Source organism: Streptomyces sp. NPDC050211, from assembly GCF_040656035.1.
GTDB lineage: Bacteria > Actinomycetota > Actinomycetes > Streptomycetales > Streptomycetaceae > Streptomyces.
In genome coordinates this window covers 286,715-402,057 of sequence record NZ_JBFALC010000001.1, presented here as the reverse complement: position 1 = coordinate 402,057, position 115,343 = coordinate 286,715, and the positions used below count along the sequence as shown (strand labels likewise).

General features: G+C 69.6%; 95 protein-coding genes and 6 pseudogenes. 47 read left to right on the top strand and 54 right to left on the bottom strand.

Annotation, left to right across the window (positions count from 1 at the left end; all coding sequences use genetic code 11):
- The first annotated feature begins 185 nt into the window (after positions 1 to 185).
- Genes AB0I98_RS01745 through AB0I98_RS01735 form a run of 3 tightly spaced genes read left to right on the top strand, consistent with a single transcriptional unit; the run spans position 186 to position 3,155 of the window.
- Entirely contained in the window at positions 186 to 1,271 is a 1,086-nt protein-coding gene (locus AB0I98_RS01745) for an LLM class flavin-dependent oxidoreductase (RefSeq protein ID WP_362933677.1), read from the top strand.
- Positions 1,268 to 1,885: an FMN reductase gene (locus AB0I98_RS01740; protein ID WP_362933674.1), complete on the top strand. Its 618-nt coding sequence runs from the start codon at positions 1,268 to 1,270 to the stop codon at positions 1,883 to 1,885. The genes AB0I98_RS01745 and AB0I98_RS01740 overlap by 4 nt, the downstream gene beginning before the upstream one ends.
- A 34-nt stretch (positions 1,886 to 1,919) precedes the next feature.
- On the top strand, positions 1,920 to 3,155 hold the full coding sequence (locus tag AB0I98_RS01735; RefSeq protein WP_362933671.1) for an MFS transporter: 1,236 nt from the start codon (positions 1,920 to 1,922) through the stop codon (positions 3,153 to 3,155).
- A 111-nt stretch (positions 3,156 to 3,266) separates the two neighbouring features.
- Here AB0I98_RS01735 and AB0I98_RS01730 read toward each other — a convergent pair whose 3' ends face one another.
- Complete coding sequence (locus tag AB0I98_RS01730) at positions 3,267 to 6,020, bottom strand: AAA family ATPase (RefSeq protein ID WP_362933668.1); 2,754 nt, start codon at positions 6,018 to 6,020, stop codon at positions 3,267 to 3,269.
- 200 nt (positions 6,021 to 6,220) lie between these two features.
- Between AB0I98_RS01730 and AB0I98_RS01725 the strand changes: the two genes are divergently transcribed.
- From AB0I98_RS01725 to AB0I98_RS01710, 4 genes are all read left to right on the top strand, one after another.
- A complete protein-coding gene (locus tag AB0I98_RS01725) occupies positions 6,221 to 7,210 on the top strand; it encodes a helix-turn-helix domain-containing protein (protein WP_362933665.1) in 990 nt (329 codons plus the stop codon).
- Positions 7,211 to 7,366: 156 nt separating this feature from the next.
- Positions 7,367 to 7,810 (top strand): SsgA family sporulation/cell division regulator, encoded by a 444-nt coding sequence (locus AB0I98_RS01720; protein WP_362933662.1) that lies wholly within the window; start codon positions 7,367 to 7,369, stop codon positions 7,808 to 7,810.
- Positions 7,811 to 8,408: 598 nt separating this feature from the next.
- Complete coding sequence (locus AB0I98_RS01715; RefSeq protein ID WP_362933659.1) at positions 8,409 to 9,389, top strand: helix-turn-helix domain-containing protein; 981 nt, start codon at positions 8,409 to 8,411, stop codon at positions 9,387 to 9,389.
- 640 nt (positions 9,390 to 10,029) lie between these two features.
- Positions 10,030 to 12,771, top strand: coding sequence for an AAA family ATPase (locus AB0I98_RS01710; protein WP_362933656.1), 2,742 nt, complete (start codon positions 10,030 to 10,032; stop codon positions 12,769 to 12,771).
- Positions 12,772 to 12,818: 47 nt separating this feature from the next.
- Here the strand turns inward: AB0I98_RS01710 and AB0I98_RS01705 are convergent, their stop codons facing one another.
- Complete coding sequence (locus AB0I98_RS01705) at positions 12,819 to 13,802, bottom strand: helix-turn-helix domain-containing protein (RefSeq protein ID WP_362933653.1); 984 nt, start codon at positions 13,800 to 13,802, stop codon at positions 12,819 to 12,821.
- A 193-nt stretch (positions 13,803 to 13,995) separates the two neighbouring features.
- On the opposite strand from AB0I98_RS01705, the gene AB0I98_RS01700 reads away from it, so the two are divergent.
- On the top strand, positions 13,996 to 14,976 hold the full coding sequence (locus AB0I98_RS01700) for an alpha/beta hydrolase (protein ID WP_362933650.1): 981 nt from the start codon (positions 13,996 to 13,998) through the stop codon (positions 14,974 to 14,976).
- A gap of 505 nt (positions 14,977 to 15,481) precedes the next feature.
- On the opposite strand, the gene AB0I98_RS01695 is transcribed toward AB0I98_RS01700, so the two are convergent.
- The 9 genes and pseudogenes from AB0I98_RS01695 to AB0I98_RS01655 all read right to left on the bottom strand — a co-directional run bounded on the left by AB0I98_RS01695 (position 15,482) and on the right by AB0I98_RS01655 (position 26,804).
- Positions 15,482 to 18,205: a BREX system ATP-binding domain-containing protein gene (locus AB0I98_RS01695; RefSeq protein ID WP_362933647.1), complete on the bottom strand. Its 2,724-nt coding sequence runs from the start codon at positions 18,203 to 18,205 to the stop codon at positions 15,482 to 15,484.
- Between the two features lie 377 nt (positions 18,206 to 18,582).
- Entirely contained in the window at positions 18,583 to 19,557 is a 975-nt protein-coding gene (locus tag AB0I98_RS01690; protein ID WP_362933644.1) for a helix-turn-helix domain-containing protein, read from the bottom strand.
- A 106-nt stretch (positions 19,558 to 19,663) separates the two neighbouring features.
- Positions 19,664 to 20,002 (bottom strand): GNAT family N-acetyltransferase, encoded by a 339-nt coding sequence (locus AB0I98_RS01685; protein ID WP_362933782.1) that lies wholly within the window; start codon positions 20,000 to 20,002, stop codon positions 19,664 to 19,666.
- A 42-nt stretch (positions 20,003 to 20,044) separates the two neighbouring features.
- Positions 20,045 to 20,986 (bottom strand): annotated as a pseudogene (locus AB0I98_RS01680) (pirin family protein); the annotation flags it as partial.
- Positions 20,987 to 21,012: 26 nt separating this feature from the next.
- Positions 21,013 to 22,665, bottom strand: a complete 1,653-nt coding sequence (locus AB0I98_RS01675) for an MFS transporter (RefSeq protein WP_362933641.1) — start codon at positions 22,663 to 22,665, stop codon at positions 21,013 to 21,015.
- Between the two features lie 166 nt (positions 22,666 to 22,831).
- A complete protein-coding gene (locus AB0I98_RS01670) occupies positions 22,832 to 23,569 on the bottom strand; it encodes a YoaK family protein (RefSeq protein WP_362933638.1) in 738 nt (245 codons plus the stop codon).
- On the bottom strand, positions 23,550 to 24,074 hold the full coding sequence (locus AB0I98_RS01665; protein ID WP_362933635.1) for a DoxX family protein: 525 nt from the start codon (positions 24,072 to 24,074) through the stop codon (positions 23,550 to 23,552). Before AB0I98_RS01665 ends, AB0I98_RS01670 begins: the two co-directional genes overlap by 20 nt.
- Before the next feature lie 43 nt (positions 24,075 to 24,117).
- The gene (locus AB0I98_RS01660) at positions 24,118 to 24,780 is read right to left on the bottom strand and encodes a hydrolase (protein WP_362933632.1); all 663 of its coding nucleotides are present in this window, start codon (positions 24,778 to 24,780) and stop codon (positions 24,118 to 24,120) included.
- A 134-nt stretch (positions 24,781 to 24,914) separates the two neighbouring features.
- Positions 24,915 to 26,804, bottom strand: a complete 1,890-nt coding sequence (locus tag AB0I98_RS01655) for an amidohydrolase (protein ID WP_362933629.1) — start codon at positions 26,802 to 26,804, stop codon at positions 24,915 to 24,917.
- A gap of 458 nt (positions 26,805 to 27,262) precedes the next feature.
- Here AB0I98_RS01655 and AB0I98_RS01650 point away from each other — a divergent pair, with 458 nt between their 5' ends.
- On the top strand, positions 27,263 to 28,234 hold the full coding sequence (locus AB0I98_RS01650; protein WP_362933626.1) for an alpha/beta hydrolase: 972 nt from the start codon (positions 27,263 to 27,265) through the stop codon (positions 28,232 to 28,234).
- 19 nt (positions 28,235 to 28,253) lie between these two features.
- Complete coding sequence (locus AB0I98_RS01645) at positions 28,254 to 28,976, top strand: alpha/beta hydrolase (protein WP_362933623.1); 723 nt, start codon at positions 28,254 to 28,256, stop codon at positions 28,974 to 28,976.
- Between the two features lie 58 nt (positions 28,977 to 29,034).
- Here AB0I98_RS01645 and AB0I98_RS01640 read toward each other — a convergent pair whose 3' ends face one another.
- Positions 29,035 to 30,198: a low temperature requirement protein A gene (locus AB0I98_RS01640; protein WP_362933620.1), complete on the bottom strand. Its 1,164-nt coding sequence runs from the start codon at positions 30,196 to 30,198 to the stop codon at positions 29,035 to 29,037.
- Between the two features lie 62 nt (positions 30,199 to 30,260).
- Positions 30,261 to 31,622 carry an NAD(P)/FAD-dependent oxidoreductase gene (locus AB0I98_RS01635; RefSeq protein ID WP_362933617.1) on the bottom strand — a complete coding sequence of 454 codons (1,362 nt, stop codon included), beginning with the start codon at positions 31,620 to 31,622 and terminating at the stop codon, positions 30,261 to 30,263.
- A 235-nt stretch (positions 31,623 to 31,857) separates the two neighbouring features.
- On the opposite strand from AB0I98_RS01635, the gene AB0I98_RS01630 reads away from it, so the two are divergent.
- A complete protein-coding gene (locus AB0I98_RS01630; protein WP_362933614.1) occupies positions 31,858 to 32,433 on the top strand; it encodes a DNA starvation/stationary phase protection protein in 576 nt (191 codons plus the stop codon).
- 389 nt (positions 32,434 to 32,822) lie between these two features.
- Positions 32,823 to 33,467, top strand: coding sequence for a DUF4232 domain-containing protein (locus tag AB0I98_RS01625; protein ID WP_362933611.1), 645 nt, complete (start codon positions 32,823 to 32,825; stop codon positions 33,465 to 33,467).
- Between the two features lie 923 nt (positions 33,468 to 34,390).
- Here AB0I98_RS01625 and AB0I98_RS01620 read toward each other — a convergent pair.
- A complete protein-coding gene (locus AB0I98_RS01620; RefSeq protein WP_362933608.1) occupies positions 34,391 to 37,117 on the bottom strand; it encodes a BREX system ATP-binding domain-containing protein in 2,727 nt (908 codons plus the stop codon).
- 431 nt (positions 37,118 to 37,548) lie between these two features.
- On the opposite strand from AB0I98_RS01620, the pseudogene AB0I98_RS01615 reads away from it, so the two are divergent.
- The 6 genes and pseudogenes from AB0I98_RS01615 to AB0I98_RS01590 form a co-directional block, all read left to right on the top strand.
- Positions 37,549 to 37,650, top strand: a pseudogene (locus tag AB0I98_RS01615) (MerR family transcriptional regulator); the annotation flags it as partial.
- A 73-nt stretch (positions 37,651 to 37,723) separates the two neighbouring features.
- A complete protein-coding gene (locus AB0I98_RS01610; protein ID WP_362933788.1) occupies positions 37,724 to 38,320 on the top strand; it encodes a hypothetical protein in 597 nt (198 codons plus the stop codon).
- Positions 38,214 to 38,900, top strand: a pseudogene (locus tag AB0I98_RS01605) (serine hydrolase); the annotation flags it as partial. The gene AB0I98_RS01610 and the pseudogene AB0I98_RS01605, both read left to right, overlap by 107 nt.
- Positions 38,901 to 39,048: 148 nt before the next feature.
- On the top strand, positions 39,049 to 39,933 hold the full coding sequence (locus tag AB0I98_RS01600; protein WP_362933605.1) for an alpha/beta hydrolase: 885 nt from the start codon (positions 39,049 to 39,051) through the stop codon (positions 39,931 to 39,933).
- Between the two features lie 233 nt (positions 39,934 to 40,166).
- Complete coding sequence (locus AB0I98_RS01595; RefSeq protein WP_306935261.1) at positions 40,167 to 40,406, top strand: hypothetical protein; 240 nt, start codon at positions 40,167 to 40,169, stop codon at positions 40,404 to 40,406.
- 53 nt (positions 40,407 to 40,459) lie between these two features.
- Entirely contained in the window at positions 40,460 to 43,102 is a 2,643-nt protein-coding gene (locus AB0I98_RS01590) for an AAA family ATPase (protein ID WP_362933602.1), read from the top strand.
- A gap of 185 nt (positions 43,103 to 43,287) precedes the next feature.
- Here the strand turns inward: AB0I98_RS01590 and AB0I98_RS01585 are convergent.
- Positions 43,288 to 43,863 (bottom strand): annotated as a pseudogene (locus AB0I98_RS01585) (IS701 family transposase); the annotation flags it as partial.
- An 8-nt stretch (positions 43,864 to 43,871) separates the two neighbouring features.
- Here AB0I98_RS01585 and AB0I98_RS01580 point away from each other — a divergent pair.
- Entirely contained in the window at positions 43,872 to 44,453 is a 582-nt protein-coding gene (locus AB0I98_RS01580) for a zinc-binding dehydrogenase (RefSeq protein WP_362933779.1), read from the top strand.
- Between the two features lie 109 nt (positions 44,454 to 44,562).
- Here AB0I98_RS01580 and AB0I98_RS01575 read toward each other — a convergent pair whose 3' ends face one another.
- Positions 44,563 to 44,868, bottom strand: coding sequence for a helix-turn-helix domain-containing protein (locus tag AB0I98_RS01575; RefSeq protein ID WP_362933599.1), 306 nt, complete (start codon positions 44,866 to 44,868; stop codon positions 44,563 to 44,565).
- Positions 44,869 to 44,880: 12 nt separating this feature from the next.
- Between AB0I98_RS01575 and AB0I98_RS01570 the strand changes: the two genes are divergently transcribed.
- The 6 genes from AB0I98_RS01570 to AB0I98_RS01545 all read left to right on the top strand — a co-directional run bounded on the left by AB0I98_RS01570 (position 44,881) and on the right by AB0I98_RS01545 (position 51,104).
- Positions 44,881 to 45,279, top strand: a complete 399-nt coding sequence (locus AB0I98_RS01570; protein ID WP_362933596.1) for a hypothetical protein — start codon at positions 44,881 to 44,883, stop codon at positions 45,277 to 45,279.
- Positions 45,276 to 46,178, top strand: coding sequence for an LLM class flavin-dependent oxidoreductase (locus AB0I98_RS01565; RefSeq protein ID WP_362933593.1), 903 nt, complete (start codon positions 45,276 to 45,278; stop codon positions 46,176 to 46,178). Before AB0I98_RS01570 ends, AB0I98_RS01565 begins: the two co-directional genes overlap by 4 nt.
- A 62-nt stretch (positions 46,179 to 46,240) precedes the next feature.
- Positions 46,241 to 48,697: an ATP-binding protein gene (locus AB0I98_RS01560; RefSeq protein ID WP_362933591.1), complete on the top strand. Its 2,457-nt coding sequence runs from the start codon at positions 46,241 to 46,243 to the stop codon at positions 48,695 to 48,697.
- On the top strand, positions 48,694 to 48,888 hold the full coding sequence (locus tag AB0I98_RS01555) for a helix-turn-helix transcriptional regulator (protein WP_306935270.1): 195 nt from the start codon (positions 48,694 to 48,696) through the stop codon (positions 48,886 to 48,888). Before AB0I98_RS01560 ends, AB0I98_RS01555 begins: the two co-directional genes overlap by 4 nt.
- 158 nt (positions 48,889 to 49,046) lie before the next feature.
- Positions 49,047 to 50,486, top strand: coding sequence for an aldehyde dehydrogenase family protein (locus AB0I98_RS01550; RefSeq protein WP_362933588.1), 1,440 nt, complete (start codon positions 49,047 to 49,049; stop codon positions 50,484 to 50,486).
- Between the two features lie 27 nt (positions 50,487 to 50,513).
- Complete coding sequence (locus AB0I98_RS01545; protein WP_362933585.1) at positions 50,514 to 51,104, top strand: antibiotic biosynthesis monooxygenase; 591 nt, start codon at positions 50,514 to 50,516, stop codon at positions 51,102 to 51,104.
- A 96-nt stretch (positions 51,105 to 51,200) separates the two neighbouring features.
- On the opposite strand, the gene AB0I98_RS01540 is transcribed toward AB0I98_RS01545, so the two are convergent.
- The 8 genes from AB0I98_RS01540 to AB0I98_RS01505 form a co-directional block, all read right to left on the bottom strand.
- Positions 51,201 to 51,590 carry an LLM class flavin-dependent oxidoreductase gene (locus AB0I98_RS01540; protein WP_362933582.1) on the bottom strand — a complete coding sequence of 130 codons (390 nt, stop codon included), beginning with the start codon at positions 51,588 to 51,590 and terminating at the stop codon, positions 51,201 to 51,203.
- A gap of 286 nt (positions 51,591 to 51,876) precedes the next feature.
- Positions 51,877 to 53,004: a Gfo/Idh/MocA family oxidoreductase gene (locus AB0I98_RS01535; RefSeq protein WP_362933579.1), complete on the bottom strand. Its 1,128-nt coding sequence runs from the start codon at positions 53,002 to 53,004 to the stop codon at positions 51,877 to 51,879.
- 157 nt (positions 53,005 to 53,161) lie between these two features.
- Positions 53,162 to 53,884: an alpha/beta hydrolase gene (locus AB0I98_RS01530; protein ID WP_306935281.1), complete on the bottom strand. Its 723-nt coding sequence runs from the start codon at positions 53,882 to 53,884 to the stop codon at positions 53,162 to 53,164.
- A gap of 51 nt (positions 53,885 to 53,935) precedes the next feature.
- Positions 53,936 to 54,841, bottom strand: coding sequence for an NADP-dependent oxidoreductase (locus AB0I98_RS01525; RefSeq protein ID WP_362933576.1), 906 nt, complete (start codon positions 54,839 to 54,841; stop codon positions 53,936 to 53,938).
- A 49-nt stretch (positions 54,842 to 54,890) separates the two neighbouring features.
- Entirely contained in the window at positions 54,891 to 55,973 is a 1,083-nt protein-coding gene (locus AB0I98_RS01520) for an MBL fold metallo-hydrolase (RefSeq protein WP_362933573.1), read from the bottom strand.
- A gap of 46 nt (positions 55,974 to 56,019) precedes the next feature.
- Entirely contained in the window at positions 56,020 to 57,135 is a 1,116-nt protein-coding gene (locus tag AB0I98_RS01515) for an NAD(P)-dependent alcohol dehydrogenase (RefSeq protein ID WP_362933570.1), read from the bottom strand.
- Between the two features lie 195 nt (positions 57,136 to 57,330).
- Complete coding sequence (locus tag AB0I98_RS01510) at positions 57,331 to 58,422, bottom strand: Gfo/Idh/MocA family oxidoreductase (protein WP_362933567.1); 1,092 nt, start codon at positions 58,420 to 58,422, stop codon at positions 57,331 to 57,333.
- A 77-nt stretch (positions 58,423 to 58,499) separates the two neighbouring features.
- Positions 58,500 to 59,471, bottom strand: coding sequence for an aldo/keto reductase (locus AB0I98_RS01505; RefSeq protein ID WP_362933564.1), 972 nt, complete (start codon positions 59,469 to 59,471; stop codon positions 58,500 to 58,502).
- Between the two features lie 110 nt (positions 59,472 to 59,581).
- Here AB0I98_RS01505 and AB0I98_RS01500 point away from each other — a divergent pair, with 110 nt between their 5' ends.
- From AB0I98_RS01500 to AB0I98_RS01460, 9 genes and pseudogenes are all read left to right on the top strand, one after another.
- On the top strand, positions 59,582 to 60,307 hold the full coding sequence (locus AB0I98_RS01500; RefSeq protein WP_362933561.1) for a MarR family winged helix-turn-helix transcriptional regulator: 726 nt from the start codon (positions 59,582 to 59,584) through the stop codon (positions 60,305 to 60,307).
- Between the two features lie 633 nt (positions 60,308 to 60,940).
- Positions 60,941 to 61,573 (top strand): annotated as a pseudogene (locus tag AB0I98_RS01495) (ion transporter); the annotation flags it as partial.
- A 46-nt stretch (positions 61,574 to 61,619) separates the two neighbouring features.
- Positions 61,620 to 61,883, top strand: a complete 264-nt coding sequence (locus AB0I98_RS01490; protein ID WP_362933558.1) for a GlsB/YeaQ/YmgE family stress response membrane protein — start codon at positions 61,620 to 61,622, stop codon at positions 61,881 to 61,883.
- Positions 61,884 to 62,714: 831 nt separating this feature from the next.
- Positions 62,715 to 63,926 (top strand): hypothetical protein, encoded by a 1,212-nt coding sequence (locus tag AB0I98_RS01485; protein ID WP_362933776.1) that lies wholly within the window; start codon positions 62,715 to 62,717, stop codon positions 63,924 to 63,926.
- 166 nt (positions 63,927 to 64,092) lie between these two features.
- On the top strand, positions 64,093 to 64,701 hold the full coding sequence (locus AB0I98_RS01480) for a hypothetical protein (RefSeq protein ID WP_362933555.1): 609 nt from the start codon (positions 64,093 to 64,095) through the stop codon (positions 64,699 to 64,701).
- Positions 64,695 to 66,116 (top strand): hypothetical protein, encoded by a 1,422-nt coding sequence (locus AB0I98_RS01475; protein ID WP_362933552.1) that lies wholly within the window; start codon positions 64,695 to 64,697, stop codon positions 66,114 to 66,116. The genes AB0I98_RS01480 and AB0I98_RS01475 overlap by 7 nt, the downstream gene beginning before the upstream one ends.
- 619 nt (positions 66,117 to 66,735) lie before the next feature.
- On the top strand, positions 66,736 to 67,362 hold the full coding sequence (locus AB0I98_RS01470; protein WP_362933549.1) for a tyrosine-type recombinase/integrase: 627 nt from the start codon (positions 66,736 to 66,738) through the stop codon (positions 67,360 to 67,362).
- 172 nt (positions 67,363 to 67,534) lie between these two features.
- Entirely contained in the window at positions 67,535 to 67,861 is a 327-nt protein-coding gene (locus AB0I98_RS01465) for a helix-turn-helix domain-containing protein (protein WP_362933546.1), read from the top strand.
- A gap of 47 nt (positions 67,862 to 67,908) precedes the next feature.
- Positions 67,909 to 69,144, top strand: coding sequence for a site-specific integrase (locus AB0I98_RS01460; protein ID WP_362933543.1), 1,236 nt, complete (start codon positions 67,909 to 67,911; stop codon positions 69,142 to 69,144).
- Between the two features lie 287 nt (positions 69,145 to 69,431).
- Here the strand turns inward: AB0I98_RS01460 and AB0I98_RS01455 are convergent, their stop codons facing one another.
- Positions 69,432 to 70,574, bottom strand: coding sequence for a magnesium and cobalt transport protein CorA (locus AB0I98_RS01455; protein WP_362933773.1), 1,143 nt, complete (start codon positions 70,572 to 70,574; stop codon positions 69,432 to 69,434).
- 203 nt (positions 70,575 to 70,777) lie between these two features.
- On the opposite strand from AB0I98_RS01455, the gene AB0I98_RS01450 reads away from it, so the two are divergent.
- Positions 70,778 to 71,890 carry a winged helix DNA-binding domain-containing protein gene (locus tag AB0I98_RS01450; RefSeq protein WP_362933540.1) on the top strand — a complete coding sequence of 371 codons (1,113 nt, stop codon included), beginning with the start codon at positions 70,778 to 70,780 and terminating at the stop codon, positions 71,888 to 71,890.
- A 1-nt stretch (position 71,891) separates the two neighbouring features.
- Here the strand turns inward: AB0I98_RS01450 and AB0I98_RS01445 are convergent, their stop codons facing one another.
- The 3 genes from AB0I98_RS01445 to AB0I98_RS01435 all read right to left on the bottom strand — a co-directional run bounded on the left by AB0I98_RS01445 (position 71,892) and on the right by AB0I98_RS01435 (position 76,479).
- Positions 71,892 to 72,539 (bottom strand): LysE family translocator, encoded by a 648-nt coding sequence (locus tag AB0I98_RS01445; RefSeq protein WP_362933537.1) that lies wholly within the window; start codon positions 72,537 to 72,539, stop codon positions 71,892 to 71,894.
- Between the two features lie 136 nt (positions 72,540 to 72,675).
- Positions 72,676 to 73,467, bottom strand: coding sequence for a serine protease (locus AB0I98_RS01440; protein ID WP_362933534.1), 792 nt, complete (start codon positions 73,465 to 73,467; stop codon positions 72,676 to 72,678).
- Positions 73,468 to 73,668: 201 nt separating this feature from the next.
- Entirely contained in the window at positions 73,669 to 76,479 is a 2,811-nt protein-coding gene (locus AB0I98_RS01435; RefSeq protein WP_362933531.1) for an AAA family ATPase, read from the bottom strand.
- A gap of 257 nt (positions 76,480 to 76,736) precedes the next feature.
- On the opposite strand from AB0I98_RS01435, the gene AB0I98_RS01430 reads away from it, so the two are divergent.
- Both AB0I98_RS01430 and AB0I98_RS01425 read left to right on the top strand, forming a co-directional pair.
- Positions 76,737 to 78,407 (top strand): AMP-binding protein, encoded by a 1,671-nt coding sequence (locus AB0I98_RS01430; protein WP_362933528.1) that lies wholly within the window; start codon positions 76,737 to 76,739, stop codon positions 78,405 to 78,407.
- Positions 78,408 to 78,412: 5 nt separating this feature from the next.
- Positions 78,413 to 79,999 (top strand): AMP-binding protein, encoded by a 1,587-nt coding sequence (locus AB0I98_RS01425; protein ID WP_362933770.1) that lies wholly within the window; start codon positions 78,413 to 78,415, stop codon positions 79,997 to 79,999.
- 106 nt (positions 80,000 to 80,105) lie between these two features.
- Here AB0I98_RS01425 and AB0I98_RS01420 read toward each other — a convergent pair whose 3' ends face one another.
- Positions 80,106 to 80,795, bottom strand: a complete 690-nt coding sequence (locus tag AB0I98_RS01420) for a hypothetical protein (RefSeq protein ID WP_362933525.1) — start codon at positions 80,793 to 80,795, stop codon at positions 80,106 to 80,108.
- A gap of 218 nt (positions 80,796 to 81,013) precedes the next feature.
- Here AB0I98_RS01420 and gcl point away from each other — a divergent pair, with 218 nt between their 5' ends.
- Positions 81,014 to 82,798 carry a glyoxylate carboligase gene (gcl, locus tag AB0I98_RS01415; protein WP_362933522.1) on the top strand — a complete coding sequence of 595 codons (1,785 nt, stop codon included), beginning with the start codon at positions 81,014 to 81,016 and terminating at the stop codon, positions 82,796 to 82,798.
- 215 nt (positions 82,799 to 83,013) lie between these two features.
- Here gcl and AB0I98_RS01410 read toward each other — a convergent pair whose 3' ends face one another.
- From AB0I98_RS01410 to AB0I98_RS01335, 16 genes are all read right to left on the bottom strand, one after another.
- Positions 83,014 to 83,268, bottom strand: a complete 255-nt coding sequence (locus tag AB0I98_RS01410; protein ID WP_362933519.1) for a hypothetical protein — start codon at positions 83,266 to 83,268, stop codon at positions 83,014 to 83,016.
- Between the two features lie 531 nt (positions 83,269 to 83,799).
- A complete protein-coding gene (locus tag AB0I98_RS01405) occupies positions 83,800 to 85,257 on the bottom strand; it encodes a catalase (RefSeq protein WP_362933516.1) in 1,458 nt (485 codons plus the stop codon).
- Between the two features lie 183 nt (positions 85,258 to 85,440).
- On the bottom strand, positions 85,441 to 86,331 hold the full coding sequence (locus tag AB0I98_RS01400) for a 2-hydroxy-3-oxopropionate reductase (protein WP_362933513.1): 891 nt from the start codon (positions 86,329 to 86,331) through the stop codon (positions 85,441 to 85,443).
- A 25-nt stretch (positions 86,332 to 86,356) separates the two neighbouring features.
- Positions 86,357 to 87,178 carry a TIM barrel protein gene (locus AB0I98_RS01395; RefSeq protein WP_362933510.1) on the bottom strand — a complete coding sequence of 274 codons (822 nt, stop codon included), beginning with the start codon at positions 87,176 to 87,178 and terminating at the stop codon, positions 86,357 to 86,359.
- A 160-nt stretch (positions 87,179 to 87,338) separates the two neighbouring features.
- The gene (locus AB0I98_RS01390) at positions 87,339 to 88,070 is read right to left on the bottom strand and encodes a hypothetical protein (RefSeq protein ID WP_362933507.1); all 732 of its coding nucleotides are present in this window, start codon (positions 88,068 to 88,070) and stop codon (positions 87,339 to 87,341) included.
- Between the two features lie 43 nt (positions 88,071 to 88,113).
- Entirely contained in the window at positions 88,114 to 88,680 is a 567-nt protein-coding gene (locus AB0I98_RS01385; RefSeq protein ID WP_362933504.1) for a hypothetical protein, read from the bottom strand.
- The gene (locus AB0I98_RS01380) at positions 88,647 to 89,921 is read right to left on the bottom strand and encodes an MlaD family protein (protein ID WP_362933501.1); all 1,275 of its coding nucleotides are present in this window, start codon (positions 89,919 to 89,921) and stop codon (positions 88,647 to 88,649) included. The genes AB0I98_RS01385 and AB0I98_RS01380 overlap by 34 nt, the downstream gene beginning before the upstream one ends.
- On the bottom strand, positions 89,918 to 91,201 hold the full coding sequence (locus tag AB0I98_RS01375; protein ID WP_362933498.1) for an MCE family protein: 1,284 nt from the start codon (positions 91,199 to 91,201) through the stop codon (positions 89,918 to 89,920). Before AB0I98_RS01375 ends, AB0I98_RS01380 begins: the two co-directional genes overlap by 4 nt.
- Positions 91,198 to 92,319 (bottom strand): MCE family protein, encoded by a 1,122-nt coding sequence (locus AB0I98_RS01370; protein WP_362933495.1) that lies wholly within the window; start codon positions 92,317 to 92,319, stop codon positions 91,198 to 91,200. Before AB0I98_RS01370 ends, AB0I98_RS01375 begins: the two co-directional genes overlap by 4 nt.
- On the bottom strand, positions 92,316 to 93,296 hold the full coding sequence (locus tag AB0I98_RS01365; protein WP_362933767.1) for an MCE family protein: 981 nt from the start codon (positions 93,294 to 93,296) through the stop codon (positions 92,316 to 92,318). Before AB0I98_RS01365 ends, AB0I98_RS01370 begins: the two co-directional genes overlap by 4 nt.
- Before the next feature lie 89 nt (positions 93,297 to 93,385).
- Positions 93,386 to 94,423, bottom strand: coding sequence for an MlaD family protein (locus tag AB0I98_RS01360; protein WP_362933492.1), 1,038 nt, complete (start codon positions 94,421 to 94,423; stop codon positions 93,386 to 93,388).
- A complete protein-coding gene (locus AB0I98_RS01355) occupies positions 94,420 to 95,631 on the bottom strand; it encodes an MCE family protein (RefSeq protein ID WP_362933489.1) in 1,212 nt (403 codons plus the stop codon). The genes AB0I98_RS01360 and AB0I98_RS01355 overlap by 4 nt, the downstream gene beginning before the upstream one ends.
- A gap of 8 nt (positions 95,632 to 95,639) precedes the next feature.
- On the bottom strand, positions 95,640 to 96,455 hold the full coding sequence (locus tag AB0I98_RS01350) for an ABC transporter permease (protein ID WP_210571729.1): 816 nt from the start codon (positions 96,453 to 96,455) through the stop codon (positions 95,640 to 95,642).
- A gap of 3 nt (positions 96,456 to 96,458) precedes the next feature.
- Complete coding sequence (locus AB0I98_RS01345) at positions 96,459 to 97,229, bottom strand: ABC transporter permease (protein ID WP_362933486.1); 771 nt, start codon at positions 97,227 to 97,229, stop codon at positions 96,459 to 96,461.
- Positions 97,226 to 98,140 (bottom strand): ABC transporter ATP-binding protein, encoded by a 915-nt coding sequence (locus tag AB0I98_RS01340; RefSeq protein WP_362933483.1) that lies wholly within the window; start codon positions 98,138 to 98,140, stop codon positions 97,226 to 97,228. The genes AB0I98_RS01345 and AB0I98_RS01340 overlap by 4 nt, the downstream gene beginning before the upstream one ends.
- 154 nt (positions 98,141 to 98,294) lie before the next feature.
- Positions 98,295 to 99,335 (bottom strand): sigma-70 family RNA polymerase sigma factor, encoded by a 1,041-nt coding sequence (locus AB0I98_RS01335; RefSeq protein ID WP_362933480.1) that lies wholly within the window; start codon positions 99,333 to 99,335, stop codon positions 98,295 to 98,297.
- 272 nt (positions 99,336 to 99,607) lie between these two features.
- Between AB0I98_RS01335 and AB0I98_RS01330 the strand changes: the two genes are divergently transcribed.
- The 9 genes and pseudogenes from AB0I98_RS01330 (at position 99,608) to AB0I98_RS01290 (ending at position 107,447) form a co-directional block, all read left to right on the top strand.
- Entirely contained in the window at positions 99,608 to 100,345 is a 738-nt protein-coding gene (locus AB0I98_RS01330; protein WP_362933477.1) for an AfsA-related hotdog domain-containing protein, read from the top strand.
- Positions 100,294 to 100,443: pseudogene (locus AB0I98_RS01325) on the top strand (gamma-butyrolactone biosynthesis protein); the annotation flags it as partial. The gene AB0I98_RS01330 and the pseudogene AB0I98_RS01325, both read left to right, overlap by 52 nt.
- Positions 100,444 to 100,575, top strand: a complete 132-nt coding sequence (locus AB0I98_RS01320) for a hypothetical protein (RefSeq protein WP_362933785.1) — start codon at positions 100,444 to 100,446, stop codon at positions 100,573 to 100,575.
- A gap of 34 nt (positions 100,576 to 100,609) precedes the next feature.
- Positions 100,610 to 101,254, top strand: a complete 645-nt coding sequence (locus AB0I98_RS01315) for an HAD family phosphatase (RefSeq protein ID WP_362933474.1) — start codon at positions 100,610 to 100,612, stop codon at positions 101,252 to 101,254.
- A 183-nt stretch (positions 101,255 to 101,437) separates the two neighbouring features.
- On the top strand, positions 101,438 to 102,088 hold the full coding sequence (locus AB0I98_RS01310) for a (2Fe-2S)-binding protein (protein WP_362933471.1): 651 nt from the start codon (positions 101,438 to 101,440) through the stop codon (positions 102,086 to 102,088).
- Positions 102,089 to 102,100: 12 nt separating this feature from the next.
- Positions 102,101 to 103,081 carry a xanthine dehydrogenase family protein subunit M gene (locus AB0I98_RS01305; RefSeq protein WP_362933468.1) on the top strand — a complete coding sequence of 327 codons (981 nt, stop codon included), beginning with the start codon at positions 102,101 to 102,103 and terminating at the stop codon, positions 103,079 to 103,081.
- Positions 103,078 to 105,264: a xanthine dehydrogenase family protein molybdopterin-binding subunit gene (locus AB0I98_RS01300; RefSeq protein WP_362933465.1), complete on the top strand. Its 2,187-nt coding sequence runs from the start codon at positions 103,078 to 103,080 to the stop codon at positions 105,262 to 105,264. Before AB0I98_RS01305 ends, AB0I98_RS01300 begins: the two co-directional genes overlap by 4 nt.
- An 81-nt stretch (positions 105,265 to 105,345) precedes the next feature.
- Positions 105,346 to 106,485, top strand: a complete 1,140-nt coding sequence (locus tag AB0I98_RS01295) for an XdhC/CoxI family protein (RefSeq protein ID WP_362933462.1) — start codon at positions 105,346 to 105,348, stop codon at positions 106,483 to 106,485.
- 86 nt (positions 106,486 to 106,571) lie between these two features.
- Positions 106,572 to 107,447 (top strand): helix-turn-helix domain-containing protein, encoded by an 876-nt coding sequence (locus AB0I98_RS01290; protein ID WP_362933459.1) that lies wholly within the window; start codon positions 106,572 to 106,574, stop codon positions 107,445 to 107,447.
- Here AB0I98_RS01290 and AB0I98_RS01285 read toward each other — a convergent pair.
- The 9 genes from AB0I98_RS01285 to AB0I98_RS01245 all read right to left on the bottom strand — a co-directional run bounded on the left by AB0I98_RS01285 (position 107,402) and on the right by AB0I98_RS01245 (position 115,230).
- On the bottom strand, positions 107,402 to 108,046 hold the full coding sequence (locus AB0I98_RS01285) for a TetR/AcrR family transcriptional regulator (protein ID WP_362933456.1): 645 nt from the start codon (positions 108,044 to 108,046) through the stop codon (positions 107,402 to 107,404). The two genes, AB0I98_RS01290 and AB0I98_RS01285, sit on opposite strands and share 46 nt — an antisense overlap.
- Positions 108,047 to 108,074: 28 nt before the next feature.
- A complete protein-coding gene (locus tag AB0I98_RS01280) occupies positions 108,075 to 108,479 on the bottom strand; it encodes a PaaI family thioesterase (RefSeq protein WP_362933453.1) in 405 nt (134 codons plus the stop codon).
- A 46-nt stretch (positions 108,480 to 108,525) separates the two neighbouring features.
- Positions 108,526 to 109,845: an MFS transporter gene (locus AB0I98_RS01275; RefSeq protein WP_362933450.1), complete on the bottom strand. Its 1,320-nt coding sequence runs from the start codon at positions 109,843 to 109,845 to the stop codon at positions 108,526 to 108,528.
- A gap of 67 nt (positions 109,846 to 109,912) precedes the next feature.
- Entirely contained in the window at positions 109,913 to 110,398 is a 486-nt protein-coding gene (locus AB0I98_RS01270) for a MarR family transcriptional regulator (protein WP_362933447.1), read from the bottom strand.
- A 116-nt stretch (positions 110,399 to 110,514) separates the two neighbouring features.
- Positions 110,515 to 111,363 carry a PHB depolymerase family esterase gene (locus AB0I98_RS01265; RefSeq protein ID WP_362933444.1) on the bottom strand — a complete coding sequence of 283 codons (849 nt, stop codon included), beginning with the start codon at positions 111,361 to 111,363 and terminating at the stop codon, positions 110,515 to 110,517.
- Positions 111,360 to 111,692 (bottom strand): DUF4387 domain-containing protein, encoded by a 333-nt coding sequence (locus tag AB0I98_RS01260; RefSeq protein ID WP_362933441.1) that lies wholly within the window; start codon positions 111,690 to 111,692, stop codon positions 111,360 to 111,362. Before AB0I98_RS01260 ends, AB0I98_RS01265 begins: the two co-directional genes overlap by 4 nt.
- A gap of 3 nt (positions 111,693 to 111,695) precedes the next feature.
- Entirely contained in the window at positions 111,696 to 113,057 is a 1,362-nt protein-coding gene (locus AB0I98_RS01255; protein ID WP_362933438.1) for an acyclic terpene utilization AtuA family protein, read from the bottom strand.
- Between the two features lie 43 nt (positions 113,058 to 113,100).
- Positions 113,101 to 114,411 (bottom strand): MFS transporter, encoded by a 1,311-nt coding sequence (locus tag AB0I98_RS01250; protein ID WP_362933435.1) that lies wholly within the window; start codon positions 114,409 to 114,411, stop codon positions 113,101 to 113,103.
- A gap of 99 nt (positions 114,412 to 114,510) precedes the next feature.
- Entirely contained in the window at positions 114,511 to 115,230 is a 720-nt protein-coding gene (locus tag AB0I98_RS01245) for a GntR family transcriptional regulator (RefSeq protein ID WP_362933432.1), read from the bottom strand.
- Positions 115,231 to 115,343 lie beyond the last annotated feature (113 nt).

Genomic DNA, 115,343 nt, shown 5'->3' with positions numbered 1-115,343 from the left:
TTGCCTGCGAGCGCCCTTGCGCTTGCCTGACGCTGCACACTCGCGGTCGCAAAGGGAGCAGCCCACCGAGAGAGCCCGGAGAGGGCGCTGACGGGCAAGCAGCCCTGCACGCACAGGCATGTTGACCGTCCGACCGGTGCCTACATTTCCGGTGCCCACACAGTTGCCGGAACGAAGAGGCCCCCATGCAGTTCGGAATTTTCTCGGTGGGGGACGTGACCCCCGACCCGACCAACGGCGGGACCCCGTCGGAGCGCGACCGCATCAAGGCGATGGTCGCGATCGCGCTGAAGGCGGAGGAGGTCGGCCTGGACGTCTTCGCGACCGGTGAGCACCACAACCCGCCGTTCGTGCCCTCGTCACCGACCACGATGCTCGGCTACATCGCCGCCCGTACCGAGAAGTTGATCCTCTCCACCGCCACGACGCTGATCACCACCAACGACCCGGTGAAGATCGCCGAGGATTACGCGATGCTCCAGCACCTGGCCGACGGGCGGGTGGACCTGATGATGGGGCGCGGCAACACCGGCCCGGTGTATCCGTGGTTCGGCCAGGACATCCGGCAGGGCATCAACCTGGCCAAGGAGAACTACGCGCTGCTGCGTCGGCTGTGGCGCGAGGACGTCGTGAACTGGGAGGGCAAGTTCCGTACGCCACTGCAGGGGTTCACGTCCACGCCCCGTCCGCTGGACGGCGTACCGCCGTTCGTGTGGCACGGCTCCATCCGCTCCCCGGAGATCGCCGACCTGGCGGCATTCCACGGCGACGGCTTCTTCCACAACAACATCTTCTGGCCGGCCGACCACACGAGGCAGATGGTCCAGCTGTACCGGCGACGGTATGCGCACTACGGGCACGGCACACCCCAACAGGCGATCGTCGGACTGGGGGGCCAGGTGTTCATGCGGAAGAACTCCCAGGACGCCGTACGGGAGTTCCGCCCCTACTTCGACAACGCGCCCGTGTACGGGCACGGGCCCTCGCTGGAGGAGTTCACCGAGCAGACCCCCCTGACGGTGGGCTCTCCCCAGGAAGTCATCGAGCGGACGCTGTCCTTCCGCCAGGTCGTCGGCGACTACCAGCGGCAGTTGTTCCTGATGGACCACGCGGGTCTGCCCCTGAAGACCGTCCTGGAACAGCTCGACCTGCTCGGCGAGGAGGTCGTGCCCGTGCTGCGGAAGGAGTTCGCGATCGGCCGCTCGACCGACGTGCCGGACGCTCCCACCCACGAGTCGCTGCGGGCCGTTCAGGAGGTGTCCGCCGCATGAAGCTCGTCGCCGTGTCCGCGGGGCTGAGCACCCCGTCCTCCACCCGCCTGCTCGCCGACCGTCTCACCGAGTCGGCCCGCGCCGAACTCGCCGCTCAGGGCCACGACGCGGAGACCGAGGTCATCGAGCTGAGGGAACTGGCCGTCGCCGTCGCCAACAACCTCGTGACCGGTTTCCCGTCCCCCCGATTGGCCGCCGCGATCGACTCGGTGACGGGCGCCCACGGCCTGATCGCCGTGACTCCTGTGTTCACCGCCTCCTACAGCGGGCTGTTCAAGTCCTTCTTCGACCTGATCGACCCGGACGCCCTCACCGGGAAGCCGGTTCTCGTCGCGGCGACGGGAGGAACGGCCCGCCACTCCCTGGTCCTGGAGCACGCTCTGCGCCCGCTCTTCGCCTACCTGCGCGCCGTCGTCGTACCCACCGCGGTGTACGCGGCGTCCGAGGACTGGGGATCGGGCGGTGACGAGTACACCGAAGGCCTGCCCGCGCGCATACGGCGGGCGGGCGGCGAGCTGGCCGCCCTGGTGGCCGCCCGCCCGGCCGAGGAGACATCCGAGGACGACGACATCACCGCGCTCGAACGGCAGCTCTCCGATCTGCGCTTCGACTGAGGGCGCCACCCCGGTTCTCCGTAAGAAGGTACTCATGTCCGAGTCACCCGAACTCCATACCCCACGCCTGCCCGCCACAGGAAAGACCGCGCACGGCGTGCCGGGCTGGTTGGTAGCGCTGCTGGCCGTCGCCTCCGGTATGACCGTCGCCAACCTGTACTACGCCCAGCCGCTGCTCTCCTCACTGCGTGACGCCTTCCACGTCAGCACAGCGGGCGCAGGGTGGCTGATCACCCTCACCCAGGTCGGCTACGTGGTCGGCATGCTTCTTCTGGTCCCGCTCGGCGACCGGTTGGAGAAGCGCCGCCTGATCACCGTGCTGCTGGCGGTCACTACACTCGCCCTCGTCACGGCCGGGCTCGCCACGAACTTCGCCGTGCTGCTGACCGCCTCCCTGATCAGCGGCGCAACGTCGGTCGTCGCACAGATCCTCGTGCCCTTCGCGGCGAGCCTGGCCCCCGACCACGCCCGCGGCCGCATCGTCGGCCGGGTGATGAGCGGTCTGCTCACCGGCATCCTGCTCTCCCGGACCCTCAGCAGCCTGGTCTCCGACCTCGCCGGCTGGCGCGTCGTCTACCTCGGCTCCGCCGTCCTCATGGCTGTCCTCGCCCTGGCCCTGCGCGCGGCTCTGCCGCAGCACGCGCCCACCACGACCATGCCCTATGCCCAGGTGCTGCGCTCCACCGTCCAACTGGTGCGCACCCACCCGGAGCTGCTGCGGCGTGGGCTGTACCAGGCGGCGATGTTCGGTTCGTTCAGTGCTTTCTGGACGACCATCTCGTACGTTCTCACCGGACCCCGGTTCCACTACTCCGAGGTGGGGGTCGGCATCTTCGCCCTCGTCGGTGCTGCCGGTGCGGCCGTGGCTCCTTTTGCCGGGCACTGGGCCGACCGCAAGTTGGCACGGCCCATGACCGGTGCCGCACTCACCGTCGCTGCCGTGGCATTCGCACTCGCCGGCTTCGGACAGCACAGCATCGTCCTGATCGGTCTGGCCGCGATCCTGATCGACACGGCCGTGCAGACGACCCTCATTCTCGGACAGCACACCATCTACCAGCTCGACCCCGATGCGCGTGCCCGCCTCAACAGCGCCTTCGTCGCCACCTTCTTCCTGGGCGGTGCCGCCGGCTCCCAGCTGGGCTCGCTCACCTACGACGCCGGCGGCTGGACGGCGGTGACGCTTCTGGGCGGGACTCTGCCGCTCCTGGCACTCCTGTACTGGGCCTCGGAACGCCGAGTGGGCCCACAGAACGGGCAGGCGGAATGACGGATTGACGGATTGACCGAACGAGGTGGGGCCTGCCGCGCTCGGGCTGGAGGAAGCCGAAGGTGGAAGAGGGTGAACGCAGGGGCGCGGACCGCGGCCGTCGGAATCCGATCACCATCCGCCCAGCTGGAGCTTGTCCCGCAACTGGCCACGGGAGGTGATCCCCAGCTTCGGATAGATCCGGTACAGGTGTGCTCCGATGGTGCGGTGGGAGAGGTAGAGCTGCTGGCCTATCTCCCGGTTGGAGAGCCCCGATGCGGCCAGCTGCGCGATCTGCAGTTCCTGCGGCGTGAGCAGATCCCAGTCCGCGGACATGCTCTGCGTACCGGCCTCGCCCGCGGAGCGGAGCTCTTGGCACGCGCGCTCGTGCCACGGTCGGGCCCCCAGAGAGGCGAAGGACTCCCTGGCGATCCGCAGGGGCGTCCGGGACTCCATCACCCGGCGCCTACGCCGCAGCCAGGCGCCGTAGGCGAGCAGGAGGCGCGCCCGCGTGAAGGGATCCCTGGACAGGTCCAGATCGAGCGCCGACCGGAACGGTGCCTCGGCGTCCTCGTCGTCTGCCAGGAGGGCGTGCGCGAACCCCAGGTTCGCCCTGATCAGCCGGGCCGTTGTGGTCGCGGCCGATGCGTCGAGCCGGCTGAGGGCGTCGCGCGCCATGGCCCGTTCCTCGTCGCTCACTGCGGCCTCGGCGAGCGTGGGGATCGCGATGGTCTGGAGATAGGGATGGTGCGCGGGGTCCGCGGGGTCGAAGACCCGCCACACGCAGGCGAACGCCTCGGCGGGCCGGCCGGCCGCGAGTCCGATCATGCCTCGCGTGATCTGGATGAAGGCGAGGTTGGAGGAATTCGCCACGGCGAGTACGTGGCGTTCAGCCTGCCCGATGGCGGTCTGTGCCGTTTCCAGGTCCCCGAGTACCGCCGAGAACTGGGCCTTCGCGATGAGTGCACCGGTGACCCAGCGAGGCTGGGCGTTCTCCTCCGCGAGCCTGATGGCCTCGGCCAGGCTCGGCAGGCCCGATTCCCAGTCCACGATGTGCGCCGAGGTGAACGACAGCGACACCAGGGACTGGGCGAGGAGCCCCAGCCGTCCCTGGGCCCGCAGGCCGGCCGCCGCGTGACGGAGGAAGCTCGCCCCGTGGTCGTAGGCACCGACCATCGTGGCCGCCGTACCGAGCGTGGTCGCGGAGGAGGCGTCGTAGCCGCCCTCGCTCTCCAGGCGCTCGAGCCGCTCGATCACTGTCGCGCCGCGCTCGAGCGGGGTGGCGGCGGCCAGGATGAACACCAGCTCGGGGTGCAGCTCCGGGACGGGCAGCCGCTCGGCCGCGGCCACCACACGCTCGCGCAGAACGCGCCCCGGGTCGGCCCACCAGCATCGTCGCGCCGCGACTCGCAGCAGTCGCAGCGCGAGTTCGGGGTCACCGGCGTCTGCCGCCTCCTCCGCCGTGGTGATGAGGAGGTGCAGACGTGGGATGCTCTTCGACACATCGATTTCGAGTCCCTCGCTCAGCAGCACTGCGCGGGCCCGCTCCAGCACGTCGACCTCCAGCGGTGCCGCCAACTGCAGAAGGGCCCCGGCCTGGTCCGTCCTGCCGAGTTCGAGGGCCAATTCCGCCGCTTTGAGCAGGCGTTTTCCCTTGTGTGAAGAGATTTCGCTGAGTGCGATGGACCGCTCCAGGGCCGCCAGGGCCACGGCGGGTGCACCTCGCGCCTCTGCTCTGGCGGCTGTCTCGTCCAGTTCCACGGCGACGGATTCGTCGTGCCGGCCGCTGGCCGCGGCCCGGTGCCAGGTCCGACGGTCGGACCGGCCGTCCAGGATCGCCGCCAGCGCGCCGTGCGCGGCGAGTCGCTCGGCGAGCGAAGCGGTCTGCAGGACCGCCGACCGCACGAGAGGGTGGCAGAACCGGATCCGGTATTCGTCTGCCGTGACCAGGCCGATCGCAATCGCGGGAGACAAGGACTCCGGCGAGACGTCGGAGCCTGCCAGAACCGAAGCGGCCGCGATTATCTCGCCCAGAGCCCCTTCGTCGTCGGAGGCCGCGACGAGCAGCACGCTCCAAGTGTCGGACGACAGGTCGCGCAGTCGGGACGCGAATGCCTGTTCAAGTCTTGAGGTGAGGGGAATGGCTGAGGAGGTCAGGGCCTCGGCCGGTGCTCCCTGCTCACGCAGCGCGGCAGGCAGTTCGATGAGGGCCAGGGGGTTGCCCGCGGCCGCGTCGAGCACGCGGTGCCGGAGCGGCGGTTCCAGCTGCGGCTCCACGGCATCCAGGAGGGCCCCGGCCTCGGTCCTGGTGAGGGGGTGGAGCCGCAGCTCGCGCAGTGCGAGGGCATCCAGGCCCGTGGTGTGCCCGTCGCGGATGCCGAACAGCATTCCCAAGGGGTCGGGCCCGAGCCGCCGGGCGATGAACGCGAGAACGTCCACGGTCGGCGAGTCGAGCCACTGCGCGTCGTCGACGACCAGCAGCACGGGCGCTTGGCCGGCGGCTTCGCCGAGCAGGTCGAGCGTAGCCAGAGCGATCATGAAGAGCTGTGGGGCACGCCCCGTGGGGGACTGCTCGGCCATTCCGAAGGCCCCCAGCAGCGCTTCCGCCTGAACCGGGGGCAGACCTGGCACGCGGTCCAGCATCGTCCGTGTCAGCTGGTACAGCCCGGCGAAGGGCAGATGGCTTTCGGCCTCCACGCCGGATGCGGTGAGCACGGTGAATCCCGAGCGCTCCGCCTGGCGCGCGGCCCGTGCAAGGAGCGCGGACTTGCCGATGCCAGGAGCACCGCGGACCACGAGCGCCCCGCCTGCCTTGGGCAGTCCGTCGACGAGGGCGTCGAGAGCGGTGAACTCCGCGTCTCTGCCGAATAGTTCGTGGTCCGACACCCGATGCCCCCCAGGCCCAGTGCATTGATCAGCAAAAAGCATTTTATGTGCACCGGGGGGCGGGGGCGTGCGGGAGAGCGCGGCGTACGCAGAGCTCCCCCGGCCACAGTCACTTCGCAGTCATCGTGCCGATGACCCGGGCGTGGACCGGTCCCAGGCTCGATGGCGGAGTCATTGAAGTCTGAAAGGTAAGAAACGTGATGCCAGGCGCACCGCGACTCGATGAACACAGCTTCGTCGGCAACCTCCTCACCACGGACTCGGTGCCGGCCCACCGACGACGGGAGTACTGGCGTGAGGCTCTGTCCCGGACCTTCGGCGCGGTGGACATATCCGTCCCCGACGGGGTGTACTCCGGCACGATCCGCACGGCATCACTGGGCGGACTCAAGGTCACCAAGGTGGACGGCGATCCCCTCGAAGCCCGGCGCACGCCGCGGCTCATCGCACAGGGCGACGAGGACGAGTACGTGGTCGTGAAGCTTGTGAGCCAAGGGGTTGCCAGACTTGAGCAGGATGGCCGCGACATCGGCGTGCGGCCCGGGGAAGTCTTCATCTATGACATGGCACGGCCGGTTCGGCTGCTCTTTCCCCAGTGCTTCCAGACGAAATCCATTGTTCTGTCGCGGCAGGTTCTGGGGCTGTGCGAATCGGACCTGCGACAGATCACGGCATCTCCGCTTAGCTCCGACACTCCACTCGGCGGACTGCTGTCCGTCCTGCTGTCCCGGCTGGCGGACACCGCGGGCTCGCATCGACCGTACGCACGCGAGGTGCTCGCCCGCAGTGTCGTGGATCTGCTGAACGTCCTGGCCGATGAACAACTGGGCCGGATCTCGGAGGGGACGCCGAGCGGCGATGCGGCGATGCTGCTGCAGATCCGGACGTTCATCGGCCGACACCTGGCCGATGCCGACCTGACCCCGGAGGTCATCGCCCGGGCCCACCACATCTCCGTGCGCTACCTGCACAAGATCTTCGAGGGCGAGGGCATCACGGTCAGTCGGTGGATCCAGAGCCGCCGCCTGGAGGCGTGCCGACAGGATCTGCTTCACCGGGAGGCCGCGAATCGCACCATCGCCGCCGTGGCGCACCGGTGGGGTTTCACCAGCGCCGCCCACTTCAGCCGGGTGTTCCGGGCCGCCTATGGGATGTCCCCCAGCGAGTATCGCGACACCCACAGACCATAGTCGTGTCCCCGGGAATCACCGATCGTGGAAGTCCGGGTCCGGGGCTCTCACGGGCAACACGTCGTACGTTCTAGGGCAAGTCACTTCTATGGGCGTCTTTAGGGTCATTTGCATAGACGCTGCCCCCCAAGGAACAGTCGCTGATCGGGGTAAGAAATGACTCAGCCGTTTTCTGGTGCCCCCGACGGCACTTCGGTCACTCACGAGGTCGTGGTGCATGTCGTCGTCGCGGACCTGCAGTCGGCATCACTGCCCGCCGAGCTGCGCTACGACAGCACAGACCCCTACGCCGTGTGCCTCTCCCTCGGGTGGACCGCGACCGGCACGGTCGACTGGGTGTTCGCCCGCAGCCTCCTGTCGGAGGGAGTGAGCCGACCGGTGGGTGTCGGAGACGTCCTGGTGATCCCCCCGCACCGCTGTCACAGGCACTCGGTGCGCATCATCGTCAGGTCCGCTGCGGGGAGCGCCGCGCTCGACATCGCGGCTTCGGCGGTAGCGGCGTTCTTGGCGCACACCGACAGGGTGGTGCCACCGGGTACGGAGGGGCTCCACATCGACCTGGACCGTGTCGTGGCCGAACTCATGGCGGGAAGCGAGTGACGGATCGGGCTCGGTGAGCGTGCCGCCCCTCGCTGTCGCACATTCAAAGCCGAGGACCGGTGACCGGCTCGCACACCGTGCCCTGGATCTCCTCGCCTTACGCCAAGGCCGACTGGCCGTCGGCGGCCTGGGAGTCGTCGAAAGTGCGGGCGAGCAACCTGCCCGCTCGCCGACAGAGCGCCAACATGCCGGAGCGGGCTGGAGGAGCACCAGTGGATGCCGGCACGGCGCTCAGGGCAGCAGGCCCGAGCGCGGTGGCGCCGAACGACGAATGCCGGCGCGGCGAGCCCGTGGCCTCGCCGCTGCGGCCCACCACGGCGGACGTCGCGGGATTGCGCCCCTCCCGCAGGGCCGATCGACTGTGTGTACGGCTCAGGCTGTGGCTGCCCTGGTTTGTGCCGCTGCCAGAAGTCGACCGTCAAATGACTCATACGTGCGCAACGGGTGTTTGCCAGGCTGAAGGGGATGAGGTCACCGGTGGCCTCACGCCCTTCACCACGGAGAGCAGCATGTCTCCGATTCTTCCGTTCATATCGGGCTTGTGGCACCGTTCCGTCCTGTAACGGATCCGAACGGCCGCTTGATCCAAGGGGGCCAGGTGTCCGTTGTCCTTTCCACCGCACTGCTGTCTGCACCCGACCGGGCAGAGCGCTGGCATGAAGCGGTGTCGCGCACTTTCGTGCCGCTCGAGGTCGATCTCCTGGAGGAAAAGCCGTCGCCAGGGAGAATCGTCAGCCATCAATTGGGCGCCATGCAGGTGTCCCGTGTCCAGGCTGGGCCACAAGTGGTCACGCGCAGCAAGCGTCTGATGGCCCGGGACGAGAACGGTTTCCTCATCCTCACGCTTCAGCACAGGGGTACCGCCGTCAAGGAGCAGGATGGGAGGGAGTGCCTGATAGGTCCGGGTGATTTCTCCATTTCTGACTCGTCCCGCTTGTTCAGGAAGAAAGTACAGAGCGAGTTCTGTTTCACCTCCTTCCTTTTCCCTCGCAAGGATCTTCGTGTGCGGGACGAGGATCTGCGGGCACTGACTGCGACGACATTCTCCAGTCGAGAGGCCAGTGCCGGCTTGGTCACGACCTATTTCGCGCGCATGGCGCGCGAAGCGGCGAAATTCGACGACTTCATCGGCCGTCAAGTCATCTGCACCGGGCTGGACCTACTGGCGCTGCTCATCAACGAGCGGCGCGACCGCTTCGACTCTCAGGCTCCGGAAGCTGCTGCGGCCATACTCGTGCGAGTGAGGGACCACATCCTGCGAAACCTTTCCGACCCTGACCTGTCACCGTCCACGATCGCCGCTGCGCATTTCATGTCGGTTCGCTACCTGCACAAGTTGTTCCAGATGGACGGAACCACAGTCGGGGACTGGATCCGGATGCAGAGACTTGAGCGGTGCCGTCGGGATCTTCTACGGTCCCCGGCGCGGGGGATCGGGGTGGCGACCGTCGCCCGACGCTGGGGCTTCGTCAGTCCCAGCCATTTCAGTCGTGCTTTCCGCGCGGCTTATGGAGTGACGCCCGGCGACTGGCAAGCGCATGGCCTGTCCGGTGAATACCGCACAGCCGAGCGGGTTTGACGAGTCCTCTCCACTGCCTTGTTTCCGCTCGTGACGGAACCATCGGTCTGTCACTGCTCGACGAGAGTCGGCAAAACGGGCGTCCGGTGGCACGAGCGGCGAGACCTTCGAGCGCCGGCAGCCGGGAGGTGGCCTTCCATCGTGCGTACGGTGCGGTACTCGGCGGCGGCCTGGGGGCCGGTCTCAAGGAAGGGCCCCGGCGCGGACACGGGCGACGACGTCGGGTGGGTTCACGGCCCCGCCACGCTGAGCACGGATGAGATGCCTTGCGGCGCCGGTCCTCGAAGCGGCGGTCGTGAGAACGCGCACCGGAGGGCGCTTTCCAACGCTCTGGCTGCCGAAGCCCAGCACGTCATCAGTACCGACGCGGCCGGCTGATCAGGCTCGCGTGCGACAGCGACCACTGAGGCCAGATCGTCAGCGGAGCGCATGCTCACCAGCCCGTCGCCGACACCGCTCACTGCGGCGTATTATGTGCACGTACATAGAATTCCCCGCGGGGGCCAGCACATGCCTCAGCGTGCACAGTGGTCCCGAGTCAGGGCGGAGACCGCGATGAGCGGTCAGGATGGCCGTACCGCCGTTTTGCCGGGCGGTGAGTACGGGAGGGGGCGCTGCGGCGATGGAGGAAAAAAGCACGGTGCCGTCTTCGCTGGACGCGGAGGCGCTCGGACGAGCCGCGCAGTGGGAGCTCCTGCGAGAGGCGGTCGAGACGGTGACCGATGCGGGGCAGGCCCTGTGGCTGTCGGGTGAGGCCGGAATCGGCAAGACGGTCCTCCTCGAACAGGCCGGCAAGTACGCCGCAGGCCGTGGACTGCGACTGCTGAGGATCAGCGGAGCCGAGGGCGAGAAAGATCTGCCGTTCGCCGCCCTGCACCAATGGGTCTGGCCCTTGCTGGAGGAGGCACAGGAGCTGTCGTACGAGGGTCGCGCGGCGCTGGAACTGGCGCTGGGGGCCGGTTCGGGCGACGCGGCCGGCTCCTGCACGGTGCCCGCCGCCGCGCTGGACCTTCTGGGCGTGGTGTCGCGGCGGCAGCCCGTGGCGCTGCTCATCGACGACCTGCACTGGATCGACGCCTCCAGTGCCGAGGCCCTGTATTTCGTGCAGCGCAGACTTGCCGCGCTCCCGGTCGTCATGCTCGTGACGGTGCACAAGGAAGCGGTCGCCGCGACGGATTCCACAGGAGCCCGGATCCTGGAGCTCCAGCCGCTCGGCGACGAGGGGGCGCATGCGCTGTTGCGCGAGCTCCACCCCCGGCTGTCGTACGCCGCGCGCCGCCGCATCCTTCAGGAGTCCGCGGGCAATCCCCTCGCCCTCGCCGAGCTGCCCGCCCAGCTCGGCGAACCCCAGCGCACCGGACAGATGCCTTTGCCGGATCATCTGCCGCTGGGTGAACGCCTGGGCCGGATGTTCAAGCAACGGTTCGCGGCCCTGCCGGACTCCGCGCGGTTCGTCCTGCTGCTGTGCGCCCTGGCCGGCCGGGAGGGACAGTCGCTCCAGCTCATCGCCGCAGCCGCCCGAGCCGCCGACATCGGCACGGTGGACGCTGACCTGGCGGTGGCCGAAGACAGCGGGCTCATCCTCATCGACGGGGGAACACCGCAGGTCACATTCCGCCACCCGCTGGTGAGGGCGTCGCTTGTGGAGGCCGCGACGGGCACCGAGCTGCGACGGGCGCACGCGGCTCTGGCAGACGTACTGCCGCAGGGAGAACTGCGCCGGCTCACCCACCGGGCCGCCGCCACCGTCGCGGCAGACGAGACGCTGGCGACGGCGCTGGACGAGGCAGCAGCGCGGACGCAGTCGCGCGGCGGCGGCACCGACGCCGCTCATCTCTTCGCGCGCGCCGCCGGCCTGAGCGGTGACGCCGCAGGGCGCGGGCGCCGCCTCTTGGCCGCCGCCTGTGCGTCGGCGGCCGACGGCCAGCTCCATCTGGCTTCCCAATTGCTCGACCAAGCCGTCGCTCACGGCGTGCCGCAGGACAGCCGCTACCTGCTCGACTTCGCGCGTGCCATGGTCCGGCACGCAGACGGTGACATGGGTCCCGCCATCGAACTGCTGCCCGTCGTGCTCGACCGCCTCCCCGACGCGCAGGCCACGAGAACCATGCGGCTGTCGAGCCTATTCATGCTCTACGTCGCCGCCGGGTACACCGCCGATCCACTGGTGTGGGAGGCGATCTCCACCCGCCTGAGCGGCACGAGCGACTTCGCACGGCTGGGCCACGACGTCTGGAACGACCCGGCGCGCTGTGCCCACGGCGCGCAAGAGCGTTTCGAAGCCGCGCTGCGCACCTTTTCGGAGGACGGCGAGGCCGGTGAGGTCTGGCTGCTCCTGTGGGCCGCCGCCGGTCTTGACGGCATCGACGGCGACGCCCCGCTGTTCCGGCGGCTGGCTCGCCGCCACTCCTACGCCACACAGGCTTTCCTCAGCAACGTTGCCGCATACGGTGACTACCTGCACGGCCGCTGGGACCGCTGCGTAGAACGGGCTCGCGGGGGAGCCGTGGCGGCACGGGTGCGCGGGTTCCGTCTCAACGAGGCTGTCCTTCGCTACACGGAAGGCTACGTTGCCGCGGCCCGGGGACAGCAGCAAGCGGTGGACGACCTCGTCGCCTCCCTGCACCCCTGGGCCGCCGCACGTGGACTCACCTTCATCGTGCAGCGACTGCGCGCGATGCAGGCCCAGTGCGCACTGACCCTCGGCGACTACGAGACCGCCTACGCCCACGCCTCCTCGCTCACGCCCCCCGGCGTCTTCCCGGCCGATGTCACCAGGCTCAACATGGTGTTCCTCGACCTCGTCGAGTCAGCCGTGCACACCGGCCGGAACGAGGAAGCGCGTCGGCACGTGGAGGCGGGCCACGCCTGTCACCTGGACCGGATCTCCCCCCACCACGGATTCGTCCTGCTCGCCGCAGAGGCGATAGTGAGCGAGGACGTCGACCTGGCCGCCACGGCTGTGTACACGGCGCCCGGGGCTTCGCAGTGGCCCTTCGAACTGGCCCGGGTACGCCTTCACCACGGAGCCTGGCTGCGCCGGCAGAGGCGACGCGCCGAGGCCCGGGAGCAACTTGCCGCGGCCCACCGGATCTTCGTCGACCTCAAGGCGGACCCGTGGGCCGACCGCGCGGAACAGGAGCTCAGGGTGTGCGCCGAACCGACGCCCGCAGGGGCGTCCGGCGTGGTGGAGAGCCTGACCGTACAGGAACTGCGCATCGCCGAGCTGGTCGCGCAGGGGCTCACGAACCGGGACATCGGCACCCGTCTGCACCTCTCACCGAGAACAGTCGCCGGCCACCTTTACCGGGTCTATCCCAAGCTGGGCATCACCAGCCGGGCGGGTGTGGCCCGGGCCCTGGGCGGACACGAAACGCCGTAGGACGATCCGTTGGGGTACGTGCCCAAGGTGTTGCCGAGAGCGGGAGGTCATGGGGCCACCGGCGTGGGCCTCGCCACATGAGGTCCGGCGTTGCGCCAGTCGCTGGGGGAGCATCCGTACACCGCTTTGAACGACCGGCTGAAGTGGGCGGCGTTCTGAAACCCCCAGCTTCCGGCCACGACCGAGATCGTCGGAGTCGCCCTTCCCCGGCGCTCCAGTTCGCGTGCGCATGCCTCGAGCCGCCGTCGCTGGATCAACTTGCGGACGGTCGTCTCCTCACTCTCGAAAAGGAGGTGCAGGTAGCGGACGGAAATGCGGTGGACGTCGGCGATCAGCGCGGGGGAGAGGTCGGGGTTCCTGAGGTTTTCGTCGATGTACTGGCGGATCAGCGCGCGGAGGTGTTCTCGAGGGGTGGGGGGAGGGGCGTCTGTCCCCGGGCTCTGCTCGTCGATCAGCGCGGCCAGCAGGTTTGCGAGGTTCCCGGCCAGCCGGTCCCCGACGGAGGTGTGCACCTGCTCCGCCTCCGCCACCAGCGTCGCCACGAAGGGCTCCAGGAGCGCCGCGACGCCCCCCGTGGTCGGGACGGCGCGTCCCGTCATCTGCCGCGCGCGGGTACCCGAGACACCGAGGGCATGCCCGGGAATGCGGATCAGGTGCAGGCAGAACGGGTCGTGCTGCTCGAGAAAGAACGGCCAGCGCAAGTCGCACAGAGCCAGTTCACCCGGACGGATCGTGGTGCTGCGCCCATCTTGGTTGAGCGCCGCGGTGCCCGACACCTGAGCGAGTAACACCAGGTGATCGTCCGGGGCAGCCGTGACCAGACGCGTGGTGCGGCTCAGCCGCAGGGGATCGGCCCGCATCGACAGCACCCGGACGTATCCGAGGTCGCTGAATCGCAGCGTTCCCTCGAAGGGCCGCGACCGCTGCGGCGTCGACACGCGCAGCGGAGCCAGCCAGTCCCGCACGGCCCGTTCCCAGGTCGCGGCGCGTTCCGAGTCGGGCAGGACCGCCGTATTCACCACGGGTTGCACATCCACTCCTCGACTCGTCGTCGCCTCTTTCGACCAGTCTCGACAGGGCCGAGACCTGGCAGTCAGGTCATTTGACGGGTTGGTTGATGGCGGCGGGGGCGCGGCCGTACTCCCGGTGCCAGTGCGCGGACGGTCATGACGCAGTGCACACCGAGGCACGCGCGGCGCCGTGATCGTCCCTAGTGTCGTTCGCGTGTCCCCACCACGCCTTCCGCAGCAGCCGCCCGTCGTGTTGGAGCGAACGGCGAGGGAGTTCGTCCGCCACTACGTCTGCCCGTCGGTGCCCTCGGGCAGTGATCCCGGGCCGGCGCGGGCCGGTATCGCGCATTTGCTGGACAGGGAGAACCGGCGGTCCGAGCATGTCAGCGAGGAGTGGCTGTCCCTGCCAGCCCCCGGCCGCACAAGGACCACCGTGCGCATCCTCCGGCCGGTGGGCGCGGAGGAGCCGCTGCCGGTTGTTCTGTTCCTCCACGGCCTGGGGTGGATGCTGACGGACGCTTCCGCGCACGGTCGACTGCTCACTGACCTGGCTCTCGGAGTCGACGCGGCAGTCGTCGTACCGGAGTACGCTCGTTCGCCCGAAGCCCGGTACCCGGTGGCCGTGGAGCAGATCTACGCGACGGCGCGGTGGATCGCGGAGCACGGGCCTGACTGCCGGCTGGACGGTGAACGGCTTGCGGTCCTCGGCATCTCGGCGGGCGCCAACCTCGCCGCGGCCCTCACCCTCCTCGCCAGGGAGCGCGGCGGAGTCGGCCTCGTCCACCAGGTGCTCGTCTGTCCCGTCACAGACGCGGGCATGGACACCCGGTCGTATCAGGACTTCGGGGACGGCTACTTCCTCGGGAGACAGGCCATGCGTCATTTCTGGCAGCAGTACGTTCCTCGTCCTGCGGACCGGCTCAGGAGCACGGCATCACCCCTGCGCGCGACGGACGACGAACTCGCCGGGCTGCCGTCCGCCTTGATCATCACCGCGGAGGCCGATGTGCTTCGCGACGAGGGAGAGAGCTTCGCGGCCAGGTTGCGTCAGGTCGGCGTGCCCGTTGCCTCGATGCGCTACCACGGAACGGTTCACGGATTCGTCCTGTTCGACGCCCTGCGCGGCAGCGACGCGTCGAAGGCGGCGCGTACCCAGGCGTTGGACACATTGCACGCGGCTCTGCACACCTGGTAGGTCTGACGGCCCCGGCACATCCGTGCGGCGACAGCACAACGGACTGCGCCTTGCGGCAAGCCGCCCGAACCGGCTCGTCGTTGGGTGCCGCCGACAGCCGACGCGACCGAGGAGTGGGAGTCATGGCCCCGCGCCGGCCGATGAGCCGACGGAGGATTGCGATATCGAGCGCCGCCGTCGCCGTCACGCCCGGCCCGTTACCGGAAGCCGCCGCCCGGCCGCAGCGGTCCAACGCCGCTGACAGCCGGCGCGTCGAGGTGACGGACCCCCTCGCGGAACATGGTCGCCACGCTGCGAGGCGGCATCGCCCCGGCCGCGCAGCCGTTTCAGGCCGAGGGCGCCGGCTCGTCACCCAGAAGATCGTCGGCCGCGGGCTCTGGGCGGTGTCCGTCGCCATCGCTCCCGCACCCTTCTGCGAAGTGCTGCTCCCGCCGGAGAGGGAAGCAGGCCCGCAACAAGCACGCGCTGACCGGGATCACCGAGGTGCCGGGCCGCGGCCCGGCCCTCACAGGTCCTTCAGCGCCCGGGCGAGCGCGGCCCGGGAGGTGATCCCCAGCTTGGGGAACGCCTTGTACAGATGGTCGGCGACGGTACGGGGCGACAGGTGCAACAGCCGCCCGATGTCTTTGTTCGTCAGACCGTCCGCGGCGAGATGGGCGATGCGAAACTCTTGAGCCGTCAGCAGGTCCCGCCCTCCGGTTGACGCCGCCACCGCGTGTCCGGCAGCGCGCAGCTCATGCTCGGCCTGCTCCGCCCAGGGCGCGGCGTGCAGCGCGCGGAACGCGCGATGCGCCTCGCCGAGGACATGGCGAGCGGCGGCACGCCGGTGTCGGCGCAGCCATCCCCCGTGGGCGAGCCGCAGCCGCGCCGACTCGAAGACCCATCGCTCGGCATCCGGAACGGCGAGCGCGACCCGATACAGCTCCTCCGCGTCGTCGTCCGGCTCCGCGAGCGCGGAGGCGGCGGCCAGGAGGAACGCGTGGTGCGGAGAGATGTCCTCCATCCGGGCCGCCCGCGCCGCGGCTATGTGTGCCCTCGCCTCCGTGTACCGCCCGGTCCGCATGGCTGCGTCCACGAAGTCGAAGAAGGGCAGGTGAAACCAAGGGAGGCCGGACGGCAGCACGCCGGGCGGAGTGAGGGCGGCGAGGCGCGTGTATGCCTCCTCATGGCGGCTGTGGCCGAGGGCGACCAGGCCGCGCAGATGCGCGAGGCGGTCCGTGACGAGCTTCATCCGGGCCCGCCGTGCGACCGGCTCGATCAACCGCTCGATCTCCAGCAGGCCCGCCTCGTCACCCCGACCGGCCAGGAAGTGGGCGTAGTGATGCCGGAACATCAGCGCGTTGCAGTGATAGCCGAGTGCTTCGGCGGCCCCGGCTTCCCGACGGCAGCTGTCGGCCTGCTCCCAGTGGCCCTCCACGTAGTCCTGGTGGCCCTTGGCCTTCGCGATCGTGCCCTGCGTGGCGTAGGTGTGCTGTTCCGTGAACCGCCGCCGCATCGCCGCGTCCGCCATGTCCACCGAGGACGCCGTCCAGAGCAGGAGCCAGGCGGCGCCGGCCTCCCGCTCACCGCTCAAGTCCTGGGCGAGCGTTTGCAGTTCCGCACCCACTCCGTGTGCCGTCCGCGCCGGATCGGACCAGGCGCGCAGGCAGAGCCGGGCAAGCGGCGACACGCGTTCGCGGTGCTTGGCCAACGCGGCCCAGCCCCGGGGGTCGTCCGTGTACGCCGAGGCGAGCAGCAGCTTGAAATACGCCTGCTCGGCCAGCCCTTCGAAGGAGTCGGTACCGGGTTCCGTCAGGGTGTCCAGAATCTGGGGCAGCAGGGTGAAGGACGACTCGAAGTCGATCCGGTGGCTCTGATCGACGTAGACCGTGGCGTAGGCGAACAGGTGTGCCACGTCGGACGGCACCGGGCCGCGTTTGAGCTCGTCGAGGAGTTTCGCCGTGTAGGGCAGACGTCCGCCACGGGCCCCCATGACGGCGGCCCACGTCAGTCGCCGCGCACGGGAGAGCGGGTCGGGGCTGAGGGCCGCGGCGCGGTCGAGGAGCGACGCCGCCTCCGCGTCACCGCCTCTCAGAGACAGGCGCCGGCCCGCTTCTTCCAGCCGGCCCGCGAGGCCCTCGTCCGGGAGGAGCGTGGCGGCGGCCTCGTGCATCAGCCGGCGTGGGGCTTGTGCCGGGAGCGCTTCGGCGAGTTCCCGGTGGGCGTCGCGCTGTCGCTGCCCCGAGGCGCCCGCGACCACGGCGCTGCGCACCAGCGGATGCCGGAAGGCCAGACGGCCCACCGAGTCCGGCTGGGCGAGCCCGCTCGACTCGATGTGGTGGAGCACGTCCTCCACGCGGTCGCCGTCCTCGTCGCGGAGCCAGTTGCCGACGTCCCAGGCGGCCGTTCCACCGCCGAGTGCGACCAGCAGCAGGACGCGGCCGGCCTCGGCCGGCAGGGACGCGAGGCGGTCGGCGAACAGACGCTCCAGACGGTGTCCGAGCGGGAACTGCTCCGGCAGGGGCAAGATACCCCGCAGCTGGTCGGGGCTCAGTTGCAGAGGCAGTTCGAGAAGGGCCAGGGGATTGCCCGCCGCCTCTTCAAGGAGACGCTCAGCGGCGGAGTCACCGAGCGCGGGGTGCCGCCCGTGCAGCACTTGTGCGGCGTCCTCGGGCGCCAGGGCGCCGACATCGACCGGGTGCGTGGGCCAGCCGTCCGCCGCCGCACCGTCGGGTCGCCCGGCGCTCACGATCGCCACGGGCAGTCCGCTCATCCTGCGGTGCAGAAAGGCGAACACCGCGTTGCTCGAGGAGTCCACCCACTGCAGGTCGTCCAGGAGGATCAGCAGGGGATGCTCCTGCATCGTCTCGGCGAGCAGCGTCAGTGTCGCGGCGCCGACGAGGAACCCGCCACCGGGCGTCGCCGTCTCCTGCAGGCCCAGAGCCGACTCCAGGGCCTGTCTCTGACGTGTGGGCAAGGCCCCGGAGCCTTCCATGAGGGGCCGCAGAACCTGGTGCAGCGCCCCGAAGGCCAGATCGGCCTCGGCCTCCGAACCCACCGCGCGCAGCACGGTGAACCCGTGCCCGCGTGCTTGAACGGCCGTCCAGTCCAACAGGGCGGTCTTGCCGATGCCCGCCTCGCCGCGCAGCACCACGGCCGAGCCGGCGCCTGCCGACGCTTGGTCCAAGGCGTGGCGCAGCAAGGCCGTTTCCCGCCGACGTCCGACGAGGTCCCTGTCCGCTGTCGGCAACACTGTCCCCTCCTGCCCGTGGCCACCCGGCAGCACCTCTCAGCGACTGAGGCGAGCAGATGACGGGGGCGGCGGATGCCTGAGGCGAAGGATACGCCCGACTACGGCGTACCTGGCGAATTGGGACTTCCGCAGCACTCCTCTCGTCGGTTGCCGGTAGGGGCTCGCCCCGGCCGGATCTTCGCCGCCGCGAGTTCACACTCCTTCGCCCGCTGGGACTGTGTCTTCGACATGGGCGACGAAACCCGAGTCGGCCATCGCCGACCGCCTGTCGGCCACCCTCATCCACCTCGGCCACGGCATCACGCGAGCAGTCGGTGACGTACGACCGCTGCCGCCGTGGCCGTCACGGACACGGATGGGCGGCTGCTGAGCCCTTACGCGGCCTCGGCCGCTCCGCCCCGTCGGCCCGAGATCGTCGACGACGGCACGAGCTGCCCGCTCTTCTGCGCCCGGCCGTCTTGACGCACCTCCTCGGCTGTCTGCCATTCGCGAGGCGACAGTCCGTACGTGGCGCGGAACACGCGGCTGAAGTGGCTCGGGCTCACGAAGCCCGAACGTCGAGCGACCGCCGCCACCGTGGAGCTCATAGCCGTGGCCTGCGACAGATCCCGCCTGCTTCTTTCCAGCCGTTGATGCAGGATCCAGCGGCACACCGTGGTCTCTTCGTGCTCGAAGAGCTTGTGAAGGTAGCGGACCGAGACGTGGTGCGCGGCTGCGACCGCCTCCGGTGACAGTCCGGGATCGGACAAATTCCGAACGATGTAATCCTTGATGAGCGCCAGCATGGCGTGAGCCGATTCCGGCGCCTGCGGGTTCAGCTTTCCGGACCGTTCCTGGAGAAGCAGGGTCAGGAGGTCCGTTGCGATGATGCCGAGCCTGCGCCGGAGAGACACATCGAAGGCCCCCACACCCTGAGCCAGGCGCGTCAGGTACGTGGTCGCCAAACTGCTGCTGCCTCCGTTGCTCGAGAAGATGGTGGCGGTCAGCATCCGAAGGTCCTGCTCAGGCACTTGTAGCTCCCCGCGGGGCAGGTGAAACGCCGTGAAGCTGAACCCCTCCGCCAGTGCTTTGCGGAACGGCCGGCCCGAGTCGGACATGGCGAACTCGCCCGGCCGTATGAGGACCTGTCTGCCGTCCTGTTCGAGTGCGGCGGTCCCGCGGTGCTGAAGTGCGAAAGTGATCCACTCCTCGCCGTCCTTGGCGATCAGGCGTGGGGTTCGTGTGACCACCTGGGGGCCAGCCCGGACCACGGACATCTGCAGGGATCCGAGCTGATCGCTCGATATCGTCCCCGCCGAAGGCTCACGCTCGAGAAGCGTTACCCCGAGGGGTATGAACGTGTTCGACACCACCTCGTGCCAACACTCCGCCCGCTGGGACAGAGAAAGTGGTGTGGTCGAGAGAACGACTGACACATTGACCTCCAACAGGAATGTGAGTGGCTCGACTCGGCCGTCAGCCCAGCTCCGTGTTGAGCCACCGCAGGACATCCGGGGTCACCGGGTCGGTGATGTCGTTGAACTCCTCATGCCGGGTCAGGTACTTGGCCACATAGGGGCAGACGGGCACGATGCGCTTGCCTGACCTGCGCACGTCGGAGAGTGCCTCGTGGACCAGCCGCGCGGCCAGCCCCTGGCCGGCGAAGGTGTCTCCGACTTCCGTGTGGTAGAAGACCCGCTGCTCACCATGGTCGCGGTACGCGGTCAGGCCGGCGCGCCTTCCGTCGACGAGGATTTCGTAGCGGTGCTTGTCGTCCACTCGCTCGACGGTCGGAGCGGCGGAAGGCTGGGTCATCGGGATCCTTTGGGTCGGTGCGGGCCTGCGGCGCGGTGGAATTCCGCGCGGTGCGATGGCGGCGTTCGGCAGGGCGGGCGCGGGAAGGCGGTCGCCGTCGTATCCGTCGACCGCGCCGAAGCGTTCGGAGGCGTTTTGCCAGTCCTCCCGAGCCTGGACGATCTCTGCGTGGCTGCGGCCGATGAAGTTCCACCACATGACGATCTGTTCGTCGAAGGGCGTTCCACCGAGCAGGACGGTCCGGGCTGTGTCGTCCGACTCGTTCGTCAACGTCAGTGTGTGGTTTCCGGTGTCGGCGTATCCCAACTCCGCAGGACGCAGAAGGGTGTCGGTCATGCGGACAGGTCCGCGGTCGACGAGAAGACCATGCTCGAAGCCGGGTTCGACGGCGAGTGTGACGGTCGCCCTGGGATCCAGGAGGATTTCGGCGCCGAGCAGGGGCGTGAACGTCTGTACGGGGGATACGTCCCCGGCGAAGGAGCCCAGGAACACCCGGACCTCGGCCCCTGCGGTCCGTACGGGGTGGGGCACGTAATGCTGGAAGTCGCGTTCCGCGTTCCTGTGCTGTTCGGGCAGCGCCACCCACAACTGCACGCCGTGCAGGACCGTGGTCCGCGCGGTCGAGACCTCCGAGTGACTTATGCCGTACCCGCCCGTCATGAGGTTGAGCTCGCCCGGCCGTACCAGCGCGTGGCTGCCGAGACTGTCCCGGTGCTCGATCTCGCCGCTGAACAGCCAACTCACTGTCTGCAGTCCGGTGTGCGGATGCGGCGCGACGTCCATGCCACCCGTGACGGCGACGTCGTCGGGGCCGTAGTGATCGGCGAAGCACCAAGCTCCGATCAGGGGGCGAGCGCGCTGCGGCAGTGTGCGCCGTACCTTCATCGCCCGTGGGCCGCCGAGAGGGACGTCGCGTGGGACGAGTACGTCGATGTGCGGGACTCCCGTGCCCCGTTCGCCGTCGGCAGGTGTTGCGCTGTGCAGCTCGCCAGTCTCTGTTTCGACGTTGCTCACTGGGCAGCGCCTCCTTTGCTTGCCGGGACAACGGGTCCCGCGGACGTGTCGAAGGCATGAGTGACCTCTGGCCGGGTGCCGGGAACGAGGAGGCGGCGTGCCCGCTCCTCGTGGCGGCGGTCGGTGAGGGTGAGCCGGTCGCTGTGCTGGGCGAGATGCTCGGACCAGGAGGCGACCAGGTAGTTCTCGATGAAGTGCCCGGGTTCCTGGCCGTCCTGGTACAGCCCCCAGGTGAGGGCCCCGGTTCGCCGCCGGGAACGGGCCACGTGATGCATGCGGTCGCTGAAGGCGGACGCCTTCCCCGGGGCTACGCGGTAGGAGACGGTGACCAGTACCGGGCCGTCGGCCGGCCCGGGCTCGAACACCAGGGGCGGGACCGGCCAGTGCTCGGACGGGGAGGGGTCGACGCCCTCGGCCCCGTGCAGCGGCCAGCGACGCAGGCTGAGGGCACTGACCAGCAGCAACGCACTGCCGGCCAGGAGGGGAGCGGCGAGCCCCAGCCGGTCGGCGAGGGCACCCCACAGTGGCGCCACCAGCGCCTGGCCGCCTTGGAAGACAAGGAGATAGACGGCGAGGCCACGGGCCCTGACCCAGCCCGGGAGCCGCGTCTGCATGGCCGCGTTGAGGGTGGACAGGACCCCGATCCACGCCAGACCCGCGAACAGCAGTGCCACCGTCACCAGCCACGGGATGCGCACGGTGGCCAGTACCGCCAGGACACTCGCGAAGGCCAGGGCACCGCTGCCCAGAGTGCCGTTGGCGCCGAGCACCCGGTTGCTGTGGGGCAGCACGAAGGCGCCCGCCACTGCTCCGACGCCGACCGCGCCCAGCAGCAGCCCGTAGCCGCCCGAGTCAAGGTGCAGGGAGCGGCTCGCGACGAGCGGCAGCAGCGCCCAGAGGGCGGCCCCACCGGGGATGAACAGAACCATGCGCAGGAGCACCCGCCGGATGTCCGGTGAGTACCACACGTAGCGGCGGCCTGCGTCGAGGGCGGTCAGCAGTTTCTCACCGCCGGGGGCCGGGGTGACGGTCAGGGGGCGTCGCCAGAGCAGCAGGACGGCGGCGATACCGAGGTAGGAAGCGGCGTTGAAGGCGAAGACCCACCCCGCGCCCGCAGTCGCTACGACCACTCCGCCCACGGCAGGCCCGAGGGCGCGGGCCAGATTCATGTTCACGCCGCCGAGCGCGGCAGCCTGTCCCAGCTGGCGGCGTTCCACCAGCTCCGGCTGGATCGCCTGCCAGGCCGGGCCCATCAAGGCGGTGCCGCATCCCAGGAGGAAGGTGAGGACGAGCAGCAGTACGGGAGTGAGCGTGTTCGCGAACGCCAGCGCGGTCAGCGCACTGGAGACCGCGAGCATGGCCAACTGCGCGACCAGGAGCACCCCGCGACGGTCGTACCGGTCGGCGACCACGCCCGAGGGCAGCGCCAGGAGTACGACGGGCAGGCTGGACGCCGTCTGGACGAGCGTCACCAGTGCCGCGTCCTGCCCGATCAGGAGCCACTGAGCACCCACCATCTGCATCCAGCTGCCGACGTTGGAGACCAACTGGGCGATCCACAGCGCCCGGAAGACACGCGCCGCGAGCGGCGCCCATGCCGATTCCGGCTTCGGGGACCGGGTTGGTGTGAAGGGTGGTGCAGTGCTCATGCTGGTCCATGAGGGGTGAGTGGGGGCGCGTTGACTTCCGGCAGGTGTCGCGCGTGTCGGGCGGCTGATGACGTGGTCAAGCTAGAACCGGCCCACCGGTGGCTGTTGTCCCTCGGCGCACCGGTTCTTGTCCGTGGGTGCAGCCACCGGTGGGCCGGTGCGTCGTTCAGGGCCGCGGCCGGACCCAGGTCGCGTCGGCCACCGAGAGGCGATGGGTGGTCACGGAGATGACCGCGAGCAGCACCAGCGCCAGGCCCAGGGTGAGGGCGAGATGGCCGTGCAGGACGAGCTGGGCTCCGACGAGAGCGCCGAGGAACATGGCGAGCACGGAGAGGACCCGGCGGCCGGGGCGGGGCGCCTCGCCGCCGGCCGGGGTGGAATCCGCTGCCAGGCCCGTCAGGGTCAGGGTCAGAACGGTCGTGGTGAGGTCCGGGACGCCGAGGCGCCGGGCGACCGCGTTCTGCAGGCCCATGGCGAGCCCCAGGAACACGATCAGGGTGTACCGGACGCCGGTGGTGACCGGCCCGGCCGATACGGCGGCGACCACCACGGTGACCGCGACCAGGACGGTCTGCACAGCCGTGGCCGAACTCAACAGGCGCCCCCGGTGCGTGGCGAACCGGGTGCCGAGCCGGCCCCCGGCGAGCGCTCCGAGAAGGAAGGCGACCATCGAGACGACGGACGCCAGCGCGGACAGGCTCTCGGCGCCCGCCAAAGCGAACCCGAGGAAGACCACGTTGCCGGTCATGTTGGCGACGAAGACATGCCCGAGTGCCAGATAGCTCACGGCGTCGACCAGCCCGGTGACCACCGTCAGCGTCAGCATCAGGGGAGGCAGCGGGCCGTGACGTTCCTCTGCGCGCGGTACCAGGGTACGGATCGCGTCACTCAGCAGCCTGCGCATACCGTGTCCCTTCCGTTGCGGTAGCCGGCTGGTGCAGCACCACGCGGGTGAGCAGAGCGCTCGACGGTCCGATCACGATCGCGGCGACAGCGACCCAGACCGGCCAGGGGGTGACGCCCAGGGCGCGGTCCACGGACCACCGTCCTGGCCCGGTCAGGGCCAGTGCGGCGGAGACGACGACGAGGACGAGGGGGTATTCGTAGCCGTCGTTCTGGACCCACAGTCCCTTGTGCCACTTGACGGTGCCCGCGACCGTCATCACGCCCATGGCGGCCATCGCGGCCAGGGGCGTGAGCAGGCCGGCTGCCAAGAACAGGCCGGAACCGATCTGACTGGCTCCCGCGGCGAGCGCGGTCAGCCGGCCGCCGCGGAATCCGTCCCGGCGGAACTCCTCGGTCCCGCCCGCCAAGCCATGGCCTCCGAGCCGGAAGCTCACCTTCTGCACACCGTGCCCGGCGATGAGCAACCCCACCACCAGCCGGAGGATCAACAGTCCAGCGTCCATCGTGTTCCTGCCTGTTCCTGACGTTCCTGTCCCGGCGCCGGGATCAGCCGGCGGAGTGGGCGCCGATGACGGCCTGCGCGTAGACCATGCCGAGGCCGTAGGCGCCGCCGTGCTCCTTGACCACGTCGCCCACGGCGGCGTACGTCTCGGTGCGCGCCCAGTCGCGCTGGAGTTCCAGGAGCACCTGCACCCAGGTGACCGGGATTGCGCCGCCCTGCACCATGCGCTGGATCGCGTGCTCGTGGGCCTGCGGGCTGACACCACCGGACGCGTCGGTGACCACGTAGACCTCGTAGCCCTGGGCGATGGCGGAGAGCGCGGGCAGGACGACGCAGACCTCGGTCCACAGACCGGCGATGACGAGCTTCTTGCGGCCGGTCGCCTTGACCGCCTCGACGAAGTTCACGTCCTCCCAGGCGTTCATCGTGCTGCGGTCAATGATCTTGTTGTCGGGGAAGACCGCCGCCAGCTGCGGCATGATCGGGCCGGAGAACGACTCGGCGGCCACGGTGCTCAGCACGACCGGCACGTCGAACGCCTTGGCGGACTTGGCCAGGCCCACGGTGGAGTTGATGATGGCGGTGCGGTCGCCGCTGCCGGTGCCGAAGAACATCTGCGGCTGGTGGTCCACGAACAGCACCGCGCAGTTGTCCGGGGTGAGCAGGTCGGGGCTGGGGGCTGCGGTGACCTCGGCGATGTTGACCATGAGTTGAGCCTTTCTCGGTAAGCGATGGCGCGGGCGCGGACTGCTGCCCGTGCCGTGGGAAGAACCGTCCGTTGGGACGGAGCTGGTGGGGGTCCCGGAAGGGACGGCTCAAGAGCCCGGCCCCTTCCGGGAGTTCAGAGGTCGAAGCAGGGATCGAAGGGAGTGCTCGCGGCGTCCGGGACCAGGCCACGCGCGATGCGCCACTGGCGATGCTGCTCCGACTCGGCGACGGCCTGGCCGAGCAACTCCGCTTGGTGGGCGCCGGGAAGGGCTGTCCGGCGGGACGCCTGGTAGCCGCCGAAGTGCGCCACTGGGCTCCAGGCCGGGCTGACGGGGGGAAGTTCCTCGTCGAGCCCGTCGTACTCGGCGGCGGCGTAGACGATCCGGCCGCCGGTCACCGTCAGCAGTGACTCGATGTGCGCGATGTCCGGCTCGGCCACGGCGAAGTAGTCCTCGGACAGGACCGCCAGGTCGGCGTAACATCCCGGCCGCAGCACGCCCTTCACCTCGTCCTCGCCGGTCAGGGCGGCGCCGGCGCGCGTGAACATCGCCAGTGCCGTCTGCCGGTCGACGCGGTTCTGCGGCGGGTGCAGCGTCAGATCGCCGACGTTGCGGCCGCTGACGAGCCAGTGCAGGGCGACCCAGGGGTTGTAGGTGGAGACCCGGGTGGCGTCGGTGCCGGCGCCCACGGTCAGGCCGCGGTCCAGCATGGCCCGGATCGGCGGGGCGTCGGCGGCGGCACCGGGGCCGTAGCGCCGTACGAACGCCTCTCCCTGGAAGGACAGGCGGTTCTGCACGGACATCGCGCCGCCGAGAGCGGCGATGCGGTCGAGGCTGTCCGCCGTGACGGTCTCCGCATGGTCGAACAGCCACCGGTTCCCGGCAGGGAAGAGCCCTTCCGCGGCGAGCTTCTCGAACACCGTGAGGTCACGGCGAATGGTTTCGTCGTAAGTGGCGTGCAGCCGGAATCCCCAGCCGTTCTCCATGAGCAGGCGCACCGCCTTCTCGAACTCCGCCTCGTAGTCAGGGGTGAGTTCCGGACGCGGCTGGGTGAAGTTCTCGAAGTCGGCGGCCGCCCAGGTGAGATTCTCACCCGCGCCGTTCAGCCGCAGCCATTCGTCCCCGTCCTCGGGGCGGGCCATTTCGATCCAGCGGGCGAGATCGTCGATCTCCTGGCCGGGATTCTGCGGGAAAAGATGGTAGGCGATGCGCAACGACAGCTGTCCGGCCTTGGCCAGTTCGACGACGGTGGCGTAGTTGTCGGGGAAGTTCTGGAAACCGCCGGCGGCGTCGATCGCCGAGGTCAGTCCGAATCTGTTCAGCTCTCGTAGGAAATGCCGGGTGGACGTCTTCTTGTCCTCACCCTCCAGTACCGGCGCCTTGGCCAGGGTCGAGTAGAGGATGAGGGCGCTGGGAGCGGCCAGCAGCATGCCGGTCGGTTCCCCGTCCCGGCCCCGGACGATCTGGCCGCCCTTGGGGTCGGGCGTGTCCCGGGTGAAGCCCGCGGCCTTGAGTGCCGCCCGGTTCAGCACGGCCGACTGGTACAGATGCAGGACGAACACCGGGGTGTCCGGGGCGACGGCGTTCAGTTCGGCGACTGTCGGCAGCCGGCGTTCGGTGAACTGCTCGGCCGACCACCCACCCACCACCCGCACCCACTGGCCCTTGGGGGTACGAGCGGCCTGCTCACGCAGCATCGCCAGGCCCTGACGCAGGCTGCGCACGCCGTCCCAGCGCAGCTCCAGTACGTAGTTGAGGCCCCCGCGAATCACGTGCAGGTGGGCGTCATTGAGGCCGGGAATCACCCGTCGCCCGAGCGCGTCGACCACCTTCGTGCCCGCGCCGATGCGGGGAGCCACGTCCTTGTCGTCACCGACGACTGTGATGACGCCGTCGTGGATGGCGAGTGCCTCCGCATGGGGGCGAACCGGGTCGCCGGTGTGGATCTTCGCGTTGCGGACGATGAGGTCCGCGGCATCGTCGATGGCATGCGGAACCAGTCCGCCGACGGGCATGGTTGACATCTCTTGAAACCCCCTCCGGGAATACGACTTCGATTCAAGTCATGGCTGGTAGCGACGGACTTCGGCGATTCCGTCGTGCCCGAATGCCCGTTTGTTCGAATCGAACCGAGTGAATTCCACCGACACTCGTCGTGCCCTTGGAACGAGGGCAGGCCCTGTCTGTGCGGGGCCGCGGTTGCTTCGCCATCACGATAGCCATGACAGACGCACCCCCCATGTCCCGCCAGTGCACAGGACTTTGCCTCACCGCGCACCGACTCGCCCCTGCTCTGAATGTCATGACGGAGGCCAGAAGGCAGCCGTGCACTGTGAGGACATCGGCGGTGCGCTGGTCGGCAATTGCCGCAAGCTCGGCGGTTCTAACGTGGCGAACAGCGGCTCCGGACCGCCCTTCGCGGCATCCTGATCCCGTATTGCCGGAAGGACCGGCGTCCCCATGAACATTCCAGGAGACTTACATGTCCGATGCCGTCGAGCCGGTTCAGCCGGTTTTGGAAGCCGCGGCAGCCGCCTTTGCCGAGGCGACCGCCAATCCGCCGTACCTGTTCGACCTGCCCCCGGCGGAGGGGCGCAAGGCCGTCGACGAGGTGCAGTCCGGCGAGATCGACAAGCCCGCGGTCGACGAGGAGTGGATCACCGTCTCGGGCGGGCCGACGGGCAGCGTCCGCGCGCGGATCGTCAAGCCGGCCGGTGCCCAGGGCGCCCTCCCGGTGATCATCTACATCCACGGCGCGGGCTGGGTGTTCGGCAACGCCCACACCCACGACCGTCTGGTGCGGGAACTCGCCGTCGGTGCGGGCGCCGCCGTGGTCTTCCCCGAGTACGACCTGTCGCCCGAGGCCCGCTACCCGGTCGCCATCGAGCAGAACTTCGCGGTCGCGCAGTGGGTCGTCCAGCAGGGCGCGACGAAGGGGTTGGACGCCGCCCGCATCGCGGTCGCCGGTGACTCGGTCGGCGGCAACATGACCGCCGCGCTGACGCTGATGGCCAAGGAGCGCGGCGGCATCCCGCTGGTGCAGCAGGTGCTGTTCTACCCGGTCACCGACGCGAGCTTCGACACCGGCTCGTACCACCAGTTCGCCACCGGCTACTTCCTGCGCCGCGACGGCATGCAGTGGTTCTGGGACCAGTACACGACCGACGAGGCCGAGCGGGCGCAGATCATCGCCTCCCCACTGCGCGCGACCACCGAGCAGCTCACCGGCCTGCCGCCGGCCCTCGTCATCACGGGCGAGGCCGACGTGCTGCGGGACGAGGGCGAGGCGTACGCCAACAAGCTCCGCGAGGCGGGCGTCCCGGTCACTGCGGTCCGCTTCCAGGGCATCATCCACGACTTCGTGATGCTCAACGCCTTGCGGGGAACCCACGCGGCCGAGGCCGCCATCACGCTGGCGGCCGGCACCTTGCGCACAGCCCTGCATACCGCCTGAAGCAAGGAGAGACACGTCCATGACCACCTCCACCACCCCCACCGTCGTCCTCGTCCACGGCGCGTTCGCCGACGCGGCCAGCTGGTCCGGGGTCATCGCCGAGCTGCAGCGTCACGGCATCCCGGTGATCGCCCCGCCCAACCCGCTGCGCGGCCTCGCCGCCGACGCCGCCTACGTCGCCTCCGTGGCCTCCCAGATCGACGGCCCCGTCATCCTGGTCGGACACTCCTACGGCGGCGCGCTCATCACTGTGGCCGGCACCACCGAGAACGTCGTCGGGCTCGTCTACGTCGCCGCCTACGTCCTCGAAGAGGGCGAGAGCCTCGGCGAGCTGCAGGGCCGCTTCCCCGCCTCCCCGCTGGTGAGCAACCTCAAGCAGTGGACGTACCCCGTCGAGGGCGGTGACCCCGTAGTCGAGGTCACCATCGCCGCCGACGCCTTCCCGTCGGTCTTCGCCGCCGACGTGTCCGCCGACGTCACCAAGGTCCTGGCCGTGGCCCAACGGCCGCTGGCCGCCGGGGCGTTCGAGGAGACCGCTGCCGCGGCCGCGTGGCAGACCAAGCCGTCCTGGGCTCTGGTCGCCGGCGCGGACGAGGCGATCAACCCCGAGGTCGAGCGGTTCGGCGCCAAGCGCGCCGGGGCGACCGTCGTCGAGATCGCGGGGGCGTCGCACGCGGTCGTCGTCTCCCAGCCGAAGGAGGTCGCCGACCTGATCCGCGACGCGGTGCGGGCGACGAGCTGACCAGGGGGAACCAGCTGCGCGGACGAACTCGTTTCGTCCGCGCAGCTGTGGTTCCACCTCAATGCCGCATTCGATCTCCATGCCGTGTTCGATCGGCCCGGTCGACCACCGTGACCACCACGACCAGGGCCGCCGCCGGCAGGCCGGCGACCAGGGCCGGTGCCGGGGAGAGAGCGGCCGCCAGGACAGCGACCGCGACAGCGGGAAACGCATGCTGTTCGACATCGCTCCGCTGGTGCGGCCGGACATGGATGGCCCACACGGTGATCAGGAAGATCGCCACCGGCATCGTGACCGCGGCTCCGGCTGCCGGCGACGGGACATCGGTGCGCCGCGTGATCACCTGGGCGTAAGCCGCCAGGCCGGCTCCTTCGGCGGCTGCCGAGGCGAAGATCAGATAGTGGCCGTACGCCCAGGTGAACCTCTGGCGATGGGCCTGGTGCGTGGTGGCGAGCAGTGTGTGCGCCGGCCTGGCGAAGTACAGCCACCACATGGCGAAGACCATGAGCAGGCCGCCCGCGGCCAGCATGTACAGCGCACCGGCGTTGTGGTGCCGGTCGAGGGCGCTGTGGATCGCCGCCACGGCGGCGGCGACGGACTCACCGAGCACGATGAGGGTGAACAGTTCGTACCGCTCTGCTATGTGGTGCGGATGCCACGGGGTCATCCCGGCGGACTGCGCCCACATCGGGACGGAAACCTCGGCAACGATCAACACGATGATGGCCGGCAGCTGCTCCGTGGCCGGAAGGAGGAGCATCCCGAGCCAGCCGATCTGGCAGCCCGTCACCCCGGCGGCGAAACGGAGCGCCGTCCGCCGCCGACCGGGGTCCGATCGCGCGGCACGCAACCACAGGGCCGCCAGGGCCGTACGCAGCACCGCGTATCCCAGCGTGATGACGCGCAGGTCGCCGTCCTCGAACGCCCGTGGGACGCCGGCGGCGAGAACGAGGGACCCCGTGATCTGGACCAGCACCGTCAGCCGGTACGGGACGTCGTCCGGGTCGTAGGCGGAAGCGAACCAGGTGAAGTTCATCCACGCCCACCAGATGGTGAAGAACACCAGCGCGAAGCGCACGGAGCCGGTGATGTAGTGACCGCCGGTCACCGCTGTGCTCAGGCTCCCGGACGCCTGCGCCACCGCGATGACGAAGCACAGGTCGAAGAGAAGTTCCAGCGACGTGGCGGTCCTGTGCGGTTCACCGGGGTCCCGGCCCGGCATGGTGCCGCCGGACCCCGCGTGCCATCGTCCGACTCGCGGCGTACTCCTCGGGAAGAAGCGGTTCAGCGAAGGGCTCCCAGAGCGGCTTCCACAGTTCGGTGGAAGGTGGGATAGGTGTAGATCATGTGCTTCAGGCGCTCGACGGGTACCTCCGCGTGGACGGCGACGTTCAACCCGTACAGCACCTCCCCTCCCGCCGGTCCCGCCGAGGTCGCCCCGATCAGCACGCCCCGGTCGGCATCCTCGACCAGCTTGATGAAGCCCTCGTTTCCCGGCCCGTGTATCCAGCCGCGCGTGGAGGAGGCGATCGGCAACAGGCTGGTGCGCCCCCGCAGTCGCTGGTCACGGGCTTGGCGCTCCGTCAGTCCCACAGCCGCGATCTCGGGATCGGTGAAGGTGACCCGGGGCAGCGCCCGGTAGTCGGCATCGGGGCCAGGACGCCCGAGGATGTCCCGTACGGCGATCTCCGCCTGGTACATCGACACATGCGTGAAACTGCCGTGGCCGGTGAGATCGCCGATCGCCCAGAGCCCTTCCCCGGCACGCATCTGCCCGTCCGTGCGCACGCTCTGTGCCGAAGGGTCGAGGCCCGCCGCGTCGACGCCGAGCGCGGCGAGGTCGGCACTGCGTCCGGTGGCGACGAGAAGCCGTTCGGCGCGCAAGGGCTCCGGCTCGTCGTCGAGGTGGACGATGAAGCCGGTGCCGTTATGGTCGACCTGTCGGGCCCGGGCCGAGGTGAGAACGGTGACGCCGTCCCCCCGCAGGACCTTGTCGGCCAGCTGCCCGGCTTCCGGTTCTTCCTGCGACAGCAGCCGGTCCTGCCCTTCCACCACGGTGACCGCGCACCGGAAGCGGGCGAAGACCTGGGCGAGTTCCACGCCGATGGCGCCCCCTCCGAGCACGATCATCGAGGCTGGCAGCTCCCTGGCCGCCATGGCGTCCCGGTTGGTCCAGTACGGCGTCTCCGTGAGGCCCGGGACCGGGGGAATCCGGGGCCGGGAGCCGGTGGCCAGGACCACACCCTGCCGGGCCTGGATCGTGCGCCCGCCGGTCGTCACCTGCCGTGGCCCGGTGAGCCGTCCCGTTCCGCGTACGAGCTGGCCGCCCTTCGCCGCGAGACGGTCGGCGGCCACCTGGTCGTTCCAGTCGTCGGTGGCCTCGCTCCGGATACGTCCGGCAACCCGGCTCCAGTCGGGCGTCACCTTCACCTCACCGGCGAGGGAGGGCGCGCGACCTGCCTCGGCGAGCAGGTTCCCGGCCCGGATCATCATCTTGCTGGGCACGCACCCCCAGTACGGGCACTCGCCCCCGACGAGCTCCGCCTCGATCCCCACCACATCCAGCCCGGCTTCTGCCAGCGTTCCCGCGACGTACTCGCCTCCGGGCCCCAGACCCAGGACGACCACATCTGCCTGCTCACTCACCCTCATGCCTCACCTTGCCGCTCGTCGGCGCACTCCGTCCGCGAGAGGCTAGAGGGGGCGAGGCACCGGGCCGTGCCCGCCGGCGCACCGGGACTTGCCCGAGAACGAACAGCGGAAGGGTTCCCTCGCCAGTGCGCTGCCGGACATTGCCGCATGCACGCTTGGGCAACGAGGCCGCCGCGCGGGTACTTAGCGTCACTGCTGCAAGAGAGCCCAGACCCGCAGGAGGCGGACCATGACCACCAGTTCCCCGCACGTGAGCAGCCAGCCGCGGCTGCATCAGAAGGGCGAGATCATCCAGGAGTTCGGGACCGTCAAGCAGTTCCCCCTCGGTCTGTCCTACGAAGCCCGCATGTACTCCTGCCAGCGGCTCAACAAAGTCCTGGCCGACACCCAGATCCTCTACGGCCTCTACAAGAAGCACCACTGGCTGATGCGCGGGGCGACCTTCTACCAACTGCACCTGGTGCTGGACAAGCACGCGGGAGAACAGCTCGAGCTCGTCGACGCCCTCGCCGAACGGGTCCAAACCCTGGGCGGTGTCGCGGTGGGGGACCCCCGGCACGTCGCCGAGATCACCTCGATCCCGCGCCCGCCGGACGGTGTGGAGCAGGTGCCGGCCATGCTGTCGCGGTTGCTGGAGGCCCACGAGACCATCCTGACCGAGGCCCACGACGCGGCAGCACGCACAGGGGAGTTGGGCGACGACGGCACCAACGACCTGCTGGTCTCACAGGTGATCCGGACCGGCGAACTCCAGGCGTGGTTCCTGGCCGAGCACCTGGTGGACACCCCTCTGGTCCGCGCCTGAACGGGCAGGAAGGGCCGGTGCCCGCGGCTGCGGGTGCGGCTCAGCGTGAGCAACACCGTGTCGTGCCGTTACACGGCGTGGATCCGAGGTCGGTGGAGGCCGGCGTCCCGGTGACAGAGTCCCTCAGCTCATGCCCACGGCCCAGCGGCTGCACGCGTCACTCCGCCGTGCCGGCATGGCGCGGGCGCTTGACGGGGAACCGGGCGCCAGCCCCGTGGCCGCGCTCCGGGCGGGGACAGTCGTGGTGAAGGCGGCCGGGCGGTGACCGGCCCGTGCACTGCCAGGACCCGGACCGTGCGCTGACGGTCAATCTTTCTCCCGGACTCCTCCTTAGCTTGACCGCGGCGCCTCGTATCCGGACCGCCGCGCGGAACAAAGTCAGGAGCAGCATGCCCAGCCAACCGAGACACCCTGGACGTCGCCGAGCCACCCTGGCCCTGGCAGCGGCTGGGGCCCTGGCCGTCGCACTGACCGCATGCACGAGCTCCGACAAGGGTGTAGGGGCCACCGGGAGCGGCGGCCCGGTCGCCGGTACCACCCCGAACGCGAGTACGTCGGCAACGCCAGCGGCCCCGTCGCGGCCCTCCGCGTCCCCCGCGACGACCACAACGTCCGTCCGCTGCCGCACTTCAGACCTGCGTGCCTCCATCGGCCTGAACGATCCCGGAGCAGGTCAGGAGAACTTCGCCGTCGTCCTGACCAACGGCTCCGGCCGCACCTGCACGGTCTACGGCTTTCCCGGCATCGCCTTCTTCGACGGCGCCGACAAGGCGGTCACGCCGGATCCCGAGCGGGCCACCGGCCAGAAGGAGCCGACGGTGACGCTGAAGCCCGGCGCCAGTGCGTGGTCGGCGCTGACGTTCACCAACCCGGAGGTCACCGGCGTGACCACTGTGACCCCGGCGGCGGTCCTCGTCACCCCGCCCGACGAGACCGAGTCCTTCAAGGTGGCGTGGAAGGGCGGCAAGGTCTCCAACACGGGCAAGGCGTCGGTCCCGCAGGTGAGCCCCTTCGGGCCGGGCGACGGCGGCTGACCTCCCCGGAGCCGACGTCGGCTGATCGACGTGAACCGGTCCGACCGTGCGGCTCGCCGCAGGAACGGGCAGTCGGATCCGGTCGATGCGCAGGAGGCGCCGCGGGCAGTGCTGAGTGGCCGGGCCCGTGTCTGAGCCAAGGATGGCGACGGGCTAGGTGCAGAGTGTCCGGATGATCAAACTCGATGATGCGGCTGGTCCGGGTGGCGGTGCATGACTCGTCGGGGTGTGCCTGGAGGTGGTCGATGACCTTGGGCCGGAGCGCTCGCGGCGCGAGTCGCCCTTCCGCGCTTGGCGCGGGGTGCGCCCGTAACCTTCCGAGCGGCCTGCTGACCTGCGGTTTCTTCCACATGCTTTTGTTCCACATGTTTTCGATGACGCATCATGTGGAGTGTGTCGCGATCCTTGAGCCTGCCGATAAGGGCCGTTGACCTGCGGCTTTACTCGATGTGCCGTATGTGCGCTATGCGCGTTACAGGCGAAATCTTGACGCTCAAATGACGCTCTCCGAGGTGTCTTGACGCTCATTTGACGCTCGTTCTGATGGTGCGTCAGGTGCATTTCGGGATGCTGTGACCTGGGCTGCAGCGTGGGCTGAGGAACGTGCGTGGGCGGCCGCGGTCCTGCCCGAGGGGTAGCGCGCCTCGGATCGTCGGGTGGGTTCGCTTGTCGGGCGCGTACGGTGTGTGCCACGTCTGACCGTGTACCTGCGCCGTTCGAGGAAGGTGGCGATGCCGCCGTGCCGAGCGATTCACCGTCGCCTTAAGCCGCCCGCCGTCGTCCCCCTCGTCTGCACGCCCATTCGCAGGCGTCGCCTCAAGACGGCGCGCTCTTGATCCTTTACGAGCTCCAAAGGGCGCAGCTCGCTGGCCTTCCGGGCGGCATTCGCTGTACCGCGACATAGTACGCACGCTGCCAGCCCGTCAGGGAAGCCGCAGGTCCCGCAGCTGTCGCCGGGAGGTGATGCTCAGCTTGCGGAAGATGCTGCGGAGGTGGGCCTCAACGGTGCGCGGGCTCAAGAACAGCTGTGCGCCGACCTCCCGGGAGGTCGCCCCGGTAGCTACCAGCCGGGCGATCGTCAGCTCCTGTGCTGTGAGCGCGTCCGAGGGCTGGGCGGACCGGCTGCGTGGGTGCTCGCCGGTGGCGCGCAGCTCGCGGGCGGCGCGTGCGGCGAACGCTTCCGCACCCATGTCCGACAGCATCTGGTGAGCGGTGCGGAGCTGCTGGCGGGCGCCTTGGCGGCGACCCTCGCGGCGTAGCCACTCGCCATAGACGAGATGAGCTCGGGCCAGCTGGGTGGCCACTCGGCAGTTTCGTAGCTGCTCGATCGCCTCGCGGTAGTACTCCTCGGCGGCCGGGCCGGTGCTGACCAATGCCCGTGAGCGCGCTGCCAGCCCGAGCCCCCACGGGGTGCCGCTGGCCAGCGCCCGTGAGCTGAGCTGGTCCAGCGCAGCGGTCGCACGCTCCGGCCAGCCGCTACGGCATGCCGCTTCAATGAGCTCGGAGTGGGCCAGGTTGCTGTGGGTCAGCTCGTCGGACTCGAAAGCCCGCGTCGCAGCGACCAGAGCCGCCGGGTAGTCGCCCAGACCGTTGTGCAGCACCGCCATGGCGTACTGCGCCAGGAAGTCCTCAGTTCGGCGCCCACGTCCAGCCGCTTCCCGGACCATGGTCGCGTGGATCTCGGTGGTCTCGTCCGAGCGGCCGCGCCAGGCAGCCAGGATGAGCTGGCCGTGGAGCACGGGCACAGTTCTGGTCGCGGCGGCGATCGCGGTCTGTTCGGCGGCCCGGGAGAAGTCACCAGAGAGCACCAGCATGACGGACTGGACGAGCAGTGCTGCCGGGAGCGTGGCCAGCGCGCCGGCTTCCCTGACCAGCCGGACATGACGAGCGGCCAGCGCGTGCACCATCTGGTCGTCGAAGAGCGACATCGCGGTCCGGCCGGCCAGCCACAGCCAGCGGCGGTCGTCGCTGTCGTTCACGGCATGATAGTCCCGCTCGTGACGATTGAAGGCGTCCAACGCCCGCCGCAGGCCGGGCACTCCTGCCGCGTAGCCCTGCGTGAACGTCGTCACCAGCCCGTCGAGCAACAGATCCACGGGCCTCGGCGTCTCCGGTGGTGCGGGCGCGGCCCGGGCTGCGTCGGCCACCGCACGCACGCCGCCGCCGGGTCCGCGGTCGCCAGTAACGATTGCCGCATCGAGCGCGTCCAGGTAGGTCTCCCGGGACAGCGGCGGGTCCAGCGGGGCGAGGCTCTTGGCGGCGTCCAGCAGCATCCGCGGCCCCTCGCCGCCCCTTGCCCCGTGGAACGCGATCCGAGCATGCAGCAGCTCTAGGCGGGCCTGCGCCACGGCGTCCAACGGCCCGGCCGCGGCGACTGTCAGCAGCTCCAGGGCTTCGGACGCACCGGCCTCGTGCTTGGCGTGTGCAGCTTCCAGGGCCCGTTCCGCCCGGACGGCCGGCCTGGGGGTCAGCTCGGCCGCACGCTTCAGGAACGCCGCCGCAGCGGCCAACCCGCCGCGGGCGCGGGCCCGTCCGGCCGAACGCTCCAGCTCCGCGGCGGCGTCCTCATCAGTGCCCACCACCGCCTGCGCGCGGTGCCAGGCACGCCGGTCCGGATCGACCTGCTGGTCGGTGACGGCGGCCAGCGCGCCGTGCGCCCGGCGCCGGTCGGTCGGTGTGGCCGCCCGGTAGACCGCCGAGCGCACCAGCGGGTGCCGGAACCGCACACGGAAGTCGAACTCCAGCAGCCCGGCGGCCTCCGCGGGCGCAGCCGCCTCGCGGGCGATCCCCAGCTCCGCGGCCGCGCGCCACAGCAACGCCGCGTCCCCGGTCGGCTCGGCCGCGGCAACCACCAGCAGCATCCGCGCGTCGGCAGGCAGGCTGTTCGCGCGACGCCGAAAGCCGTCCTCGATCCGGCGCGGAACGCTCACCACGTCCGGCAGCTCGAACCCGCCCGCGAACTGCACCGCCGGAGCAGCCCGGGGTAGCTCCAACAACGCCAGCGGATTGCCGCGCGCCTCGGCTACGATCCGGTCGCGCACCACATCGTCCAGCGGTGCGCGGACCGCGGTGGCCAGCAGCGTCTGGGCATCGGAGGCCCCCAGCCCCGCCAGGCGCAGCTCCGGCAACCCGCTGAACGCCTCGACGTCGGTCACACCGGGATCGCGCAGCGCAAACACCATCACCACCCGCTCGGCCCCCACTCGCCGGGCCACGAAAGCCAGAACCTGCGCAGACGCCTGATCGAGCCACTGCGCATCATCGACCACACACAGCAACGGCCCGTTCTCGGCCAACAGGCTCAGCACCGCCAACCCCACCAGGAACCGGTCCGGCGCAGCACCCTCGCGCAGCCCGAACGCCACCCCGAGCGCGGCCTGCTGCGGCTCGGGCAGCTCGACCGCCCGCGCCAGGAACGGGGCGCACAACTGGTGCAGGCCCGCGAACGCGAACTCTGCCTCGGCCTCCACCCCGGCCGCGTCGTGAACCCCGAATCCCGCCGCCACGGCGGTCTCCCGCATGTGCTGCAGGAGGGCGGACTTGCCGATGCCGGCTTCCCCGCGCACCACCAACACTCCGCTGTCGCCGCCCTGCGCCTGAGCCAGCAGCTGCTCGAGCGCCGCTTGCTCGGCCCGCCGTCCCACGAGCATCGCCTGGTCCTCCCCTGGCGCCGACACGGCGTCTATCCGGTAATTGTCACCGACGCGAAGCGCGCGGGCAGCACCGGGTCGTCAAGATGCCAGCCTCCCCCGCGCCAGGGTCGGTGACGGGGTAAGGGATTTTTACCGACGCGGACCAAGCGCCTTCCCCGCGACTCTGAGAGCCCTCAGCAGAGCGACCGGGAAGGGAGCGACCACCGTGATCAGCACCGAGGTGTTCTTCCCCGCCGACGAGGAGTCCTCCCGCTACGGCAGCAGCGCGAGCGGGTCGCCGTCCACGCCCTGGCCCACCGGGAGCTGCACGGCCGGGGGGGGGCGGGCTGTCGGAGGCCGATCGCCGGCGCCGGCTCACGCACCCCTGACCACGCCGAAGACATTTGGGCCGACGACACGTCGGTCGACGACACCTGAAGGGAACAGCCGTGGCCTGGAGACTCCGCCAACTCGCCGATCTCGCCAGCACCACTGTGGGTGCGGTGCGGCACTACCACGACATCGGCCTGCTGGAGGAGCCGCCGCGGCGCGCCAACGGCTACAAGCAGTACGGCGTCGCCCACCTCGTCCGCGTCCTGCGGATCAAGCGCCGCGCCGACCTCGGTGACCAGGGTGCTGGACCTCGCGGTGGTCACCGACTTCGCCGACACGCTGCACGCCCTCCCACCGAGCCCGGCGGCCAGCGCGTTCGACCAGCTCCTGGCCCCCGCCGACGACGCCGCCCGCCACGCGCTCGCGGTCAGACTGCTCACCAGGAGCCGGACCGTGCGCGTGATGCTCCCCCGTCTGCGCATCGCGACCGCCGCCCTGAGCGCCGCCGTCACCCGGACGCTCCACGAGGTCGTGCGCGACCTCTACAAGCCCGCGCAGTCCGACGTCCTGCGCCGCGAGGGGCTCCTGCTCCGCTCGCATCCCGGCCGGGTCCAGACTCCGCGGGTCTGTGTCACGCCCGGCAGAGATCGGTCACGGCTCCCACGCCGCTCAGGTCCACCGTGCCGCAACGGCACGATGCACACTCCGGGCGTGATCACCGCAGTCGTCCCGTCGAGAATCCCGGAAGGCCATGAACCAGCAACACATCATCCGACGCAGCGTGCTCACCACCATCGTGGGCGCGGCCCATACGGCTTGCGGGATCGCCGCGGCGCCCACGGCCGCTCCCGCTCCCTCGGCACCGCTGTCCGCCGCTCCTCCGGATGATCCTGATCTCGCCCTGCTCGAACGCGGCTACGGTGGCCGGATCAGCGTGCGCGCCCTCGACACCGGGAGCGGGGCGACCGTGTCGCTCCAGGGCCGGGAGCGGTTCCTCACGGCCTCCACCGTGAAGCTGCCCCTCGCCGCCGCCGTGCTGGACCGCGCCACGACCGGCATGACCGTCGCCGACCTGTGCGACGCCTCCCTCACCGTCAGCCACAACACGGCGACGAACCTGCCCCTCGACCTCCTCGGCGGACCGACCGCCGTGACCGCGTTCGCCCCCGGCCTGGATGACGCGACCACCCGTTTCGACCGCAACGAGCCACAGCTCAACCTCTCCACCGGCCCAGACGACGAGCGCGACACCACCGCACCGGCCGCCATCGTCGAGAGCATGCCGGCGGTGCCCCTCGGTGGCGGCCTGCAGCCGGCCGGCCGCGAGCGGCTCACCACCTCGCTCATCGCGAACACCACCGGCGACGCCACCCTCTGGGCCGGCGTGCCAGCCGGGTGGCTGATCGGGGACAGGACCGGGACCGGAGCACAGGGCGAGCGCAACGACGTCGGGATCGTGCTGCCCCCGGACCGCGCGCCGCTGTCTCGCCGTCTACGCCGACCCGGCCGACCCGGAGTCCACGGCCGGCAACGCCACCATCGCCGAGGCGACAACGATCGCGGTCCGGCGGCTCGTCGGTCAATAGCAGGCACACCACCCTCGGAAAGGAAAGATCGTGGGACACGTAACCAGCGGGAACGAGAACAGCACGCCGGTCGAGCTCTACTACGAGGACCAAGGCGCGGGTCAGCCCGTCGTCCTCATCCACGGCTACCCGCTCAACGGCCACAGCTGGGAGCGCCAGACGCGCGAGCTGCTCTCCGCCGGCTACCGCGTCATCACCTACGACCGCCGCGGCTTCGGCCGCTCGTCGAAGGTCGGCACCGGCTACGACTACGACACCTTCGCCGCCGACCTGAATGCCCTGCTGGAGACCCTGGACCTGCGCGATGTCGTCCTCGTCGGGTTCTCGATGGGCACCGGCGAACTCGCCCGCTACATCGCTCGATACGGCCACCAGCGGGTCGCGAAGCTCGCCTTCCTGGCCTCCCTGGAGCCCTTCCTCGTCGCTCGGGACGACAACCCGGACGGCGTGCCCCAGGACGTCTTCGACGCCATCGAGGCCGCGGCCAAGGGCGACCGCTACGCCTGGTACGAGCAGTTCTTCTCCAACTTCTACAACCTCGACGAGAACCTGGGCAACCGCATCGGCCAGGAGGCGGTCACAGCCAGCTGGAACGTCGCCATCTCCAGCGCCCCCGTGGCCGCCCATGCCGTCGTCTCCTCGTGGATCGAGGACTTCCGCGCCGACGTCGAGGCCGTCCGGGCCGGCGGCACGCCGGCCCTGATCCTGCACGGCACCGCCGATCGGATCCTCCCCATCGAAGTCACGGCCCACCGCTTCCGCCGGGCCCTGCCCGACGCGCAGTACGTGGAGATCGACGGCGCCCCGCACGGGCTGCTGTGGACTCACGCCGACGAGGTCAACGCCGCCCTGCTCGCCTTCCTGGGAGACCCACTCCCCAAGGGCGTCCGCCCCGGTTCGCAGGAGTCGCCATGACCACGGCCACCGGCGCCTCGCCCCGCGGCGCCGACCTCGGCGTGCGCCCGCGGCGAGCGCCTCGTCCCTACGCTGCCCGTGCCGTGGCAGCGGTTCGGCGTGCTCGATGCGCAAGCTCGTCGTCGGCGATCGACGAACGGGACCCGACCCTCACCGCGGCGGCGGGGCCATCGGTCAAGGTACTCGGGCCCGTGGTCTGCGGGCCCAGAAGCACCTGCGGCAGGCCGCTGAGCATGCGCACACCATTCACGGACAGGTCGGCACCACCGAACGGGACCCGGCTCGGTGGGGTGGCACTGCCACAGCAGGGGCCCGAGGATGCGCTCATCAGGATCAGAGCGGGGCTCACCGGCATCGCGCTCGTGCACGGGGTCGGCGTCCTCGTCGGGGCGTCGGACGATCCCGCCGACCTCGGACGGTACGGCACGGACCTCTGGGGCCGGAAGATGGTCACGGCTGAGAGGACGCGATGAGGGCAACCGGTGCTCCGGCTCCGCTCGTCGGACGACAGGCAGAGATCGCTGCCGTGACCGAGGTGCTCGACCGAGCCCGCCGTGGCACCGGTGGCGCCCTGGTGCTCTGGGGTGAGCCGGGCATCGGCAAGACCGCACTTCTCGACCACGTCACCGCGGCGTCTCCCGATTTCGCCCCGCTGGCGGTACAGCCCGCACGGTGCGAGTCCGGGACCCCCTTCGCCGGCCTGGACACGCTGCTCCGGCCGGTCGAGCACCTGATCGCGACTCTTCCGGTGTCCCAGGCGGCAGCGTTGCGAGGCGTGCTCGCGGGCGAGGTCACCGAAGGGGGCCGGTCGCTCACCGCCGTGGCGGTCCTGTCCCTGTTGTCGGCGCTGGCAGTCGACCGCCCGCTCCTGATCGTCGTGGACGACGCACACCGGCTCGACGCGGAGACCGAGTTCGTGCTCGGATTCGTCGCCCGGCGGGTGGGGACCGATCCGGTGGTGGTCCTGGTCGCCGGCCACGACGCGCCCGCCGGCGGATCGTGGGAGGGGGTCGATCCGCTCGCGGTGAGTCCTCTCGCTGACGACCACGCCGCCCAACTGGTCGCCGCCGCCCACCCCGGCCTCGACGGCCCCGAGGTCACCCGCGCGGTGAAAGCAGGTGGGGGCAACCCGCTGGCACTGCACGAGCTGCCTCTACCAATCGACGATCTTGCCGCCGGTACGGTGCCCGTGGGGCCCCGGCTGCGTAAGGCCTTCGCCGAGCGCCTGCAGACCATGCCGACCCCGGCACGCGAGTTCGTCGTACTCATGGCCGCGGCTCGTGCCGACGGTGATCAGCTCACGCTCGCACGGTCAGCACGTTCCCGCGACGCCGAGGAGCCGGTCTGGGAGGAGACGACCTGGTCGGGTCTGCTCGCCGGGACGCCCGACCGGCCTGCGCTACGGCACCCGGTGGTCCGGGCCGCTGTCTACGCGAGCGCCTCCCCGTCTGAGCGCAGGAACGCCCACCGGACCCTGGCCGCCGCGCTTCCCCCGGGCAGTCGCGGGCATGTCTGGCACCGGGCCGCGACCGTTCACGACGTCGACGAGGAGATCGCCGGGCTGCTCGAGCAGACGGTGCCCTCGGGCGCCGGCGCGGTACCGATCCTGCGGCGGGCCGCCGAGCTGTCCGCCGACCCGGCCGCTGCGACCCGCAGGCTCGCCGGCGCGGCCGTGGCCGCCTGGCACGGCGGCGACGCCACGATGGCGCGTCGGTTGCTGGCCGATGCCCGGAGCCTGACCGACGAGGTCCTGGCCACCCGCGCCAGCCGCGGCCTGCGCGGGGTACTCGAACTCGCCGAGGGGTCTCTGGAACGAGCCCACCGATCGATCAGTCGCGACATCGCCGCGTTCGATGATCCGCGCATGGGAGTGGAGCTCGGCGCCGCTGCCCTGCACGCGGGATGGTCCGCGGCCCGCGACGACCTCGTCGGCGAGACCCTCACTCGTCTCGCGGGGCTGACGACCCCCGGGCTGCCCGACGTCCTCCCGATCGTCCGGACGTGGTGGGGGCCGGCGACGGACCCGGCACGGGCAGCGTCGTCGGCAGAACTCGGTGACGTCATGGCGCACATCTCCCGGGTGGAGTCGCAGCTGCTCCCGGCGTCGCCGCTCGGACTGGTGTGGGGCCTCGACGAGCCACTCGCCGATGCCGTGCACGCCCTTGTCCGCAGGCACCGCCGTCACGCCGATGGCACCTCGCTTGCTGCGGCGCTGGCTCGGATCGCGCGACTCGACATCGCCGCGGGCCGGTGGGGCGCTGCGGAGGACGCCGCGGCCGAGGGGCTCGCGTCGGCCGAGCGGATCGGTGCCGAGCACATCGCTGCGGAGTGCCGGAACTGCCTCGGGTGGCTCGCCGCCGCCCGCGGTGACGGCCGCAGCGTCGACCATCTGACCGTTCGGACCCTGCAGCTGGCCGGGCCGCGCCGCGACCGTGCGGTCAGCGCCTCGGCGCACTGGAACCGTGGAATGGCCGCTCTGGCGGCCGGTCGCGCCGATGCTGCACTCGACCTGCTCGCCCGCTTGGACGAGCACGGGCACGAGGCGGCACATCCGATCGTCGCTCTGCTGGCAAGCCTGGACACGATCGAGGCCGCCGTGCAAGCGCGGCGGCCGGAGATCGGCCAGCGCCGCGCCGAGGCGCTCGACGCCTGGGTACGGCGCACCGGCGCGCACTGGGCGAGATTCACAGCGCACCTGGCACGCGCACTGCTGGACGAACCCGCCGCCGAACGGTCCTACCGGGCGGCGCTGGACGTGCCCGGTGCGTCCCGGCGCCCGTTCGACCACGCACGGGCCCGGCTGCTCTACGGCGAGTGGTTGCGGCGACAGCGGCGGCGCCGAGACGCCCGCCAGCAGCTCGACGCCGCTGCCGAGACGTTCCACGCACTGGGAGCGCACCCGATGCTCGAGCGGGCCCGGCGTGAGCAGCGTCTGATCATGGCACCCGCACGCCGTGACACTGCCGCCGGCACGGGCATGGCAACGCTGACGGCACAGGAACGCCGGGTGGCCCAGCTTGCCGCCGGCGATCTGACCAACCGGGAGATCGGGGCCCGTCTGCGGATCAGCGACCGCACCGTCGGGCATCACCTGTCCAACGTGTTCGCCAAGCTGGGGCTCTGCTCACGGCGCGACTTGGCGGCCACCGGCATCGCCGGACGGAGATGATTCCGGCTCGGTCGCGACGGCTAGTACTGCAACGGTGCTTGTTCTGAGTGCTGGGCAGTTTTCAGGGACTGTGTCCGCGTCGTTTGTAGTGACTGAGCCGAGCCTGATACTGCCGTCTGCGACGCCATGTCGACCCGTGCAGGATGTGTTCGGCCGGGGTGGGACGGCGGTTGGGAGTCAGGTGATCAGCCGTCTGATTTCGGCGAGGCTGAGGTGGATGAGCTGGGAGGACCCGTTCCTGCTTTGTCCGCGTCCAGCTGTCGGGCTCGCAGGACGGTCAGGAAGGCGTGGGCGGCCATGGCCAAGGTCATGTGTCGGTGTCAGCCGGGATAGCGGCGGACCTGGTAGTCGTCCAGGCCGGACTCCTGCTTGGCGGTCTGGAAGCACTCCTCCACCGCCCAGCGGCTGCCCGCGATGCGGATGAGCTCGTCCCGTGCGGTGCCGGCGGCGCAGTAGGCGATGTAGTAGGAGATCTCCTCGGGTCTGCTGACGCTGCGGCGGGCGAGAACCCAGTGCCGGCGGTCCTCGCGGTGCCAGGGCCGGACTTCGACGCGGGCCCAGTCGTAGAAGCGCCGGCCGTGGACTCCTTCACCGCAGGAGCGGCGTTTCCACTTCTGCCGCGGCTGGCCGGGAAACAGGTCGTGGACGGGATGGTCGATGGACCAGCGCGTGACGACCGTGTCGTGGCGGGTGGTGGCCATGATGTGGAAGACATCAGCCTGCTCCAGCTCGAACCGCCAGCCCTTGCTGAAGCCGTAGGCGCGTCCGGCTGGTAGACGAAGGCCCCCAAGGACTCGGCGTCCGGGAACGTACCGTCCTCGTCGGCGTAGGTGAGCCAGGCGCTGTAGAAGTAGCCGGTGCCGCGGGGGGCGTCGGTCTGGTAGCCGTGCAGCTCGCGGCGGCACGCGGCGCGACGGTCGTGGCCACGGCGAGCCGAGTCAAGCACGACCTCCTGCGAGAGCTGGGAGCGATCCCGGTCGTCTACGGGCCGGGACTGGCGGACAGGGTGCGCGCGGTGGCGCCGGAGGGCGTGCACGCAGCCGCCGATCTCGTGGGCACCGAGGGGGCGGTGGACGTCTCCGTGGAGCTCGTGCCGAACCGCTTGCGCATCGCCACCATCGCGGGCCACGAGCGCGGGGCTCGCGCGGGAATCAAGTTCCTGGGTGGCGTGCCGGGCGCGGATCCCGGCACCGAGATCCGCCGAGCCGCCCGCCTGCAGCTCACGGAAGCCGCGACAGCAGGCCGCCTGCGCATCGTGATCGCGGACAGCTACCCCCTGCGCGAGGCCGCCACCGCCCACCGCGAGATCATGGCCGGCCACACCACGGGAAAGATCGTCCTGGTCCCGTAACCCGTTCCTGTCCCCGCACCGCTGAAGCCACACCGCGAGCGGCCGCCCGCGCGCTCACCGGTCCCGGTACGCGACGGATCGGGTGCGTGGGTGGCCTGCGACCAGCTCGTCAGGTGTCCATGTCCTCGTTCTTGGCGCTCCATTCGATCAGCGGATGCAGGACACGCATCAGGCTGGCGCCCTGTTCGGTGGGCCGGTACGTGATCTGAACCGGCGTCGTCGGTACCACGAGCCGCTCAAGGAGTCGGTGGCCCTCGAGCTCACGCAGACGCTGGGACAGAAGGTGGTTCGAGATTCCGGGGATCCGCGCTCGGTAGTCGACGAATCGGCGCGCGCCCCGCATCGCCGCCAGGAGCACCGCGGCGCTCCACTTCTTGCCCACGACCTCGACCGAGCGCTGAAAACTGCGGCACACGTCGTCGTCGATGTGTTCGTAGCCCGCTTCCGGGCGGCTCTGGCCCGCGGTGGTGGAGGAATCATCGGGCTGTCGAGGACCGGTCATCTCCGCTCGGTCGGCGGCGCCGTCGCCGATGTTCCCGCGGACGCCACGGCCTACGCCCACCGCGACGCGAACTTCTCGCTGGTGGTGATGGGCGATGCCGACGAGGTGGTCGACCGGGCCTGGGCGCGGCTGAGCCCTTTCCTCGACGGCCTCTACATCAGCTTCGAGTCCAGCCTCCGGCCCGAGCGGATCGCCGCGGCCTGGCCCCCACGGACCCTCTCGCGTCTGCGTGAGCTGAAGAGCGTCTACGACCCCGAGGGCGTGTTCGGCGACAACTTCGCCCTCACGCCCGCCGCGAACCACCCCGGAGGAAGCACCCCATGAGCGACTACGGCCACGAACTGTGGTTCGGCAGCTTCATCACCCCCACCGCCCGCCCGCCTCAGGCGCCGATCGAGCTGGCCCTGACCTCCGAGAGGGCCGGCCTCGACCTGGTCAGCTTCCAGGACCACCCCTATCAGTCGGCGTTCCAGGACACCTGGACTCTGATGTCGTACGTCGCCGCACGCACCGAACGGATCCGGATCAGCGGCAACGTGCTGAGCCTTCCGCTGCGGCCCCCGGCCGTGCTGGCCCGCGCCGCCGCGAGCCTGGACCGGCTGACAGGCGGGCGGGTCGAACTGGGCATCGGCGCGGGTGCGTTCTGGGACGGCATCGTCGAGATGGGAGGCCGTCGGCTCGAACCGGCCCAGGCCGTGCGGGCAGTGGAGGAGGCCGTGGACGTGATCCGGGGGCTGTGGGCCACCGACGAGACCGGGCCCCTCCGTGTCACCGGGGATTTCTACACCGTGAACGGCGCCAAGCGCGGCCCGGCACCCGCCCATCGCATCCCGATCCGCATCGGTGCCTACAAGCCGCGCATGCTCCGGCTGACGGGCAAGGTCGCCGACGGTTGGCTGCCCTCCCTGGGTTTCCTGCCCGAGGGCCCGGCATCGCTGCGCGCGATGAATGAGCAGATCGACGAGGCCGCATCCGTCGCCGGTCGGGAGCCCGCGGCGGTCAGCCGCCTGCTCAACGTGAGCGGCCGATTCACGTCCGGCGCCGGCGGCGGCCTGTTGCAGGGGACTCCCGGCGACTGGGCCGAACAGATCGCCGACCTCGCCCTGCAGTACGGCGTATCCGGGTTCATTCTCGCCTCGGACGAGCCTGCCGACCTGAACCTCTTCGGTCACGAGGTCGCGCCGCGCGCCCGCGAACTCGTCCAGTCCGAACGCGTGACGTGATGCGGTGGGCGCGTGGCGAGCCCGGTGACCAAGCTGCGACAGCGGCAGCGCCGGCGGAGCTGTTGGGACGCCGCGAGGAGGCCGCGGTTCTCGACGGGCTGCTTACGCAGGCCTGCGGCGGGAGCGGTGGGGCGCTCGTGGTGTGGGGCGAGCCGGGTATCGGCAAGTCAGCTCTGCTTCGCCACGTGTACGGCCAGGCCGCGGACTTCGTCCGGCTGAGCCACTCGGCCACCCGGCCCGAGTCGGACCTGGCTTTCGCGGGGCTGCACGGGCTGCTGCGACCGCTGGCCGATCGTGTCGAGGTGCTGGCGACGGCCCAGGCCGCCGCTGTGCGTACCGCGCTCGGGCTGAGCGGTGAGCCGACGGACCGCCCGGTGGTCGGGGCGGCCGTGCCGTCGCTGCTCTGCGGACTCGCCGAGCGGCAGCCCGTGCTCGTCGTGGTGGACGACGGGCAGTGGCTCGACGAGGCCACCGCGCTGTGCCTGGGGTTCGTCGCTCGACGCGTAGGAGCGCATCCCGTGGTCGTCGTGCTCGCCGATCACAGCGATCCGGCCGCCCGACCCTGGGAAGGCGTGGCCGACGTGGGGGTCGAGGGCCTGAGCGACGAGAGCGCGCGGCAGCTTGTGGCGGCCGTGGCGCCGCTCACCGACGAGGCGACGACGCGGAACATGGTCCGGGAGGCCGGGGGTAACCCCTTGGCGCTGCACGAACTGGCCACGCTCGGGGGCGACCTCGACGACGCCGAGCATCGCCGGAAGCGAGGACGACCGCCCGTCGGGCCGTGCCTGCAGCGGGCTTTCCGTGCCGGGATCGAGGCCCTGAGCCCTCCGGCGCAGTTGCTGACCGTGCTCGCGGCGGCCGAGGAGCACGGCGACCGGCTCACGGTGCAGCGGGCCGGACGTGCGTCGGGTGCCGGTGACGCCGTCTGGGAGGAAGTGACCAACGCGGGCCTGCTCCACGTGGCGGGCAACCGCGTCGGTTTCCGGCACCCCGTCGTGAGCAGAGCCGTCTACGAGGGCTGCGGTGCCGCGACGAGGCGCCGGGCTCACCGCGCCCTGGCCGCCACGATGCCGAACGAGGCGGAGGAGCGCGCATGGCATCTCGCCGCCCTGGCCCACGGACGCGATGAGGACGTCGCACGGCTCCTCGAACGGACCGCCGTCCGCTCCCGGCTCCGCGGGGCCACGAACACGGCGGCACGGGCGTGGTGGCGGGCCGCCGAACTGTCGGCCGCACCGATCGACGCCTCACAACGTCTTGCCGAGGCGGCCAGGGCTTGCTGGGACGCCGGGTGGGCAGCCACGGTGGAGCGCCTGCTCGATGACGCGGAACGGCTGGCCCCCGGTGCTCACGTCGCCCGGCGGAGCCGGGGTCTGCGGGGGATCATGGAGTTCGCCCGGGGCATGCCCGAGATGGCGCACCACTTCCTGATCACCGACATGAAGCGCGTCCCGGAACCGGGAACGGCGCTGGAACTGGGCACGCTGGCCATGCGCGCCGCCTGGTCCGTCGGACGCGGCGAACTGCGGGTCAGAGCGCTGGAACTGCTGCTCGAAGACGACGTCGCGGGCCGGACCGGATTACCCGGCACGCTTGCCTGGTGGAGCGACGACGTGTCCGCCGACGCGGCGCCGGCGGACACCTGCGACCTCGGTGATGCCGCCGCGCGGGCCCGTACGACCATCCTGCCGTTGCTGCCGCCGACACCCCTCGCCCTGGCCTGGGGGATCGACGAGCCGATGGCGGATGCGCTGCGCCGCCGGTTGCCGCGCCTGCGGCGGTGCAGCGAGCGCGCTCGGCTCGCCGCCGTCCTGGCCCAGACCGCGATGCTCGACAACGCTGCCGGCCGCTGGCCGCAAGCGGAGTCCTCGGCCGCGGAGGGACTGCGGCTGGCCCGGGACCTGGGTGCCGACCACATCGCCTCCCACTGCCGCACCAGCCTGGGCTGGCTCGCCGCGGCGCGTGGTGACGAACGCGCCGTCGCGGAGGCCACCGCCAGGACTCTGGAGACGTCACTCCCGCAGGGCGTCCGCGCGCTGAGCGCCGCCGCGTACTGGAACCGCGGCATGGCCTCGCTGTTTCGCGAGCGTCCCGAGGAAGCACTGGACATCCTGGTGCGCCTGACCGAGCCGGGCCATGGCGCGGAACACCCGACCTTCGCGCTCCTGGCCGCTCTCGACACGGCCGAGGCGGCCGTGGGCGTCGGCAGAAGCGACCTCGCGGACGAACGGGTACGGGTGCTCGAAGCCTGGGCGCGGCGCACGGGAGCGCCGTGGGCCCGCTGTGCCGCGCACGTCACGCGCGGGCTCCTCGGCGGCGCCCGGGTCGAGGGTGCCTTCCGGGCCGCACTCGACGTGCCGGGTGCCCGATCCGGCGGACCGACGCGCGCGTCCGGATCGGCGCCGCCTTGGAGGCGTTCGACCGGCTCGGTGCCGAGCCGCTGCGCCAACGCGCGCAGCGCGAGCAGGACCTCACCGGAGCGCCGGGACGCCGGGGAAGCTCGGACATCAGGGCGATGAACCGGCTCACCGCCCAGGAACAGCGAGTCGCCCAACTGGCCGCCGGACAGCTGACGAATCGCGTGATCGGCGTACAGCTGCGGATCAGCCACCGCACCGTGGGCCACCACCTGGAGAACGTGTTCACCAAGCTGGGCATCAACACCCGAACCGAGCTGAGCGACCTCCACGCCGGTTGTGAGCCGCCGTGAGCACAGGGGGGCCGCGGCGAGCGGGCGCGCGACGCCTCCGGCGGTAAATGACGGATTGCTCGACCGATTCGCTCACCGGCCCTGATTTGTAGCGTCGCTGACGTTGTCCTGCTGACCTGCGGCGAAACGCCGTGCGGTTCATGACGAGAGGTCACCTCATGCCCAAGTCCGAAACCCTGCCCCACGCGCGCCACTACATCGACGGGCAGTGGCAGGACTCCGGCTCCCGCGGCGAGTCACGCAGCCCCGCGACCAACGGCCTGCTCGGCACCTTCGCCGACGGCGATGCGCGGGAGGCGAAGGCCGCCGTGGCCGCGGCCCGAAGGGCCTTCGACTCCACCGCCTGGTCCCGCGACCGTCACCGGCGTGCGGCAGCGCTGCACGAACTGGCCGACCGGCTCGAGCAGCGCAAGGACGAACTGATCACCCTCCTGGCGCGGGAGAACGGGAAAGTGCTTTCCGAGGCGGCCATCGAAGTCGAAGGCACCATCCCCAAGCTCCGCTACCACGCGGCGCTGGCCCTCACCGACCACGGCAGGGCCGGCGAAGTACGGCCCGGCATGTACTCGATGACCCTGCGCGAAGCCGCGGGCGTCGCCGCGGTGATCGTGCCGTGGAACTCACCGGTCATCCTCTCGGCGCGATCCTTCGCACCCGCCCTGGCGGCCGGCTGCACCGTGGTCATGAAGATGCCGGCGCAGACCGGCCTGGTCAACGGAGTGCTGAGCGAGATCGTCGCCGACACGCCGAGCCTGGACCCGGGCGTGTTCAACGTCTTCACCGAGAGCGGCAACGCCGGGGCTCCGGAGTTGGTCTCCTCCCCGGACGTCGACGTGCTCAGCTACACCGGCTCCACCGCGGTCGGCCGCGTGATCATGGAACAGGCCGCCCCGACGCTGAAAACGCTGTCCATGGAGCTGGGCGGAAAGACGCCGATGCTCGTCTTCGACGACGCCGACCTGGACGCCGTCGTGCCCGTGCTCACCAAGGCCGTCACCATGTTCGCGGGCCAGTTCTGCATGACGGGCAGCCGGATACTGGTCCAGCGCGGCGTGGCCGACGAACTCCGGCGGCGGCTCGTCGCCGCCCTCGAAGCGGTCCGGGTCGGGCCCGGCGACGACCCCGCCAGCGAGATGGGCGCCATGATCGACGAAGGGAACGCCCAACGGGTCGAACAGACCGTGGCCGCCGCGGCCGACTACGCCACCGTCCTGGTGCGGGGCAAGCGGGATCGGGCGCTCCTCGGCCCGTCCCTGGTCGAGGTCGCCGACGTGTCCTCGCCGATCGTGCAGCGCGAAGTGTTCGGGCCGGTCGCCACCTTCGAGGTGTTCGACTCCGAGGCCGACGCCGTGGCGCGTGCCAACGCCACCGAGTTCGGCCTGGCCGCGAGCATCTGGAGCCGTGATGTCGACCGCCCCCTGCGCGTCGGTCGCGAACTGCGGGCCGGGACCGTCTGGACCAACACCTGGGCCATGGTCCACGACCAGTTCGAGGAGGGCGGCTTCAAGCAGTCGGGAGTGGGCCGCCTGAACGGCATCCGCGGGCTCGAGGAATTCCAGGAGACCAAGCACCTCGTGCATGTGGCACCGCAGCTCTGACAGCTCTCGACGGCGGAGTGAGAATCGATGACCGAGAGGGACGACGTCGGCCCGGCCGACGTTACCCTGCTGACCGCGCGCGCTGTGGAACCCGGCTACGAGCAGGACTTCCGGGAGTGGTTCGGGCGGGTGACCGACACCGCCTCAGCGTTTCCCGGACACCTGGGGGACGGGTTGTTCCGGCCTGCCACGGCCGCCGGGCCATGGGTTCTGATCCACCGGTTCCGCGACCAGGAGTCCGCGCGGCACTGGACGATGTCACCTGAGCGGGCCGCACTGTTCGACCACTGCGAGGGCCATCATCAGAGCGAGGTGGCGCGTCGCGAACTCTCCGGAATGGAGACCCTGTTCACCACTGCGCACGACACGCCCACGACGGCGCCGCCTCGGTGGAAGATGGCGCTCGCCGCCTTCGCGGCCGTACTCCCGATCTCCCTGATCGGCAACGGTCTTCTGGGGCCGGCGCTCCGTGCTTGGCCGCTTGTGGCGCGGGTGCTGATGCTCGCGCTGCTGTTCAGTACGTTGATGACGTATCTGATGATGCCGGCTGTGACCCTCGTCCTGCGCCGTTGGCTCTATGCCGCCACCTCGACCGCGCGCGAGCGACCGACGCGATGACGCGGCCCCCGGGGCGGACCGCGCCGTCTTGTGGCTCGGCTTTCAGCGGGACAGTTCCATGATCTCCGGCACGGATCTCCCGCAGCGGCTGGTTGATCACGGTGGCGGGGTCGAATGCGGAACCCCGGGCAGGCACCGCGACGGGATGTACGCCGTCCGCGCGGCGGGCCGCCCGGCGTCGGGAGGCCGGGGCGAAGCCGGACAGGTAGATCGGGGGCCCCGGGGCGCGCCCCGCTCCTGCCAGGGAACGCCCACTCCCTGGTACTCCTCGGACGACCAGCCGGTTCTGAGGCCGGTGATGAGACGGCCCCCAGTCACCACGTCGACACCGGTCAGCGACCGGGCGAGCAGCAATGGGGAGTACCAGGGTGCGACGAGGGTGGATGCGCCCAGCAGCACCCGTTCGGTGAGGCTCGCGGCAACGCTCAGCGTCACGAACGGGTCGAGCATGGTGCGCAGCTGCCACGGAATCGTGTCCGTGTCCATGGAGGGCTCTTCGCGGTCAGGGTGCAGTCGCGGTCTGCATCCGCCGGCTTCGAGGAGCGACCGGGTGATGTAGTGAGTCAGGTAGTGCGGCCGAGCTCGCGCAACTCGACGAGCGCGGCCGGGACGCCGCCGGCGAGATGGCGAACAGCGCCTTGAGGCGCGCGTCTTGGCAGAGTTCTTCGACACGGTGCGGGTCAGCTCTGTGTGATCAAGTCAGGGTTGGCTCGCGGATCGCCATCTCCTCGGGTCCTGCGGCAGTGCCTCTCCCGGGTTCAAAGACTGGAGTTCATTCGGTCGGGCGGGACAGATGCTGCCGATGACCTGTTTCAGCGGCCCGTGTGATCGCCTCGAGTACCCGGTGGCGATCGAGTGCGACCGCGAAATCCGGCGCATCGGCGGTTCCGTCGCGGAGGTCGGCGGCGAACTGGGCGTAGAGGCGGGCGACTCCCGCTGCGGGTGCGTCGAGTTGCAGGTCGGGAGCCGCATAAGCGGGGGGGACCTGTAGCACTCGGACAGGCTCGCTGCCGCGGCGCAGCGTGATGGTGAGATCGGTGAAATGGATGTAGCCCGACGCCGACTCCACACGCACACTGCCCTCGGTGCCCTGGAGCTCCCATGCCATCGCCGAGCCGGCGGACTGCCCGGCACTGTAGTGCAGCGAAGTGACGATCCCGCCTTCGAGAACGCCGGCGACGACAATCTCATCCGGCGTATCCTTCGGCAGCGACGCGCCATCGGAGAGGCGGACGCCGTCACCGCGCTGATTGGCGACGACGGCGGACAGACTCTCGAACGTGCCGAGCACGCGGGCAAGCGGTTCGAGCCCGTGGCCGAGCATGATGCTCAGAAGCGTGGCGCCATGCTGTGCGTCAGCCATGTACTCGACCGGCGGGTCATATCGGCCGACCCACATGGCGTCGGACAAATGCGCTCGGATGCTCGTGCTGAGCGGCTTGCCGATCACGCCCTGCGCGATGAGGTCGCGAAGGAAGAGGATCGGCGGGTGCAGGCCGCCCTGCAACCCGACAACCGTCCGCAGCCCCCGCTCGCGGGCAAACCCCTCCAGCGCTTCGGCCTCCGACAGGTTTCTTGCGAGCGGCCATTCGCAATAAACCATCTTGCCCGCGGCCAGCGCGTCGGAAACAATCCGCTTGTGCTCCGGCACCTTGACCGCAACCACCACCAGGTCGACCTCCGGTCGCTCGACCAGAGCCTCATGTGTGTCGAAGGCGAGATCGACGCCCAGCCGACGAGCGGTCGCGTTCGCGCTCTCCATACGAGTCGTACTGACGGCCCGGATCTGGAACGCGTCGAGCGCTTGCAGCGCCGGGACGTGAGCAATTGCGCCCCAACCCCAATCGGCACTGGCCCCGACAAGCCCGACGCCGATCCGGGTTTTTGCTGAATTCGTCATCAGGATGCTCCTGCCTTGTGCAGCCCGGCAACGCTCTCCGGGCTGCGTCACGAAGATTCGTTTCCGGACACATGCGTGGGCACTCGGGCTCACCACGGCGAGCGAGCAATTACTGCCGTTCGCGTAGCGGCGAGCCCGAGTGACCCAAGCGCAGGTTCTACACGTGAGCCCAGTGGGCCTCGAGTTCGCGCGCGACATCGGCCGGACGCTCTATCATCGGCCAGTGCGAGCTGCGCAGCTTGAAGACGGCACGTGCGCGTGTGGCATTACCGAGCTCGTCGGCGAAGCGGTGAGGAAGAAACGGATCGTCCAGGCCCCAGATCACTAGCGCTGGTGCGGTCACCTTGCTCAAACCCGGCTTCCACTCCGCCCCGACCTCGATCGCCGAACGGTAAAGGGCGAGAATGCTTGCCCTCATAGTGGCATCGATATGCCGGACCGCTTCGTCTGCCGCGTCGCGCGGCATCTGCGCCTCGTTGAGACTTGCTGCGAACTCCTCGAGGTCGAGGTCCGCCATCCACTGCTCGCCCTCGCCCGGCGTTTGCCAGATCTTGGCAAGATAGTGCCACGGATACTCCGGATCGATGGGGCCGCTGATGCCTGTCCATGTCCGCACCAGATCGGGTCGGACAGACGCGAGACGGCCCGTGAGCAGAGACCCCCAGTCATGACCGACCAGGTCGACGGGTTCGCCGATTTCCGCGATCTTCTCAATGAGCCAATCGAGATACTCTTCCTTCGTCGACGTGAATCCCTCTGGCAGGGGTACGCCAAACCCGGGGAGATCGATCGTCACAATATCTTCGCGTCGAAGATGGGAACGGACGGTGTCCCAAAGCCGGTGGGTATCAGGTACACCATGGACGAGGACTGCAGGCATTTCGGATTCTCCAATTGATTGTTGTCGTGGTTGAATGGCCGGTCGGCCAAGTCAGGGAAGGAGGATGACTTTGCCGTGGGTGTGGCCCGTGGCGACGAGGCGATGAGCGTCCGCGGCCTCGTCGAGTGGGAAGCTCCGGCCGATGCGTGCGGTCCATGTGCCGGCGGCGATCAGATCCAGGGCTTCCTGGACAGGGCCGCGGTTGCGGTTCCCGCTGCCCCCGGGGCTGAATGCGACGCCGTGTCGTGCGGCATCGCGGTCGGCGAGCGTCACGATCCGGTCGGGGCCGCCGAGAAGATCGACGAGGGCGGGAAGGAGCCCCTTGCCGGCGGTGTCGAGCGCGGCGTCGACCCCGCCCGGAGCGGCGGCACGGATGCGATCGACCAGGCCCGGGCCGTGGGCGACAGGGGTCGCTCCGAGACTCCTGACGAAGTCGGCGTTGGCAGTCCCGGCGACGCCGATCACCGTCACACCGCGCTGTCGCGCGAACTGCACGGCGGCGCTGCCCAGAGCACCGCTCGCGCCGGTGACCACGAGCGTTTCACCCGGGCGAAGGTTCAGAAGCCCGAGAGCCCTCGCCGCGTTGTCGGCGCCGATGACAGTGGCCGCGGCCTCCTCGAAGGAAACGCCGTCGGGGATCATCGCGAAGTTGCTGCTGACCGTGTACTCGGCGTAGGAGCCCTGGGTGGCGGAGTCCGGCCACCCGGCGACGCGGTCGCCGACCACGCCCACGTCGACGCCCGGGCCGACCGCCTCGACGACGCCGGCGAACTCGAATCCGATGATGGCGGGAGCACGCAGGTGGAACGCTCCGGCGCGTGCCTGGATCTCCGCCGGGTTCACCCCGGCGGCGTGAACCCGCACCAGTACCTGACCCGGACCGGGCACCGGTCGCGGAGCCTCCGCAACCCGCAACACGGAGGGTTCGCCGAACGAGGTGATGACGACGGCTTTCATGGTGATCCTTCTCGTATACAAGGGTTTGCTCGCACCGTTCAGAACGGTGTCAGGTCAGGAAGACCGGAGGATTCTCGCCCCGCAGGCGGTAGTCGGGCCGGGGCCGTTCGAGGCGGATCGACTCCAGCACGGTGTACGCGTGGTACTTGGTCTGGGTGGTGGCTCCCGCCAGCCGTTCCCACCAGAGCCGGCCGTCGCTCGTCTCCTTCTCGAGGACGTGGCGGGTGGTGTAGTTCGCCATGGAGCTGATCCAGTTCTCGGTACCGACGAAGATCCTGTCCCAGCCGGTGCCGGTCACGATGTCGGCGAGCGCATCCGAGCGGCTGAACCGCTCGACCGCCGCGGTCGCCCCCTCGAGCACGTCGGTGAAGTACTCCACGCACAGCTTCACCTGCTCGTAGGTGCCGTAATGCATGTGGTGCCCGCCGACGAAGTAGTCGAAGTCGTATTCGAGGATCTGGGACTGAGCCTCGTACCAGCCGGAGATGTTCTGCGAGGCGTCGCAGTGCATGAACGTGACGCTTCCCGGACTGACGATGTCGACGGCCGTGAGCACTTTCTGCCGCGGTGCGTAGATGAAGATGTTGCCGGGGCAGTGGTTCTCTCCCCGGTAGGAGAGCTGCAGGCTCACGCCGCCCACTTCGAGGACGAGTTCGTCGTCGAACGTCCTCGTCGGCAGGGGGCGTTTCGGGTCGGGGAAGCGCTCCAGGAGTTCCTTGGTGATGCGGTGGGCGACGATCTCGACGTCGGGTCCGAACACGGAGGCCGCGCCGATGTGATCGGCGTGCCAGTGGCTGTAGATGACGTGGGTCACCGGTCGGTCGGTGACGTCCTCGATCGCCGCCAGCATGTTCTCGCCCAGCGTCGGGGGTGCGTCGATCGCGACCACGCCCTCCTCGGTCACCACGAATGCGGCGTCGTAGCCGGCACTGGTGACCCAGTAGAAGCCGCCGCGCAGTTCTTCCACGTGGTAGCCGTACTTCTGGAAGTGCTCGCTCTGGAAATACGGGGGGTAATAGCCCGCGGGGTCCAACGGGTCGTCCGCCCCCGCGCGGGGGAACCCGTAGTGGTCGATCCCGTAGAAGCTCGGGGTTTCTTCGACGTTGATGGGTATCTGACTGCTCTGGCACATCGACGGGCTCCTCTCTGTGTTCGTGGGAAGCTGTCGAACGGGTGGTCTATCCCGGTGACGTGAAGCGAAGGACTGCCTTGGTGACGCGGCCTGAGCCCGCATCCTCGAACGCGGTGTTGATATCGGCGAAGTCGTAGAAGGACAGCAGTCGGTCGATGGGGAACCGGCCCGCTCGATAGAGCTGGGCAAGGTCGTTGATCAGGAGCGACGAGACGGCGTCGCCCTGGATGATGCCCTGAAGCGACTGGCCGAGCGTGAGCCGGCCGGCGTCGAGCACGGCGCCCGCTCCTTCGTGGAACGCCACGAAGCCGAATCGGCCCATCGGTGCCAGGGCGCCGACCCCGGCGTCGAGGTTCTCCGCGCGGCCGCTGGTGTCGAGGACGTACTCCAGACCGCGTTCGTCGACGGTCCGGAGCGCGCCGGTCAGATCCTCGACCCGGCCGGGGTCGACGAGGTGCGTCGCTCCGAGATCGCGGGCCAGGTCGAGGCGGCCGGCGTCGACGTCGACGGCGACGATGGTGGTGGCACCCGCGACATGTGCCGCCATGACCGCCGCCAGGCCCACCGCTCCCACGCCGAAGACCGCGAAGGACGCTCCCGCCGGCACGGCCAGGGCCTTGAGTACGGCCCCCGCGCCCGTCTGGAGCCCGCACCCCAGCGGAGCCATGACGTCGAGGGGCAGATCGCGGGGGACCTTGATCGTGTTCCGTTGGTGCGTCAGGGCGTGGGTGGCGAACGAGGACTGGCCGAAGAAGTGACCGTGCGGCTCAGCACCGTGGGCGACGTGGAGACCGTTCGAGCCGTCCAAGCGGGCACCTGCAAAGTTGGCCGCCCAGACGTTGTCGCAGTAGGCCGCGTGCGAGGACATGCACGGCTTGCAGCGGCCGCACGAGTGGTAGGAGAGGACGACGTGGTCACCGGGCTCGACGGTGGTGACAGCGGCCCCCACGCGTTCGACGACCCCTCCTCCCTCGTGCCCCAGCACCACCGGCAGCGGCGTCGCCATGCGCTGTGCCCGCACGTGAGCGTCGGTCGCGCATATTCCGGTCGCGACCATGCGAACGAGTACCTCGTCGGACCGCGGGTCCTCGATCTCGATGTCGCGGAAATCGAAGGGCCCGTCCCGCGCTTCGAGAACAGCGGCGCGCGCGGAGGTGGTCATACGCCGTGAGCCTGCCGCGAAGCGCCGCGAGCGCCATGGTGACGAGGGACTGACATCATCAACGACTCCCTGATCGGGGTGGTGGGTCTCAGGAACCCTTCAGCGAGTCCGAACCTATGTCGGCCACCCGTGCCCGCGGATCGGTCGCCGTATCCGTCACGGCAGTAAGGCACCGTGCCGCGAGGTGCGGTGGCGTCAGCGCCGGACGCCGGTCCGGGCGGCTTGTTCGACTCGGGCGATGAGACGGCTGTTGTGGGCGGCGTGCTGGAATCCCGGGGTGTGGTGGGTGCCGTTCGTGATGTCGCGGGCCAGGCTGGCATAGACCTCGCCGACGTTGATGGAAGCGCCCTTCCAGATGTCGGCGGCGGTGGGTCCCGCGCCGGTGGCGACCGGGCGGTCGGGCGCGGTGAAGTCGACGCTAGACGAGAGGGTGAGGTCGCCGACCTGAACGCCCGCGGGGTGGTCGCCCGTCAGCTTCAGCCAGCCCTCCGATCCTCGTACCTCCAGACTGAAGTGGGCGTCGGAGGCGGGCACGCCCGCCAGGATCTGCACCCCGACCGGCGCCCCCGAGGAGGTCTTGGCGATGGCGTCGAGGTGATCCGGGACCTCGCGGACGGATATCGCGCCGGTGTCGACCAACTTCACCTGAGGCCAGAGGAGTTCGGTGCGGGCGTCGATCTCGGTGACGTCGCCGAGAACGGCCTCGACCACATCCAGGACGTGGCCCGCGGCAATGGTGAGGAAACCGGCTCCGGACGCTGCCTTGTCGAAGTACTCGTACGCGCTCACCGACTCCGGGCCGTTGCCAAAGGTCGTCGCGGCGACTCGCGCCGAGAGCAGCCGCCCGAGCCGGCCCTCAGCGATGATCTCCGCCGCGCGGCGTACCGAGGCGTTGAGCCGGCCCTGCAGGCCGATCGCGGTGTGCAGTGAGCCGGCCGCCTCAGCCATCTCTTCCGTCTGCGCGACGGTCGCGCCCAGCGGCGACTCCGCGTACACGGCCTTGTTCGCCGCGAGGGCCGCCAGGACGAGCTCGCGGTGAGCGGGGACCTTCACCGCGACGGTGACGAGGTCGATCGAAGGGTCACTGATGAGCGCGTAGGGGTCCGCGAACCAACGCTCGGCGCCGAACGCCTCGGCAGCGCCGCGCGCGCTCTCCTCGTGCCGCGTCGCCACACCGGCCAGGTGGAAGTCGGGCTGTGCCGCCAGCGCGGGTATGTGCGAGGCGCCCGCCCAGCTCGCCTTCGTGTCCGCGCCGATGATGCCGACCCGGATGAGATTGCTTGACATGATGTGGTGTTCCTTTTCTTTCGTTGAAGCAGGACGTGGTGTGGTGCGCGGGGCGAATCGGTGCGTGCGCGCTTGACTCACTGGTCGACGGCGGCCATGTCGGGCTCGGCATGGCGTTCGCCGGACGCCGGTGTGAGGTTGTTCAGGCGGGCGATCTGGCCCGGGGTGAGTCGGATGCCGTCGGCGGCGCTGTTCTCCTTGAGGCGGTCGATGCGTTTCGTCCCCGGAATGGGCGCGATGCCGTCTCCTTGCGCGAGCAGCCAGGCCAGCGCGACCTGCGCGGGCGTGGCCCCGACCTCGTCGGCGACCTCGCGTACCTGGTCGACGATGCGCAGGTTGCGCGTGAGGTTGTCGCCGGTGAACCGGGGATTGGAGCGACGCCAGTCGGCGGCGTCCAGGCCGTCCAGGGTGCGGATGTCACCGGTGAGAAAGCCGTGTCCCAGCGGTGCATAGGGAACCAGTCCGATGCCGAGCTCACGCAGCGTGGGCAGCACCTCGGCCTCCGGGTCCCGCGCCCAGAGCGAGTACTCGCTCTGGACAGCGGCCACGGGATGGACCGCATGGGCCCGGCGGACGGTCGCCGCTGCCGCCTCCGACAGTCCGATGTGGAGGACCTTGCCCGCCTCCACCAGCTCGCTCAGCGCCCCCACCGTCTCCTCGATGGGAGTGTTGGGGTCGACCCGGTGCTGGTAGTAGAGGTCGATGCGGTCGGTTCCGAGCCGCCGCAGTGAGCCGTCGACAGCCGTGTGAATGTTGGCGGGGGTGCTGTCCGGGCCCGGCCGGCCGGTGTGGGAGATGAGGCCGAACTTGGTGGCGAGGACGACTTCGTCCCGGCGGCCCTTGATCGCGCGACCCAGCAGTGCCTCGTTGATGTTGGGGCCGTACACCTCGGCGGTGTCCAGATGGGTGACACCGAGGTCGACGGCGCGACGAATGGTGCGGATCGACTCGGCTCCGTCCCGGCCGGCGCCGGTGTAGTACGCCGACATCCCCATGACACCCAGGCCGATGCGCGGGACATCGAGCCTGCCGAGCGACGTGGACTGCATCTGTTGTCCATTCCGTGTGGGGCGGGCCTCAGCGCCGCAGAGCGAACTTGACGCGTCAAGTTCTACTCCTTCGAACTTGACGCGTCAATAAGTGGGTCTAGGATGTCCTCATGGCGAGCACGGCAGATGACACGAACGGCCGGCGCCGTCGGCGACCACGGAACGGGCCGACATCCGAGGCGACGGCGCGTGCCGACGAAGGCTCCGGCACGGAGGCGTCCACCGGTCCGGTTGCCGAGACGCGATGGCTGAACGGCGACGAGCTGGCGGCGTGGCTGGCCAACTCAGCGATCATGATCAGCCTGCCGGCCGCGCTGGATGCGCGCATGCAGCGCGAGGCTCAGCTGACCTTCTTCGAGTACATGGTGCTCTCGGTCCTCTCCGAGCAGCCGGACCGCACCATGCAGATGAGCACGCTGGCCGCGCGAACGGCGGCGTCACTGTCGAGGCTGTCCCATGTCGTCGGTCGGCTCGAGAAGCGCGAACTGCTCGCACGGAAGCGGATCCCCGGTTCCGGAAGGCGCACCACCGCGACGCTGACCGAGGCCGGTTACGACGTAGTGGTGGCGGCGGCGCCGGGACACGTCGCCGCAGTCCGCGAGTACCTGATCGATGATCTCGGCCCTCAGGAGCTGGCAGCACTGCGCCGCATCGGTGCCGCGGTAGACGCGGCCATCAAGCGCGGGCAACCCGACGCGGGCTCTGCGGCTTCGCCTCCGGGGGACGGCGCGGCGGACGGCCGGCCACCCACGATTCATCCGGCTTCACAGCCTCCGGCCGACACCTTGATCGTGACTCCCCGCGGGCCCGCCGGCCAAGAGCCTGACCAGCCCTAACTGGTGGGCGTGAGTGATATCCGCGCAGCTTGCGGGCCGTGCTGGGCTGCACCACAGCACACGACCTTCACCGTCCGTGACGACCATCGACTTGACGGCGTTCTGCTTGTTCTTGCCGGAGATGAACTTGCATACCCAAAGCGGGTGTGAGCCGGAATGCGAGGGCGGCTCGGCAGGGGGGTGTCGCCATCGCTGCCCAACGAGTCGTTGGGCGGCTGACTCAAGATCTTCATCGGACGCGCCTGGCTCTGTCGGCGTTGAAGAACAGCGTCTCGCGCTGTTCGGGAGGCACCTCGGCTGCCAGTTCGGGCAAGCAGCGAACAGCAGAACGGCGGAGGCATGTGTGAGTCGTCCGCGCTCTTCGCCGGCGTGAGCAAAGCGCTGGCTACAGGGCATAACAACCGTCTCCCGAACTCGTCGGCATCGACTTTCCTCGAGCCGCAGGTGTCTGCCGTGGTCGTCGACAACTGCTGTCGCAGGACATCGAGAAAGCCATGCCAGCCGCACGCCTCCGCGGGGCCGTGGTCCGCCGGTCGGCGGCCAGCGCCATCCTCCGCCACTGAGTCCACAGCGCGCCGAGTCAGCTCCCTGCTCGCCGATTCCATCCGGCTCGGTCGAGACCCTGAGGAGTTCGTGGTGGCCTGCGCGTTCCTCCCCGTCGTCCGGCAGAACACCACCGTGCTGCGACTTCTCCGCCTCGCCCGCGTCTTGCGCGCCGCCCGCTTCCTGCCCCAACTGCGCATCGTGCTCGTCGCGGTGGGCCGCAGCCTGCCCGGCACGGTCAGCTTCCTGCTCGTGGGCGGACTCCTGCTGTACGTCTACGCGATGGTGGGCTGGGTCTTCTTCGCCCGCGCCGACCCCGAACACTTCGGCTCGATCGGCCGCGCCGTCCTGACCCTGTTCCTGCTCATGACGCTCGACGGCCTCGGTGACGCCGTCCGCGCGGGCCTGGAGATCTCTCGCTGGAGCATCCTCTACTACGCCAGCTACGTCCTCATCGCCTCCTTCGTTCTGGTCAACGTCCTCATCAGTGTCGTCATCACCTCCCTTGAGGAGGCGCGGGCCGTGGAGCAGGCCGACGACCAGGAGCAGACGGACCCAGGCCCGCCGTCCGCGCCCAGGCCGCTGTCGGAACAGGAGCTACGGGAGCGCATCACGACGGCGCGCAGAGCACTCGACGAGTTGGAGGAGCGCCTGGCGATCCTCTCCGTGCCCCGCCCGACTGGCGCGGAAGCTACTGCACCGCCGCTGCGGGGGAACCCGTAACTCGACAGCTGTGTCGAACCGTCGGGTCAAGGAGAGGCTGACGGGCATGAAGATCTCGGGCATCTTCACCGCGATCGTGATCGGCGTCGTGATCGGAGTCCCGGGCCGCCTGGTCATCCCCGGCCGCCAGTGCATCGGCATCTGGTGGACGATCCTGGTCGGCATCGTCGCGGCCCTGGCCGGCACGGCCATCGCGGGCGCCTTCAACGTCGCCGACACCAAGGGCATCGCCTGGATCGAACTCGCCATCCAGATCGGTCTCACCGCGCTCGGCGTCGTCGGAGTGGAGCGGTTCACCGGCCGCCGGTGACCGGCGTGACACCTCGGCTGCGCGGATCCGTACGTTCGCAGCCACGCGAGCTGGGGCGACAGCGTTCCGAGGTGGCCTTGGCGTTTTTCGGTGAGCGCGGCCTGGAAGCGCCCGGCCCGGGCCGCGAAATAGCCCCTTCCGTGGCGTGCAGTGCTGCTCCTTCGCGGAGGTGAGGGCTGCAGTTCTCGTTCGGTCTGAAGCGCTCGGTTGCGCACGCGGCGTGCGTCATGATGGCGCACGTAGCGCACACTATGCCCGTAACGACGTGACCCGTATGCCGGATTTGCATGTCGCGCGCTGTTGAGCTGCACGTATTTCCACATGCTTTCGTGTCCACATGTTTCGCGATGACGCATCACGTGGAGTGCGTTGCGATCCTTGAACCGGTCACAAAGGGCGCCTGACCTGCGGTTTCGTGCGTGCGCATTATGTGCGGTGTGGGCGTTACGGGCGATATCTTGACGCTGAAATGACGCTCGTGACGCTCATTTGACGCTCGTTCTGATGGAGTGTCAGGCCGCTTTTTGGGCACGTCAGACCCTAGCCATGTGCGACTGCCGGTGGAGTGTCGAGGGCTGGTGACGCTCCCGGCGATGCAGCCGGAAGTCCCAGAGCAGTCCGAGGGGGACTCCCACGGCACGGAGCCGCCCTTTCGGGTCTATACAGGGCGGGCCTGCGCGGTGTGGGCTGGATGCCGTGGAACGACGGCCTGCTCCGAACGAACGGCAGCGTGCGCTTCTTGAGCGGCTCGCGGCCGGTGAGGAACCCGGAGCCTGGGCGCCAGGGGATTGGCGCTCGGCGTATGCCCTGCGTGACCGTGGGCTGTTGACGGTGGACAAGGGTGGCGGTGCTGCTCGTGTGGAGGTCACGGATGCTGGCCGGTTCTATCTGCGCCATGGCCGCCATCCTGACGACGCGGTGCCTGCCGATCACGGTGGGCCGTCGGTGCCCGTCGAGTCTTCGGCGTCGTATGGCGAGCGGCCCGTCGCTCGTGCGCGGCGGGCGAAAGCTCGTGAGTTGGTCGAACGGCTCCTCGCTGAAGGGCACGTCCGCTTCGCCCATGCCGATGACGAGGAGATCGCGGAATGGCGGCGGGTCGTCAATTACGCGAAGCGGCACGGCATGGAGCCGGAGGGGAAGCGCATCGAGAAGGTGCCGTACGGTCGGCTCGGTCTGGAGTTTTTCCTCGCGGAGGGTCCGCATCCCAATGCCCGGAGTCAGCGACCGAAGACGGGTACGTCGGCGGTCAGGGTGCCTACGCGGCTGGCGTCCCTTCATCCGGTTGTGGCTGCGCTCAAGGATGACGTGAGGCGGCTGGTGATGCCGCCTGCGCTGCGCCGCAGATCGCTTCTGATGCTCCAGGGGCTGGCCTCCGAGGCGGCGCGGCGCGGGCACGAGGTGCGGAAGGTCGGGTCGTCCTACTTCCCGCGCGAGGGTGGGATGGACGTCGTTGTCGACGGCTTCGCGTATCCGGTCACCATCAGGCAGGAGTTTCCCGAGTCCACGGATCCGGAACGGTCCTCGCGTCTCGTCGTGGAGGTCGCCCACGGGCTGACCGGCAGACCCGGCCGCTGGCGGGACCGCAAGAGCCGGACCCTTGAACAGTCTCTGGGGCTGGTTCTCGGGGAGATCGAGGCGCGAGCGGTGGAAGACGCCCGGCGCAGGGAGAGCGAGGAACGCGCGAGAGAAGAGCGTGCAGTGCGCTGGCGGGAGGTTATGGAGGAAGCGAAGGAGCTTGCCGTCCGGGAGCAGTTCGCCGAGGTGCTGCGTGAAGAGGCCGGTCGCTGGCGGGAAGTCGTCGTGATTGGTGAGTACTGCGACGCCCTGGAGCGTCGTCTCGCTGAGCTGGACGGGGACTTGGGCGAGCAGACCCTGCATTCGCCCCGACTCTGGCTGGAGTGGGCACGATCGTATGCGCGGGGAATCGACCCGCTGCTTAACCCTCCGAGCATGCCGGCTCCGCGTGATCCGGCGCCGGATGAACTTCAGCCGTATCTGAAGGGCTGGAGTCCGCACCGGCCCGAGCGGCAGGCTGGACGATGAGTACTGAGGCTGAAATCGTTCATGGGGCGCTCGCTTGAACGAGTTCCGTGGCCTCGCGGCCGAGACAGGGACCGCAGTCGTGGTCGTGGCCAACGACCACGTGTGAACAGCTGCCAGATTCCTCGCATTCTGTATCGGAGATGGTACGTAAAGATACTCTTGCGCCGTGCCGGGTGAAGAAGAGCACGTCAAGGGCGCCGAGGCGGTGCAGCGGGTCAAGCGGTGGCTTGAAGGCACCATGCGTGTGTCGCAGTCCTACACAAACATCGATGGTGCGTGGGCGCGGAAGCTCACCTTGCGATGGCCGAACGGGAACGAGCGGCCCTTCTCGTACGACCTCGGCGGAATGATGCGGGGCGGCGAGTGGGACGGCCAGATGTTTTGCGCCGAGGTGAAGTGGCGCAAGAACGCGAGCGACCAGGGCCCCGCTTACAAGAGCTTTCTGGCCAAGTGCTACGTGGCACTGAGCCAGGAGTACATGCTCGGCGACCACTACATGTGGATCAGCTGGGCGCCCTTCCGTGCCAATGACTGGGACCTGCTCACCAGCCCGCAGACGATCCGCGAGGCCGTCCTCGCGGAGTCGCTGCGGATCTTCGGCATCGAGGATCCGGAAGCGGCTGCCGAGTCGATCAAGGACGAGCTTGTGGAGGACTTGTCCAAGCGGCTCTGGCTAGTCGTGATGTCAGAGAAGCAGGAGAAGCTGGTACCGCTGGACGACTGGCGTGGAGTCGTCGCCAACTTCTACAACAGCCAGGGGAGGTCGTCATGGTGACGCCGGTGGCGCCGGAGATCGACAGTGCTCTCGACCACCCCGATCCGCGGCAAGCGGTCGAGCGCGTCAAGGATGTGATCCAGCGGCGTCTCCTGGACGTGTACCCAACCGCGCGGATTGTGCGGACGGACTTCTTCAACCACACCTACGTTCCGGACCTGCTGATGACGTGGAGCGCCGGCACCCGCAGGTCCGAACGACGTGTCTACCTTCGCGCGTCCTCTGATCCTGAACTCTTGGCATCTGATGTTCAGCTCTTCGAGCGTGAACAGCAGCCGCTTGTGGTGCCACTCGCCCGTCTCGGGTCCGGGCCTGCACGAGACCAACTGGACACCGTCGCCGAGGAACGTCACACCCTGGTGCTCGATCCCTCCGGACTTGGAGCGCTGCCTGCCCGCGCCCCTACACGGACACCGACCGCTTTGGCATCCGACGCGATCGTCGAGGGCGGTCGCGGCATCATGGGGGAGCGCCAGGTGGAGCGCTTCCTGTACATGGTCGGCTCGGGAGTGGAGGCGGCCCGCGAGGGCCAAGCCGACCCCACTCGGCTGGCCCTCTCCGAAGTCTCTCGGCACACGGTGCCTGATGTGTCGCGCCGCATGTCCACGTTGATGGCGGCCATGTGGCAGGGCAGCGGCCGTTCGTTGTCCGAGTTCCCGGCCAATGTTCCCCACCAGACATCCCTCGACGAGACCTCGCTGAGCCTGCTCCTCTCCTCTCCGGAGATCACGGATGAGGCTTTCTGGCGTCGCATCCGACCGCTCGTGGACGCCAAGACGCTGCTGCGTACCGACATCACGGACACACCCAACCTCCAGCGGTTGATGCGCAGCGCAGTGCAAGCATGGAAGGCGCACGTGTGCATGGTGGTCGAATCGGAGACCGTAAGGGCCGGGGGCGCTTGGCGCTGGGTCATCGACGATGGACATCTCGGCCTGCGCGGATCTGACTTCGTGGCCTTCCTGGCCGCCAGCCGTAAGGATCTCCATGCTCCAGAGGAGTACGAGGCGCCCCTGCTGGCCGAGGTCCGGGAACGGGCCGCCAGGTTTGCCATCCCCTTGACCTCGATCCGGATGCTGATGACCAACCGCAGCATCGGCTACGACGCCCCGGGCGAAGACGTGACCCATGATCCGCAACTGGATGGGATCAGCGCCGCGTTGGGACAGGAGGAAGGCGTGGTCGAAGCGCAAGCCCTTACCCCCACTCGCGTCCCTCTGCGCTGCAATTTCGTCAGCAGGACCGCCAGTCCACCGGGAGCGAGGGCGCTGGTTCCATATACCGAGCTGCTCGGCACAACTCTCCGACTGATCCTGGGCTTGGATGCCGAAGATGCCGCGCAACTTGGGAACTTGCTTGACACGGGCGAGCCAGCACCAGCTCACTGGGAGCAAGCGGATCTCTTCGACGGTTAATGCCAATAGCCTCGTTGGCGGTCTCTACCCGCCCTTTCAGTATGAACTCGTTGGCCGCAGCGAGTAATTCGAATGCGGCGATTCGGGGCTGAATGTGGGCTCGCCTTACCTGCGATCCAACCGCATTTCTAATCCATGATATTCGGGTGCTGAGATTGTCGCCCGAGTAAGGCGCAGGGGAGGATCTCTGCGGCCTTGCGGTAGATCTGTAAGACCGTTCAAGTTGCGGTACGGCGTACGCGATGTGCCGTCGCGATAGACCAGGCGCTTAGAAGACGCTTGCTCTGTTCGACCGCTTCAGGCTCCGAGGCGAGTGTTGCCGAAGTGTCCTGCCGAGGTGGCGGGCATCGGGGCGATTCGCCGACGGCAGACAAGTTGGGGCCTGAACGGACTGGAATAGAAGGCCCTGTGCAAGTCAACCTAGACCGGTTCCTGAAGGTCGCGATGACTCACCAGTGGCTCCCCTTGAAGTCAATCCGGCATCAGCCTCATGGAGGCCAGTGGCCTTATAGCACGGGATCCCCGGTTACCGAAACCGGGGATCGTGCGGAGTATTGAACCTGTCGCGCGGATCCCCGCGTGGCGCATTTCCTCCCTTCTCCCTGAGGAGTTCATAGCTGTGTCCGTCGACGTAATAGAAGAAGAATGGTTGCTTTCCACGGAGCAGGTTCGAGCGCTACTGGAGTGGATACGCGGGCACGCGGCTGACGATCGCTCGATGTACCCCTTCATGCTCACCGTGGCGGAGCAGGCGCTGCGTCCGGGCGAAGCTCGCGCTCTGCGAGTCCGCGACGTGGTGTTCCCGGAGGGCGACCGGGGTGTGTTGACAGTTCGTCATCGAGGAGTGGCACGGGAGATTCCCCTCCACCTCCAGTTCGTTGAGTTCCTGCGTGAGTGGATCGATGGGGCTGGTCTGCGGGAAGACGATCTGCTGTTTCCCGGCAGGCGCGGTGGGCCGCTTCCGGCTTCCGTCTGCCGGCGGGTGTGGCAGCAGGCCCAGGAGGCCGTCCTGCCCCGGGACGACCTGTACTCGTGGCGTCTGGGGGAGCCCATCTCCATCCTCCGTGAGTCCTGCCTGGCGGAGTGGCTGAGGATGGGCATCTCGCCCTTCGCGGTTGCTGAACTGGCCGGCGTGGCCCCGGCTTGGCTGGCGCTTCGCTACCCGTACTGCTTCCGCCGGGGGGATGTCGAAATCGACTGGGGTCACCTGGCCAAGGCGATGGTCCTTCCGAAGCGCAAGCGATAGGAGCGGCCCGCGCTCCGGCTGGCCCGCGGAGCGCGGGCACGCACCCCGCAGTACCACTGTGACGTCGGGCCCCACTCCTCACAGAGCTGGTTGCCCCATCCTGGTCCGTCCGTTGGCCCGTCCGATCGCGACTCGCCGGGAGCCTTCCCGCCCCACCTTTCAAGGACCACTCATGCCTGAAACCGCCGATGCCCGTGCGTCTGCTCTCTGCCCCGCCATCGCGCCGCAGCTCACTGCCACCGTCGGCAGAGCGTTTCTGAATGTGAGAGACGCGGCCGAGTACCTCGGCCTTTCGCCCCACACCCTGTACGTCTGGCGGCATCGGCGCCAAGGGCCACCGAGCTTCCGAATGGGCCGACGCGGCCGCGTCATGTACCGGCTGGAGGCCCTGGACGCTTGGGTCCGTGAACAGGAGCAGGCCGATTCGCGCTCCAACACGACCCTGAGTCCCCTCAATGCGGCACCTCAGGCCCGCCCGGACTACGAGACAAGCGCCTGACGGGCGCCTGATCTTGCTACTTCCGTCATCTACCTGGAAGGGACCATTTGGCCGGCTACATCGAAGACCGCTGGATCAAGAAGAAGAAAGACCCCGCCACCGGCAAGCGGGAACGCACCGCCCGCTACGGCAAGGGTTCCCGGTACCGGGTCGCCGGTATCCCCGGAGTCCGGGACAAGTCGTTCGACGCGCTGGAAGACGCCAAGGCGTGGCTACGCAGGGCCGGCACCGACAGCGAGCGCGGCGAGTTCGTCGACCCCCGCGACGGCTCCATCTCGCTGGACGACTACGTGACACGCTTCTGGCAGACAGGAGTTCGCGGCGCTCCCGGCACGGTCAAACGCATCGACGAGCGCGTCCGCCTCCACATCCGGCCTCAATTGGGCACCGTCGCCCTGCGGGACATAAGCCCGGCCGTTCTACGTGGCTACATCGCCGCGCTGGAGAACGAATGCTCGCCGCGCTACGTCCGGCAGATTCTCGGCTCGCTCTCGAACATTTTCGAGACCGCGATCGACGACAAGCGGCTGGTCCGCAACCCGATGCGGGCCAAGTCCGTGCGGTGGCCCAAGGTGCCGGAGGATCAGCGAGAAGCCTGGCCGCTGGAGATCGCGCAGCGCGTACGGGACGCGATCAAAGCGCGCTACCGCATTGCAGTCGTGCTGGCACTGGGCTGCGGGCTGCGGCAGGGTGAGGTCTTCGGGCTTTCGCCGGAGGACGTCGACTTCGCCCGCGGAGTGCTGCGTATCCGTCGGCAGGTACAACTCCTCGGTGGGCGGCTGTACTTCACCCTGCCGAAGGGCGGCAAGACCCGCGTCGTCGACATGCCTCCGTCGGTCGCGACGGCCCTGGCCCAGTACTTCATGGAGTATCCGGCGGTCGAGGTGGAGCTGCCGTGGGGCGGTCCGGAGCCCGATCGGGAGACGAAGAAGTTCCCGCTCGTCATCACCACGACGTACGGCAACGCTCTTCGCGCGAACATCTTCAACGTCGAGGTGTGGAAGCCGGCCTTGGCCGCCGCAGGCGTCATCCCCATGCGGAAGAAGGACGAGCGGTGGAAGGCGTCTCGCAAGGACGGCTTCCACGTGCTCCGGCACACGTACGCCTCGGTCATCCTCGAAGCGGGCGAGTCCGTCGTCACCCTGGCCCGCTGGCTCGGGCACTCGAGCCCGACCATCACCCTGGACTACTACGCCCACTTCATGCCCGAGGCCGGGGGCAAGGGGCGCGGGGCCATCGATGCCTTGCTCGGCCACCCCGCCGCCGTTGCCACGGCCTCGTAGACGTCCACTCTCCACAACCCGCGAAACGGATGGGCGCAGCAACCTGCTGTGCCCATCCGTTTTTGGTGTTCCGACTCGGAAGCCCACTACTCTCCGTGCGGACCACCGCTTCCAGATGGCGCCATAGCGGCGAAGCTCTCGCAGGTCAACGTCCGCGATCGCAGCAGACCGCCCGCATCGGACCGCGGTTGATTCTCCCCAGATTCTCCCCAGCAGCCTCAGACGCTCCGTCGGAGCGTGCGATCGAGGATGCCACTCCTCGTGGCGGCGCCTCTCGCGGTGACTACTCAGAGCCAGTCTTTCCGTTTGAAGATCGCGTACAAACTGGTGCATACGATAGCCATTAGGGTGATAGCGAAGGGGTATCCGAGTACCCAGTGCAACTCCGGCATCCGGTCGAAGTTCATCCCGTAGATCGTCCCCACCAGCGTCGGAGCGAACAGAATCGCCGCCCAAGAAGAGATTTTCTTGATCTCCTCGTTCTGCTCGAACCCCGCCTCCGCCAACGCCCGCATTTCCGCGTTCTGTTGCTGGGTGACCAGGGTCGTGTTCACGGTGAGGATCTCCGTGAGGGCCTGGCGGAAGCCGTCGACGCGTTCGCTGGTGTGGGTGACGTGGTCGGCGACATCGCGGAGGTAGCGCTGGAGTTCCTCGTCCGTGCCGTATTTGGCGAAGCCGGCCATCAGGCCGTGCAGCATGCCGACGAGGGGGCGGGTGGCGCGCTGGAACTCGACCATTTCGCGGGAGAGTTCGTAGATGCGGCGGGACACTTCGGGGTCGCCGCTGAAGACTTCCGTCTCGATCTCGTCGATGTCGTTCTGGACGCCCGAGACGACGGGTACATAACCGTCTACCACCGCGTCCAGGATGGCGTAGAGCACCGCCTCCGGGCCTAGTTTCAGCAGGTCCGGTGACTCCTCCATGCGCTGGCGGACCGCCGACAGGTCCGGTGCCGCGCCATGGCGGACCGTGATCACGAAGTCGGGGCCGACGAACACATGCAGCTCGCCGAAGTCGACCTCCTCCGGCGCGTCGAGATACCTGGCCGCCCGCAGCACGACGAAGAGCGTCTCGCCGTAGCGCTCCAGCTTCGGGCGCTGATGGGCCTCCATCGCGTCCTCGACCGAGAGGGGATGGAGGTCGAACTCGGCGGCCAAGGAGAGGAGTTCGCTCTCGGTGGGGCGGGCGAGGCCGATCCATGCCATGCCGGCCGGCTTCTCGCGCAGCTCGTGGTAGGTCTCGGCGAGGGTGGCGGGGGAGGACACGCGAATGCCGTCCTGGTACAGGACGGCCTGGACGACGCTGCCCTGTTCGGGGGTGTCCGCCGATGCCGGAGAGGACGGGGCGGGCTCGGGCTCTGTCTCGGGTGCCGGCGGCTGGTGGTTCAGGGCGCGGCGCCAGACGGACTTCCTGGAGTTCTTCGCGGCGATGGCGGCACCTCCCTGCTGGTCCCTCGCTGGTCCCTTGCTAGTCCCTTGCTAGTCCCTGCTGGTCATGCTCCAGCGGAGCGGTTGATCACGGAGCAGGATATACGGGGGCATACGACATCGGGGCGGGCGGGTGGATGGGTGGCACGGAATCGGCTGAGAGTTGCGGACAGAAGGTGTCCGCAAGCGGGGCTAGCGTGCGGAGCATGACGAAGACGACGTCCGCGACCGCCCCCGTGCTCGGCATCCGCGCCCTCAACCGCGCGACCCTCGACCGGCAGCTGCTGCTGCGCCGCTCGCCGCTGACCGCGCTGGCGGCCGTGGAGCATCTCGTCGGTCTCCAGGCCCAGGAGGTCAAGGCGCCGTACTACGCGCTCGCCGCCCGGCTCGACGGATTCAGGCCCGAGGAGCTGTCGGGGCTGCTGGAGCGCCGTGAGGTGGTGCGTATCGTCACCATGCGCTCGACGATCCATCTGCACACCGCCGACGACAGCCTCACCCTGCGTCCGCTGGTGCAGCCCGCCCGGGACCGGGAGATCAACTACTTCCGCAAGGGGCTCGTCGGTGTCGACCTGGACCGGCTCGCCGTACTCGCCCGTGAGCTCGTGGAGGACGGGCCGCGCACGATGAAGCAGCTGCGTGAGGCGCTGAGCGTCGAGTGGCCGGACGCCGACCCGCAGTCCCTGGCCGTCGCCGCCCGCTGCAAACTGCCCCTCGTCCAGGTCACCCCGCGCGGAATGTGGGGCAGGAGCACCCAGGTCTCCCTGACCAGCGTCGAGCACTGGCTGGGGCGTCCCACCGAGCCCGCCGCCTCCGCCGACGCCACGGTCCTGCGCTATCTCGCCGCCTTCGGGCCGGCCTCCGTGAAGGACATGCAGACCTGGTGCGGCCTGACCCGGATGCGCCCCGCCTTCGAACGCCTCCGCCCTCAGCTGGCCACCTTCCGGGACGACAACGGCGTCGAACTCTTCGACCTCCCCGACGCCCCCCGCCCCGACCCGGACACCCCGGCCCCGCCCCGCTTCCTGCCCGAGTTCGACAACCTGCTCCTCTCCCATGCCGACCGCACCCGCGTGGTGCCGCCGCCGAACCGGGGCCGTACCTGGCAGGTGAACACGGTCTACTGCCCGTTCCTCGTCGACGGCTTCCTCGCCGGCGTGTGGCGGATCCTCGACGGCGCCCTCGTCATCGAGCCCTTCGGCACGCTCACCAAGGCCCAGCGCGCTGAGGTGACGGAAGAGGGGGCGCGGATGCTCCAGGTGATGCACAAGGACTCGTCGTACGACATCCGCTTCGGGACCGTGATCCCCGCGTCGTGAGTCAGTCCGCCCGGCCCGTCACCGCCACCGTCACACCCAGCCCGATCATCGTGCAGCCGCCCGCCCCGCCGATCAGGGACAGCCGCCGGTCCGAGCGGGCGAACCAAGCGCGGGCCGCCGACGCGGTGAGGCCCCACAGGGTGTCCGTGACCAGGCCGATCAGGATCGGGATCAGGCCCAACACCAGCATCTGCAAGGGGACTTGGCCCGCCGAGTGGTCCACGAACTGGGGGAGTACGGCGGCGAAGAACACGACGCCCTTGGGGTTGGTGACGCCGACCAGGGCGCCGTCGAGGAGCGTACGGAGGTCCCCGCGGGCCGGGCGGGCGGAGGCCGGCCCGGTCGCCGTCAGCCGTAGCTCCTTGCGGTGCCGGAAGGCCTGCACGCCCAGGAACACCAAGTACGCCGCGCCCGCCAGCTTGACCGCGAGGTAGACCGTCACGGACCGCTCGACCAGTGAGCCGATGCCCACGGCGACCGCGACCACCAGGAGATAGGAGCCGAAGACGTTGCCGAGCGCCGTCGCCACCGCGGTCCGGCGGCCGTGGGCCAGCGCACGTCCGATGACGAACAGCACGCTGGGGCCCGGGATCAGGACCACCAGCAGCGACATCGCCGCGAAGGCCAGCAGCCGGTCGGCGGACACCATGACCATCACCTCCGTAGAGGCGGCCATTCAAACCCGGGGCGGGCGGACATGGATAGGGGGCGTTGCGGGCTGCTCGTGGAAGCCCGCAACGCCCCCTGGTCTTTCACCTGAGGGGTTGCTCAGGAGAACTGCCGGGTCACGAGTCGATCTGCTCCGTGACCTCGTCCGAGAACGTGGTCAGCCGGGTGTAGACACCCGGGTAACCGGCTGCCGCGCAGCCCTCGCCCCAGGAAGTGATGCCTGCCAGGACGCCCCCGATGAGCAGGGGACCGCCGCTGTCGCCCTGGCAGGTGTCGACGCCGCCGTCTTCGTAACCGGCGCAAACCATGTCGGACTGGACGAAGTCCGAACCGTAGGAACTGCCGCAGCTCGAGTCGGCCACGAGCGGGACCGTGGCCGTCCGCAGCTGGTTGGAGGAGCTGCCGCCCGCGGAGGTGGTGCCCCAGCCGAGGATGCGGGCCGTGGCGCCCGTCGCGTACACGTCGGTGTCGTCGGCGGAGACATACGGGGCGGTCGTGTACGGCATCGAGGTGGCCAGAGTCAGCACGGCCACGTCGTCGCCGTTGGTGGCGTCGGTGTAGTCGGGGCTGACCCAGATGTCGGTGACCTCGCTGACCGTGCCGTTCGTGCCGTTGAGGTAGGTGCGGCCGCCGACGACTCTGACGTCGCCGGCGCTCTCGCCGGTCATACAGTGCGCGGCGGTGACGACTTTGGTGGCCGAGACGAGCGTGCCGCCGCAGAACTGGTCTTCCGAGGCGTCCGTGATCTGCATCATGAACGGGTACGCCGTCGTCGTGGTCGTCGTACCGCCCACGATGGGCTGCGGGGCGGCGACCGCGGTGGGGGCGGTCAGCAGCGCGGTCGCGGCGGCGGCAGCGGTCGCCGCGACGGCGGCGGCGGTCTTCGTGGCACGGGTGAGCCCGAACATGAGTCTCCTCAAGAGGTTGCCGGTGGGGGGTCGCACGGGTGTGGGGGGTTGCACGGGGGTCTCGGGACCGACCCCCGTATGCCCGGGCGAGCGGCATGGCCATACGCTAAGCGGGCGCACAGCCTCCTCCCAATGAGGGAACCCCCTAAGGGAGTTGGGGAGGGAAAACCCTCGGTCGCGCCCAGTAAACCCGCACCGGTCTCACTTCGCGCGGCGTCCTGCCGCCAGTCGGACGATATCCACGCGCGAACGGATCCCCAGCTTGCGGTAGACCCGGGTCAGGGTCGCCTCGACCGTCTTGACGCTGATGAACAGACGCCCGGCGATCTCCCGGTTCGTCGCGCCCTCCATGACGAGCGCGGCGACCTGACGCTCCATCGAGGCGAGGCCCTCCAGCCCGTCGAGCGCGACCGGCTGCTGCGCTACGGGCTCCGGCGGGCTCGCGTCCGCCGCCGCGTCCACCTGTCGCAGCCACGGCAACGCCCGGCACCGGCGGAAGAGCCGCGCCGCTTCGTCGTACGACGTCCCAGTGGGCCGCCGAGTGCGCAGCGAGGCCAGTACGAACGCGGTCCGGGCCTCCTCCAGGCCGTAGCCCAGCTTGGCGAGGCGGTCCTGGACCGACGTCAACTGGGCGACGGCGGCGTCGTGTTCGCCGCGTGACGCGCGCACCAGCGCCTCCGCGCGGTCCAGTACGGCGAGCACGCTCTCGCGGCCGAGCCGCATCGCCTGTTCGCGGGTGACGTCGATGAGGTCCTGCGCCTCGGCCGGTTCGCCGATCCGCACCAGCGCCTCGGCGAGGTCGCCGTGCCAGCGGCCGCGCGCCGGGTCGGTGATGCCGAGCGCCTGCTCCAGTTCCCGTACCCGCCGCAGTGAGCGGACCGCCTCCGGTGCGTCCCCGGCGACCAGTTGGGCGTACCCGAGGGCGGCCAGGGCCCGGGAGATGTACACCTGGTCGCCGCCCTCCTCGGCGTGCTCGACCGCTTCCCTGGCCAGTGCCAGCGCCCGGTCCACCTCGCCGCCCGAGGCCTCCGCGATGGAGGTGAGGACGGCGGAGGCCACCTCGCCGATCCCGCTGTCCCGGGCCAGCCGCAGACCCTCCCGGGCCAGGTCCAGCGCACGGCCGCAGTGCCCGGACCGCAGTTCGGTCTCGGCCACCCCGCGCAGGAAGTGCACCTCGCTCTCGACGGAGCCGCGCCGCCGCACCTCGCGCAGCAGCGCGGTGACCGTCGCCCGCGCCTCGGCCAGCTGATCGCTCATGATCAGCCAGCGGAACCGGGAGTAGCCGGCCCCGTTGTGATGGCAGGCCACCCGCGGGTCCTGAGGTTCCGTCAGCGCGCGCCGGATGGTCGCGGGGGCGTTCGTGTGGCCCATGAGGGTCTCGATCTGGGCCTGGAAGGAGAGCGCCATCAGCTCGGTGTACCGGTCGCCGGCCCGCTCGGCCAGCTCCGCCGAGTACGCCGCCGCCCGGCGGGCCTCGTCGAAGTCACCCTCCACCAGAAGGCCCCGCCAGGCGAGCTGGTAGTGGATCAGGGCGAGCAGCTTCGGGTCGTCGCCCGCGTCGGCGAGGGCCTGCGGGAAGACCGAGTCGACCTCGGTCATGGCGTGGCCCGCCGTGTCGATCACGATGATCCAGGCCCGTACCCGGTCCTCGGGCACGGTCGTCCGGCTGAGCACCTCCCGGGCGATGTCCCGGGCGAGGTCCAGGTCCCCGGCGGTGATCGCGTCCTCGGCGGCCTGCAGGCGCAGCACCTCCGGGGTCGGCTCGCCGTCCGCCGGGGTGTGCCGGGCCGCGAGCAGCCCGAGGGAGGCGGCCACGGACGGTGCGCCCCGGTCCCGGGCCAGGGTGGCGGCCTCCGCGAGCCGGGCCGCCACCTCCGGGTCGGTGCCGGTCGTCGCCAGGGCCAGATGCCGGGCCCGCTCGATCGGGTCGGAGGCCGCGGTGGACAGCGCGACATGCGCGGCCCGCCGCTCCTGCGCGGCGGCCTCCGCATACAGCGCGGCCGAGATCAGCGGATGCGCGAACCGTACGGCCGGACCCTCGGACTCGGTCGCCAGCAGGCCCAGCGTGGCCGCCTGGGCGGTCTCGGCCTCGGCGTTCTCACGGCCGGCCGCGTGCAGCAGGGCCAGTGTGGGGCGGGCGCCCGCGCTGGCCACGAGCAGGGTGTGGCGGACCTCGTCGGAGAGGTTCTCCAGTCGGCTGAGGACGAGGGCCCGCAGCGAGGTCGGCACCGGCAGCGGTTCGCCGGGCCGGGGGCGGGCGGGGCTCTCGGCGAGCGCGCGGCCCAGTTCGAGGGCGAACAGCGGGTTGCCGCCGCTGGTGCGGTGGATCTCGCGGACCGTGGACCGGGACAGGCCGGTGTAGCCGCGGTGGTCGAGGAGGTCGGAGACCTGGGTGCGGGAGAGCGGGTTGAGGCGGACCGCGAGGGTGTCCGGTGGGGACGCGCGTAGATGACGGTCGTACTCCTGGCCCTCGGTCCGTACCGCGCACAGCATGCGCACCGGGGTGTCGCCGAGGCGGCGGGCGGCGAAGCCGAGGAGTTCGGCGCTGGCCGGGTCCAGCCACTGCAGGTCGTCGGCGACGATCAGGACGGGGCCCGCGGCGGCGAGCGCGCGCAGCGCGGACAGCACCGCCAGGCGCAGCGCGAGTCCGTCGCGCTGGAGGGTGGACTCGCCGCGGCCCGTGAGCGCCGACTCCAGGGCGGTGCGCTGGGCGGCGGGCAGCTGGTCGGACACCTCGTCCAGGGCCAGTCCGAGCAGGTCGGCCAGGGCGAGGAAGGGGAGATGGGATTCGGACTCGGTGGCCGAGCAGCGCAGCACGGTCCGTGCCGCGTCGGCATATTGCGCGGCCAGCGCCCGCAGGAGTGTCGACTTTCCTATTCCGGCGGGACCGTGGAGCAGCACGCTGCCGCCCCGGCCGAGCTGCTCACGCGCCTGAGCGACCTGCTCCTCCCGGCCGATGACCAGGTCGGGGCGGCATCTGGCAGGCTCCTTGAAGTCCCGTCGCACGGTCACCGCTCCCCTCCGTGTGTCGTGTCCGGGCCAATATTAGGCAACGGGTCTTTGAAATTCGGACGTGTGACGAGGTGAGGGAAATAACAAGGGTGAGCAGCGGGGGTGGAGCATAGGGAAATTCAAAGCACGAGTGAATGAATAGTGGTCGTCGCAGCGGGCTCGACCCAGGCGCGTGACAGCGGTGCCCCGGCGGGGGTAGGGAGACCTGGAGCAGGTCGGGGAGCCGCCCGACCGGCTTCCGGTGATGAGGAGGACGGATGACGACGTCGACGGAGGAGTTCCGCAGGGCACGGGACTTCCTGCTGGAGCACCGCGAAGACTACGCCGCCGCGTACGAGGGCTTCACCTGGCCTCGGCCGGACCACTTCAACTGGGCGCTCGACTGGTTCGACGCCATCGCGCACGGCAACGCCCGGACCGCGCTGCACATCGTCGAGGAGGACGGCGGCGAGGTCCGGCTGTCCTTCGGTGAGATGTCCGTGCGCTCCGACCAGTTCGCCAACTGGCTGCGCGGGCAGGGCGTCCGTGCCGGGGACCGGATCCTCGTCATGCTCGGCAACCAGGCGGAGCTGTGGATCACCGCGCTGGCCGCGATGAAGCTGCGTGCCGTCGTCATCCCGGCCACCCCGCTGCTCGGCCCCGCCGACCTGCGGGACCGGGTCGAGCGCGGCCGGGTCCGGCAGGTGATCGTGCGCCCCGAGGACACGGTCAAGTTCGCCGAGGTGCCCGGCGACTACACCCGCATCACGGTCGGCGACGCGCCCGCGGGCTGGCTGTCGTACGAGGAGGCCTACGAAGCCCCCGCCGACTTCACACCCGACGGCCCGACCCGCGCCGACGACCCGCTGATGCTCTACTTCACCTCCGGTACGACCGCTCGCCCCAAGCTCGTCGAGCACACCCACGCCTCGTACCCGATCGGGCATCTCGCCACCATGTACTGGATCGGCCTCAAGCCCGGCGACGTACACCTCAACATCTCCTCCCCGGGCTGGGCCAAGCACGCCTGGTCCAATCTGTTCGCGCCGTGGAACGCGGAGGCGACCGTCTTCCTGCACAACTACACGCGCTTCGACGCGGCCCGGCTGATGGCGGAGATGGACCGGGCGGGCGTGACCACGTTCTGCGCGCCGCCGACCGTGTGGCGCATGCTCATCCAGGCCGACCTGACCCAGCTGCGCACCCCGCCGCGCGAGGCCGTGGCCGCGGGGGAGCCCCTGAATCCCGAGGTCATCGAGCAGGTCCGCCGGGCCTGGGGCGTGACCATCCGCGACGGCTTCGGTCAGACCGAGACCGCCGTCCAGGTCTCCAACAGCCCCGGCCAGCCCCTGAAGACCGGCTCCATGGGCCGCCCCAGCCCCGGCTTCCGCGTCGACCTCCTCGATCCGGTCTCCGGCGCCTCCGGCGCCGCGGAGGGCGAGATCGCCCTCGACCTCTCGGCCCGCCCGGTCGGTCTGATGACCGGCTACCACGGCGACCCGGAGCGTACGGCGGAGGCGATGGCCGACGGCTACTACCGCACCGGAGACATCGGCTCCCGGGACGCCGACGGCTACATCACGTACGTCGGCCGGGCGGACGACGTGTTCAAGGCCAGCGACTACAAGATCTCCCCGTTCGAGCTGGAGAGCGCCCTGCTGGAGCACGAGGCGGTCGCCGAGGCCGCCGTCGTGCCCGCACCGGACGAGCTGCGCCTCGCGGTGCCGAAGGCGTACGTCGTCCTGGCGGCGGGCTGGGAGCCGGGTCCCGACACGGCGAAGGTGCTGTTCGAGCACTCCCGGGAGACTCTCGCCCCGTACAAGCGCATCCGCCGCCTGGAGTTCGCCCCGCTGCCCAAGACCGTCTCCGGCAAGATCCGCCGCATCGAACTGCGCGAGGCCACCGCCGCCAGCTCGGACGCCGAATACCGCGAGGAGGACTTCCGGTGAGCTCGTTGAGTTCGTACACCCATGGGACCGGCGACACCCCGCTGCTCGGCGACACGATCGGCGCCAGCCTGGACCGCGCGGTCGCCACGTGGCCGGACCGGGAGGCGCTCGTCGACGTGCCGTCCGGACGGCGCTGGACGTACGCCCAATTCGCCGCGGACGTCGACGAGTTGGCGTACGCACTGCTCGCGAGCGGGGTCGCCAAGGGGGACCGGGTCGGGATCTGGGCGGTCAACTGCCCCGAATGGGTCCTCGTCCAGTACGCCACCGCCCGCATCGGCGCGATCATGGTGAACATCAATCCGGCCTACCGCACCCACGAGGTCGAGTACGTCCTGGGCCAGGCCGGCATCTCGCTGCTGTTCGCCTCCCTCCGTCACAAGACGAGCGACTACCGGGCGATGGTCGAGCAAGTGCGCGGCAAGTGCCCGCAGTTGAGGGAGACCGCTTTCATCGGTGACCCGAGCTGGGATGCGCTGATCGCGCGGGGAACGCCGGCCGCGTACGAGGACCTGTCCTGCGACGACCCCATCAACATCCAGTACACCTCGGGCACGACGGGCTTCCCGAAGGGCGCCACGCTGTCCCACCACAACATCCTCAACAACGGTTACTTCGTCGGTGAGTCGATCGCGTACACCGAGCAGGACCGGATCTGCATCCCCGTGCCGTTCTACCACTGCTTCGGCATGGTCATGGGAAATCTGGCAGCGACGACGCACGGCGCGTGCATCGTCATCCCCGCCCCCTCCTTCGACCCGAAAGCCACCCTGGAGGCGGTGCAGCAGGAGCGGTGCACCTCGCTGTACGGCGTACCGACCATGTTCATCGCGGAGTTGAACCACCCGGACTTCGCCACGTACGACCTGGCGTCGCTGCGCACCGGGATCATGGCGGGCTCGCCCTGCCCGGTGGAGGTGATGAAGCGGGTGGTCGCCGAGATGCACATGGAGGAGGTCTCCATCTGCTACGGCATGACCGAGACCTCCCCGGTCTCCCTCCAGACCCGGATCGACGACGACCTGGAGCACCGCACCGGCACGGTGGGCCGCGTCCTCCCGCACATCGAGGTGAAGATCGTCGACCCGGCGAACGGCACGACCCAACCGCGCGGCGTCCCGGGCGAGTTGTGCACCCGCGGCTACAGCGTGATGCTCGGCTACTGGAACGAACCCGAGAAGACCGCCGAGTCCATCGACGCCGCCCGCTGGATGCACACCGGCGACCTCGCCGTGATGCGCGAGGACGGTTACGTGGAGATCGTCGGCCGCATCAAGGACATGATCATCCGGGGCGGCGAGAACATCTACCCGCGCGAGATCGAGGAGTTCCTCTACGCCCATCCGAAGATCGCGGACGTCCAGGTGGTCGGCGTACCGCACGAACGCTACGGCGAGGAGGTCCTCGCCTGCGTCATCCCCCGCGACCCGGCTGCCCCGCCGACCCTGGAGGAACTGCGGTCCTTCTGCGACGGACGCCTGGCCCACTACAAGATCCCGAGCCGGCTGCGGATCCTGGAGGCGTTCCCGATGACCGTGTCGGGAAAGGTGCGGAAGGTCGAGTTGCGGGAGGAGGCCGCGAGGTCGCTCTGACGCCGGGCTGTCAAGCGCGCCCCGAAGGGGCGCGGGGAACTGCGCGACCAGCCACGACGGCGCCGCAGAGAACCGACGGCATATCGCGGCACCTCCAGGGGACCGCTCACGCGCCGCAGGCCCCCGCATCCAGGTCGTCCGCGAGACTGTTGACCGGCTGCGGCGTCCCCGTGAGATCGAGGACGAAGAGCGGCACGCCCAGGTCGTCGGCGCGGCTACGCGCATCCGTGGCATAGCCGGCGAGGGAGAAGTAGACGCAACCGGCGGACTCCGTCATGGCCGTCAGCCACAGGCACTCCACGTCCCGGAGTGAGGCCGGGCGCACGGTCGGATCGACCTGGGCCAGCAGGCCGCGCGCGGCGAGGCCGATGCCGGACGGGGGCCGCTGGTCCGCCCGGCGGATGTCCTGGTAGCCGAGCCAGCGCAGATACAGGGCCGCGGCGGTGACCGCGTCGCGGGCCGTGCGGATGGTCACCGGGGTGAAAGCGCGACGGGGGACGGGCGGCGCGGGCTCGGCCACCGTGCCCTCGGCATCCGCCCGCGCCACCGGGACCCGCAGCAGCGTTCCGCAGGGACAGCCCAGTTCCGGCCGCGGCCACTGGTCGCTGCGGCCGCACGCGGCGCAGCGCACGGTGACCCATTGCTCGTCCCAGACCGGGTGGGTGACGGCCGTCGCGGTCCCCGCCGGATCGAGCGGCGGGATCACCGGCGCCCCGCACGCGCACGGATAGGACGGCGCCGAGTAGAGCTGCTCACGCCGACAGGCGGGGCAGCGTACCGACACGCTCTCGGACATGGCCCACTCCAGGACGAGATCACGACCGCACACCGGGACAGCGAGGCCATCGTCCTCCAGAAAACGCCTGCTTGTCCGTCTCTTGACTGCCCTTCCCCGCCCCACCTACATTGATTCCAGATAGCAGAAAAGCAATTCCACTATACGGAAAACAAACGGAAGTACTCACCGCGGGGCGCGACGGGAGTGCGAACCGACAGCCGAAGCAGGAGTACTCCATGGCTCGTATGACCGCTGCCCGCGCGGCAGTCGAGATCCTCAAGCGCGAGGGCGTCAGCAACGCGTTCGGTGTCCCGGGCGCGGCGATCAACCCGTTCTACGCGGCGCTCAAGGCCTCCGGCGGTGTCCAGCACACCCTCGCCCGGCATGTCGAGGGCGCCTCGCACATGGCGGAGGGCTACACCCGGACCCACCCCGGCAACATCGGTGTCTGCATCGGTACGTCCGGCCCCGCCGGCACCGACATGATCACCGGCCTGTACTCCGCCATCGGTGACTCCATCCCGATCCTGTGCATCACGGGCCAGGCCCCGACCGCCGTGATCCACAAGGAGGACTTCCAGGCCGTCGACATCGCCTCGATCGCCAAGCCGGTCACGAAAATGGCCGTCACCGTCCTGGAGGCCGCGCAGGTCCCCGGCGTCTTCCAGCAGGCCTTCCACCTCATGCGATCCGGACGCCCCGGCCCCGTCCTCATCGACCTGCCGATCGACGTCCAGCTGACGGAGATCGAGTTCGACCCGGACACGTACGAGCCCCTCCCGGTCTACAAGCCCGCCGCCTCCCGCGCCCAGATCGAGAAGGCGATCGGCATGCTGAACGCCGCCGAGCGCCCGCTGATCGTGGCCGGCGGCGGAGTCATCAACGCCGACGCCGCTGAACTCCTCGTCGAATTCGCCGAGTTGACCGGCACACCGGTCGTCCCCACCCTCATGGGCTGGGGCGTCCTGCCCGACGACCACGAGCTGAACGCCGGCATGGTCGGCCTGCAGACCTCGCACCGCTACGGCAACGCGACCTTCCTGGAGTCCGACTTCGTCCTCGGCATCGGCAACCGCTGGGCCAACCGCCACACGGGCCGTATCGACGTCTACACCGAGGGCCGGACGTTCGTCCACGTCGACATCGAGCCCACCCAGATCGGCAAGATCTTCGCGCCGGACTACGGCATCGCGTCGGACGCGAAGGCCGCGCTTGAGCTGTTCGTCGAGGTGGCACGGGAGTTGAAGGCGGCGGGCAAGCTGCCTGATCGGGGTGAATGGGCGGCTGCTGCCCAGGAGAAGAAGGCCACCCTCCAGCGCCGTACGCACTTCGACAACATCCCGATCAAGCCGCAGCGTGTCTACGAGGAGATGAACAAGGCCTTCGGCCCGGAGACCCGGTACGTCTCCACGATCGGCCTCTCGCAGATCGCCGGCGCCCAGATGCTGCACGTCTACCGGCCGCGCCACTGGATCAACTGTGGCCAGGCGGGCCCCCTCGGCTGGACCGTCCCGGCCGCGCTCGGCGTCGCCAAGGCTGACCCGGAGGCACAGGTCGTGGCGCTCTCCGGCGACTACGACTTCCAGTTCATGATCGAGGAGCTGGCGGTCGGGGCACAGCACAAGATCCCGTACGTCCATGTCCTGGTCAACAACTCCTACCTGGGCCTCATCCGCCAGGCGCAGCGGGCGTTCGAGATCGACTTCCAGGTCAACCTGGAGTTTGAGAACATCAACTCGCCCGAGATCGGCGTCTACGGCGTCGACCACATCAAGGTCGCCGAGGGCCTGGGCTGCAAGGCGATCCGGGTGACCGACCCGAACGAACTGGGCGCGGCGCTGGAGAAGGCCAAGAAGCTCGCTGCCGAGTTCCAGGTGCCGGTGGTCGTCGAGGCGATCCTGGAGCGGATCACCAACATCTCCATGTCGACGACCAACGACATCAGCAACGTCGTCGAGTTCGAGGAGCTCGCGACCGAGCCCGGCCATGCGCCGACGTCGATCAAGACGCTGAAGGTCTGACAGGCGTAACCGCGAGAGGGGCGGTCCAGCCGGAAGGCTGGGCCGCCCCTCTGCGTGTGCTCACTGGGCCGCTACGGGCCCGCCGCCCCCGTGCCGGCGGGCCCGGCATGACACCAATGTGCCCCCACGAGAGGCCGGTTGATGCCGTGCGGCAGGCTGTTCAGAGGATGATTTGAGGGTTCCGTAGACCGCGTACGACCGGTGGCGTACGTGGCTCAGTGCTCGTGGTGCTGATGGTGCTCGTGGTGTTCCGACAGGCCCGGCCAGTCGTCGGGGCCGCCGCCCTGCCACTCGATGAAGTCGCTCTCCGCGAGGTCCGTGACATACAGGTCGGCCAGCCGCAGGATCTCGCTCACGTCGTCCTCGTGCGTGGCGATCCCCAGTGTCTCGTCGCCCGACGTGACCCGCCGGGAGCCGTCCAGGGCAGGCGGATGCACCACGATGTGCGGATGCTCCGTTGGATGTGCCATGCCTTCAGGCTGCTGCGGACGCGCCGGTTCCGCACCCCGGGAACACCGAAGAGCGCCGGATACGGGACCGTCCGTATCCGGCGCTCTTCAGCCCGGTGAGAGCCTGTGTCACATCCCCGGTCGGATCAGCGCGCGGCGTCTGGTGCGTGCGATCGCAAGGCGCCGGAGCGTCCTCGATGGGGGAGGAGCTACTAGGACGTTTCGGCAACGCGGCGAGCGTGCGTGCCAGGCGTCGGGCGCCCGACCGGGGATGTGACACAGGCTCTAGGGTTGTGGCCGTCCGGCGGCGCGAGGCTGGGCGCGACAGGACGTTCGCGCTGCCGGACGGGGCTTGTATGGCTGGGGCCGCGGCGGATGCGACGGAGCCTGGAACGCCTTCCCTCAGGTCGAGAAGGGGAACTCGGGTCCTTCACCACCGCACTGGCTCGCAAGCCGCCGCGGTCCCCGGCCTGCCCGCGCCCTGCCTCCGGCCACCCCTCATCCGGGCCGTTCGGCTGTCGCGGGCCGTCTTGGTCGGTCCTCTCAGACCTCTCAGTCCTCGCGCAGGGCGTGGACGGCCTCCTCCACCCGCTTGCCGTACTCCGGGTCGGCGGCGTGGAAGTGGGCCAGGTTCTTCTCGATCACGTCGTCGCGGGAGACCTGGGAGAGGCCGCCGGCGATGTTCGCGATCAGGCGGGACTTCTCCTCGGCGGACATCAGGCGGTACAGCTCGCCCGCCTGGAAGAAGTCGTCGTCCTTGGTGTGCAGCGGGGCCTCGTGCGTGCCCGTGTGGCCGTTCACCGCCAGCGGGGCCGACAGCGGGCGGCCGGTCTCCGCCGGGCCGTCGTAGGAGTTCGGCTCGTAGTTCTTGGCGTGGCGGCCCTGGGAGTTGGAGGCCATGAAGCCGTCGCGACCGTAGTTCTGAGCGGTCGTCGCCTTCGGGGCGTTCACGGCGAGCTGGGTGTGGTTGACGCCCAGGCGGTAGCGGTGGGCGTCCGCGTAGGCGAACAGGCGGCCCTGGAGCATCTTGTCGGGGGAGGGGCCGATGCCCGGAACGAAGTTGTTCGGGGAGAACGCGGCCTGTTCGACCTCGGCGAAGACGTTGTCCGGGTTGCGGTCCAGCACCAGCCGGCCGACGCGCTGGAGCGGGTAGTCCTTGTGCGGCCAGACCTTGGTCAGGTCGAAGGGGTTGAAGCGGTAGTCCGCCGCCTCGGCCGCCGGCATGACCTGGACGTGCAGGGTCCACGACGGGTTGACGCCCCGCTCGATCGCCTGGAGCAGGTCCGTCTGGTGGGAGTTGGGGTCCTTGCCCGCGATCTCCGCGGCCTGCTCGCTGCTGAGGCAGCGGATGCCCTGGTTGGTCTTGAAGTGGTACTTGACGAAGAAGACCTCGCCGTCGGCGTTGGTCCACTGGTAGGTGTGCGAGCCGTAGCCGTTCATGTGGCGGTACGACGCCGGGATGCCGCGGTCGCCCATCAGCCAGGTCACCTGGTGCGTGGCCTCGGGGGCGTGCGCCCAGAAGTCCCAGACGTTGTCCGGCTCCTGCTTGCCGGTGAACGGGTCGCGCTTCTGCGAGTGGATGAAGTCGGGGAACTTGATCGGGTCCTTGATGAAGAAGACCGGGGTGTTATTCCCGACGAGATCGTAATTGCCCTCCTCCGTATAGAACTTGACCGCGAAACCGCGCGGGTCGCGGACCGCGTCCGCACCGCCCAGGTTGTCGGCGACGGTCGAGAAGCGCAGGAAGACCTCGGTGCGCTTGCCGACCGTGTTCAGGAAGTCGGCGTGGGTGAAGCCGGTGACGTCGTCGGTCACCTCGAAGTAGCCGTACGCGCCGGAGCCGCGGGCGTGCACCACGCGCTCCGGGATCCGCTCCCGGTTGAAGCGCGCCAGCTTCTCCAGGAGGTGCTGGTCCTGGAGCAGGAGCGGGCCGCCGATGCCGGCGGAGGCGGAGTTCTGGTTGTCGGCGACCGGGGCGCCGGACTCGGTGGTGAGCACGCGCTTCGACATCTGGACCTTCCATGCGGGTGTCAGCGGGAAGTTTCGGAAAAGAACTTCCGCTTTGTGGAGCCTAGGAGTGGGGCGAACTGGACGTCAACAGTTTGTTGAAGTTGATTCCGGGCCGCGGCGGCGCCTGGGCGCGACAGGACAGTTGTCAGCGCCGCCGCGGCCCGGAAGTCTCGGGGTGGCTCGTCAGAGCTGGGCGCCGGAGAGGCGCTCGACGGCACGCAGCAGTGCGCTGTGGTCCAGGCCGCCGTCGCCCTGCGCGCGCAGGGACGCGACCAGCTGGGCGACCACCGCGCCGACGGGCAGGGCCGCGCCGACGTTGCGGGCGGCGTCCGTGACGATGCCCATGTCCTTGTGGTGCAGGTCGATCCGGAAGCCCGGCTTGAAGTCCCGGTTCAGGAAGTTGTCCTTCTTGCGGGTCAGCACGGTGGAGCCGGCCAGCCCGCCGTTCAGGACGTCCAGCGCGGCCGTCAGGTCCACGCCCGACTTCTCCAGGAAGACCACGGCCTCGGCGCACGCCTGGATGTTCACGGCGACGATCAGCTGATTGGCGGCCTTCACGGTCTGACCCGAGCCGTGCGGACCGCACAGCACGATGGTCTTGCCCAGCGCCTCGAAGATCGGCTTCGCGGTGTCGAAGTCGGCCTGCTCACCGCCGACCATGATCGACAGTACGGCCTCGATCGCACCGGCCTCACCGCCGGACACGGGCGCGTCCAGGACGCGGATGCCCTTGTCCTTGGCCGCCTTCGCCAGGCCGACCGAGGTCTGCGGGGTGATCGAGGACATGTCGATCAGCAGCGCGCCGGACCTCGCGTTCTCCAGGATGCCGTCCGGGCCGTACGCGATGGCCTCGACCTGCGGGGAGGCGGGCACCATCGTGACGACCACGTCGGCGTCCCGCACGGCCTCGGCGATCGAACCGGCGGCGGTGCCACCGGCGGCGGCGAGCCGGTCCAGCTTGTCCTGCTCCAGGGTGAAGCCGGTGACGTCGTAGCCCGCCTTGATCAGGTTCTCGGACATGGGGGAGCCCATGATGCCGAGGCCGATCCACGCGATCTTGGGAAGGTTGCTCATGATGGGGTGCCTTTCGGTGCGGGGGTCAGCGGGGCAGCCAGTCGAAGGCCTCGGCGCTCGGGCGGTCGCCCGGCTTGTACTCGAGGCCGACCCAGCCGTCGTAGCCCGCCTTCTTCAGCTGGTCGAGGAGGTCTTCCAGGGGCAGCGAGCCCGTGCCCGGAGCGCCGCGGCCCGGGTTGTCGGCGATCTGCACGTGGCCGGTCTTCGCCGCGTACTGCTCGATCACCTGCGGCAAGTCCTCGCCGTTCATGGACAGGTGGTAGAGGTCCATGAGGAAGCGCGCGTTGCCGAGCCCCGTCGCCGAGTTGACCTTGTCGACGATGCCGACGGCGGCGGGGGCCGACACCAGCGGGTACCGCGGTGACTCGGGCTGGTTCAGGGCCTCGATCAGCAGGATCGCGCCGATTCGGTCGGCCGCCCGCGCCGCGAGGACGAGGTTCTCCAGCGCCAGCGCGTCCTGCTCGGCCGGGTCCACGCCGTCGACGCGGTTGCCGTACAGGGCGTTGAGCGCCTTGCAGCCCAGGGACTGCGCGAAGTCCGCCGCCACATCGATGTTGGCGCGGAACCTCTCCGACTCCTCACCCGGGATCGACAGGGCGCCGCGGTCCGGGCCCGGGAGCTGTCCGGCGTAGAAGTTCAGGCCCGTGAGCTGGACGCCCGCGTCCTCGATCGCCTTCTTGAGGGCGTCGAGCTCGGACTGCTCGGGGGTGGGGGAGTCGACCCAGGGCCACCACAGCTCGACCGCGGTGAAGCCGGCCGCGGCGGCGGCCGCGGGGCGCTCCAGGAGCGGGAGTTCCGTGAAGAGGATCGACAGGTTGACGTTGAAGCGCTGCTCTGCGAATCCCATGGGGGCCGGCGCTCCCTTCCGTTGCGATCGATATTCCGTATTGCGGAAGTTCGTTTCTGCTTAATGGAAGACTGCCTGTGGCCTGCGGCGGCTGTCAAGAGCGACCGGCAAAAAAGAGCGCCCCCGCGCGAGGGACGCGGGGGCGCTCGGGAGGGGCAGTTCAGAGTGCGTTGACGGCGCTCACCTTCCAGCCGTCGGACGTACGGGTCATCGTCATTCGCACCCGGTTCAGATCCACCCGGGAGCCGGTGACCTGGGTGCTCTCGGTCACCTGGTTGACGAAGAGCAGGACCACGGCCCGGTCCGGCGAGGCCGACACGACGGAGGCCGTGGCCACCGTCGCCTTCACCACCCCGTCGTACTTCTTCGCCGTCGGCCCGACCACGGTCCGCGTGGTCTTCCGGTACTCGTCGCGGAACGTCCCGGTCAGCCGGTCGCCCGCCGCGGCGAAGTCCCGGTCCAGACGCCGGTGGTCGTACGACAGCACGACCGGCGCCGCCTTCCGGGCGGCCTCAAGGGCCTGCACGCGCGCCTGCTCGGCCTGCTCGCCCTCCCGGTACCGCTGTCCGAGTACGGCGACGGCGACCAGGACCGCCAGCAGCAGCACGGCCACGAGCACGGTGAGCAGTCCTCTCCGGGAACGCCGCGCACCGGAGCCGGAGTCGTCCTCCGCGAAGTCCTTCGGCGTCGGCTCCGGCGGGTCGTCCCAGCCGTCCGGGGGCTCGATGACCACGGTGCGCCCGGCGAGCGACGGCGCCTCGGCCACCGCGGTCGCCGGGCCGGCGTCGTGGTGGCCGCGTTCCGCGCGCCTGGCCGCGGCGCGGGCCGCCGCCGTCATCGTGTGCCGGGTCGGGGAACCGGCGCCGCGGCCTCGGGTGGTGGGTTTCGCCACGGTCTCACTCCTCACTGGGTGATACGGCGGTGGTCGGCGCTGTTCAGCCCACGAACTCGACGTCGGAGGTCAGCCAGCGGCCGTCCTCGTGGACGAGGTCGAGCTGCAGCCGGTATGTGCGTGCCTCTCCCTTGGGCACGGCGGTGTTGGTCACCTTGCTGTCGGCGACCACGAGCACACGGGCCGAGCGCTCGTCGGAGCGGACGATGCCCGCGTCGAGGACCTGGCCCTCGGACACGGACTTGTTCCGCGCGACAAGTTCGGTCAACTCCTCGGTCTGCGCGGCGAACTCCTTCTTGAAGTCGCCGGTCGCGCTCTTGAGCACATTGCCGCTGTCCCGGTCGTAGCGCCGGTAGTCGAGGGAGGTGAAGTTGAGCGCCGACTGCCGGGCCGCCGCCAGGATGTCCTGCCGGCGCTGTTCCGCCTGGCGCTGGTCGTAGAGCAGGCTGCTCAGCCAGAGCGCCGCCGCGGTGGTCAGGACGGTCGCCACGACGAGCCCCACGGACAGGGCTCTGGAGCGTCCGGCTCGTCCGGCTCGGGTGATCAGGCTCCGGGTCGCATGGAACACGAGCCCGTTCATGCCATCGGTCCGACGAGCAGCCATTGCCACGACTCCTTTCCGAAGACGGTCTGCTGGCCGCCCGTCGAGCCGATCTCGACGGGCGTTCCGTCCGGGCCGGTGAGAGTGCCGGTCTCCGGGTCGTACGGCGTGACGTACGCCGCCTGGTTGGCCCCGCCGCGCGAGGACGCGCCGGGGGCGTTCTGCGCGCCGCGCACCGAGGTGTCGCTGCCGCGTGGGGCCGTGCAGCGGGCGTCGGTGTTCGCCTCGCGAGTGCTGGTGTCCGCCGGGTCGCGCCGGGCGGTGCCGTAGCCCTGGATGCAGGGCGGCGGGTCGTCGGCGTTCACCACCAGGCCGAAGTGGGTGGTGCCGTCGCCGGGGACGACGGTGTGGCTGCCCGCGACCACCACCGGGAAGGTGACCAGGGCCTGCTCCACGCCGGGCAGCCGCGCGAGCGTGACCTGCCCGCCGCTGATCAGGTTGGCCAGCAGCACGGACAGCCGCGGCTCGACCGACTTCAGCAGCGAGTTGAGTTCGACGGCCGCCGGTGTCGCGTTGCCGATGAGCTTGCGCAGGTCCCCGTCGCTCGACTTCAACTGTGCGGTGAGCAGGGCGAGATCGCGTGAGAACGCCTTGATGGACGAGCCCTGGTCGGCCTGCGTCTTGAGCACCTTTCGGGAGTCCTCGATCAGCGAGATCGTCTCGGGCAGCGACTCGGACGCCGACTCGACGAGCGCGTTGCCCGAGTCGACCAGCCTGCTCAGATGCGGGCCGGTGCCGGAGAAGGCCTTGCCCAACTCGTCGACGGTGACGCGCAGATCGTCCTTGCCGACCGAGTTGACCAGCCGGTCGAGGCTGAGGACGAGATCCGTGGTGGGCAGCGGCACGCGCGTGTGGTCGCGGGGGATCGTGCTGTCTTGAAGCAGATACGGCCCACCGGCCGTGCGTGGCTGGAGGTCGACGTACTGCTCGCCCACCGCCGAACGGTTCGCCACCACGGCAAGCGTGTCCGCCGGGATGCGCGGCGCCCCGTCCTCGATGTCGAGCGAGACCGAGACCCCGCTCGCGCCGGTCAGCTTCAACGCGCCGACCCGGCCCACCGGCACCCCGCGGTAGGTGACCTCGGCGCCCTTGAAGATGCCTCCGGAATCAGGGAAGTCGGCCCGCACGGTGTAGCCGCGGCCGAGGAGGCTGTCGACGAGGCCCGTGTACTCGGCGCCGACGTAGGACACGCCGACGGCGGTGACCGTGGCGAAGGCGAGCAACTGGGCCTTGACCGTACGTGTGATCACGGCTGTATCCCCTTCAGCATCAGCTCCGCGAGGGCGAGGTCGATCCCCGGCGGCAGACCCCGGGCGGTGCCGGTGCCGTACGCGCCGGTGCCGTACGCGGCGGTGCACACCGGTGGGCAGAGCGGGCCGCCGTCGGACGGCGCGGAGGGGGCCGTCGGTGCGTCGGGCAGGCCGGGTGCGGGCGTCGGCACGCTCGGCAGGCCGGGTAGATCGGGTACGTCGGGGAGTTCCGGGGCATCCGGCAGGTCCGGTGCGTCGGGGGTGCCGCCCTCGTCACCCGGCTTCTCCGTCAGGTTGCCGTAGATGCTCGCCAGATCGAGGTCGGCGGTGATGGCGAGGTTCACGTAGTCGCCCTTGATGGCGTCGACCGCGTTGCGAGGGAAGGGGTAAGTGGTCAGCAGCTCAAGGGAGTTGGGCAGATCGTCGCCCGCCTTGTTGAGCTGCTCCAGGATCGGCCGCAGCTGTTTGAGGTTGGCGACCGTGTCGTCCCGGGAGGCCTTGACCACCCTGGTGCCCGTCGTGCCCAGCTTCGACAGGGCGGTGAGCATCTTGGTCAGGTCGCGCCGCTGGTCGGCGAGCACCTTGAGGGCGGGTGGCATGGTGTCGACGGCCTTGGCGATCGTCCTCTTCTCCTTCCCGAGCCGCCCCGCGAGCCGGTCGACGGCCTCGAGCGCGCGGATGATGTCCTCGCGCTGGTCGTCCAGGCCGCCCAGGAACGTGTTCAGCTCCTTGAGCAGGGACTTGACCCGGTTCTCGCGCCCCGCCAGGGCCTTGTTCAGCTCCACGGTGATCGTCTTGAGCTGGGCCACCCCACCGCCGTTGAGGAGCGCTGAGAGCGCGGACAGCACCTCCTCGATCTCCGGGTTGCGGCCGCTGCGGCTCAGCGGGACGCGGTCGCCGTCGCGGAGCCGGCCCACGGGATCGGAGCCGGGCGGGGCGGACAGCGCCACGTACTTCTCGCCGAGCATGCTGGTCTGCCTCAGCTCGGCGACCGCGTTGGCGGGCAGCTTCACCGAGTCGGCGACCCGCAGCCGTACTCGCGCGTGCCAGCCGTCCAGCTCGACCTTCTCCACCGCGCCCACGGTCACGTTGTTGACCTTCACGGCGGACTGCGGCACCAGATCGAGGACATCGCGGAACTCGACGGTGACGCGGTACGCGCGGCCGTCCGAGGCCGCGCCTCCCGGCAGCTCGACGTCGTACCAGCCATTGAACTCGCAGCCGGACAGCAGCAGCGAACCGACCGCCGCCCAGGCGAGCGCACCTGCCTTGCGCCTCATGCGCGGCCCCCCAGGATTCCGCCGAGGGTCCGGTCGACCGTGCCCGTACTCGGCACGGTGGGCGCCTTCGGCACCTCGGGCAGGGAGCCGAAGAGCTTTTTGAGCTCCGCACAGTCCGGGTTCGCGCCGCCCTCGTCACCGGTGGTCCGCAGAATGGAGCACAGCAGCGCGGCCGGATCCTGTGATGTCTGCGCGTTGTTGCGGGTGTCGAGCGTGCCGGAGGAGGCGTTGTAGGCGTTCTGGAGATTCGACAGACCGGTGGGGGCGACCTCCAACAGTTCCTCCAGCGCGGCCCGTTGGTCGACGAGCACCTTGGTCACCTTGCTGAGGCCCTTCACGTTCGAGGTGAGCGACTTCTTGTTGGCCTTCACGAACGCGGACACGTCGCCGAGCGCGGTGCCCAGGTTCCGCAGTGCCGCCGCGAGATCCTTGCGCTCCCCGGCCAGCTGCTCCGCCACCTCGGCGAGGCTGGTGTTGAACGACCGCACGCTCTTGTCGTCGGCCGCCAGCGCCGCCGTGAACACCTGGAGGTTCCGCACGGTGCCGAACAGGTCCCCGCGGCCGTCGGACAGCGTGGTGACCGCCTCCGAGAGGTCCTTCACGGTCTGGTGGATGTTCCCGCCCTGGCCCTCCAGGTTGTCCGCGCTCACCCCGAGCAGCCGGGACAGGGAGCCGTCCTTGTTGGCGCCCTCGGGGCCGAGCGCCTCGGCGGTGGTGTGCAAGCTGTCGAAGATCCGGTCCAGCTCGACCGGTACGGCCGTGCGCGATTCGGGGATGACGGCGCCGTCCCGCAACGCCGGACCCTCCCGGTACACCGGCAGCAGCTGCACATAACGGTCGCTGACCACCGAGGAGTTGATGATCGCGGCCTGGGCGTCGTCCGGCACCTTGTGCCCCGCGTCGTACTCCAGCTCCACCCGCACCCGGCCGCCCTCCGGCGTGATCGTCTTCACCCCGCCGATGCGGACGCCGAGCACGCGAACGTCCGAGCCGGGGTAGATGCCGACGGTGCGCGGGAAGTACGCGGTGACGCGCACCTTCCCGGGGCGCGGCCACAGCACGAAGGCGGCCGTGGCGACGAGGGTCAGGGCGAGGAGCAGTGCCAGGCGCCGCTTCATCGTGAGCCTCCCGTGCTCGGCACCACCGGGGCGGCGACCAGGTTCTGGACGTAGGAGTCGAACCAGCGGCCGTTGCCGAGGGTGTTGGAGAAGACGCGGACGTAGGGCGCGAGCAGCCGGACGCTGCGGTCCAGGCTCGACTGGTTGCGTTCGAGCATCTCGACCACCTGGTTCAGGCCCTTGAGCGCGGGGCCGATCTCTTTGGCGTTGTCCTCGACCAGGCCGGAGAGTTCGACGCCGAGCGCGGCGGAGGTCTTCAGCAGCTTGTGGATGGCCTGGCGCCGCTTGCTGATCTCCTTGAACAGCGCGTCGCCGTCCTTGACCAGGGCCGTGAAGTCCTCGGTGCGCTGGGCCAGTACGCCCGTGACGCCGTTGGCATGGTCGAGGAGTTCGCCGAGCGCCTTGTCGCGCGAGGCGACCGTCCGGGAGATCTTCGACAGGCCCTTGATGGACGCCCGTACCTCGGCGGGCGAGTCCTGGAAGGTGGTGGAGATGGTGTCCAGGGCCGTCGCCAGCCGGTCGGTGTCCACCTCTTCAGTGGTGGTCGTCAGATCGCTGAAGGCCTGTACGACGTCGTACGCGGGGACGGTCCGCGTCAGCGGGATCTCGGTGCCGGGCTTCAACTGCCCCCGGCCCTTGGGGTGCAGGGCCAGATACTTGGCGCCGAGGATCGTCTTGACTCGGATCGAGGCCCCGGTCGCGGTGCCGAACCCCGGGTCACCCTTGATCTTGAAGGTGACCTTGACGTGGTCGCCGTCCAGATCGACCTCCTCGACCTTGCCGGCCTTGACCCCGGCGATCCGCACTTCGTCGCCGGGCTTGAGGCCGCCCGCCTCCGCGAAGGCCGCGCTGTACGTCTCGCCGTCGCCGATCACCGGAAGGCTGTCCGCGTTGAACGCGGCCACGGCCAGCAGCGCGAGGGTGGTCAGGCCTACGGCGCCGATCACCACGGGGTTCTGCTCGCGGAAGGGAGGCAGGTGCGGAAGCCGGACGCGCGGCAGCCTCGGCGGCTCGACGCGCACCTTGAACAGCGGCTGGGGCTTGCGCTTCCTTCGGACCCGGATGCTCATCCCGCGCACCTCGCCCTCGCCACGTGCATCTCGGGAGTGAGCACCTGCTTCGTCTTCGGCAGCACGATCCGGCCGTCGAAGTCGCAGAGGTAGAAGTTGAACCACGAGCCGTAGGACGCCGTCCCCGTCAGCTCGTTGAGCTTGTTCGGCAGCCGCTTCAGCACGCCCTCCACGGTCTTCTCGTTGTCATTGAGCGTCCCGGTGAGATCGGTCAGCTCGGCGATGTCGTCCTTGAGGGGCGGACGCGCGTCCTGCAAGAGCCCCGATGTCGCCTCCGTCAGGTCGCCGATGCTCACCAGCGACTCACCGATCGGCTTGCGGTCGGCGGACAGCCCCGAGATCACCCGGCGCAGCTGCTTGAGCAGCCCGGAGAAACGGGCGCCGCGCTGGTCGAGCGTCCCCAGCAGGGTGTTGAGGTTGTCGATCACCGAGCCGATCAGCTTGTCCCGGCCGGCGAGCGTCGTGGTGAGCGAAGCCGTGTGCGCGAGCAGGCTGTTGACCGTGCCGCCCTCGCCCTGGAGGGTCTTGATGATCTCGGTCGCGAGCTGGTTGACGTCCTTGGGGCTGAGCGCGGCGAACAGCGGCTTGAAGCCGTTCAGCAGCGCGTTTAGATCCAGCGCGGGCTGCGTCCGCGACAGCGGGATCGTTGCGCCGGGCCGCAGCCGGGTGCCGTCGCCCACGCCCTCGGTCAGGGCGACGTACCGCTGCCCGACGAGGTTCCGGTAGCGGACGACCGCACCTGTGCTCGTGAGCAGCGGGCGCTCCTCGGTGACCGTGAAGGTGACCTCGGCGCGGGTCCGGTCCTTGATCCGGATGCCCTCGACCTCGCCGACCCGCACCCCGGCCACGCGGATGTCGTCGCCCTCCTCCAGGCCGGTGACGTCGCTGAACACGGCGCGGTAGGTGTCTGTGGGGGTGAAGGAGATGTTGACGATGGTGGCGGCGAGCAGGGCCGTCGCCAGGATCGTCACCAGGGCGAAGAGACTGAACTTGATCAGCGGTCCGGCGGTCCGGCGTGCTTTCGTCGTGCTCATGCGACGCTCACCGCCGTCCCGCGGGCCATCGGCCCGAACAGCAGCGTCGCGACCGGCGGCACCTCGTCGGCGGGCACGCCCAGGACGGGGGCCACGAGGGAGCCGACGGCGCGCTGTTCGGCGCGGGTGCCGGACACCTCGGATGTGCCGTCATTGAGCTTGGTGTGCGGCGCGGGCACGCTCGGGTGCGGCAGGCCCCGGCAGTTCGGGCCGGACCGCTCGCCGTAGGAGGGCTCCTCGCCGGGTTCGTACGCCGGTCGCTGCCGTACGACTTCCAGGGTGATCCGCATCCTCCCGCCACGGAACGCCTCCTCCGAGGCCTCCTCCTGCCGGACCAGTCCGTCGAGCAGGCACGGGTACTGAGGCGAGTAGCGGGCGAAGAGATCGAGCGTCGGGCGGGACACCCGGCCCAGGGTGATCAGCCGGTCACCGGTCCGGTCGAGGAAGCCGTCCGCCGTGCCGGCGGCGGTCGTGGTCGAGATGAGCGCGGCGGCGAGCTGATCCTTCTTCTCCACCAGCGTGCGGCTGGTGATCACCGTGTTGCGCAGGATCCGCATCAGGTCGGGCGCCGCGTCGCCGTACACCTCGGCGACGTCCGCGAACCGCGCGATGTCCTCCTTCAGGGACGGCAGATGCGGGTTGAGCTTGCGCAAGTAGGCCTCCACGCGCGTGAGGTTGGCGCCGATCCGGTCGCCGCGCCCTTCGAGGGCCGTGGCGAACGCGGACAGCGTGGCGTTGAGCTCGCCGGGTCGGACGGTCCGCAGCAGCGGCAGCAGATCATTCAGCAGTTGCTGGAGTTCGATGCCGACGCGGGTGCGGTCCTGGGTGATCACGTCGCCGGCGCGGATCGATCGCGCGGACGAGCCGGCGGGGACGACCAGATCGACGTACTTCTCGCCGAACAGCGTCTTGGGCAGCAGCCGCGCGTGCACATCGGCCGGGATGTGCGAGACGTGCTCCGGCTTGAGCGCGATGTCGAGCGTCGCCTTCGTCCCGTCGGCCCGCACCGCGCGCACCTCGCCTACCAGCAGCCCGCGCAGCTTGACGTCGGCCCGCCGGTCCAGCTGGTTGCCCAGGCTGTCGGCCTCCAGCGTGATCCGCACCACCGGCGTGAACGCCTGCCGGTAGACGGCGACGGACAGCGACAGCAGCAGGGCGAGTACGGCGATGAAGACGACGCCGTACAACCGCAGCCTCAGTACCCTCATACGGCGGTTCACCCTGCAATCCGTACGGTCGTGTTGGCGCCCCAGATCGCCAACGACAGGAAGAAGTCAAGGACGTTGATCGCCACGATCGACGTCCGCACGGCCCGCCCCACCGCGACGCCGACGCCCGCCGGACCGCCGCTCGCGTAGTAGCCGTAGAAGCAGTGCACCAGGATGATCACGACGGCGAAGACCAGCACCTTGCCGAAGGACCACAGCACGTCGACCGGGGGCAGATACTGCTGGAAGTAGTGGTCGTAGGTGCCCGCCGACTGCCCGTAGTAGCCGGTCGTGATGGTGCGGGCGGCGAAGTACGAGGACAGCAGCCCGACCACGTACAGCGGGATCACGGCGACGAATCCGGCGATCATCCGCGTGGTCACCAGGAACGGCAGCGAGGGCACGCCCATGACCTCCAGGGCGTCGGTCTCCTCGCTGATCCGCATCGCGCCGAGCTGCGCGGTGAACCCGGCGCCGACCGTCGCGGACAGCGCGAGCCCGGCCACCAGCGGGGCGATCTCCCGGGTGTTGAAGTACGCCGACAGGAACGCCACGAAGTTGGACGTGCCGAGCTGGTTGAGCGCGGCGTACCCCTGCAGGCCCACCTCCGTGCCGGTGAAGAACGACAGGAAGGCGATCACGCCGACCGTGCCGCCCACGACGGCGAGCGCGCCCCGGCCGAAGCTGACCTCGGCGAGCAGCCGCAGGATCTCCTTCTTGTAGCGGCGCAGGGTGCGGCCGGTCCAGGCCAGCGAGCGGCCGTAGAAGGTGAGTTGAGCGCCCAGGTCCTCGAGGGACTTCAGGGGGCGGTCGAGAAGTCTCATCGCTCAGCCCCTCTGCGGGACGACCTGGAAGTACACCGCGGTCATCACGAAGTTCGTCACGAACAGCAACATGAAGGTGATCACCACCGACTGGTTCACCGCGTCACCCACACCCTTCGGGCCGCCCTTCGCGGTGAGTCCCTTGTACGAGGCGACGATCGCGGCGATCGCGCCGAACACGAGCGCCTTGAATTCGGCCGCCCACAGGTCGGAGAGCTGGGCGAGCGTGGTGAACGAGGCCAGATACGCGCCCGGAGTGCCGTCCTGGAGGACGACGTTGAAGAAGTAGCCGCCCGCCACGCCGACCACCGACACCAGGCCGTTGAGCAGCACCGCCACCACCATCGAGGCCAGCACGCGCGGCACGACCAGCCGGTGGATCGGGTCGATGCCCAGCACCTGCATCGCGTCGATCTCCTCGCGGATCTTCCGCGCTCCGAGGTCCGCGCAGATCGCCGTACCGCCGGCGCCCGCGATGAGCAGGGCGGTCACGATCGGCGAGGCCTCGCGCAGCACCGCCAGGACGGAGGCCGCGCCCGAGAAGGACTGGGCGCCCAACTGCCGGGTGAGGCTGCCGATCTGGAGGGCGATGACCGCGCCGAAGGGGATGGAGACGAGGGCGGTCGGCAGGATCGTGACGCTGGCGATGAACCAGGCCTGCTGGATGAACTCTCTTAGTTGAAATGGCCGTTTGGGGACGGTCCGTACGACGTCCAGGGCCATCGCGAAGAGACTGCCGGAGTGACGCAGGGCGCCGACGGGATTGAGGCTCATGCGTGCGCCACCTCCTCCTCCCGGCGCGCGATGGCCTGCCAGCGGGGCGGGCGGGGGATGCCGGGGCTGGGCAGCAGCCGGGGCGTGAGGTGCTCGGTCTCGATGTGCTCGCCGATCTGGGCCAGTTCCTGCTCGACCTGGGCGGCGTCCTTCTCCTCCGCCATGCCGATCGGCCCCTGCATCCGGCCGTTGAGGAACTGCCGTACGACCGGTTCGTTGCTGGTCAGCAGGCGGTCACGGGGCCCGAACATCACCAGCTCGCGGCGGAACAGCAGTCCGATGTTGTCCGGGACCTGGCGGGCCGAGGCGATGTCGTGCGTGACGATGAGGAAGGTCGCGTCGATCTGGGCGTTGAGGTCGACGATCAGCTGGTTGAGATACGCGACGCGCACGGGGTCGAGTCCCGAGTCCGGCTCGTCGAAGAGGATGATCTCCGGGTCGAGGACGAGCGCCCGGGCCAGTCCCGCCCGTTTACGCATACCGCCGGAGATCTCGCCGGGCAGCTTCTCCTCGGCGCCGATCAGACCGACCATGTCCATCTTCTCGAGCACGATCCGCCGGACCTCGCTCTCCGGCTTGCGGGTGTGCTCGCGCAACGGGAAGGCGATGTTGTCGTACAGGTTCATCGACCCGAACAGCGCGCCGTCCTGGAACAGCACGCCGAAGAGCTTCCGCACCTCGTACAGGTCGTGCTCACGCAGCTTGGTGATGTCCCTGCCCTGGACCGTGATCGACCCGCGCTCCGGCTTGAGCAGTCCGACGAGCGTCTTGAGGAACACCGACTTGCCCGTACCCGAGGGGCCGAGCATGACCGAGACCTCCCCGGCGGGCAGCGTCAGCGAGACGTCCTGCCAGATGACCTGGTGACCGAAGGACTTGGTCAGCCCTTCCACACAGATCTCGACACCCATCCGGTTCACCCTTCAGCCGTGGAGCAGCTCCGACATCTGCTCTACGGGGAGGGGCGGGGCGTCCGTCGCGGCGGATGCGGATTTTTTTCGGACGGGGGTGAGTGGGGGTCGGGAGGGGTGGGGGCGAATTCTTTGGAGCGGGGGTGCGTGGCGGCTACGGCAGCGCGTCGACCGGTGTGGTGGGAGCGGAGGGCGCGGTGGGTGCGGTCGGAGCCTCGGGGGCGGCGGGGAGGGTGGGGGCGCTCGGCACGGCTTGGGGCAGGTCGCGCGCGTCCGGGACGTCCGAGACGGTCGGGAGTTCCGGGACCTCGGGCACGTCAGGCACCTCGGGAGCGGACAGGTCAGGTGCCGCGGAGATCTTCGGCAGGGGCGGCACGGACAGCGGCAGCAGCGACCGGTCGCCCGGGGTCCGCCTCACGTCCGGGGCGGCGGTGGTCGAGGCGTCCGGGGCCTCGCGCCCGCCCGGAGCCGTCGCCGCCTGTTTCTCGTCGTCCGGCTGTTGCCACGCCTCCGGCTCCGGGGAGACGGCGACCCGTGGCGCCGCCCCCTGTCCGTCCCAGTCGTCGGTGTACGGCAGCACAAAGCCGGCCACGGCCAGCGTCGCCGCCGTCGAGGCCGCCGCCAAGGCCTGGGCATGGCTCGCCCGCGGCCTACCCCGGCCGCAGAGGAACAGCGCGAGGCCGAGCGTGCCGGCGAGCGAGTTGCGCAGCGTCCGGCGGGCGCGGGCCAGCAGCGACTCGACCGTCCGATAGCTCAGGCCCATCCGCACGGCGACCTGGCTCACGTCCAGGTCCTCCGACTTCAGCCGGATCGCCTCCGCCTGGCGCGCGGGCAGCTCCCCGCTGCGCACGGCCAGCCACCTGGCCTCGGCCCGGTCGCACACCGCCTCATCGACCGGCACCGGTCCGGGAGCGATCAGCGTCGGGCTACTGCGCACCTCGGCCTCCCGGCTGACCTGCCGGTAACGGTCGACGCACAGCCGTATCGTCACCGTGGTCAGCCAGGCGGCGAGCCGCTCGTCGTCCAGGTCGGGGCGCTCCGCCGCGCGCAGCATCGCCTCGTGCACGGCGTCCTCGGCGTCCTCCAGGGACATCGACCTGCGGCGGGCCACCTTGAGCAAGTGCTCCCGGTGCGTCCACATGCGCTCCCACCGGTCGTGGGCCGCCTGTATCTCCGCCGGCATGTCCATCGCCATGAGGGCTCCTTCGCGCTCACCCGCCGGCCACGTGCGTCCGGCGGGGCGCGACATTACCGTCCGGTAGCGGCGGTTGTGGAGGGGGTGGCGGCGAACGAGTTCGCATCGTTGCGTGACGGCCGGGCTGTCGAATCCCGCGCCGCTCCATGGCCGCCGGCAGATATAAACATGCTTGCTGCAACAACCTCTGGATAGCCATGGGTCAAGTGGTGAAGCCTGGTGCGTGTTCCGAACCCGGTTTTTCGAACCCAAGCTTGAAGGAGGAAACAGGCTTGTCCAGGTCGGCTTCCAATGGCCTTTTATATTCGGCTACGGTTTCCCGGCATCTGGTTCACCGTGCTGCCGTCTGTGAGGTATTCCTGACAGATACGAAGCGTGAAACCGATGCGAAATTCCTCGTCGCGGCGCAAATTCCCCGAGTGCACAGCTACTGCAACGATCACCTCGCGACACCTGCGGCCTACGACCCTCTGCTGCTCGAGGTGTTTCGCCAGACGTCGATCCTGGTGGCCCACGAGCACCTGGGTGCACCGCCCGACAACAAGTTCACCTTCAACGACGGCGACCTGGCCGTGCTGGACCACGGGGCGCTGCTCATCGGAGACAGACCCGGTCACGCTCTCCTCGGCGTCGAGATCGAGGCGGAGAAACGCCGCCGCGGCGAACTGGTCGGAGTGACGCTGCGGATGAGGCTGGCCCTGGACGGTCGTGACGCTGCTTCCATGGCCATGACCATCCAGTGGATGCCGCCCCAGGCTTGGCAGGACCTCCGCGAACGCGGCCGTTCCGGCCTCGGCCCCGAACCCACGCGCGCGAACCCCGGTACCGGACGGTTGCATCCCGCGTCGGTGGGACGGCACTCGCCGTACAACGTCGTCCTGTCGGACTCGGCGGTCATCGGCCGCGAACTGGTGGCCAAGGTGCTGGTGGACCATTCGAGGCCTACCGGCAGACGGCACTGCACACGGCACACGAGCTGCTCGGCCTCTCCCCGCACCGGCTCACCCTGACCCGCTGCGTCGCTGCCTTCACCCGCTTCGGCGAGTTCGAACTGCCGACCACCTGCCGGGCCGAACTGGTCGATGAAGAGGAAACCGACCGGCCGGGCGTGACCTTCCGTCTCCGGACCACACAGGACGAGGCAGTGATCTCCACAGCCGAGGTTGGCTTGCTGTGCGCCACCCCCATCGGTCGCCGGCTCGTTCCCGAGACCGTCCCGCTGGCCCTCCAGGCCGACTGAGCATCCCCCGCCTTCGACCCCAGGGAGCATGCCCATGATCTGGTTCGACTGCGGCGGCGTTCTCTCACCGCCTCTGGATGAGCTGTACGACGCCTACCACCAGAAGACGGGGATCACACCGGACCAACTCAAGACCGCCATGAAGGACGTCGCGGCGGAGATGAACATGCCTACGCTCGCCCCCGTCGAACTCGCCGTCATCACGGAGGCGACGTGGGGCCGCGCCCTGGCCCGCGCCTTGGCCGGCAGGCATCCCGGCATCGATCTGTCCCGCGCACGGCTGGAGACCTTCGGCGAGCAGTGGTTCGACGGCGTCATGGCCAACCCCGTCATGGTCTGCGCGCTGCGCTACGCCCGGGACAACGGCTTCCGCGTCGGGATCCTGTCGAACAATGTCGTGGAGTGGGAGCCCTACTGGCAGCCCATCGTTGCGCCCGCCGGGGAGGTGGACTGCCTCATCGACTCCTGCAAAGTGGGCGTCCGCAAGCCGGACCCGAGGATCTTCGACCTGGCCGCGAAGACGGCCGGCACCGAAGCCGGCGACTGCGTCCTCATCGACGACCTCGCCGAGAACTGCGAGGCCGCCCGGGCCCAGGGCTGGCAGGCCGTGCACTTCCGGGACAACGCCCAGGCACTCCACGACCTGAGCCGGATCACCGGCCTGCCCAGCATCGTCTGACGTGTTGGCCTCCCCGGGTGCATCGGGTGTCTCGATGCTTGGGGCAACAACCTCTGGATGACTGTGAGTCAAGTGGTGTCCGATACCTGGAACAGCCCGTCTGAGCAACCGGCGCACCCTCGCGATCGACGCGACCACCGGTACGCCCTTCACCACCCGTACCCACACCGAGGGAGCGTGGACATGTCCACCGAACGTCCCGACCCAGCAGCGACTTCCCCCATCGACCCCCTTGTGTCCCCCTCCGTGCCGTCCCGGCGTACCTTTATCGCCGCGAGCACGGCCGTCGGGGGAGCGGTCGTGGCCGGTGGCCTGGTCGCCGGGGCGCCACCGCTCGGCGCCGTGGCGGCGGTGGCTGCCGAGGCGGCGCCCGGCAGCCGCGTCTCCTTGACGGTCAACGGCGTCCGGCACACCGTCGCGATCGACAACCGCACCTCGCTTCTCGACCTGCTGCGCGAGCACCTGGACCTGACCGGTTCCAAGAAGGGCTGCAACGCCGGTGCCTGCGGCGCCTGCACCGTCCTGGTCGACGGACAGCGGGTCAACTCCTGCCTGACGCTGGCGGTGCGGCTGGACGGCGCCGAGGTCACCACCATCGAGGGCCTGGCCAAGGGCGACCGGCTGCACCCCCTGCAGCAGGCGTTCATCGACCAGGACGCCTTCCAGTGCGGCTACTGCACGTCGGGCCAGATCGTGTCGGGCGTCGGGTGCGTCCAGGAGGGTCACACCGGCTCCCCGGAGGAGATCCGGGAGTGGATGAGCGGCAATCTCTGCCGGTGCGGCTGCTACGTGAAGATCGGGCGCGCGGTCGAGCAGGCCGCCGGCCGGAAGTGAGGACCGATTCCCATGTACCCCTTCACCTACTCCAAGGCCGCGGACACGCGAGAGGCCCTCAATGCCGGTCGGCGCGGCGGGCGTTACATCGCGGGCGGCACCACGCTCGTCGACCTGATGCGGGAGACCGTCGAACGCCCGGGCTCGCTGGTCGACATCAGCGCCCTGCCCCTGCGCGAGGTCACCGTCACCAGGAGCGGGGGCCTGCGCATGGGCGCCCTGGTCCGCATGGCCGAGGCCGCCGCCCATTCCAAGGTGCGCTCCCTGTACCCCGTCATCTCCCAGACGCTGGAGCTGAGCGCCTCGGCTCAGCTGCGGAACATGGCCACCATCGGCGGCAACATCATGCAGCGCACCCGGTGCACGTACTTCCGGGACGTGACCGCCGCCTGCAACAAGCGCGAGCCGGGCTCCGGGTGTGCGGCGCGGGACGGCTACAACCGCAGCCACGCGATCCTCGGCACCTCCGACAGCTGCGTGGCCACGCACCCCTCCGATCTCGCGGTCGCCCTCGCCGCACTGGAGGCCACCCTCCACCTGCTGGGCCCGGACGGCGAACGCACCGTGCCCTTCGCTGAGTTCCTGCTCCAGCCGGGCAGCACCCCGAACCGCGAACAGGCCCTCGAACCAGGTGAGTTGATCACCGCTGTGGAGATCCCGGCCCATCCGCGCCCACTGAGGTCCGGCTACCTGAAGGTGCGCGACCGTCAGTCCTACGAGTTCGCGCTCACCTCGGCCGCGGTCGCCCTGCACATCGGCGGCGGCGTGATCCGCGAGGCAAAGGTCGCCGCCGGCGGTGTGGGCACCGTGCCCTGGAAGCTGCCCGCCGTCGAGCAAGCCCTCATCGGCGAACGCCCCTCGGACCGGCTGTGGGCCGAGGCCGCCGGGCACGCGGCCGACGGGGCCCGCCCCCTCACGCACAACGGCTTCAAGGCCGAGCTGCTCAAACGCACCGTCGAACGCCAGCTGCGCACCGTAGGAGGCACCACATGAGCCAGCCACAGGCAGCGGTCGGTGCGGCGGTGCCCCGGGTCGACGCACGGCTGAGGGTGACCGGGAGAGCGAAGTACGCCGCCGACAACAGCCCCGACGGGGTCGTGCACGCGGTCATCGTCGACAGCAGCGTCGGCCGTGGCCGTGTCACCGGCATCGACACCCGTGCCGCCGAAGGCCAGACCGGCGTCCTGAAGGTGATCAGCCACCTCAACGCACCCAAACTGCCGCCCGTCGAAGGGGGATTCCCGCCGGGTGAGCCGCTGCGCCCGTTCCAGGACGACCGGGTCCGCTTCTTCGGACAGCCCGTCGCGGTCGTGCTGGCGACCACGCTGGAGGTCGCGCAGCACGCCGCGAGCCTGGTGGAGGTCGCCTACGACGCCGAGCCTGTCTCGACCGACATCAGCGTGGCCGACCCCGCCGACGAACCGGAGACATACGCACGCGGCGACGCCGACGGAGCCTTGAACTCGGCCCCGGTCCAGCTGGACTTGACGTACCGGATGGCCCGCAACCACCACAACCCGATAGAGCCGGCCGGCATCGTCGCCCACTGGGACGGTGACCGGCTGACCGTCTGGGAGAAGACCCAGGACGTGCAGGGCACCGTGTCCACCCTGTCCGGCGAGTTCGGCATTCCGCCGGACCACGTCCGCGTCATCTCGCCGTTTGTCGGCGGTGGCTTCGGCAGCGCCGCCCGCGCCTGGGTGCACTCCGTCATCGCGGCCCTGGCCGCCCGCGAAGTGAAACGCCCGGTGAAACTCGTGCTCACCCGCAGGCAGTTGTACTTCGGCGTGGGATACCGGCCCGCGTACGAGTACGAACTGCGGCTGGGCGCCAACCGGCAGGGCCGCCTGACCGCGTCGGCGCACGACATCCGCACCGAGAGCTCCCGCTACGAAAGGCACAGCGAAGGCGTTCTGCAACCCGGCCGGATGCTCTACAGCACGCCCAACGTCCGCCAGGCCTATCGTCACGTCCCGCTGGACGTGAGCACGCCGTGGTTCATGCGCGGTCCCGGCTACTCCACCGCCTCCTACGCCATCGAGTCGGCGATGGACGAGCTCGCCCACGAACTGAGCCTGGACCCGCTGAAGCTGCGGCTGCGCAACGAACCGGCCGATGACGAGTCCAGCGGGCGGCCGTTCTCCACCCGCCGCCTGCGCGAGTGCTACCGCGCGGGCGCCCGCGAGTTCGGCTGGCACCGGCGCAACCCCAAGCCCCGCTCGACGCGTGACGGTGACTGGCTCATCGGTATGGGCATGGCTGCCGGTGTCTACGACACCGAGCGCAGCGAGGCCCAGGCCTCGGTCAGGCTCGACGCCGACGGCACCGCCCTGGTGCAGTCCTCGACCAGCGACATGGGCCCCGGCACGGCCACGTCCATGACCCAGGTCGCTTCCGACGCCCTCGGCCTGACCATGCGTCAGGTGACCTTCCGGCTCGGCGACTCCCTCATGCCCCCGGCCCCCGGCCACCACGGCTCGCGGACCATGGCCAGTGTCGGATCCGCCGTGCAGGACGGCTGCGACAAGCTGCGCAAGCAGGCGATCACGCTCGCGGTCAAGGACGAGGACTCACCGCTGTACGGAGCGGACGCCGCAGACATCGTCGTACGAGGCGGTCGGCTGTATGTGAAGGACGAGCCCACACGCGGGGAGACGTACCAGCGCCTCCTGGCCCGCAACAACCGCAGTCACCTCGAAGCGATGGGCTCGTACGCCGGCGCGTCGGAATCGGAGAAGTTCTCCTTCTACGCCTACGCCGCGACGTTCGCCGAAGTGGCCGTCGACGCCCGCCTCGGCCTGGTACGGGTCCGACGCATGGTCGGCGTGTACGACGCCGCCCGGATCATCAACCCGAGACTCGCCGACAGCCAGGCCATCGGGGCCATGACCGGCGGTATCGGTCAGGCTCTGCTCGAGCACACGGTCACCGACCACCGCGACGGCAGGATCGTCAACGCCAACCTCGCCGACTACCTCGTGCCGACCCACGCCGACATGCCCGAAATGAAAGCGATCTACATCGAGGGGGAGGACTACGAGGCCGACCCGATCGGCGTCAAGGGACTCGGTGAGATCGTCATTGTCGGAGTGGCGCCCGCCATCGCCAACGCGGTCTTCAACGCCACCGGCCGCCGGATCCGGGAACTGCCCATCACTCCCGAAGCCCTGCTCTGAACACCATGGCCGCCGCCGTGCCCTTTCGCCCAGGGCGCGGCGGCGGTCCCCTCAACTCGCCGATCTCACGGAAAGCCCGCCATGCTGAACATCGCGGACACATTGCGCCAGTGGTGCCGCGAGGCCCGCCCCTTCGCCCTCGCCACCGTCGTCCAGGTCAGTGGCAGTGCACCGCTGCCCGTCGGCACCGCCCTCGCCGTCGACACGGACGGCACCGCCGTCGGCAGCATCTCCGGCGGCTGTGTCGAAGCGGCGGTCTACGAACTGTGCCAAGACGTCCTCGCACACGGCGGGCCACCCGCCCGCGCCGGCTTCGGCTACTCCGACGACGATGCCTTCGCCGTCGGCCTGACCTGCGGCGGCGAGATCGAGGTGCTGGTACAGCGCGTGGACCCCACCGCCGAGCCCCACCTTGTCGCTGCCCTCGAAGCCGTGGTCGCGGGGCGCTCCTGCGCCGTGGCCCACGTCATCGACGGCCCCGGCGAACTCCTCGGCCGCACCCTCCACGTCCCCGACGGCGGTCCCCACGACGGCACGCTCGGCGGCGAGAACGAGGACCAGGTGGTCGTGGCGCACGCCCGCGCACTCCTGCGTGCGGGCCGCACCGCCCGCATCGAGGTCGGCGGCGACACCGACGCCTGCCCCCAGAAGTTGACCGTCATCGTCCACACCCACGCAGACCGCCCCCGCATGCTGATCTTCGGCGCCGTCGACTTCGCCGCTGCCCTCAGCCAGGCCGGCCGCTTCCTCGGCTACCACGTCACCGTCTGCGACGCCCGCCCCATCTTCGCCACGCAGGCCCGCTTCCCGTACGCCGACGAGATCGTCACCGACTGGCCCCACCGCTACCTCGCGGCCACCGAGACCGACGCCCGCACCGCCGTCTGCGTCCTGACCCACGACGCCAAGTTCGACGTCCCCCTGCTGCGGTTGGCGCTCGCCCTCCCCGTTGGCTACGTCGGCGCCATGGGCTCCCGACGCACCCACGGCCACCGCAGCGACCTGCTCCTGGAAGCCGGCGTTCCCGAGGAGCAACTGGCCCGGCTGCACTCACCGATCGGCCTGGACCTCGGTGCCCGTACTCCCGAGGAGACAGCCATCTCCATCACCGCGGAGATCATCGCCCACGCCCACCGCGGCACGGGCCTGCCCCTGTCGCACGGCACCGGCCGCATCCACCATCCCGCACCGTCTCTGCCCCGCCTGGCGACGGCGCCGTAACTCCCGCACAGACGGCAACCAAGGGTTTCTGATGCAGGGGTTGGCAACCCCTGGCAAGCGAGGTGCGGTCAGATCAGAGTGGGGGTGTGAACCTTTCCGAACTGGGCGGCTTTTTGAAGTCACGCCGTGATCGCATACGACCCGCGGATGTCGGCCTACCGACCGGGCGAGGCCGCCGTGTATTGGGTCTTCGCCGTGAAGAGGTCGCTCAGCTGGCCGGTGCTTCGGTCGACTACTACATCGAGTTGGAGCGCGGGGCGGGCGTCCAGCCCTCCGAGCAGATGCTCGCCGCGCTCGCCCGGGCACTCCGACTGAGCCGGGAGGAGCGCGATCACCTCTTTGCCCTGGCGGGCCGTCCGGTGCCCCCGCCCGGTGGTCCGGCTGACCACGTCCACCCGGGGATGCTGGACTTGATGCACCGCCTGGACGGCACACCGGCCCAGGTGGTCACCGACCTGCGCGTCATGCTCGTACAGAACCCGCTGGCCCGTGCGTTGCTCGGCCCGCCACCGTCCACGACCGGATGGAGCGCGAGCTTCCTGTACCGGTGGTTCACCGACCCGGCAGCGCGGACGCTGTACCCGCCCGAGGACCACACCAAGGTCACCCGATCCTTCGTCGCCGACCTGCGTGCGGCCTCGGCCCGGCGCGGCGACGACCCCGAAGTCACCGCAATCGTCACGGCGTTGACCGCGCGCAGCCCCGAGTTCCGCGAACATTGGGCACGGCACGATGTCGAGTTCCGACGCCATGACAGAAAACGTCTGATACATCCAGAACTCGGGCTACTCGAGGTCAATTGCCTTAGCTTGTTCAGCGAGGACGGACGGCAACGACTTCTCTGGTTCACCCCGGCCGTCGGAACCGACTCGGTCGCCAAACTGGAGCTACTTGCCGTGCTCGGCACCAACGTGGTTCAGTCCGACCGCAGCACGGCAGATATCGAAGGTCTGGACGCGTGAGACGCGGTGAGAAGTGCGCCGTGGACGGCTGAGGACGCCGCCCGGGTGGTATAGCGAGCGGTGTCGGGCGGCCATGCGTCACGTTCCTGGTGGATCAGGAGGGAAACCGCGCCGTGCACGCCGGCACAGAGCAGTCTGGCGGTTTCGGTCCGGCTCTCCACCGGTACTCCGGCATTGAGACAGGCGGTGACCTTGTCCCGGAAATAGCGGAAGCACGCGTCTTCGTTCTGGCGACTGGCTTCGGTAGCCTCGCCATCCATCACCAGTCGGTATTGGGACGGATGGCGAAGCCCGAACGCGATGTATGCGACGCAGGTTTCGTAGAGCGCCGTCACAGGGTCCGAGATCCCCCGGGACACCGTTTCCAACTCGATGAACAGTGAATCCCACACGCGCAGGCACGTGGCGTGGACGAGTTCCCTCTTCGAGGCGAAGTGGAGGTAGACGGCCGGCGGGGTGACGCCCGCATTTGTCGCCACCGCGCGAATCGTAAGAGCGTCGGCGCCACCGTCTTCGAGTAGCTGACCGGCGATGTCGAGAAGCTGGTCGCGGAGCAGACCGCCCTGGCCCTTGGCGGCGCGAACGCGGGAGCCGGTCACAGACAGGAGCCTTCGGGGGAGAGCGACGTCAGGATGTCTTCGGGTTGACGGCGGTGACCACCTGGGTCACCCGGGCGCACAGTTCGCCTTGGGCGTCATGCACGTTGACCTCGACGACGGTGTTGCGACCCACCCGCAGGGGGCGAGCTGTCGCGACGACGTCTGTGTGTGCCGGCCGAAGGAAGTGCGTGGTCGACTCCACGGTGGCCGGTGCGCCGCCGACCGGACCGTTCAGGGCGGCGCATACGGCACCGCTCACATCGGCGAGTCCCATCAACGCTCCTCCGTGGAAGCCGCCGCCCACCGTGGACAGCGAGAGATCGTGCGCCAGCGTGGCTCGAACGCCGGCCGCCGTCATCTCGTCGAACACGACTCCGAGGGTCTTGGCGTACGGCGCGAGAGCGTAGACATCTTCGGCGGCAAGCGTGGTCACGGACTGCTCCCATCTGGGTTAATGGCGATAAGTTATCGACGTTAACTCACTTCGTCAACGGTGTTGTGCCGACGCCGCTCAATGACCGGTCGGCGATGCAGAGGAGCAGGAACGATGCGGCCACGCCGATGAGCAGCCAGGCCATGGCATGTAGTCCGGAACTGGTGGCGCCATCGTGGAAGAACACGGCGCTCGCCGCCGCCGCAAACAGTGCGCCGATGTACATGAACGTACGCAGCAGTCCCGCGGACGAGCCCATGCGGGCCGGATCGGCCTGCGCGTACAGGGCATTCTGGTTGGCCAGCCCGATCAGCCCGTGAGGGATGCCGACGACCGCGCTGAGCACGACGAGCAGCCAGACCGGAGTGTCCGCACTGAGGAGCAACAACGCTGCGCAGCCGAGGCATTGGAAGAGCGCGCCGACGATGATTTTGCCCCGCACCTGGCTACGGCGTCCCGTGAGTGCGGTGACACCGATGGCCGTCGCCGACAGCGGCAGCAGAAGCAGACCGGCCTGCGGCGCGCTCAGCCCTCGGCCCTCCTGGAGCCACTGGCTGTAGCCGTAGAAGAAGGCGTACGACGTGGTGTAGGCGAGGCACTGCCGGGTGAACGTGGCAAGCAGCGGTGCGTTTCCGCCGATGACCCGAAGGTCTATGAACGGCTGGTCGGTGCGGAGTTCGCGGCGGACGAACACCGAGCCCGTGGCCAGGCCCAGCACTGGCAGATACCAGTGTGCGACTGCCGGGTTCATCAGGAAGAACATGAACGCGGTCAGCGATCCGGCGAACCACAGCATGCCCGACACATCGATGCGTGCCATCCTGCCCGGGGGCGTCGCGCGTGGCAGCCACAGTGCGCCCAGGACAAGGCACATGAGCGACAGCGGCACGTTGATGCCGAAGATCAGGTGCCAGCCACCCGTGCCGATCAGCAGGCCCCCGAGGGCCGGGCCGACGACAGCGATGACCTGGTTGGAAATCGACAGCGCGGCGAGGACGCCACTCGGGTTCTTCCGGCCGGTGCGCTCGGACTCGGAGCGCAGCAGCGCCATGGACGCCGGGAAGGCCGCCGAGGTTCCGAATCCGAGGAGGACGCGGGAGGCGACCAGCACCCACAGGTTCGGCGCGAGGGTGCCGAGCAGTCCGGCCAGGCCGGCCAGCGCGGTGCCCAGCAGATAGAGCCGACGCGGACCGAACGCGTCAACAAGTCGGCCGATCACCGGCTGGCCGACGGCCGTCGCGAGGTAGAGGCCGGAGACCAGCCATGCCGTCTGCGAGGGCGGTACGTCGAAGGCGCGGCCGATGGGGATCAGCGCGACCGCGAGCATCGAGGAGTTGATGGGGTTGAGAATCGAGCCCAGGATCATCGGTGCGATCAGGCGACGATCGAAGCCCCCCTCTCTGCCCGACGTTGCCTGCGCGCGGCTGTCCGAGTCACGCCTGCGCCACCTTGTCGAGCAGCGCCATGGCGGTGATGACCGCCCGCACCTCCTCCTCGGTCCCGTGCTGTTGCAGGGCGCGGGCGAGCCACGCCTGCCGGGCGAGGCGCTCGCCCCTGCGCCGTTCGTGGCCCCGGTCGGTGAGCGAGACGAGTTGCCGCCGCCCGTCATCGGGGTCGGGGCTGCGCGAGACGAGTCCGGCCTCTTCAAGGGCGATGACGGTCTTGGCCATTGATTGAGGCCGTACGCCCTCGGCAGCGGCGAGATCACTGGCAGAGGCGGGGCCGTTCCTGGCGAGGCGGCGCAGGACGGAACTCTGCGGCGGGGACGGTTCCTTCTCCCTGCCCCCGTCTCCACCCGTCGGTTCCTCCGCCGCTTCCAGGGCGTGCAGCTTGCGGCGGAGCCGGCCGACCACCACCCAGATGTCGCCGGCAGCCTGAACGGCGGCCTCGGTCAAGGGCACTTCATCCGCTGGCAGCATGCCCTCATGGTAGATAGACAGCCCAGGCTGTACAACCTTGGCTGCCTATCAGGCGAGGAGTTGGCCGCAGCGTGCGAAGGTCGGGCCGGCCCGCCTGCCCGTGTCGCGGTCGGGCATCAGCTGGGGGACGCGGACACCTGGGTTTCGAGGAACTGCTGGACCGCGGGGAGGACCGCGAAGTGGTTGTGACCGGTGCCGGGCACGATGTCGAGGCGTACGTCGATGCCGTGTTCGCGCCAGTTGGCGCGCAGCGCGTTGATGCGTTCGATGCGGTTGGTTCCCGCGGGCACGGGCCGGCGCTCGTCGTCGGGTGCGAGTTCGGCTGCGTCGGTGTCGTCCTCGCCGATGACCAGTTGCACGGGAAGGCCGCGTAGAGCTGCCGGGTCGGCGTCGGTCCCGAATTGTTCCTTCATGTCGGCCGTGCCGTGCCACCATGTCGTCGTGGGGTCGAGGAGGGTGACGCGCCCGGGGGCGCCCACCGACAGGGACGCCACTCGGTCGGGATGGAGGTAGGCGAAGCGGTGGGCGAACTGGCCTCCTCCGGAGAAGCCGTGGAGGTGGAAGCGGTCGGCGCGCACATGCCAGCGGGCCGCGGTTTCGTCGACCATGTCGAGCAGGGCTTCGTCGGGGCGGAATCCGGCAGGGGAGAGGAGCTTGTAGCTGTCCACGTCGTTCGGGCCGGTGATTCCGGCGGGGAAGAGCGGGGCGAGGACAACGCAGTCGTGGCGGTCGGCGAAGTCGGCGAAGGCATCACGGAGTGCTTCAGCGCGGCGTCTTGTTCCGTGGACGGTGACCACCAGGGGAAGGGGTGGACCGGCGGGGGTGTGGTCGGCGGGGACGTAGAGGCAGTAGGAGAAGCGGGGGTCGCGGGCGAGGGCGAAGAACGTCGTGGGGCCGGTGAGGAAGGTGATGCCAGGGTGCCCGGCGGGCAGGTCCCAGGGGGTCAGGGGGCGTTCGGCGGTCATCCGTGGTGCTCCTTGTCCACGTCGCTCACGGCGAGGTCCATCAGGGGGGCGTACTGCTGGCCCGCGTAGCAGTCGCTGTCGTGCAGATCGCCCTGGACTGTCGGGCGGGGGAGGGAGACCTTCACGGCGAGAGCGAGCGGGTGGTTGACGAGCAGGATGTCGGCGGGGTCGGCGCCGTAGAGGTCGGCGAAGAGTTCCCTGCTGAGGAAGCCGCTGGCGACGAGGGCGTCATAGGCGGCCTGGTCGTGGCACATGAAGTCGAAGGTGAGGGTGAAGGGACCGGCGTTCTTGGACCGCACCAGGGAGCAGTAGTCGAGCAGAGTGGTCATGGGTCACAGCTCCTCGGTGGTGGTGCGGAACAGTTCTGTGGGACTGACTCCGGTGACGACGTGGTTGAGGGTGAACCGGTAGAGGGGGCCGCGGTCGATCTCGGGCGGGGAGTACGGGTAGGCGAGGGTGGAGACCAGCCCGTCGTATTCCGGTATGGGCAGGTGGCTGCTGGCGTGCGCGACGAAGGTGGCGACCGCGTGGGCCGTTGGCTGGTCGGGTGCCGTAACCGTGATCAGGACGCCGAGTTCGCGGGGGTGCAGCGATTCCGGTTCCGCGGTGGCCAGTACGGCCCCGTCGCCGTAGAGGCGGAAGTCGATGTCGACGTCATCGGGGTCCACGACGCCGTCGAACACGTCGAGTATCTTCTCCGCGAAGTACTTCTTGGCGAAGGGGAGCAGGTCGGGCAGGCGCCGGATGACCACTTGGTCGCGCACTCCTCCGACGATGACGGTCTGGTAGCCGACGAGTTCGGCTCCTTCGAGTTTGTTGCTGTAGCCGTTCGCGGGGACGAAGCGTGCTCCGCGCGCCCGGACGGTGCGCTCGTCGATCGCCTCGTAAGTGGCGTCGCTGGTGTCGAGGGTGCCCGACGGCTCCGCGACGCGATACGGGTCGGCGTTCTCGTACAGCGTGTGGGCGGCGACGGACCGGGGGGTGAGACGGCTGCCTTCGGCGAGCGTGGTGACATCGAAGTGGTCGTCCCGCAGGTGCACGAGCAGGCCGTTGGCGGACGGGGGTATGGCGCAGGCGGCGCCGCATTCGATGGTCTTGGCCATGTGCCAGGTCAGGCCGGGGTCGGCGCCGAGCATGTGGGGGAGCGCGGCGAAGAGCGCGGTGTCGCTTGCGCGTCCGGCCAGGATGACGTCGCAGCCGACGTCCAGAGCCTCCTGGATGGGTTCGACACCCATCATGGCGACCGTGTGACTGCGGGCGAACAGCTCCCGGTCGATCTCGGGGGCGTGCGGCAGCGGCTGGAGGCGGTCGGCGTCGTAGAGGTGCTGGAGACGTTCGGTCGGCTGGTCGGAGTAGATCAGAGCCAGTTTGAAGTGCAGGTTCTCCGCCGCGGCGATGTCGCGTACGAGGGTGGCGACGCGGTCGACTCCGGTGTCCCGGCCGCTGGTGCCGCAGGATCCGATGATCAGCGGCACGCCCAGTTCGTCGCGCGCGGTGAGCAGAAGGCGCAGGTCGCGGGAGACGGCCTGGTCGGAGAGCTTGGGGTTGCCCGAGCCGAGTGCGGCCGGTCCGGAGTCGGTCGATCCGGCGTCACACGCGATGACGTGCGGGCGGGCCGCGACGCCGCGTCGGAAGGCGGCGGCGTCGAAGCCGGCGCCGAGTGCTCCGGTGGGAGCGAGGATGCGCAACTCCATGTGGGTCTCTGTCTCTCCTGGTGAGGGGGCGTGGGGCGACGGGTCAGTGCGAGGGGGGAGTGGTACGGCGGGCCAGGCGGGTGAAGACGGCGAAGGTGATCGTGGCGAACACCGCGCCGTTCAGGAGCATGAAGCGCCATCCGGTCGCATCGACGGTGAGGCCGAGCAGGGCGGGGCCGAGTGCCGCACCGGTGGACGAGGCGACGGTGTACAGGCCGGTGTAGGTGCCCAGGACGTGTCTGCTGGGAGCGAGGTTCCACAACGCGACCAGCGCGTTGACGGCGAAGGCCGCGTAGCCCACGGAAGCGATCACCATGGAGATGACCGTGCCGGGAACCGTGGGGACGGAGAAGCCGATGAGCAGGCCGACGATGAACACGCCGACGCCGTAGCGCATGGCGCGCACCTGGCCCAACCGGGACGAGGCGTAGGCGAGGGGGACGACGCAGACCAGGAAGGCCACGGCGCCGGGTAGCGCGAGCCCACCCGCCGAGCCGCGGGACAGGTCCAGTGCCTCGGTTCCGTACGGGGTCATGAGCGAGCGCAGGGCGGACCACATGCCGGCGAAGCAGAAGATGCCCAGCATGAGCAGGGCCCGGGCGCGGGACGGGCCGCGCACCATGTCCTTGATGACCGCCCAGGGTGAGGCGAAGTCGGCCGATGGTGGGTTCGCGGCGGGGTGCGTCTCGGGGGCGGAAGGCTCACCGGCGTGCGACAGCGTGGCGGCGTGGTGTCGGCGGCCCAGGCAGAACCAGGACGTGGTGAGCAACAGCAGCATGAGGACGGGCGGGATGGCGAACGCCAGGGTGATGCTGCGGTCGACGACGAGCAGGCTGATCAGCGATGAGACGACGATCGTGAGACTGACGCCGGCCTTCACGAAGCCCTGGGCCTTGCCCCGGTGGGAGGGGGCGACGTAGTCGGAGACCAGGGTCTCCGTGATGCCCTTGAACGCGTTGGCCATGGCCGCGAAGCCGACGACGCAGAGCATGAGCAGCGGAAGGCTGTGCGTCCAGGGGATCAGGGCGAAGGGCACCGAGGCCAGGGCGGCTCCGGTCAGGATGATCGCCCAACGGCCCTTGCCGTCGCGGGTGCGACGGTCGGACAGAAATCCCATCCAGGGCTGGATCAGGACCCCGAGGACGTTGTCCATACCCATGATCAGCCCGACGAGGCCGGCGGAGGCGATGTACTGCCGCAGCTCGGAGGGGACCTGCGCGTCGTAGAAGTTCCACACCGATTCCTGGGCGAAGACGGCCAGGGTCACCCACAGGACGGTGCCGGCGCTCATTCGCCGCGGGGCGGTGGACTTTCCGTCGGAGGGCCCTTCCACTGGCGCGGAGATGTCGGGCATCGCGGCTCCTTTGCCATATGCCATAGCATGTACGTTCCTCATCAGCTATTTGCTATAGCTTCTTGAGGGGGGCGGGCGAGTGACCCCTTCAGGTGACTTTCAGTGCGAGAAGCGCGCCGTGATCAGGGAGGAGCTGGACGACTGGCTGTGCGCGTTCATCAGCTCCTCCGCCCGCCTGCCGTCTCCGGCGGCGATGGCGTCGTAGATGGCACGGTGCTGGTGATAGCGCGCATCCACGGCGCTGCGCCGTTCGTCGCTGATCTCGGACAGGACGCTGTTGCGTCGTTCGTCCGGGCCGAAGGCGTCGACCATGTGCAGCATCTGCAGCAAGGTCGCGTTCCCGCTGGCCTGGTCTACCAGCTCATGGAACTGTCGCATGCAGTACAGGATCTCCTCGATCAGCTTCCGCTCGTCGGCGCTGCCGGGACTGACCTCGGCGGTCTGGCTGCACAGGCGGTCGGCCTCGTCGAGGACGGTACGCATCTGCAGTCTCTGTGCCGCGGTTGACTTCTCCGCGGCCAGCCGCGCGGCCAGCGCACGGAGCGAGTCGCCGATCATGGAGAACTCCCGCAGTTCGTCCTCCGCATACTTCGCGATGCGCACGGAGCGGGGGCCGGTCCTCTCCACCAGCCGGTCCTGCTCCAGGCGGCGCAACGCCTCGCGTACCGGTGTCGCGCTGATGTCGAGAGACTCGGCCAGCCCCCGCTCGGTCACCTTCTGACCCCGCTCGAGGACGCCCGAGACGATCGCCTCACGGATCGCCGTGTACGCCTGGTCACCCAAGGTCGCGGAGACCGTGAGCTGCGGAAGCTGTCCCATGAGGCAGTACGGTATTTGCTACAGCAGGATTGTCAACCGGTTGCGGGCGGACGAATCCCTGAGGCGGCCGTCAAGAAACGCTCAGGCTGACTGCGGGCCGACCGTCAAGTGCG

Excerpts from the sequence above, each read along its gene's own strand:
- AB0I98_RS01745 (WP_362933677.1), top strand. The coding sequence starts at position 186 with ATGCAGTTCGGAATTTTCTCGGTGGGGGACGTGACCCCCGACCCGACC.
- AB0I98_RS01740 (WP_362933674.1), top strand. The coding sequence starts at position 1,268 with ATGAAGCTCGTCGCCGTGTCCGCGGGGCTGAGCACCCCGTCCTCCACC.
- AB0I98_RS01735 (WP_362933671.1), top strand. The coding sequence starts at position 1,920 with ATGTCCGAGTCACCCGAACTCCATACCCCACGCCTGCCCGCCACAGGA.
- AB0I98_RS01725 (WP_362933665.1), top strand. The coding sequence starts at position 6,221 with ATGCCAGGCGCACCGCGACTCGATGAACACAGCTTCGTCGGCAACCTC.
- AB0I98_RS01720 (WP_362933662.1), top strand. The coding sequence starts at position 7,367 with ATGACTCAGCCGTTTTCTGGTGCCCCCGACGGCACTTCGGTCACTCAC.
- AB0I98_RS01685 (WP_362933782.1), bottom strand. The coding sequence starts at position 20,002 with ATGACCCAGCCTTCCGCCGCTCCGACCGTCGAGCGAGTGGACGACAAG.
- AB0I98_RS01675 (WP_362933641.1), bottom strand. The coding sequence starts at position 22,665 with ATGAGCACTGCACCACCCTTCACACCAACCCGGTCCCCGAAGCCGGAA.
- AB0I98_RS01670 (WP_362933638.1), bottom strand. The coding sequence starts at position 23,569 with ATGCGCAGGCTGCTGAGTGACGCGATCCGTACCCTGGTACCGCGCGCA.
- AB0I98_RS01665 (WP_362933635.1), bottom strand. The coding sequence starts at position 24,074 with ATGGACGCTGGACTGTTGATCCTCCGGCTGGTGGTGGGGTTGCTCATC.
- AB0I98_RS01660 (WP_362933632.1), bottom strand. The coding sequence starts at position 24,780 with ATGGTCAACATCGCCGAGGTCACCGCAGCCCCCAGCCCCGACCTGCTC.
- AB0I98_RS01655 (WP_362933629.1), bottom strand. The coding sequence starts at position 26,804 with ATGTCAACCATGCCCGTCGGCGGACTGGTTCCGCATGCCATCGACGAT.
- AB0I98_RS01650 (WP_362933626.1), top strand. The coding sequence starts at position 27,263 with ATGTCCGATGCCGTCGAGCCGGTTCAGCCGGTTTTGGAAGCCGCGGCA.
- AB0I98_RS01645 (WP_362933623.1), top strand. The coding sequence starts at position 28,254 with ATGACCACCTCCACCACCCCCACCGTCGTCCTCGTCCACGGCGCGTTC.
- AB0I98_RS01640 (WP_362933620.1), bottom strand. The coding sequence starts at position 30,198 with ATGCCGGGCCGGGACCCCGGTGAACCGCACAGGACCGCCACGTCGCTG.
- AB0I98_RS01630 (WP_362933614.1), top strand. The coding sequence starts at position 31,858 with ATGACCACCAGTTCCCCGCACGTGAGCAGCCAGCCGCGGCTGCATCAG.
- AB0I98_RS01625 (WP_362933611.1), top strand. The coding sequence starts at position 32,823 with ATGCCCAGCCAACCGAGACACCCTGGACGTCGCCGAGCCACCCTGGCC.
- AB0I98_RS01620 (WP_362933608.1), bottom strand. The coding sequence starts at position 37,117 with ATGCTCGTGGGACGGCGGGCCGAGCAAGCGGCGCTCGAGCAGCTGCTG.
- AB0I98_RS01595 (WP_306935261.1), top strand. The coding sequence starts at position 40,167 with ATGCGCACACCATTCACGGACAGGTCGGCACCACCGAACGGGACCCGG.
- AB0I98_RS01565 (WP_362933593.1), top strand. The coding sequence starts at position 45,276 with ATGAGCGACTACGGCCACGAACTGTGGTTCGGCAGCTTCATCACCCCC.
- AB0I98_RS01555 (WP_306935270.1), top strand. The coding sequence starts at position 48,694 with ATGAACCGGCTCACCGCCCAGGAACAGCGAGTCGCCCAACTGGCCGCC.
- AB0I98_RS01550 (WP_362933588.1), top strand. The coding sequence starts at position 49,047 with ATGCCCAAGTCCGAAACCCTGCCCCACGCGCGCCACTACATCGACGGG.
- AB0I98_RS01545 (WP_362933585.1), top strand. The coding sequence starts at position 50,514 with ATGACCGAGAGGGACGACGTCGGCCCGGCCGACGTTACCCTGCTGACC.
- AB0I98_RS01540 (WP_362933582.1), bottom strand. The coding sequence starts at position 51,590 with ATGGACACGGACACGATTCCGTGGCAGCTGCGCACCATGCTCGACCCG.
- AB0I98_RS01535 (WP_362933579.1), bottom strand. The coding sequence starts at position 53,004 with ATGACGAATTCAGCAAAAACCCGGATCGGCGTCGGGCTTGTCGGGGCC.
- AB0I98_RS01530 (WP_306935281.1), bottom strand. The coding sequence starts at position 53,884 with ATGCCTGCAGTCCTCGTCCATGGTGTACCTGATACCCACCGGCTTTGG.
- AB0I98_RS01525 (WP_362933576.1), bottom strand. The coding sequence starts at position 54,841 with ATGAAAGCCGTCGTCATCACCTCGTTCGGCGAACCCTCCGTGTTGCGG.
- AB0I98_RS01520 (WP_362933573.1), bottom strand. The coding sequence starts at position 55,973 with ATGTGCCAGAGCAGTCAGATACCCATCAACGTCGAAGAAACCCCGAGC.
- AB0I98_RS01515 (WP_362933570.1), bottom strand. The coding sequence starts at position 57,135 with ATGACCACCTCCGCGCGCGCCGCTGTTCTCGAAGCGCGGGACGGGCCC.
- AB0I98_RS01510 (WP_362933567.1), bottom strand. The coding sequence starts at position 58,422 with ATGTCAAGCAATCTCATCCGGGTCGGCATCATCGGCGCGGACACGAAG.
- AB0I98_RS01505 (WP_362933564.1), bottom strand. The coding sequence starts at position 59,471 with ATGCAGTCCACGTCGCTCGGCAGGCTCGATGTCCCGCGCATCGGCCTG.
- AB0I98_RS01500 (WP_362933561.1), top strand. The coding sequence starts at position 59,582 with ATGGCGAGCACGGCAGATGACACGAACGGCCGGCGCCGTCGGCGACCA.
- AB0I98_RS01490 (WP_362933558.1), top strand. The coding sequence starts at position 61,620 with ATGAAGATCTCGGGCATCTTCACCGCGATCGTGATCGGCGTCGTGATC.
- AB0I98_RS01475 (WP_362933552.1), top strand. The coding sequence starts at position 64,695 with ATGGTGACGCCGGTGGCGCCGGAGATCGACAGTGCTCTCGACCACCCC.
- AB0I98_RS01465 (WP_362933546.1), top strand. The coding sequence starts at position 67,535 with ATGCCTGAAACCGCCGATGCCCGTGCGTCTGCTCTCTGCCCCGCCATC.
- AB0I98_RS01450 (WP_362933540.1), top strand. The coding sequence starts at position 70,778 with ATGACGAAGACGACGTCCGCGACCGCCCCCGTGCTCGGCATCCGCGCC.
- AB0I98_RS01445 (WP_362933537.1), bottom strand. The coding sequence starts at position 72,539 with ATGGTGTCCGCCGACCGGCTGCTGGCCTTCGCGGCGATGTCGCTGCTG.
- AB0I98_RS01440 (WP_362933534.1), bottom strand. The coding sequence starts at position 73,467 with ATGTTCGGGCTCACCCGTGCCACGAAGACCGCCGCCGCCGTCGCGGCG.
- AB0I98_RS01430 (WP_362933528.1), top strand. The coding sequence starts at position 76,737 with ATGACGACGTCGACGGAGGAGTTCCGCAGGGCACGGGACTTCCTGCTG.
- AB0I98_RS01420 (WP_362933525.1), bottom strand. The coding sequence starts at position 80,795 with ATGTCCGAGAGCGTGTCGGTACGCTGCCCCGCCTGTCGGCGTGAGCAG.
- gcl (WP_362933522.1), top strand. The coding sequence starts at position 81,014 with ATGGCTCGTATGACCGCTGCCCGCGCGGCAGTCGAGATCCTCAAGCGC.
- AB0I98_RS01410 (WP_362933519.1), bottom strand. The coding sequence starts at position 83,268 with ATGGCACATCCAACGGAGCATCCGCACATCGTGGTGCATCCGCCTGCC.
- AB0I98_RS01405 (WP_362933516.1), bottom strand. The coding sequence starts at position 85,257 with ATGTCGAAGCGCGTGCTCACCACCGAGTCCGGCGCCCCGGTCGCCGAC.
- AB0I98_RS01400 (WP_362933513.1), bottom strand. The coding sequence starts at position 86,331 with ATGAGCAACCTTCCCAAGATCGCGTGGATCGGCCTCGGCATCATGGGC.
- AB0I98_RS01395 (WP_362933510.1), bottom strand. The coding sequence starts at position 87,178 with ATGGGATTCGCAGAGCAGCGCTTCAACGTCAACCTGTCGATCCTCTTC.
- AB0I98_RS01375 (WP_362933498.1), bottom strand. The coding sequence starts at position 91,201 with ATGAGGCGCAAGGCAGGTGCGCTCGCCTGGGCGGCGGTCGGTTCGCTG.
- AB0I98_RS01370 (WP_362933495.1), bottom strand. The coding sequence starts at position 92,319 with ATGAAGCGGCGCCTGGCACTGCTCCTCGCCCTGACCCTCGTCGCCACG.
- AB0I98_RS01360 (WP_362933492.1), bottom strand. The coding sequence starts at position 94,423 with ATGAGCACGACGAAAGCACGCCGGACCGCCGGACCGCTGATCAAGTTC.
- AB0I98_RS01355 (WP_362933489.1), bottom strand. The coding sequence starts at position 95,631 with ATGAGGGTACTGAGGCTGCGGTTGTACGGCGTCGTCTTCATCGCCGTA.
- AB0I98_RS01350 (WP_210571729.1), bottom strand. The coding sequence starts at position 96,455 with ATGAGACTTCTCGACCGCCCCCTGAAGTCCCTCGAGGACCTGGGCGCT.
- AB0I98_RS01345 (WP_362933486.1), bottom strand. The coding sequence starts at position 97,229 with ATGAGCCTCAATCCCGTCGGCGCCCTGCGTCACTCCGGCAGTCTCTTC.
- AB0I98_RS01340 (WP_362933483.1), bottom strand. The coding sequence starts at position 98,140 with ATGGGTGTCGAGATCTGTGTGGAAGGGCTGACCAAGTCCTTCGGTCAC.
- AB0I98_RS01335 (WP_362933480.1), bottom strand. The coding sequence starts at position 99,335 with ATGGCGATGGACATGCCGGCGGAGATACAGGCGGCCCACGACCGGTGG.
- AB0I98_RS01315 (WP_362933474.1), top strand. The coding sequence starts at position 100,610 with ATGATCTGGTTCGACTGCGGCGGCGTTCTCTCACCGCCTCTGGATGAG.
- AB0I98_RS01310 (WP_362933471.1), top strand. The coding sequence starts at position 101,438 with ATGTCCACCGAACGTCCCGACCCAGCAGCGACTTCCCCCATCGACCCC.
- AB0I98_RS01305 (WP_362933468.1), top strand. The coding sequence starts at position 102,101 with ATGTACCCCTTCACCTACTCCAAGGCCGCGGACACGCGAGAGGCCCTC.
- AB0I98_RS01300 (WP_362933465.1), top strand. The coding sequence starts at position 103,078 with ATGAGCCAGCCACAGGCAGCGGTCGGTGCGGCGGTGCCCCGGGTCGAC.
- AB0I98_RS01295 (WP_362933462.1), top strand. The coding sequence starts at position 105,346 with ATGCTGAACATCGCGGACACATTGCGCCAGTGGTGCCGCGAGGCCCGC.
- AB0I98_RS01275 (WP_362933450.1), bottom strand. The coding sequence starts at position 109,845 with ATGATCCTGGGCTCGATTCTCAACCCCATCAACTCCTCGATGCTCGCG.
- AB0I98_RS01270 (WP_362933447.1), bottom strand. The coding sequence starts at position 110,398 with ATGCTGCCAGCGGATGAAGTGCCCTTGACCGAGGCCGCCGTTCAGGCT.
- AB0I98_RS01265 (WP_362933444.1), bottom strand. The coding sequence starts at position 111,363 with ATGACCGCCGAACGCCCCCTGACCCCCTGGGACCTGCCCGCCGGGCAC.
- AB0I98_RS01260 (WP_362933441.1), bottom strand. The coding sequence starts at position 111,692 with ATGACCACTCTGCTCGACTACTGCTCCCTGGTGCGGTCCAAGAACGCC.
- AB0I98_RS01255 (WP_362933438.1), bottom strand. The coding sequence starts at position 113,057 with ATGGAGTTGCGCATCCTCGCTCCCACCGGAGCACTCGGCGCCGGCTTC.
- AB0I98_RS01250 (WP_362933435.1), bottom strand. The coding sequence starts at position 114,411 with ATGCCCGACATCTCCGCGCCAGTGGAAGGGCCCTCCGACGGAAAGTCC.
- AB0I98_RS01245 (WP_362933432.1), bottom strand. The coding sequence starts at position 115,230 with ATGGGACAGCTTCCGCAGCTCACGGTCTCCGCGACCTTGGGTGACCAG.